Source organism: Actinoplanes ianthinogenes (assembly GCF_018324205.1).
Taxonomy (GTDB): Bacteria; Actinomycetota; Actinomycetes; order Mycobacteriales; family Micromonosporaceae; genus Actinoplanes; species Actinoplanes ianthinogenes.
In genome coordinates this window covers 7,632,501-7,746,499 of sequence record NZ_AP023356.1, presented here as the reverse complement: position 1 = coordinate 7,746,499, position 113,999 = coordinate 7,632,501, and the positions used below count along the sequence as shown (strand labels likewise).

The following is a 113,999-nucleotide window of genomic DNA, read 5'->3' as shown; positions in this document are numbered from 1 at the left end:
CTACGGCGGGAACCCGGTGGCCTGCGCCGCCGCCCTGGCCGCCATCGAGACCATGCGCGAGCTCGATCTGGCCGCCGCGGCGCGACGCATCGAGACCGTACTGAAAACCTCTTTGTCTGAAATTTCGGCCATAGCGGAATTGCGTGGCCGGGGTGCGATGATCGCCGTGGAGATCAACAAGCCCGGTGGCCTGGAGCCGGATCCGGTCCGGACCGCGGCGGTGTCCAAGGCCTGTCACGACGCCGGTCTGCTCACGCTGACCTGCGGCACCTACGGCAACGTGCTGCGTTTCCTGCCCCCGCTGGTCATCTCCGACGAGGATCTGGAACGCGGCATCACCATCCTGACCACCGCTCTACGGAACAACTAGGACTCTCTTTGCCCGGACATGTCCTCACAGGGAAGAATCGCGACGTGAGCGACGTGGCCCTGGACGAGATCAACAAGCAGATCATCGATCACCTGCAGCGGGACGGGCGGATGTCCTACGCCACGCTCGCCAAGACGATCGGGCTCTCGGAGGCCGCTGTGCGCCAGCGCGTACAGCGGCTCCTGGACAACGGCCTGATGCAGATCGTCGCCGTGACCGACCCGCTCACCCTGGGTTTCGCCCGGCAGGCGATGGTCGGCCTGCGGGTGAACGGCGACCTGCGGGAGATCGCCGACGAGTTGGCGTCCATCCCCGAGGTCGACTACGTGGTGATCTGCGCCGGCCGCTACGACCTGCTGGTCGAGCTGGTCTGCACCGACGACGAGCACCTGCTGGACCTGCTCAACGAGAAGGTCCGGACCATCCAGGGCGTCGCCGCGGTGGACACCTTCATGTACCTCAAGCTCGCCAAACAGACCTACGCCTGGGGAACCAGATAACACATGAGCTTCTGGCTTGAGTCGCTCGGCCCGATCGAGCGACGCTCCGCCCTGCCCGCCGACCGGGACGCCGACGTGGCCATCGTCGGCGGCGGTTACACCGGGCTGTGGACCGCGTACTACCTCGCCCGGGCCCGGCCCGACCTGCGGATCGTCGTGCTGGAGGCGGAGTTCTGCGGCTTCGGCGCGTCCGGCCGCAACGGCGGCTGGGCCTCCGGCCTGTTCCCGGTCTCCGAGGCCAAGCTGACCCGCAGGTTCGGCGCCGACGCGGCGCGGGCGATGCACGCGGCGCTGGCCGACGCGGTCGACGAGGTGGGCCGGGCCGGGATCGACTGCGACTACGCCAAGGGCGGGGTCATCTCGCTGCTGCGCACCCCCGGCCAGCTGCGCCGCGCGCCCGCCGACCGGCTCGACGCCGACCAGGCCCGGGCGATCTGCAACGCGACCGGCGTGCTCGGCGGCGTCTACAGCGAACACTGCGCCGCGCTGCACCCCGGCAAGCTGGTCCGCGGGCTGGCCTCGGCGGTCGAGGAGCTCGGCGTCACCATCCACGAGGGCACCCGCGCGCTGTCCGTGACGGCCGGCGAGGTGGTCACCGACCGCGGCACGGTCCGGGCCGACACCGTGGTCCGGGCCCTGGAGGGCTACACCGCGGAACTGCCCGGGCACCGCCGGGACCTGGCCCCGGTCTACTCCCTGATGATCGCCACCGAGCCGCTGCCGGCCTCGGTCTGGGACCGGATCGGCCTGAAACGCCGGGAGACGTTCACGGACGAGCGCCGGATGATTATTTACGGCCAGCGGACCGCGGACGATCGGCTGGCGTTCGGCGGCCGGGGCGCGCCGTACCACTTCGGTTCCCGGGTCCGCCCGGAGTTCGACCGGGTCCCCGCGGTCTTCGGCAAGCTCCGGCACACCGTCCAGGAGCTGTTCGGGATCGAGGTGCCGGTGGCGTACCGCTGGGGCGGCCCGCTCGGCATCCCCCGCGACTGGATGCCGAGCGTCGGCCTGCGCGACGGCGTGGCCTGGGCCGGAGGGTACGTCGGCGACGGCGTCGCGGCGACCAACCTGGCCGGTCGCACCCTGACCGACCTGATCCTGGGCCGCCGGACCGACCTGACGCGGCTGCCCTGGGTCGGTCACCGCTCGCGCCGATGGGAGCCGGAGCCGGTCCGCTGGCTCGGCATCAACGGTGGGCTGCACGGCACGGCCCTGCTCGACGCCCTCGACCGCTGACGATCAAAAGCGGACCGCCGCCTCCCTCACGGTCCGCCATTTCCGGTACGCCCTCCCGCGCTCAGCTCGAAGTCACCGAGCAGAGCCCAGGGCCAGCCGGGACGTCGGGCTGGCCCCCACAGCCCTATCCCCCACCGAGATAGGGCTCTGTGGTCCAGCCCGAGTAACCGAGCTGGACCTCACAGCCCTATCAACCGCCAGGAAAGGGCCACCAAGCCCAGCCCGAGTCACCGAGCTGCACCACAGCGCCCTATCCCCCACCGAGAAAGGGCCACCACAGCCAGCCCGAACCACCGAGCTGGACCACAGCGCCCTATCCCCCACCGGAAAAGGGCCACCACAGCCAGCCCGAACCACCGAGCTGGACCACAGCGCCCTATCCCCCACCGAGAAAGGACCACCAAAGCCAGCCCGAACCACCGAGCTGGACCACAGCGCCCTATCGACCACCGGGAAAGGGCCACCAAGGCCAGCCCGAGTCACCGCGCTGGACAGCAGAGCCCTATCGACTGCTGGGAAAGGGCCACCACGCCCAGCCGGGGTGTCGGACTTCGGCGCACGGTTCTGTCGCCGACAGGACCAGGACCATCAGGACCGGCTGGACTGGACGGGCGGGGCGGGGTGGCGTTTCGGAGTTTGAGGGGTTCGCGGCGTACCGGAAAAATCGGCTCATGTCGGAAAGTGGGCGGCTGACCGGAACCGGCTGCGCACCCGATCTGAACCGGGGGCATCGGCGGGCCGTAACCGGCGGCCGCAACCGCGACCAGCAACTCCGTGGCCTGGCGCGCAAAGACCGCGACCAGCCACCGACCGCAACCGCCGGCCGCAACCGCGACCAGCCAGCGACCGCGACCGCCGGCCGCAACCGCGACCAGCCAGCGACCGCGACCGCCGGCCGCAACTGTAAGCGCGGCGGAGCGGGCCGAAGGCGGACGGCGGAGCGGGAGTGGGCGGGTGGCGGCGGAGCGGGGGGACGGGAGAGGCAGCGGCGGGCGGGTCAGCCGTGAAGCGGGAGCCGGACGCAGACGACGGTTCCGGTCGGGGTGTTGGCGGTCAGGCGGATGGTGCCGCCGTGCAGGCGGACGATGGCTCGGGCCAGGCTCAGCCCCAGGCCGCTGCCGTGGCTGCCCTGATGCCGCACGTTGCTGCCGCGGAAGAAGCGGTCGAAGACCCGGTCGCGTTCCGACTCCGGGGTGCCGATGCCGGTGTCGGCGATGCGCAGGCAGGCCCAGCCGTCGGCGCTCTGCAGGGTCACCCGGATCGGGGCGCCGGGTGGGCTGTATTTGACCGCGTTGGCCAGGAGGTCGCCGAGGACCTGGCGGAGGCGGTCGGCGTCGCCGGGCAGGAGCAGCTCGCCGGGCAGGTCGGTGGTGATCGTCGAGTGGGCCGTGGTCACCGCCTCGGCGACCAGGGCGGCCAGGTCGACCCGGCGTTTCTCCAGGGCCAGGTGTCCGCCGTCCAGGCCGGCCAGGTCGAGCAGCGCCTCGGCGATCCGCTGGAGCACGGCGGCGTTGCGGGCGATGGTCCGGGCCATCTGGCGGCCGTCGTGGTCGAGCCCGGCCGCGTCCTCGGCGAGGATGGTGGCGTTCGCGGTGATCGAGGTGAGCGGGGTACGCATCTCGTGCCCCACCAGGTCGACGAAGTCGTTCTGCGCCCGGGCCAGTTGCCGGGCCAGTTCCTCGGCGCGGCGCAGCGCCACGAACACCCCGATCTGCGCGGCCACCCCGTCCATCAGCACGGTGAGCAGCTCCTCGTGCCGTTCCTGCGAGCCGGCATAGCAGGTCAGCACGCCGAGCATGGTGGTGCCGTCCTGCACCGGCACGGCCAGCACGGTCCGGATCCCCCGCTCGATGCAGACCTGCACCCGTTCCCGCTCGTGCGGGGTCCGCAGGTTGAGCTCGGCCCCGATGTCCGGCACCCAGATGGCCCGCCCGGTCTCCCAGACCCGCCCGGTGATCCCCTCCCCGCGCCGCGGGGTGTGCCCGAAGAAGCCGTCCGGTGTCGTGGTGCCGGTGTCCCAGTACCCGACCGACCGCAGCGCGCCGGCCGCCGACTCGTCGATCAGGAACAGTTCGGCGCACGGCCAGCCGAGCGTGACGGCGACCGCGCGGAGCACCTCGGGCGCGGCCGCGTGCACCGAGCTGGCCTGTTTGAGCACGTGTTCGACGGCGAGGTGGCAGGCCCGGAACCGTTCGGCGCGGCGCAGCGCGGTCACCTCGTGCGCCACCGAGACCGCGCCGAGCAGCTGGTGCGCCGCGTCGAAGATCGGCTGGGCGGTGCAGGCGAAGATCCTTACAGGCTGGTCCGGTCTGCGGATGCAGACGTCCTCGGCGACGATGTGCTCGCCGCGCAGCGCCCGCATCAGCGGGGTCTGCGACCAGGGCAGCGGGCGCGCGTCGGGGCTGGTCATCACCCGCTCGGAGCGTGCGGCGAAGTCGTCCGGCACCGGTCCGTCCAGCGGGAAGCCACGCACCTCGCGCATCGCCCGGTTGATGAAGACGACGCGGCCGGTGGCGTCGCACGCGACCACGCCCACGGAGAGGCTCTGCATCAGGGTGCCGAGGAACGCATCGCTGTCCGGTGTGACCGGAGCTCCGAGCACCGCCATGGTCCGCCCGTTCCGAAGCCGCCCCGCACCGTTGCGGGGCGCTGCCCTATTAATACTATATGTACGTTTTAGGTCGAGCACTCCTCATCGTGCTCGTGCGCCAGCAACTTCTTGACCGCCTCGACCAGCCGATCGTTCGGGCAGGGCTTGAGCAGCACCGCGCAGGCCAGCGCTGCGGCCCGCGGGTCACCGGGGGTGAGTTGCCCGCTCAGGATGGCCACCGGCAGATCCCGGGTCTCCGGGTGGGCGCGCACCTTCTGGATCAGCTCCCAGCCGTCCATCCGCGGCATGCCGAGGTCGGTGAGCAGCGCGTCCGGATGCTCGTCCTCGATCATTTCGAGGGCGGCCTGCCCGTCCGCCGCACGGAGCACGGTGACCCCGGCCCGCTTGCACACCCGGGTCAGAACGGCGGCGATGTCCTCGTCATCCTCGGCGATCAGCAACACGGCCATTCCGTCAGCATGCGCCCGGCAATGAGCACAGCGGGAGCTTTTCCAGCAATGTCGGTTGCCGCAACCCACTGGAAACAACCACCTGGAAACAGGGCGTGACGATACCGAGTATCGAGAGTGACCGATACCAGAGGAGGGCGACATGAACAGACGGACCCTCGCCGGCGTCACCACGTGCGCGACTGTCGTCGCGCTGCTGCCCGGCGCCGCCGCGACGGCGGCCACCACGCCACTGTATCGAGACGCCCGGCAACCGGTGGAGAAACGAGTCACCGACCTGCTGGGCCGGATGAGCCTGGCCGACAAGATCGGCCAGATGACCCAGGCGGAGCGCGGCGCGGTCGCCGCCGACCCGTCGCTCATCACCCGGTGGCGGCTCGGCTCGGTGCTCTCCGGCGGCGGCTCGGTGCCCACGCCGAACACCCCGGAGGCCTGGGTCGCCATGGTCAACGAGTTCCAGCGGGCGGCGCTGGCCACCCCGCTGGGCATCCCGATGATCTACGGGATCGACGCGGTGCACGGGCACGGCAACGTGTACGGCGCCACCGTCTTCCCGCACAACGTCGGCCTCGGCGCCACCCGCGACCCGCGCCTGGTCGGACAGGTCTACCGGGCCACCGCGGAGGAGGTCCGGGCGACCGGCATCCCGTGGGACTTCGCGCCGTGCGTCTGCGTGAGCCGCGACGAGCGGTGGGGCCGTTCCTACGAGAGCTTCGGCGAGGACCCGGACCTGGTCGTGCGGATGCGCACCGCGGTCACCGGGCTCCAGCGCGGCGGCGTGCTGCCGACGCTCAAGCACTACGCCGGGGACGGCGACACCGAGTACGGCACCGGCAGCGGCGACTACACGATCGACCAGGGCATCACGGTCACCAGCCGCCGGGACTTCGACCGGATCGACCTGGCGCCCTACCGGGGTGTGCCGGGTCTTTACGCCGTCATGCCGTCGTTCTCCAGCGTCGACTGGACCGAGGACGGCGTCGGCAACCCCACCAAGATGCACGGCAACCGGGAGCTGATCACCGGCACGCTGAAGGGCCGGCTGGGCTTCCAGGGGTTCGTGATCAGCGACTGGGAGGGCATCCACCAGCTGCCCGACACCAGCACCGACCCGCGCCCCACCGCCGCGCAGGTCCGCGACGGGGTCAACGCCGGCACCGACATGTTCATGGAGCCGAACACCGCGGCCCGCTTCGAGGAACTGCTCACCGCCGAGGTCCAGGCCGGGCGGGTGCCGATGAGCCGGATCGACGACGCGGTGCGCCGGATCCTGCGGACGAAGTTCCAGATCGGGCTCTTCGAGCATCCGTACGCCACGACGGCCGCCATCGACCAGGTCGGCAGCGCCGCGCACCGGGCCCTCGCCCGGCAGGCCGTCGCCGAGTCGCAGGTGCTGCTCAAGAACAGCCACCACCTGCTGCCGCTGAAGAAGAACGCCAAGCTGTACGTGGCCGGGCGCAACGCCGACGACATCGGCAACCAGGCCGGCGGCTGGACCATCGACTGGCAGGGCCGCTCCGGTGACGCCATCCCGGGCACCACCATCCTGGCCGGGATCAAGCAGGTCGCCCCGCACGCCCGGGTCACCTACAGCAAGGACGCCTCGGCGCCGGTCGGCAAGGACGACATCGGCGTGGTGGTGGTCGGCGAGACACCGTACGCGGAGGGCTTCGGCGACGTCGGCGGACCGGTCTGCTCGTGGTGCACCGAGCCGCAGCACGAACCCAAGTCGCTCACCCTGCAACCGGGCGACAGGGCGGTCGTCGACAAGGTCTGCGCCGCGGCCGCCGCGTGCGTCGTGCTGATCGTCTCCGGCCGCCCGCAGGTGATCACCGATCAGCTCGCCGAGATGGACGCCCTGGTCGCCTCCTGGCTGCCGGGCAGTGAGGGCGCCGGGGTCGCCGACGTGCTGTTCGGCCGCGAGCCGTTCACCGGGCGGCTGCCGGTGACCTGGCCGCGCTCGACCGACCAGGTCCCGATCAACATCGGCGACAAAACCTATAAACCCCTTTATCTGTACGGATACGGCCTGCACACCCGCCACTGATCACACGCGACTGATCCGCCCGGCGCCGAGCCGGGCGGATCACGGCATTCGTCGATACCCTCGATCGGGTGACAGCTCAACCACCCATCGTGTTCATCGCCGCCCTCGGTGAGCCGGGGCGGAACTGGCAGCCGGTGCTGGACCGCCTCGGCGACCTGCCCACGGTCACCTACGACCGGCCCGGCACCGGGGACGCCCCGCCCCGGCCGGCGCCCAATCCCCCGCTGCCCTACAGCGCGCTCGCCGACGAGCTGGCCGCGCTGCTCGACGAGCGCGGGATCACCGGCCCGGCGGTGCTGGCCGCGCACTCGCTGGGCAGCCTGATCGCCCGGGTGTACGCCGACCGGCACCCGCACCGGGTCGCCGGGCTGGTGCACGTCGACGGCTCGCTCCCCCAGCTGCGATTGTTCGACGGCGCGGAGGACCCGGTCGACGGCGACGAACCGGGCGCCACCGAGCTGGATCTGATCCGGGGGCAGGTCGAGGTGATCACCGCGACCCCGGCGCCGGTGCCGACCGTGGTGCTGACCCGCACCCCGCACCACGCGTCGACCGCCCGGCTGCCCGGCGGCGTCGAGGAGCTGTGGCTGGCCGGCCAGCGGATCCTGGCCCGGGACGCCGGGGCGCCGCTGATCGTCGCGGACGACGCCGGGCACCGCATCCCGCAGGAGGCGCCCGATCTGGTGGCCTACGCGATCCGGCTGACGCACGCCGCGGCCGCCGGGGGCGCCGGGATCACCGTCGACGCCGAGGCGCTGAGCAAGGCCGGCGGGCACCTCGACCAGGGCTGACTCCGGGACGCCGCGGGTGTTCGCGGGACCGCGTCCCGGCCCGGTCACGGCGGGAGTGCTCGGGGCGTACGCGAAGCGGGGTTTGAATTAGGGTTTTTGCATGACGGACATCGGGCTGAGCATCGGGGAGATCGCGCGACGGACCGGCTTGAGTGTGGACACGCTGCGGTTCTATGAGCGGGAGGGGCTGCTCACCCGGCCGGTGGAGCGGGATGCGGCGGGGCGGCGGGTCTATCGGGTCGAGGACGAGGGCTGGCTGGAGATCTGCACGAATCTGCGGCGGACCGGGATGCCGCTCGGTGAGATCCGGCGGTTCGCCGATCTGGTGCGGGCCGGCGCCGGGAACGAGAGGGAGCGGCTCGCCATTCTCCAGGAGCATCGGGAACGGGTGACCGAGGAGATCCGGCGGCTGGAGAAATTCCGCGACGTCATCGATTACAAGGTACGGGCCTATGCGGCGGAGGTCGAAAAGGGCACCGCGGCGACTTTCTGGACCGGGGCACCCGCATAACGCGGAAATGCCCGCCTCCGGCGATGGAAGGCGGGCATTTCCTAAAAAAGCGTCAGAGACGGTTCCAGGCCTCGGTGAGCACCGAGCGGAGGATCTGCTCGATCTCCGCGAACTGCGTCTCGGTCGCGATCAGCGGCGGCGCGAGCTGGATCACCGGGTCGCCACGGTCGTCGGCGCGGCAGTACAGACCCGCGTCGAACAGGGCGGTGGAGAGGAAGCCGCGCAGCAGCCGCTCGGACTCCTCGGCGTTGAAGGTCTCCTTCGTCGCCTTGTCCTTGACCATCTCGATGCCGAAGAAGTAGCCGTCACCGCGGACGTCGCCGACGATCGGCAGGTCGAGCAGCCGCTCCAGGTACGACCGGAAGACCGGGCTGTTCCGGGTGACGTGCTGGTTGAGCTGCTCGCGCTCCATGATGTCGATGTTGGCGAGCGCGACGGCGGCGCCGACCGGGTGGCCGCCGTAGGTGATGCCGTGGGCGAACATGTTGTCGCCCTTCTTGAACGGCTCGACCAGCCGGTCCGAGGCGATCATCGCGCCGAGCGGCACGTAACCCGAGGTCAGACCCTTGGCGGCGGTGATGATGTCGGGCTGGTAGCCGTACTTGTCGGCGCCGAAGAACTCGCCGAGCCGGCCGAACGCGCAGATCACCTCGTCGGAGACGAGCAGCACGTCGTAGCGGTCGCAGATCTCGCGGACCCGCTGGAAGTACCCGGGCGGCGGCGGGAAGCAGCCGCCGGCGTTCTGCACCGGCTCGAGGTAGACCGCGGCGACCGTGTCCGGGCCCTCGAACTCGATCATCTCGGCGATCCGGTCGGCCGCCCAGACGCCGAACTGCTCCTCGGTCATCGAGGGGTCGGGCCGGCGGTAGTAGTTCGTGTTCGGCACCCGCATGGTGCTCGGGATCAGCGGCTCGAAGTCCTGCTTGAACGGCGGGATGCCGGTGATCGACAGGGCGCCCATCGAACTGCCGTGGTACGCCACCGCGCGCGAGATGACCTTGTGCTTCATCGGCTTGCCGACGCGCTTGTAGTACGCCCGGGCCAGCTTCCACGCCGACTCGACGGCCTCGGAGCCGCCGGTGGTGAAGAAGACCCGGTTCAGGTCGCCGGGGGCCATGTCGGCCAGCCGGGCGGCCAGCTCGATCGCCTTGGGGTGGGCGTAGGACCAGATCGGGAAGTACGCCAGCTCGCCGGCCTGCTTGGCGGCGGCGTCGGCGAGCTCCTGCCGGCCGTGGCCGGTCTGCACCACGAACAGGGCGGAGAGCCCGTCCAGATAACGACGGCCGGTGGAGTCCCACACGTAGCAGCCGTCGCCTCGGGTGATCACCGGTACGGGAGCGTCCTGGTACGCGGAGAGCCGGGTGAAGTGCATCCACAGGTGGTCGCGGGCGGTCGCGGAGAGAGCGTCCACATCATCGGGCTGTCGGTCGGTCACGATTTCTCCACACCACTAGTTCCTGCTGTTACTCTCGATCCTGCCTACGGATTCCGTCGCGCACAACCCCTGATACAACTATTTCCGCGTTGTTCGGCAGAAAAACTAAAGCGCCGGCCCCGCATGGGGGGCCGGCGCCGCGACACCACGGTCAGGCTTTCTTGGTCTTGCTCCGCGAGCGCAGGTTGGTGATCACCGCGATCAGGATGCCGGCCGCGAAGATCAGCGTGCCCATCACGTTGACCTGCGGGGGCAGGCCGACCCGGGTCGCGCCCCAGATCCACAGCGGGAACGTCACGGTGGTGCCCGCGGTGAAGTTGGTGACCACGAAGTCGTCGATGGAGAGCGCGAAGGCGAGCATCACGCCGGAGAAGACGGCCGGCAGGATGATCGGGAACGTGACCTTCCAGAACGTCGTCCACGGGCCGGCGCCGAGGTCGGCGGCGGCCTCCTCGATGGACCGGTCCAGGGTGATCACCCGGGCCCGGACGACCGTGGAGACGAACGAGATGGAGAACATCACGTGGGCGATCGTGATGGTGGTCGCGCCCAGCCCGATGCCCGCCGAGACGAAGAGCGTGAGCAGCGAGATGCCCATGATCAGCTCAGGCGAGGACATGGTGGCGAACATGATCAGGTTCAGCCCGTCGGCGCCGCGGAACCGGTAGCGGCCGAGCGCGTACCCGATGCCGGTGCCCAGCGCGCCGGCCAGCAGCGAGCTGACCACCGCGATCACCAGCGAGATGACCAGCGCCGAGGTGAGGTCGCTGATCGCGAAGACGTCCTTGTACCACTTGAGCGTGAAGCCCTGCCAGGTCTGGTTGTACCGGCCCTTCGGGTCGTTGAACCCGAACGCGATCATGATCAGGATCGGCACCACGAGCCAGGCGATGATCAGCCAGGTGTAGAGGAACATCGCTCGCTCGCCGGTGAGCCTGGCCTTCCGGCGGGCTGCGGGGGCCGCGGTGGGCCGTTCCAAGGTGTGAGTCGTCATCGGGCCGCCGCATTCATGACGTCCTCGGTGCCGAGGACCCGGGCATAGATGAAGACGCCGGTCAGCAGGACCGCCATCAGGAAGAACGAGAGGGCCGAGGCCATCGGGTAGTTCGAGTTGGCCAGGGCCTGCGCCTGCACGACCTGACCGATCATGGTGGTCGACGAGCTGCCCAGCACGCCCGAGTTGACGTAGTCCGAGCTGGCCGGGACGAACGTCATCAGCACGCCGGCGAAGACGCCGGGCAGGGCGAGCGGGAAGACCACCTTGCGGAACACGGTGAGCGGTTTGGCGTACAGGTCACGGGCCGCCTCGACCACGCGCGGGTCGATCCGCTCCAGGGCCACGTAGATCGGCAGCACCATGAACGGCAGGAAGTTGTAGATCAGGCCGAAGATCACCGCGTACGAGGTGCCGAGGATGTGGAAGCCGGGCGAGAGCAGCCCGGCCTCCTTCAGCGGATGCAGCAGCATCCCGTCGTCGGTGAGGATCTGCCGCCAGGAGATCGTCCGCAGCACGAACGACACGAAGAACGGCAGCAGGATCAGGAACAGGTAGGTCGACTTGCGCTTGCCGCCGTAGAAGGCGATCCAGTACGCGACCGGGAAGCTCATCACGACCAGGGCGACCGTCGTGATGAGCCCGTACACCAGCGAGCGGATCAACTGGGTCTGGTAGTTCGTGATCGCGTCGACGTAGGTCTGCCAGTGACCCGTGAAGACGTACCCGTTGACGATGTCGCCCTGCTGCAGGGAGAGCGAGAACATGGTGACCATCGGCACCACGAAGAACAACAGCAGCCACAACCCGCCGGGAAGCACGAGCAGGTAGGGCGCGAGTGTACGTTTTACCCGGTTCATCGGCGACTCAGCTCAAGGTGATCGGTTCGAAGATGCTGGCGAAGGTCTGCTGCTCTTCCGCCGTGTTGAAGTCCACGTAGTAGTGCAGCTTGGCGTAATCGGCGTCGCCGGGGAACACCAGCGGGCTGCCGGCGACCTGCGTGAGCAGGGTCTTGTCCTCGCCCGAGGCGGCCGCCGCGTCCTTGGAGATCTGCGCCTGCGCGGCCGGCACCGGGCAGACGTAGTTGATGTACTCGGCCAGCGACGCGGCGTTCTCGACCTCGTAGAAGAAGTCCATCAGCATGATCGCGTCGACCGGGTTGGTGGCGGTGACCGGGATGGTGAAGTTGTCCGTCCAGATCGTGCCGCCCTCCTCCGGGATGATGAACTTGAAGTTCGTCCCGTCCGAGACGTTCTTCTGGAAGATGTCGCCGGACCAGGCCTGGGTCAGCCAGACCTCGCCCTTGCCGAGCGCGTCGACGTAGCTCTGGTCGTAGTAGTTGCGGACCAGGCCCGCGTCCTTCTGCTCCTTGAGCTTGGCGGCGGCCTTCTTCCACTCGTCCTCGCCCGAGTCGCCCGGCTTGAGGCCGGCCGCGAGCAGGCCGAAGTTGGCCAGCTCCTGGGAGTCGGAGAACATGCCGACCTTGCCCTTGAACGCCGGGTCCCACAGGTCGGCGAGCTTGGTGATCTCCCGGCCGGTCTTCTTGGGGTCGTAGGCGATGCCGGTGATGCCGGACGCCCACGGGATGCTGAAGACGTTGCCCGGGTCGAACGACTCCTGGGCGTACTTCGGCGCGGCGTTCTTGGTGAAGTTCGGCAGCTGGGAGTGGTCCAGCGGGGCCAGGAAGCCGCTGTTGCGGAACTGGCCGAACTGGAGCGAGTTGGTGATCACCATGAGGTCGAAGCCGATCGACTGACCGGCCGAGAGCTGGGGCTGCACCTTGGCGAACCAAGGACCCATCTCCTGGATGACCTCCTGGTAGTTGACCTGGATGCCGGTCTTCTCGGTGAACTTCTTGAGCTCCGGCTTCTTCGGGTCCATGTAGAGCGGCCAGTTGGCGAAGTCGACCTTGCCGTTCTTGGCCTTGCCGCTCCAGAACTTCTGCACCGCGTCCGGCGCGACACTGGCCTCCGGCTTGCCCTTGCCCTCGACGCCACAGGCGGCGAGGAAGGCACCAAGAGCCGACACGCCGCCGAGGCGCAACGCGTCACGACGACCGAGGCGCCGCCGCGTCATGCCTCGCAGGAGAGAGGGGTCCGGCTGATTGGTGGGGTACATCAGACTCCGATCGGGTACGAGTGCTGCGGGGCCCAGGTGAGGAAGACGCGCTCGCCACGCGAGGCGACGTCCTCGGCATCGTGAGCGTTCTGGTCGAACACCACGAAATCTGATCCGGCGGAAGTCGCCACGGTGTAGTTGGTCGATGTGCCGTGGTAGACGACCTCGGTGACCGTGCCGGCCAGCACACTCCCGGCGGACTGCGGCGGCGCGCTCCGGTGCAGATCGATCTTCTCCGGCCGGACCGACACCTCGATCGCCTGGCCGGCCCGCACGGTGGCGGGCACCGCCACCACGATCCGGCCCTCCGAGCCGAGGTCGAGCAGCGCGTGCCCGTCCTCCACCCGGCTGACCTGACCGTCCACCAGGTTCGAGGTGCCGATGAACCCGGCCACGAACCGGGTCGCCGGCTTCTCGTAGATCTCCCGCGGGGTGCCGAGCTGCTCGATCAGCCCGTCGTTCATCACCGCGATCCGGTCCGACATGGTCAGCGCCTCGCCCTGGTCGTGGGTGACGTAGACGAAGGTGATGCCGACCTCGCGCTGGATCCGCTTGAGCTCGATCTGCATCTGCTGCCGCAGCTTCAGGTCGAGCGCGCCGAGCGGCTCGTCGAGCAGGAGCGCCCGCGGGTGGTTGACCAGGGCCCGGGCCAGCGCGACCCGCTGCTGCTGGCCGCCGGACATCTCTTTGGGGTGCCGCTTCTCGAAGCCGGTCAGCGACACGATCTCGAGGATCTCGCCGACCCGGCGCTTGATCTCGGACTTCGCGACCTTCTTGCGCTCCAGGCCGAACGAGACGTTCTGCACCACGTTCAAGTGCGGGAACAGGGCGTACGACTGGAACACCATGTTGACGTCGCGCTTGTTGGCGGCGACGCCGGTGACGTCCTTGCCGTCCAGGAACACCTGGCCGGTGGTCGCCTCCTCGAAGCCGGCGATCATCCGCATGGTGGTGGTCTTGCCGCAGCCGGACGGACCGAGCAGCGAGAAGAACTCCCCCTGACCGATCGTCAGGTCCAGGCTCTTGACGGCGGGCACCGCCTCACCGTGCGACAGGTATTCCTTGCGCACGCCGACGAACTCGATCGCCGGATGCCCGGTCCGCTCGCCGGTGGCGGACGGCGCCGTCACGGCCTGGTGCGGGGGAGACGTGGTCATTTGTTCACCTCGGAGGCGGGGGCGTTGAACTGTGCGGGGCCGGATCAGCCGTGAAAACTCATCACGTGTTTGATCCGGGTGTACTCCTCGAAGCCGTACATGGAAAGGTCCTTGCCGTAACCGGAGTGGCCGTAGCCGCCGTGCGGCATCTCCGAGACGAACGGCAGGTGGGTGTTGATCCAGACCGCGCCGAAGTCCAGCCGGCGGGAGACGCGCATCGCCCGGCCGTGATTCTGGGTCCAGACGCTGGCGCTCAGGCCGTACCGGACGTCGTTGGCGAAGCGGATCGCCTCGGTCTCGTCGGCGAACGGCTGCACCGTGATGACCGGCCCGAACACCTCGTCCTGGATCATCTCGTCGCGCTGCCGGAGCCCGGCCACCACGGTCGGCTCGAAGAAGAAGCCGCGGTCGCCGATCCGGTTGCCGCCGGCCACCACCTCGGCGTGCGCCGGGGTGCGGTCCAGGAAACCGGACACCCGCTCCAGCTGGCTGACGTTGTTGACCGGCCCGAAGAACGCGTCCGGGTCGGACGGGGCGCCGACGTGCGTGTTCTTGGCGGCGGCGGCCAGGGCCGCGGTGAAGTCGGCGGCGATCCGCTCGTGCACCAGGACCCGGGTGGCCGCGGTGCAGTCCTGGCCCGCGTTGAAGAAGCCGGCGCCGGCGATCGCCTGGGCGGTGGCGGCGATGTCGACGTCGTCGAAGACCACGACCGGCGCCTTGCCACCCAGCTCCAGATGCACCTTCTTGAGGTCGGGGGCGGCCGCCGCGGCGACCTCCATCCCGGCCCGGGTGGACCCGGTGATCGAGACCAGCTGCGGGGTGGGGTGCACGACCAGCGCGCGGCCGGTGTCCCGGTCGCCGCAGACCACGTTGAGCACGCCGGCCGGCAGGAACTCGGCGGCGATCTCAGCGAGCAGCAGGGTGCTCACCGGGGTGGTGTCGGACGGCTTGAGCACCACCGAGTTGCCGGCCGCGATCGCCGGGGCGAGCTTCCAGATCGCCATCACCAGCGGATAGTTCCACGGAGTGATCTGGGCGCAGACGCCGATCGGCTCACGGCGTACATAAGAGGTGTGGTCCCGCATGTACTCGGCGGCGGCCTTGCCCTCCAGCATCCGCGCCGCGCCGGCGAAGAAGCGCAGCTCGTCCAGGACCGGGCCGATCTCCTCGGTCCGGGTGGCCTCGACCGGCTTGCCGGTGTTGCGGCACTCGGCCTCGATCAGTTCCTCGGCCCGCGCCTCCACGGCGTCCGCGATGCGCAGCAGCGCCCGCTGCCGCTCGGCCGGGGTGGTGTCCCGCCAGACCTCGAAACCGGCGGCCGCGGCGTCGACCGCGGCCTCGACGTCCCGCGCCGAGGAGACCGGCGCGTATGCGTAGGTCTCCCCGGTGCTGGGGTCGACGACCGGAGACGTCCGCCCCTCCTCGGTGTCCGCGAAGGACCCGTTGACGAAGTTGCGAAGCACGGGAAACTCGGTGCTCACGGGGGAAGCGCCTTCCGATCGTGTGGTGGTGCTCACCAGAAGTGGGGGAACCTTGTCACACCTGTCACGGGGAGGACAAGGGAATCCGAAGTAATTTCCAAGCTGGAAACAGAATTCAGAAGCTGCAACGCTCAGGATGTGTAGAAACCGTCGGCAACTGCCAAAGCCTCGTCCAAGATCGTGAGACCCTCGCGGACCTCCTCGACGCTCGTCGTGCAGGGCGGCACCACGTGCACCCGGTTGAAATGGGTGAACGGCCAGAGGCCCCGTTCCTTGCAGGCCGCGGCCACGTCGTTCATCGGCCCGGCCGCCGCGCCGGCGGCGTTGAACGGCACCAGCGGGGTCTTCCGGTCGTCGCGGACCAGCTCGATCGCCCAGAAGACGCCCAGGCCACGGACCTCGCCGACACTCGGGTGCTTTTCGGCAAGGCGGGAGAGCTCCGGGCCGATCACGTCCTCGCCCAGCATCCGGGCGTGCTCGATGATCCCCTCCTCCTTGAAGATCTGCATGGACGCGACCGCGGAGGCGCAGGCCAGCGGATGACCGGAATAGGTCAGCCCACCCGGGAACGGCCGCTCCCGGAACGTCTCGGCGATCTCGTCGGAGATCACCACGCCGCCCAGGGGCAGGTACCCGGAGTTCACGCCCTTGGCGAAGGTGATCAGGTCGGGGGTGACCCCCCACTTGTCGACCGCGAACCACTCGCCGCACCGGCCGAAGCCCGCCATCACCTCGTCGGCGATGAAGACGATGCCGAACTCGTCGCAGATCGCCCGGACGCCGGCCAGGTAGCCGGGCGGCGGGACCAGGATGCCGTTCGTGCCGACCACGGTCTCCAGGAGGATCGCGGCGATGGTCGCCGGGCCCTCGAAGACGATGGTGTCGCGCAGGTGCTGGAGCGCGCGCTCGGACTCCTGCGCCTCGTTCTCGGAGTGGAACGGGGAGCGGTAGGGGTACGGGCCCCAGAAGTGCACGACGCCGACCGCGACCGGCTCGTTCGGCCAGCGCCGCGGGTCGCCGGTCGCGGTGATCGCGGTGGCCGTCGAGCCGTGGTAGCTGCGATAGGTCGAGAGCACCTTGTGCCGGCCGGTGTGCAGGCGGGCCATCCGGATCGCGTTCTCGTTCGCCTCGGCGCCGCCGTTGGTGAAGAACACCTTGTTGAGCGGGCCGGGGGCGACCTCGGCGATCATCCGGGCCGCCTCGCCGCGCTTGTCGTTGGCGAAGGCGGGCTGGATGGTGCAGAGCTTCGCGGCCTGCTCCTGGATCGCCGCCACCAGCCGCGGATGCTGGTGGCCGATGTTGATGTTCACCAGCTGCGACGAGAAGTCGAGGTACTTCTTGCCGGTGTAATCCCAGAAGTGGCTGCCCAGCGCCCTCTCGATGGGCAGCGGGTTGATCAAGCCCTGGGCGGACCAGGAGTGGAAGACGTGGGCGCGGTCGTCCGCACGAACCTGAGCTTCTGACATAACTGGCATCCTCACCGAGTCTGCGGGAAACCGAGGTCGATCGCCGAGGTTCCGGGATCCGGCCAGCGGGACGTGACGACCTTGCCGCGGGTGAAGAAGTGGATGCCGTCCGGGCCGTACATGTGGCTGTCGCCGAACAGGGACGCCTTCCACCCGCCGAAGGAGTAGTAGGCGACCGGGACCGGGATCGGCACGTTGACGCCGACCATGCCGGCCTCGACGTCGAACTGGAACTGGCGGGCGGCGCCGCCGTCGCGGGTGAAGATCGCTACGCCGTTGCCGTACTCGTTCTCGTTGACCAGCGTGACGGCCTCGGCGTAGGTGCCGACCCGGACCACCGAGAGCACCGGGCCGAAGATCTCGTCGGTGTAGACCGTCATTTCCGGCGTAACGTTGTCGAGCAGCGTGGCGCCGAGGAAGAAGCCGGACTTTTCCGAAATATCACGACCGTCGGCGACGACCGTGGCGCCCTGTTCCGCGCCGGCCTCGATGTAACCGGCGACCTTGTCGCGATGCTGCGCGCTGATCAGCGGCCCCATGTCGACGTCCTTGTCGGCCCCGTTGCCGATCTTGATCTTCGGGAGCCGGGCGGCGATCGCCTCCACCAGCGGGTCCGCGATGTCCCCGACCGCCACGACGACCGAGATCGCCATGCAGCGCTCCCCCGCCGCGCCGTAACCGGCGCTGATCGCCGCGTCCGCGGCCGCGTCCAGCTCGGCGTCCGGCAGCACGATCATGTGGTTCTTCGCCCCGCCGAGCGCCTGCACCCGCTTGCCCTGCGCGGTGCCGGTCTCGTAGATGTACTTCGCGATCGGGGTGGAGCCGACGAAGCTGATCGCCGCGATGTCCGGGTGCACGAGCAGGGCGTCGACCGCCTCCTTGTCACCGTTGACCACGGTGAACACACCCTCCGGCAGCCCGGCCTCGGCCCACAGACGGGCCAGCCAGAGCGCGGCGGACGGGTCCTTCTCGCTGGGCTTGAGCACGAACGCGTTGCCCGCGGCGATCGCGGTGGCGCACATCCAGAGCGGCACCATCGCCGGGAAGTTGAACGGGGTGATGCCGGCGACCACGCCGAACGGCTGACGGATCGAGTACACGTCGACGCCGGTGGCGGCCTGCTCGGAGAACGAGCCCTTCATCAGGTGCGGGATGCCGGTGGCGAACTCCACGTTCTCCAGGCCGCGGGCGACCTCGCCGGCCGCGTCGGCGAGCACCTTGCCGTGCTCGGCCGTGATGATCGCGGCGAGCTCGCCGGTCCGCTCGGCGAGCAGCTCCCGGAACTTGAACAGCACCGCCGAGCGCTTGGACAGCGACGCCGACCGCCAGCCCTTCGCCGCCTCCTTGGCGACCGCGACAGCCTCGGCGACCTCGGCGACCGACGCCAGGTCTACTTCGGCGGTCTGCTCGCCGGTGGCGGGGTTGAAGACCGGGGCGACCCGGCCGGACACGCCGGCACGCTCCGCGCCGGCGATCCAGTGCGCAATGTGAATCATGCGCCGAGATTATGTGACGACCCTGGACCGAACAATGCTGAAAATGTACTGTCACAAAAATGTTCGATGCGATCGTGGCCCGGCTCAGCGACCCCAGCGCCCGCGGGCTGGCCGAGGCGGTCAGCCGGGCGGTCGGCGAGGGCGCCGTCGAGGCGGGCGCCAAACTGCCGCCGGTCCGCAAGGTCGCCACCGAGCTGCGCCTGTCGCCCAGCACCGTCAACGCAGCGTGGCAGCTGCTGCGCCGGGCCGGCACCATCCGGACGGACGGACGCCGCGGCACGGTCGTCGCCACCCCCGGCGCCGGTGGACCCGGGCGTTACCGGGCGGCGCTGCGCCGGACCAGCGGGTTCGGCCTCGACCTCTCCACCGGGGTGCCCGATCCGGCGCTGCTGCCGCCGATCCCGGCGCTGCACGGGCTCTCCCCCACGCCGACCAGTTACCTGGACGAGCCGGTGCTCCCGGAGCTGGCGGCGTTGCTGCGGGAGCGGTGGCCGTACCCGGCGGAGCGCCTCGCGGTCTTCGACGGGGCGATGGACGCGATCGACCAGGTGGCGTCGGGGCTGCTGCGGCTCGGTGACCTCGCGGTGGCGGAGAACCCGTGCTTCCCGCCGCTGCTCGACCTGCTCGAAGTGCTCGGCGTGCCGGTCGTCGGGGTGGGCACCGACGCCTCCGGCATGATCCCCTCCCAGCTGGCCGCCGCGCTGGCGCGCCGGCCCGCCGCGGTCTTCCTCCAGCCCCGCGCCCTGAACCCGACAGGCGCGTCGTGGTCACCGTCGCGGGCCGCGGCGCTGGCCGCTGTCCTCGCCGACCACCCTTCGGTGTACGTCGTGGAGGACGACTCCGCGGGTGACCTCGCGTCCGGTGAGGCCTGTTCGGTCGGCGCCCACCTGCCGCGGCAGGTGGTGCACGTGCGCAGCTTCTCCAAGTCCCACGGGCCGGACCTGCGGCTGGCCGCGGTGAGCGGGCCGGCGACCGTGCTCGACCCGATCCTGGAGCGGCGGCTGCTCGGCCAGGGGTGGACCAGCCGGTTGTTGCAACGGCTGCTGTTCTCGCTGCTCACCGACCCGGCGTCGGTGGCGGCGGTGCGGGCGGCCCGGGACGAGTACGCCCGCCGGCGGCGGCTGATCCGCGACGGCCTGCGCTCGGCCGGGATCGACCTGCCGGACGGCGAGGGCATCAACATCTGGCTCCCGGTCGCCGACGAGCAGGCCGCCCTGCTGAGCCTGGCCAGCGCGGGCATCGGCGCCGCGGCGGGGACGGCCTTCTCGGTCGGGCCCAGCACCCCGCACCTGCGGATCACGGTCGGCCTGGTCACCACCGACCACGCGGCGGTCGCCGCCGACCTGGCCCGCGCCGCCAAGACCCTGGCTCCCGCCATCCTCCGCTGATCACCCTGACGGCTGACATCTTGCTCCGCGACAACTAGTCGTGCGATGATTTCGGCATGAGCGCATGCGACACTCTCCCCATGAGCCAGGTCTCACTACAAGATCGCGATGCCCCCTGGACCGAAGAGGAATACCTCGCGCTCGGCGAAACCATCAGTCGCATCGAGCTGATCGACGGGAGCCTCTGGGTGAGTCCGGCACCGAACTTCCCGCACCAGGGAATTTCCACCATGCTCATGTTTCAACTCCACCAGCCCGCGCGCGCCGCCGGCCTCCGAGCATTGCCGGCCACCAATCTGCGCTTGCGCACGGGACGCATCGTCATTCCCGACATCGTCGTGGGCGGGGGTCCCCGCGTCGTACTTGTCGGTGAGGCCACCGATGTCGTGCTGGTCGGCGAAATCACTTCGCCGAGCAACGCGGCCACCGACCGCCTGCAGAAAATGTCGTTCTATGCCGAAGCCGGAATCCCGTGGTACCTCCTGGTCGAGCCCGACTTCACCGACTACGAGTCGGTGACGCTGCGCCTTCTCCGCTTGGCCGACAAGGCTTACCTCGAACACGCCACCGCGAAACAGGGCGAGACGCTGACCTCGGACGTGCCGTTCCCCATCTCCATCAGCACTGAGGAACTGCTCGACTTCTGATCAGTCCTTGACGGGGACGAAGCTGGCGAAGACCACATCCAGAACGTCGTGACGATACTGGTCCCAGTCGGCGGCCGGGGTTTGGAACCAGAAGCCGTAAGCCTGGTGCGCCGATGTCACCACACCGCGGTTGTTCACATGCTGGCGGCCACCGTTGTTGAAGGTGAACTCCCAGTCGGCCGCCTTCGTGAAGTAGTCGACCGGCGCGATCTTGATCTCGGCGTACCCCGGAAAATCCCCGCCGCGGACCCGCGCGTTCCGCTGCGTCTGCCAGTCCTTGACCGGATTCGATCGCGGGTGGTCGGTCTGGTCGATGCCCAGGACGTGCCCCTTGCCGTCCCGCCAGTACCGCATCGTCGCGCCCGGCTTCTTCGACGTGGTCCAGCCCTTCGGCACGTATACCGAAAAGCCGGTGCTGTCCCGATATTCCACCCAGCCGTCCGGTAGTGGCGGCCGCCCGCCCGCCGGGCTCGCGCTGACGCTCGGGGTCGCCGACGGCGCGGTGGACGGCGGCGCCGACGGAGCGGTGGACGATGGCGCGCTGGTCGCGGTGGTCGTCGCGGTGGCGGTGGCCTCGGCCGGCCGGGTCGTCGCCGGTGGTTGCTCGGCCGTCGTCCGCGTCGACGAGCGGTTCGTCAGCAGGATCGCCAGACCGGCGATCAGGACCAGGACGGTGGCCACGACCGCGATCAGCCGCCGGCTCTTTTTCGGTACGGCGGGGAGCACCGCCGGACGGTCGTCGTCGAGCGGAGTCCGCGGCTTAGGGATCGCCGCCACCGCGACCGCCGGGCTCTCCTCCGTCTCGGCGACGGCCCGGCGCAGCACCTGCTCGGCGTCCTCGGCGGTCATCCGCTTCGCCGGGTCCTTACGTAGCAGACCATCCAGCAGCGGGGCGAGCGGACCGGCGTGCTCGGCCCGCGCCGGCTCCTCGGTGGCCAGCGCCGCGAGGGTGGCCATCGTCGACGAACGCTCGAACGGCGAATGCCCCTCCAGCGCCGCGTACAGCGTCGCGCCCAGCCCCCACATGTCGGCGGGCGGGCCGCTGATGCCGAACCGGGCCCGTTCCGGAGCCATGTACAGCGGCGATCCGAGCAGCACGTCCGACTTGCTGGTCAGGCTGTCGTCGTCGAGCGCGGCGATGCCGAAGTCGGTGAGCAGCACCCGGCCGTCGTCGGCGAGCAGCACGTTCGCCGGTTTCACGTCACGGTGCTGGACGCCGGCGCGGTGCGCGGCCTGCAGGGCGGCGAGCAGGTCCTGGCCGATCCGGGCCACCCGGTACGGGTCGAGCGGGCCGTCCTCGGCGATCACCTGGCGCAGCGAGCGGGACGGAACGTACTCCATGACGATCCAGGTGTGATCGTCCAGCGAGAGGACGTCGTACACCTGAACCACGCCGGGATGGCTGAGCCGGGCGGCGGCGCGGGCCTCGCGTAGCGTCCGCCGGGCCGCGGCGTCGCCGCCGGCCAGCTCCTCGGGAAGGTCGATCTGCTTGATCGCGACCTCGCGCTCGAGGATCTCGTCGTGCGCCAGCCAGACCTGCCCCATGCCGCCGCGGCCGAGCTCGGCACCGAGCCGGTACCGGCCCGCGAGCAGGGTGGGTGCGTCGGGCATGCCCTTCGATATACCCGGATCGCCGTTCTTTACCGCGGTCCCGTCCTCGGCGTCCAGGGGATTCATCGGTGACCGAGCCTGCCGTCCTGCGCCGGAGGGGATCGGCGCCGGACCATCCTCGCACGTCCTGCACTACGGTCCGAACCATGGATCATGAGACCGCCATCGCCGCCGCGCTGGCCGCCGCGGACGTCATCCGGGACCGGTACGGGCGCGCCCTGGACCGGGTCGACAAGGGTGGCGGCGACTTCGCCACGGCCGCGGACCTCGCCGCTGAGCAGGCCATTCACGAGGTGTTGCGGGCGGCCTGCCCGGACGACGCGATCACCGGCGAGGAGACCGGCGCCTCCGGACCGGCCGACGCCCGGCGCCGCTGGCTGGTCGATCCGCTGTGCGGCACGCTGAACTACGCGGTCCGGACTCCGCTGGTCGCCGCCAACGTCGCCCTGCGGGACGGTGCGCGGGTGACGGCGGCCGCGTCGGCCGATCCGTTCACCGGTGAGACGTACTGGACGGACGGCGCGGTGGCCCGGGTCCGCCGCCCGGACGGCAGTGACGTGCCGCTGGTCCCCTCCCCCGAGTCGGCGCTGGTCGACATCAACCTGGACCCGCCGTTCCCGGTCGAGCCGGCCATGGTGATCGGCGCACCGGGTTTCCGCGAGCGTTTCCGGCCGCGGGTGATGTCGACCACGCTGGCGCTGCTGTGGGTGGCGGACGGGCGGCGGGCGGCCTATCTGACCTATGGGGACGTCAGGAACAGCGTGCACTTCGCGGCCGGGATCGCGGTGTGTGAGGCGGCGGGGTGCGTGGTCACCGGGGCGGACGGGAAGCCTTGGCAGTCGGGGTCGGGGCTGCTGGCCGCTGCTGACGCCGAGACGCACGAGGCGTTGCTGTCTTTGATCGATCTTTAGATACGCGCGGAGCAACGCCGGCGCCGAGCCCTGCTCGTTCCCGCTCTGATGGGGCGGTCCGGGCTCGGACAGCGGCCTCTCGATCGGCAACCCCTCGAACCCCGACGCCGCGGCCCAGCCCGGGTTGCGTGGGCTGGGCCTTCGCCTTTTCGGCGGTCAACGGGTGCGCGGGCTGAGCTTTCGGCTTTGTCGGCGGTCAGCGGGTGCGTGGGCTGGGCCGTCGGCTCTTTCGGCGGTCAGCGGGCGCGCGGGCTGGACCTTCGCCTTTTCGGCGGTCAGCGGGAGCGGCGGATCAGGGCGACTCCGGCTGCGGCGGTGGCCAGGGCGGCGCCGATGATGGCGTACTTCTTGGGGTGGGCCGCGACCCGGCGCCGTGCTGTGTCGATCACGGCGGTGGCGGCGTCGGCTGCGGACGTGGCCACTCTGGTGCCGGCCTGGGCCGTGGCCTCGGTGATGTGCGCCGGAGCGTGGCCGCTCGGGGTCATCGCCTCCTTGGCGTGCGCCCCCATGGCCGCCGCGCGCTCCTTAAGGTGCTCCATTTTCTCCGCGGCCTGATTGCGCACTCCTCCGGCGACGGATTCCTTGAGTACGGTCGCCTTTTCGGTCGCGGCTTGCCGGAGGTTGACGGTCTTTTCTCCGTCCGCTGCCTGCCCGCCTGCGGCGCCCTTCAACTCCGCCGCCTTCTCCGCGGTGGCGTCCATCAGTGCTCCGGCCTTGCCGGAAGCCACATCTTTCAGTTCTGCGGCCTTGTCAGCAGCGGCTTCTTTCCATCCCGAGGCCTTGTCGGTGGCGGCCTCCTTCAACTCCGCGGCCTTGCCCGTGGCCGCCTCCTTCAACCCCGCGGCCTTGTCCACGGCCGCCTCCTTCAACCCCGCGGCCTTGTCCGTGGCCGACCCCTTCAACTCCGCGGCCTTGTCCGTGGCCGACCCCTTCAACCCCGCGGCCTTGTCCGTGGCCGCGTCCTTCAGCTCCGCGGTTTTCTCGGCGGCTGCGTTTTTGAGGTCGGCGGCGGATTCCTTGAGCTGCGCGGTCTTCTCCGCTGCGGACTGCTTGACCCGGCCCGGGATGTCGGCCTTGGCCACCAGCGCCTCGACGGTCTCTCCCATCTCGGCCCGAGTCTGCTCGATCTCCTCGCGCAGCTGTGCGGCGTCACGCGGTGGCTTTCCGCCCGCTCCGGCGGCTCCCGGCTTCGACTGCACAGACATGGACGAATCCCCCTTCGACGTCTCATTCATCGGAGATCCCGCGGTCGGCGCGGGTGACGAGCCAGGTTTCGGAGCGGGCGAGGCCTTCGAGGATTCCGGCTCCGGTGCACTGCCCGCCGAGGTGGCGGACAGTGGCTTCGGGGCTGCACCCACTTCGGGAACCTCGAACAGAGCAGTCCCGGACTTCCCGGCGGCCACGGCCGTAGGCTCGGTGACCTTGACCGGGCCGGGCGCCTCACCGTGCGAAGGGCCCGGACCGGGACCTTTCGTTTCGCTCTGGCCGATGGACGCTGGACCGCGCTGCTCAGCCGCGGCCGGACCACTCTCGCTGGATGCGCCAGGCTTCGCCACAGCAGGCGATCCCTTGGCGTCTGCCCGGTCGGCGCCGGCCGCCGCCACCTCCGGAACGCTCGTTTTCGGCGCTCCCGGTTTCGCCGCAGCCGACGCTGCGGAACCCGCGGCCGCGGAAGTGGGTTTCGGCGGCGCGGGCGTGGTAGTCGGCGCGTGCGGCGACGGCACATCGGCCTTCGACGGCGTAGGGCTGGAACCCGCCGACGAGCCCGCAGCAGGAGACCCGTTCTGCGGCGGCGCGGGTTTCGGAGCCGCGCCCGGCGCTGAAGGGTGCGGTGAAGGTTTCGGAGCCGCGCTTGAGATCGGTGAATGCGGTACCGGACCAGCGCTCGGAGCAGGCGACGCCGGTTTCGCGGCGGCGCTCGGAGCAGGCGGCGTCGGTTTCGCGGCGGCGCTCGAAGCAGGCGGCACCGGTTTCGCGGCGGCGCTCGAAGCAGGCGGCACCGGTTTTGGGGCACCGGCCTGGGGTGGGCCTGGTTTTGGAGTGCCAGCCTGGGGCGGGCCGGGCTTCGGGGTAGCGGCCTCCGGCGCCGCTGCCTTCGACGCACTGGTCTGAGCCGCGCCAGGCTCGGCGGCGGGCTCTGATGACGGGACACCAGCCTGCGGCGGACCTGGCTTGGGAGCCCCGGCCTGAGGCGGGCCTGGCTTCGGAGTGCCGGCCTGGAAAGAGCCGGGCTTCGTGGTACCGGCTTGGGGCGAGCCGGGCTTCTCGGTACTGGCTTGAGGCGGCCCGGCGGCACCGGCATGAGGCGAGCCCGGCTTGGCGGTACCGGCCTGGGGTGGGCCGGGCTTGGCGGTGCCGGCCTGGGGTGGGCCGGGCTTGGCGGTGCCGGCTTGGGGTGGGCCGGGCTTGGCGGCGCCGGCTTGGGGCGGGCCGGGTTTCGGGGTGGTGGCTTGGGGTGGACCGGGTTTGGGGGTGGGGTTCTTCGGGGCGGTGCCGGCGGAGGATTTGCCGGTTCGGGTGGCGCCCGGGGACGTGGTGCCTCGGGTGCTGTTGGTAGGGGCCTTGCCGGCCGGGGCGGCGCCGCCCGGGGACTTTCCGGCCGGGCCTGGGCCGGGGGCAGGGTCCCGGCCGGAGTCCGGGCTGCTGCCAGCGGCGGGGGCGCTTCCGGAGGGTGAGGTGGTCCCGGAAGTGGATTTCCCGCCGCTGGCATTGTTGGTCACAGGTTCCTCCCGGTGCGGGCGGCGGTCATGAAGGCGTCGACGTCCTCACGGCCGCTCGCGATCGCGGCCTCCGGGGTCGGGGGTACCGCGTGGCGGACCTCCTGGCGACCGGCCAGCGCGGTGACGCCGGCGGTCAGGAAAAGGGCGGCCGTGATGATCAAGGCGGCTACCCAGACCGGCATGACCAGGGCCAGGGCGGCGCCGGCGGTGACCAGGAGGGCGCCTACGCCGTACATCGCGATGACGCCGGCGGCGCCCAGCAGACCGGCGCCCTTTCCGGCACGTTTGCCCTTTTCCATCAGCTCGATGCGGGCGAGTGTCAGTTCGTCCCGGACCAGCGTCGACATCTGCTCGCTCAGCCGGCTGACCAGTTCCGCGGTCGATGCCTGATCGACTCGCGCGTCCGTGTGCGCCATCGTCCCCTCCGTCCTGCGCAGCTTTCGAAGACTTCACGTACCCGTCCCAACCCCACCTAATCACCCCTTTCCCCTGCCCAAGCCGTCTACGGAGAAGGGAGCGCGGCTCGGGAGGGACAGCACCCGCACCTGCGCAAGGGGCGACACGGCCCGAGGAGGCAGCGCGACCCAAGGAAGCCACGCGACGCAAGGAGGCGGGCACCCGGAGGCCGCGAGGTAGGAGGCGGCGCAAGGAAGGGCAAGGGGGCGAAGGCGGCGCAAGGAAAGCGGCGAGGGGTCGGAGGGAGTAGGGCGAAGGGGCGGGAGGGAGGTGGACGGACGGGACGGTGCTGTGGTCGTACGAAAAAAGGATCTAGGGATGAGCGGACCGCTTGAAACGTGTCATCCCATCAAGGACACCGTTTGAACACGGCTCTTGACCGCCTCATAACCCCACCGTAACGTGGGCCACATTCCAGATAGAACGTTTCAAGTCGCTGGAGGCATCCATGCGTTCCCGACTGGCCCTTGCTGTCGCGCTCACGACCACCGCCGCCGTCGCCCTCGCCGGCTGCACCAAGAAGAATGACAACGACACCGCCACCGGCAGCACCGACGGCAAGAAGACCTACAAGGTCGCCTTCGTCCCGAAGCTCCAAGGTGTCCCCTACTTCGAGGCGATGAACGCCGGCGGCAAGGCCGCCGCCACCGCCCTCGGCAACGTCGAGTGGCTCTACCAGGGCCCGACCCAGGCCGACGCCGCCGCCCAGGCCGACATCGTCCGCTCCTACATCCAGCAGAAGGTCGACACCCTGATCGTCGCCCCGAACGACCCGGACAGCATGGCCCCGCTGCTCCAGCAGGCCAAGGACGCCGGCATCCACGTGGCGACCGCCGACACCGACGCGCCGAACAGCGTCCGGGAGGTCTTCGTCAACCAGGCCACCGCCGAGGGCATCGGCCAGGGATTGACGGACGCCCTGCTCAAGGCCATGGGCGGCAAGGGCAAATATGCCATCGTCTCCTGCGGCCAGACCGCCGAGAACCTCAACTCCTGGATCAAGGTGCAGCAGGAGTACACCAAGACCAAGTACCCGGACGCGACCATCGTCGACGTCGTCTACGCCGGTGAGGACCAGGCCAAGTCGACGCAGATGGCGACCGACCTGATGAACGCGCACCCGGACCTGACCGGCCTGGTCGGCGAGTGCACGAGCTCCGCGCCGGGCGTGGCGCAGGCGGTCAAGGACGCCGGCAAGATCGGCAAGGTCTTCACCGTCGGCCTCGGCACCCCGCAGTCGATGAAGCCGTACCTTCAGGACAAGTCCTCGTCCGCCGCGATCCTCTGGGACGTGCAGAACCTGGGCTACCTCACCGCCTGGGCCGGCGCGCAGATCGCCGAGGGCAAGCAGTTCCAGGCCACCAACAACGTCAGCGACAAACTGCCCGCGGTCGCCTACGACTCGGCGAGCAAGATGCTGCTGCTCGGCCCGGCGCTGGCGATCACCGCCGAGAACGTCGACCAGTTCAACTACTGATGACCGAGGAGAAACCCCGGCTGCGCCTGGCCGGGATCGCGAAGCGGTTCGGCGCGGTCCGCGCCATTCAGAGAGCCGATTTCACGGTACGCGCGGGCCGCGTCCACGCGCTCGTCGGTGAGAACGGCGCCGGCAAGTCGACGATGATCAAGATCGTGTCGGGGGCGGAGACCGCCGACTCCGGCACGATCGAGTTCGACGGCGAGCCGGTCCGGATCGCGCACACCACCGACGCGATCGCGCTCGGGATCGCCACCGTGTACCAGGAGCCGCAGCTGTTCGCCGAGCTCACGGTCGCGGAGAACATCTTCCTCGGCCGGGAGCTGAAGCGGACCGGAAAGGTGGACTGGGCGGAGCAGAACAGACGGGTGGTCGAGCTGCTGGAGCGGCTCGGCCTCCCGGCCCGGTACGCCACCGCCACCGTCAACACCCTCTCGGTCGCCGAGCAGCAGCAGGTGTCGATCGCCAAGGCCCTCGCCGCGAAGGCGAACGTGCTGATCCTCGACGAGCCGTCGGCGATCCTGACCGACGCCGAGATCGAGGTGCTCTTCGGCGTGGTCCGCCGGCTCACCGCGGACGGCGTGGCGGTCATCTACATCTCGCACCGCCTGGACGAGCTGTTCCGGATCGCCGACGAGGTCACCGTCATGCGCGACGGCCAGACGATCGGGACGTATCCGATCGGCGATCTGTCGGTCCGTCGCATCGCGGAGCTGATGGTCGGCGGCATCCTCTCCGACGAGCGTCCGCACCGCGACGTCCCGGATGGCCCGCCGGTCCTCGAGCTGCGCAAACTCGGTCGGGCCGGCAAGTTCCACGACGTCGACGTCATGGTGAGAAAAGGCGAGATCGTCGCCCTTTACGGCCTGGTCGGCTCCGGCGTCTCGGAGATCGCCGCCAGTGTCTACGGCATCGACCGCGCGACCTCCGGCGCTCTGAAGATCGACGGCGAGACCGTCGATCCGCGCTCGCCGCGCGAGGCGCAGAAGCTCGGCGTCGCCCTGTTGCCCGCGAACCGCAAGGCCGAGGGCATGTTCGCCTTCCAGTCGATCGCCTTCAACATCTCGGCCGGCCACCTCACGCTGCTCTCCCGCTTCGGCGTCCTGCTGGACCGGGCCCGGGAGAAGGCCGTCGCGGTCGACCTGATCCGCCGGCTCTCGGTGAAGACACCCAGCGAACGCCAGCCGATCAGCGCCATGTCCGGCGGCAACGCGCAGAAGGTGGTCCTCGCCCGGCAACTGGTGGAACGGCCGAAGGTGCTGATCCTGGCCGAGCCCACCCAGGGCGTCGACGTCGGCGCCAAGGAGGAGATCCACCGGATCATCACCGAGCTGGCCGAGGCCGGCACGGCGGTCCTGGTGGTGACCGCCGACCTGCCGGAGGCGCTCCGGATCGCGGACCGGATCCAGGTGGTCCGGGGCGGGACGACGACCGCGTCGTTCGGCCCGGACGCGAGCCAGGTGGACCTGCTGGCCGCGGCCGCGGGAGGCGATCAGTGAACGGCAGGCCGCGGGTCCTCCCGCCCCCGGTCACCAGCCAGGAGGTCGTGCTGCTCGGCGTGATCGCGGCGCTCTGGGCCGCGCTCGCGATCAGCACCCCGGCGTTCCTGACGGCCGGCTCGATCCAGCCGCTGCTGGTCACCACCGCCCCGGTCGCGCTGGTCGGGATCGGCATGACCATCGTGATCATCACGGGCGGGATCGACGTCTCGGTCGGCGGCGCGCTGATGGTGTGCTCGGTGCTGACCGCCAAGGCCCTGGTCGGCGGCGGGGCCGGGCTCGGCGTCGCGGTGCTGCTCTCGGTCGCTGCCGGTGGGGTGCTGGGACTGGTCAACGGCGTGCTGATCGCCTACGGGCGGGTGCACGCGATCATCATCACGTTCGGCACCGCGAACATCTTCATGTTCCTCGGCCTGCGGATCTTCGGGTCCGGGACGGTGAACGGGATCCCCGGGACCCTGGCGTTCTTCGGGCGCGGGACGGCCGGGCGCACGCTCGGTGTCCCGCACGCGTTCCTGATCACCGCGCTGCTCACCGTGGCCGCGTGGTGGTACCTGCGGCACACCGCCGGTGGCCGGCACTTCTTCGCGATCGGCGGGGATGCGCAGGCGGCCCGGCTGGCCGGGGTGCGGGTGCAGCGGCGGGTGCTGCTGGCGTACCTGATCACCGGGCTGCTCGTCGGCCTGGCCGCGTGCTTCGTCATCGCGCAGGGGACGTCCACGCTGGACCAGTCGGTCGGCTCCGGCAAGGAGCTGGCCGTGATCGCGGCCGTGGTGATCGGCGGGACGTCGATCATGGGCGGGCGCGGGTCGGTGCTCGGCACCTTCCTGGGCGCGCTGCTGGTGCAGTCGGTCGCCTCCGGCGTGACCCAGCTGGGCTGGCGCTCGCAGCTGTCCGACCTGTTCGTCGGCATCTTCATCATCGTGGCGGTCGGCGCCGACCTGATCCGGGCCCGCGCCCGCCGGAGCCGCCTGGAGTCCGCGACGGGAGGGAACCGATGACCACCGCCACCGCGCCCGCCACCACCGAGAGCACCGGCGCCCGGGTCCTGCGGGTCCTGCTCACCCAGCGGATCGCCCTGCTCGCCGTGCTGATCGTCGCCGTCGTGGTGACGTTCTTCATCCAGGACGCGGGCGGCTACCTGACCGCGCCCTACGACTTCGACTACATGTCCGCGGCGCTGATCAACGCGGTCCCGCTGGCCATGCTCGGCCTCGCGGAACTGCTGGTGATCCTCTCCGGCCGGGGCGGTATCGACCTCTCGGTCGGCGCGATCGTGTCGCTCGCCGGGATGGTCTTCGGCTTCGCGTACGGCCACTGGGGCTGGCCCCTCTGGGCGGCGATCATCCTCGCCGCCCTGTTCGGGGCGCTGTGCGGCGCGCTCAACGGCTTCCTGGTGTCCTACATCGGGTTCCCCGCGCTGATCGCCACGCTGGCCACCTACTACGCGTACAAGTCCCTGGCCATCGTGATCAACAACCAGCAGCCGATCAGCACCAGGCCGATCCAGGAGCTCTTCTCGATCAGCAAGTCGGTCGAGCTGCCGCTGTTCGGTCAGTACATCCCGGACGTCCCGCTCGGCATCTTCACCTTCCTGCTGCCGGCCGTGGTCGCGGTCTGGATCCTGCTCAACCGCACGACGTACGGACGGCGGCTCTACGCGATCGGCACCAACGACGTCGCCGGGCGCTGGGCCGGGCTGCCCGTGCGGGACACCCGATTCAAGGCGTACGTCTACGCGGGCCTGCTCTCCGGGCTGGTCGCGGTGGTCACGGTCGGCCAGTTCGCGTCGGCCCGGCCGGACGCCGGCGTCTCCGGCAACGGCATGGCGCTGCCCGCGATCACCATCGCGGTGCTCGGCGGCGTGGCGATCACCGGCGGCATCGGCCGGGTGGCCGGCGTCGTCCTGGCCACCCTGCTGATCGTCTGGCTCAACGCCGGGATCCTGCTCGCCTTCGTCGGGAACGAGGGCTCGCAGTACCAGTTGCTCGCCCTGGGCGCCGTGCTGATCTTCGCGGCCCTGCTCAACGGGCTCACGAACCGCCGATACGGAGGCACCTAGTCATGACCGACCGCACCGAGCGGCAGCCACCCGCACAGGACAGCGGCCTCGCAGGCGAGGGCCAGGAGGGCATGACGCTGCCGGTTCAGCATCTGGACGGTCTGGACGGCTTCAGCGTCGAGGTGCCCAGCTGGGCGTACGGGAACTCGGGCACCCGGTTCAAGGTGTTCACCCAGCCCGGAGTGCCGCGGAACCCGTACGAAAAAATCTCCGACGCGGCCCAGGTGCACCGGCTCACCGGCCTCGCCCCGCGGATCTCCCTGCACATCCCGTGGGACACCGTCGACGACTGGTCCGGCCTGCGCGAGCACGCCGAGAAGCTGGGCGTCCGGCTGGGCGCGATCAACTCGAACCTGTTCCAGGAGGACGACTACAAGCTCGGCTCGCTCTGCCACCCCGACCCGGCGATCCGCGACCACGCGGTCCGGCACCACCTGCGCTGCATCGAGATCATGCGGGAGACCGGCTCGACCGACCTGAAGATCTGGCTGCCGGACGGCCTGAATTATCCCGGGCAGGACTCGCTGCGCGGGCGGCAGGACCGGCTCGCCGAGTCGCTGCGGCGGATCTACGACGCGCTCGGCGACGACCACCGGATCCTGCTCGAGTACAAGTTCTTCGAACCGTACTTCTACAGCATGGACATCCCGGACTGGGGCACCTCGCTGCTGCACTGCCTGGCGCTGGGCGAGAAGGCCACGGTCGTCCTGGACACCGGGCACCACGCGCCGGGCACCAACATCGAGTTCATCGTGATGCAGCTGCTGCGGCAGGGTCGGCTCGGCGCGTTCGACTTCAACTCGCGCTTCTACGCCGACGACGACCTGATCGTCGGCGCCGCCGACCCGTTCCAGCTGTTCCGCATCATGGCGGAGATCGTGGCGGTCGGCGCACACCTGCCGTCCTCGAAGGTCAACTTCATGCTCGACCAGTGCCACAACATCGAGGAGAAGATCCCCGGCCAGATCAGGTCGGTCCTCAACGTCGAACAAGCCCTGGCCAAGGCGCTGCTCGTCGACCAGGACGCACTCGCCACCGCACAGCGCGAGGGTGATGTCCTGACCGCCAACCAGATCCTGATGGACGCCTACGAGACCGATGTGCGGGCGGCGCTCGCGGACAGGCGCGAGGCCAGGGGGCTGCCGCGCGACCCGGTCAAGGCTTTCAAAGCTTCGGGGTACGCCCTGAGCACCGCCGCCGAGCGCGTCGGCGGCACGCAGGCCGGCTGGGGAGCCTAAGAACGGTTCCCGGTTTTCGTGACCACCCCGCCGCGAAGTGCCCGGCTGGCCCTGGCGGCCCTATCCGGGCACGCGATAGGGCGCTGAGCACCAGCCGAGGAGTGTCGGGCTGGCCCTGACGGCCCTACCCGGGCGCGGCACAGGGCGCTGAGCACCAGCCGGCGAGTGTCGGGCTGGCCCTGACGGCCCTATCCGGGCACGGGACAGGGCGCTGAGGACCAGCCGGGGGTGTCGGGCTGGCCCTGACGGCCCTATCCGGGCACGGGATAGGGCGCTGAGCACCAGCCGGGGAGTGTCGGGCTGGTCCTGGCGGCCCTACCCGGGCACGCGATAGGGCGCTGAGCAGCAGCCGAGGGGTGTCGGGCTGGCCCTGACGGCCCTACCCGGGCACGCGACAGGGCGCTGAGCACCAGCCGGGGAGTGTCGGGCTGGCCCTGACGGCCCTACCCGGGCACGCGATAGGGCGCTGAGCACCAGCCGAGGGGTGTCGGGCTGGTTCTGGTGGCCCTATCCGGGCACGGGACAGGGCGCTGGGGGCCAGCTGGGGAGTGTCGGGCTGGTGCTCAGGGCCCTATCTGGGCATGGGTTAGGGCGGTGGGGGCCAGCTGGGGGTTGATCTCCGGAACCGGCCGCGGACAGTGAAGAGGGCGGCGATTGGTTTGGACGCGCCAGCGGCCAGATCGCCGCCCTCGGCCCGCGCGGGAGCATGCGATCCGCACCGAAGCGGACGCGCGTCAATGAAGAATTTGATCTTGCATTTCAAGGTCTTCTTCGGCGAAGGACCAGCCGATGGGCGCAGGATGAGCGCATGAGTGAGGAGCGGTTGGCAACCGTTCGGGCGCGGATCGCGGCGATCACCGACCCGGATCCGACACCCGCCGAGCTGGCGCTGGTGCTGCGACTTCTGCGGAACTTCGCGGCACGCACCCCTGCCGCCGTCGATCAGGTGATCGCCGCACTCCAGCAGACCGACCTGGGAGTTCTCCGGGATCGGGCGCACGCGTTGAAGGGGTCGGCCGGCAACATCGGCGCGACCGCGCTGGCCGCGCTCTGCGCGGCGCTGGAGGATCAGGCGCGCGCGGGCAAGGTCACCGACCCGGCGGGCACGGCCGGACGGATCCGGGCCGAGGCCGCCGGGGCGTTACGGGCGGTGACGGCGCTGGCCGACGAGTACGAGACGGCCGCGACGGTCAGCGATGCCCGGCGAACGCGGTCGGTTTGACGCTCGCGCGGTACGGCACCGAGGCGAGCACCTCCTCGACCAGCTCCACCGCGCGGGCGAAGTTCGTCAGCCGGTCCAGCATCAGCTCGGTGATCACGGTGTCCTTGCCGATCAGGACCAGCCCGTTGGTCGCCACCACGTCCTCGATCAGCCGCATGCCGACCTCCAGCTCGCGGACCCGGACGCTGCGCACGGTGTCCTTGACCGCGCGCACCCCCTTGAGCCGGCGCAGCGCCGCGACCACGTGCGGGTAGTGGTCCTCCCGCTCCTCGATCGCGGTGATCGCGGTGACGTCGTTGAGGCCGCGGAACTGCAACGCCTCGAACGCGATCGCCGTGCGCAGCACCGCGATCCCGTCCTCGACCAGCGCCGAGCGACCCTCCGGACCGGCCGGCGCGCCGGGCAGCCCGCGGACGATGGCGAGCACGTCCTGCATCATCGGGATGTCGCCGAGCAGCCGCAGCGCGATCCGTGGCATGGCGTCGACCGAGGCCCGCTCGTCCTCGGTCAGCGGCAGGCCCCGCTCCACCTTGGCGAGCGTCGAGGCGGGCACGGTGACCGCGCCGAGCTGCGAGGCCATCGCCGCGACCTCGATCTCCCAGAGGCCGGCCAGCTGGAGCAGGTCGCAGAGCTCGCCGACCAGCGTGCTGATCCGGCCGGCCCGCTGGTAGGCGGGCGGGTTGGACAGTTCGAGGACCCCGAACAGCGCCTTCACGCTGGTGCGCAGGGTGCGGTCGAGCAGGTCCCGCTCGGCCATCGCCTGGTTGTGCTTGGCCACCGACTCGCGGATCGCCCCGCGCAGCGCGTCGGTGTCGGCCGGTTTCGGCAGGTAGCGGTACACACCACCGGAGTTGATCGCGGCCACCGCGGTGGCCATGTCGCCGTATCCGGTGTGCAGCACCCGGGTGGTGTCCGGGTACTCCATCTGCACCCGGCGCAGCAGCTCGATGCCGTTCATGCCGGGCATCCGCATGTCACTGACCACGGCGGCGGCCGGACCGTGCTCGGCCAGCACCTTGAGCGCCTGCTCGCCGTCCGTGGCGGTCAGCACCCGGTGTTCCCGGCCGAGTTGCAGGGTCAGCGTCTCGAGCACGGTCTCTTCGTCGTCGACGACCAGTACCAGGGGTTTCTTGTCGTCGGCTCCGGCCGATTTGTACAGCTCGGTCCGCATGGGCGTCCTCCTCCGTGATGTGCCGCCGCCACATATCGACCCCGGGTTCCGGCGAATGAGCGTTCGGCCGAACTTCTCAGGTGCGCCGGGCCGGTCGCCGAATGTCACCCTCGTGAGAGAGGAAGCCAGATGAGCACAGTCGGTGATGCGGCCCGGGTGGCCGCGGTAGGCAGCTACCAGCTGCTCGACGCGCCCCGCCCGGTCGTCCTCGACGAGCTGACCCGGCTGGCCAGCTCGATCTTCGAGACCCCGATGGCCACGGTGACGCTGGTCGCCGCGGACCGGCAGTGGTTCGCCGGCGCCACCGGCATGCCGGGCAGCGGCGGTCCGCTGAGCAGCTCGTTCTGCGGGCACGTGGTGGACAGCCGGGTGCCGCTCATCGTGCGTGACGCGCTCACCCACCCGGTCTACTCGACCTGGGAGAACGTGGTCGGCGCGCCGCACATCCGGTACTACGCCGGCGTGCCGCTGACCGACGAGGACGGGCACGTGCTCGGCACCGTGTGCGTGCTCGACGACCGGCCGCGGGACACCGCGGACCGGCAGGTCGACCTGCTGCGCACGATGGCCGGGCAGGCCGCCGGGCACCTCTCCGCGATCCGCAACCGGCTGCTGCTGGCCGAGGTCGGCGACGAGCTGTCCCGGGCGATCAGCCGCGAGGAGGACTTCGTCGCGACCGTGTCGCACGAGCTGCGCACCCCGGTCACCACCATCCAGGGCTACCTGGAGCTGCTCGTGGACAACGAGGAGCTGGAGCCGTACCGGATGATGATCGACCCGATCCAGCGCAACGGCGAGCGCCTGGTCCGGATGGTCGATCACCTGCTGGCCGGCACCCGGCCCGCGGGCACCCCGCTGCCGCTGCTGCGGGCGCAGACCGACCTGGTCACGGTCGCCGAGGCGGCGCTCGCCGCGTGCCGGGCGCAGGCCGCGCAGCGGGAGATCACGGTGCGGCTGGAGGTCCCCGCGGACCCGGGCCGGGTGCCGGGTGACCTGACCCGGCTCAGCCAGGCCGCCGAGCACCTGGTCCGCAACGCGGTGCTGTTCAGCGAGCCCGGCGCCGAGGTCCGGATCCGGGTCGACCGGACCGGCCTGGACGTGATCGACGGGGGCGCCGGCATCCCCGCCGACGAGCTGCCGCACGTGGTCGAGCGGTTCTACCGCGGCCGATTCGCCCGGGAGCAGGCGGTGCCCGGAGTCGGGCTGGGACTGAGCATCGCCCAGCGGATCATGAAGGCGCACGACGGCACGCTGACCGTGATGTCGGACGGTTCCGGAAAGGGCACCATCGCGAGGTTGACCGTGGTCTGCTGATCGCATGGCATTGTTGCGTCGTCTGCGGCTGGCCGGCCGCCTTGCGGTGGCGTTCGCCGTCGTGCTGGTGCTGCTCGGGGTCGCCGTCGGCGTCGGCGCGGCCGGGCTGAACCGGCAGTCCGACACCGCCGACCGGGTGCAGGCGTTGCAGCATCTGCTGCACCAGGTCGACGAGCAGAAGTACTTCGACGCGGACATCTCGGGCTGGCAGATCGCCTACGTCTGGGACGCCTACCGGCTCGGCCCACAGCAGGCGGTCGCCCCGGACAACGAGAACCGGAAGGGCTTCCTGGCCGACAAGCAGCGCCTGCTCGACCTGCTGAAGGCCACCGACACCGGCTCGATGACGGCCGACGAGCGGGCGATCTTCGCCGGCCTGGCGACCACCTGGGACGACTACTTCACGGCCGACCTCAAGGCCGCGGCGCTGTATGCCAAGGGCGACGTCAAGGGCGGCGACGCGGTCATCCTGGGCCCCGGCTACGAGCTGTACTTCAAGATCGTCGAGGGCACCGACAAGCTGGTCGCCTCGGTCGGCAAGCGGGCCACGGCGGTCACCCACCAGGCCCGGCAGCAGGCGGCCGCCGCCCGGAACACGATGATCGTGGTGTTCCTGCTCGCGGTGGTGGCCGCGGTGCTGCTCACCGTGCTGGTCACCCGCAGCCTGACCCGCCCGATCGGCCGCCTGGTGCAGGCCCTGCAGGCGATGGCTCGCGGCGACCTCACGGTCCGTGCCGACACGTCCGGCCAGGACGAGATCGCGATGATGGGCCGGGCCGTCGACGAGGCGGTCGCCGGGATCCGCGGCACGGTGGTCGAGATCGTGGAGAACGGCGGCCGGTTGCAGGAGGCGTCCCAGACGATGCTCCGGGTCAGCGCCGAGATCGACAGCGCGGTGTCCGAGGCTGATCAGCAGGCGGGGCTGGCCGCGGCGACCGCCTCCGGGGTCTCCGGCAACGTGCACACGGTCGCCGCCGGCACCGACGAGATGGGCTCGGCGATCAGCGAGATCTCCCGGAACGCCGGCGACGCCGCGCAGGTCGCCTCGGACGCGGTCGCCGCGGCCCGCGCCACCAGCGCCACCATCAACCGGCTCGGCGACTCGTCCGCGCAGATCGGTGACGTGATCAACGTGATCACCACGATCGCCCAGCAGACGAACCTGCTCGCGCTGAACGCGACGATCGAGGCGGCCCGGGCCGGCGAGTCGGGCAAGGGCTTCGCCGTGGTCGCCAGCGAGGTGAAGGACCTGGCCCAGGAGACCGCGCGGGCCACCGAGCAGATCTCCCAGCAGATCGCCGCGATCCAGAGCGACACCGGGCAGGCGGTGACCGCGATTGATGAGATCAGCCGGATCATCGAGCAGATCAGCGATTACCAGACCACGATCGCCTCGGCGGTCGAGCAGCAGAGCGCGACGACGGCCGAGATGAACCGCGGGGTGAGCGAGGCGGCGGCGGGCGCGACCGACATCGCCGGCAACATCGCCAGCGTCGCGCACAGCACCGCGGCCAGCCGGACCGCGGCGGGCCAGGCGGCCCGCACCGCGCAGGACGTGGAGACGCTCGCCGGCCAGTTGCGGTCCGCCGTCCAGCGGTTCCAGATCTGAAGAACGATTTACGGTACGACCTGAGCACTCGGCGGGAGCAGCACGCGTACCTGCTTGCCGCCCTCATGGTTGCGCACCGTCCAGCGGTCGGCGAGCGCCTCGATCAGCGCCAGCCCGCGGCCGCCCTCGTCGTCCGGGTCGCGGCGGCGCGGCACCACCGCGGAGCCGTCCGCGACCGACACCACCACCCGGCCCTCGTGCGCCTCGACCGCCAGCGCGAGGCAGCCGCCGCCGTGCCGGACCGCGTTGGTGACCAGCTCGCTGACCACCACGGCGGCCGTCTCCAGCCAGTCCTGGTCGTGGAAGCCCCAGCCGGTCAGCACCGCGACGACCGCCCGGCGGGCGGCGCCGGGCGCGCCGTGGTGCAACGGCAGGTCCAGGTTCGCGGTCAGCGTGCTCATGGGACGTCGTGCTCGGTGCGATCGGTCATGCTTGCTCTCCCCGGCGAGCCGGCGCCGAAACGTGCGGGCGGAGAGTACCCGCACCGGGAAGATCGCGAAACCTACGCGCGCAGATTGCCGTTTTAAAACAGTTAAGTGGCTTATGTCGCTCTAGCATACGGTGATGGCAGCGGTGCTGGTCGTCGAGGACAACCCGGAACATCAGGCGGTGCTCGCCGAGATCGTCCGCCGGCTCGGCCACGAGGTCACGGTCGCCGACGACGGCCGGGCCGGGCTCGCCGCCGCGGTCGCCGACAGCTTCGACCTGATCGTCGCCGACGTGGACATGCCCCACCTGGACGGGATCCGGATGTGCCGCGCCCTGCGCGCCGAGCCCGGCACCGCCGAGGTCCCGGTCGTGCTGATCACCGGCTACCTGCCGCCCGGCGACGACCTGCTCGCCGAGGCCGGCGCCGCCGCCGTGATACCCAAGCCGTTCAGCGTCAAGGACCTGACCGAGACGCTGCGCCAGTGCCTGCCGCTGCCGCCGGAGGCGCCGTTCCTGGCCGAGCTGATGCAGAGCCTGGACACCGGGGCGGTGGGCTGCGACCGGAACGGCCGCACGGTCTTCGTCAACCGGGCGGTCCGCGAGTTCTTCGGCGACGAGTGCGCCACCGTGCCGATCCGGGACTGGCCGCAGCGGTTCGAGCTGCGCCACCACGACGGCACCCCGCTGCGCCCCGGCGAGCTGGCCCTGGACCGGGCGCTGCGCGGCGACGTGGTGCACCACGCCGACCTGCGCGCCTGCGACCGGCAGCACCGGCTGCGCTGGTTCTCGATCAACGCCCGGCCGGTCCGGGACGAGGACGGGACGGTGCTCGGCGCGGTCGCCGCGGTGCACGACGTGACCGCCGACCACCACCAGATCCAGTACGAGCGGTGCAAGGCCGAGGTGCTCCAGGCGCTGGTGCACGCCCCGGACGTCGCCCAGGCCGGTGCCGCCGTGCTGCGCAGCGTGTCCACCTGCCTGGACTGGCCGTACCTGCGGCTGTGGCTGGTCGACGAGGTGTCCGGGCGGCTGCGGCCGGTCGTCACGCACGCCGTGCCGGGCGCCGGGACCGCCCCGCTGCCGGCCGCCATCGAGCGCGGACAGGGCCTGGCCGGGCTGTGCTGGGAACGTGGCGAGCTGATCTGGGTGCCGGACATCCACGCCCCGGACTCGCCGATGCTGGCCAAGGTGGCGGGCGGCACGGCGTACCAGGCGGCCGGGGCGGTGCCGGTGCTCAGCGCGGAACAGGTGGTCGGGGTGATCACCTTCTTCACCGCGGACCGGCAGGACCCGGAACCGGCCCTCGCGGTGCTGCTCACCGGCATCGCGGGCCTGCTCGGGGCGTACCTGGAGCGGCGCCGCTCGGACGAGCTGGCCAACCAGCTGGCGGCCAGCATCGGCGAGTACATCGCCCTGGTCGGCCACGAGCTGCGGACCCCGCTCACCTCGATCGCCACCTACACCGACCTGATCGCCGAGTCCGGTGACGACACCACCATCGGGGAGGTCCGCGACCTGCTCGCGGTGATCGAGCGGAACAACGCCCGGCTGCGGTCGCTGGTCGAGCGCCTGCTCGACCTGTCCGCGCTGGAGTCCGGCCACGCCGGCCTGACCGTCGGCACCGTCGACCTGTCCGAGCTGCTGCGGACGGCGACCGCGACGGTCCTCGCCGAGTCCGGCGAGCCGCATCCGCGGGTGCGCACCGACCTGCCGGACCGGCTGGAGATCCCCGGCGACCAGGCGCGCCTGCGGCAGGTGGCGGAGAACCTGATCGGCAACGCGGTGAAGTACAGCCCGCCGGACGCCACGGTCACCGTCACGCTCACCGCCGACGAGGACACCGCGGTGTTCACCGTCACCGACACCGGCATGGGCATCCCGGACGGGGAACGCAGCCGGCTGTTCGCCCGCCTGTACCGCGCCACCAACGCCCGGCACAGCGGCATCCCGGGCGCCGGGCTGGGGCTGGCGCTGAGCCGGGTCATCGTCGAGCTGCACCGCGGCACCATCACGCTGACCGCCGGCGAGGCGGGCGGCACGATCGCGACCGTCCGCCTCCCCCGCGCCGCTCAGTTGTGACCGAGCAGCTTCGTCGCCAGGACGGCGGCCTGGGTGCGGCGCTCCAGGCCCAGCTTGGCGAGCAGGCTGGAGACGTAGTTCTTCACGGTCTTCTCCGCGAGGAACATCCGGCCGGCGATCTCCCTGTTCGTCAGGCCCTCGGCCACGAACTCCAGGATGCGGCGCTCCTGGTCGGTGAGACCGGCCAGCTCGCGGGGCTGCTCGACGCCGTTGCGGATGCGTTCCAGGACCCGCTGGGTGACGGCCGGGTCGAGCAGCGACTGGCCACCGGCCACCCGGCGGACCGCGTCGACCAGGTCGGTGCCACGGATCTGCTTCAGCACGTAGCCCGACGCACCGGCCATGATCGCGGCGAACAGCGCCTCGTCGTCCTCGTACGACGTCAGGATCAGACCCTTGATCGACGAGTCGACGGCGCGCACGTCCCGGCACACGTCGATGCCGTTCCCGTCCGGCAGCCGGGCGTCCAGCACCGCCACGTCCGGCCGCAGCGCCGGGATCCGGGCCGCCGCCTCCCGCGCGGAGCCGGACTCGCCGACCACCTCGATGTCGCCACCGGACTGGAGCAGGTCGATCAGACCACGGCGGACGACCTCGTGGTCGTCGAGGAGAAAGACTCGGATCATGTCTCCTTTGTAACCCCGCCCGGCCCGGGCACACAGGGTCGAAGGTCCCGAGCCGACCGGGACCGCACCCGATAACCTCAGGGCCGTGGCCGAACCATCCACCCCATCGCTGGGCCTGAGCCCGCTGTCCCGGGTCCGCCTCGACGAGCTGCTCCAGGAGATGCTCGATCGGGTCGGCGATGTGGTGAACAGCCGGGAGCGGCTGCGCGCCCTGCTCGACGCGGTCGTCGGCATCGGCTCCGACCTCGACCTGCGCAGCACCCTCCAGCGCATCGTCGAGGCCGCGTGCGCGCTGGCCGGCGCGCGGTACGGCGCCCTCGGTGTGCTCGCCCCGGACAACCGGAGCCTGTCCGACTTCATCACCCACGGCATCGACCCGGCCGTGCACGCGCGGATCGGCGACCTGCCGCACGGCCGCGGCGTGCTCGGCCTGCTGATCACCGAGCCCACGCCGGTGCGCCTGCCGGACATCCGCAAGCACCCGCGCTCGTTCGGCTTCCCGCCGCACCACCCGCCGATGCACAGCTTCCTGGGCGTCCCGGTGCGCACCCGGGACCACGTGTTCGGCAACCTCTACCTGGCCGAGAAACAGGGCGCCGCCGAGTTCAGCGAGGACGACGAGGAGATCGTGGTGGCGCTGGCCGCCGCGGCCGGCGTGGCGATCGACAACGCCCGGCTCTACGAGCTGGCCCAGCGGCGGGAGCGCTGGCTGGCCGCCGCCGCCGAGATCACCGGGGTGCTGCTGGGCACCGTGCACCGCACCGAGGCGCTGCGGCTGATCGCCCGCCGGGCCCGCGAGGTGGCCGGCGCCGATCTGGTGCTGGTGCTGCTGCACGAGCAGGAGCAGGCGCGGTACCGGATCGAGGTGGCCGAGCCGGAGCAGGCCGGCCTGGCCGGCAAGGTGCTGCCCGCGGACAGCCTGGTCGTCCAGGACTTCGGGGCGGAACGCCACCGGCTGCTGGACGACCTGCGGGCCGCCGCCGAGTGGCCCGGGCCGGTCCCGGCCGGTCCCGCCCTGGCCGCGCCGCTGACCGGGGTCGAGCGCGGCGTGCTGATCGTCTCCCAGTCGGCCGCCCAGGCGGCGCTCGGCACCGACGACGCGGTGCTGCTCGCCACGTTCGCCGGGCAGGCCGCGCTGGCCCTGGAACGCGCTCGGGCCCAGGAGGAACGGGAGCTGCTCGCGGTGCTGGAGGACCGCGAGCGGATCGCCCGGGACCTGCACGACGTGGTGATCCAGCGGCTGTTCGCGACCGGCATGCACCTGCAGGGCGCGGTCGGCTCGGCGGGCCGGCCCGAAGTGGCGAAACGGATCAACAACGCGGTCGACGACCTGGACGCCACCATCCGGGACATCCGCCGCTCGATCTTCGAGCTGCGCGCGCCGGTCGGGCCGTCGCTGCGCGCCGAGCTGCGCGAGGCGGTGGGCGACGCGGAGGCCGCGCTCGGGTTCCGGCCGGAGCTGGAGACGTCCGGGCCGGTGGACAGCGCGGTGCCGGACGACGTGGTGCCGGAGCTGATGGCCGTGCTGCGCGAGGCGCTCGCCAACGTGGCCCGCCACGCGCAGGCCCGCAGCGCCCGGGTGTCGGTCCGGGTCGCCGGCGGCGAGCTGTTCCTTCAGGTACGCGACGACGGCATCGGCATCGACCCGGCGCTGGCCCGCGGCGGCGTGGTGAACATGGGCGAGCGGGCCGGCGACCTCGGCGGCGCCTTCGAGATCGGCCCGGCCCCGGACGGCGCCGGCACCCTGCTGACCTGGCATGTGCCCCTGACGTCCGATCCGGGGTAACCGGGACCTTCGGCCCTGCCCGCGACCCCGGCCGCGGGGCACCTTGGAACATGTGAACGGCTACGACGAGTCAGACCTGCGGCGCGCGGCAGCGGCCGGGATCCAGGCGCCCTCGATGCACAACACCCAGCCGTGGACCTTCCGGCTCCACGACGGTGTCATCGAGGTGATGGCCGACCCGGCCCGCCAGCTCGACGTCGCCGACCAGAGCGGCTGGGCCCTGCGCCTGGCCTGTGGCGCCGCCACCATGAACGCCCGGCTGGCGCTGGCCTGGGCCGGCACCCCGGCCGAGGTCGCCCTGCTGCCCGACGTCGAGCAGCCCGACCTGATCGCCCGGCTCCGCCCGGGCCGGCACCGCCCACCCACCTATCTCGAACGTGACCTGTACACCGCGATCGAGCGGCGGCACAGCAACCGGGATCCGTTCTGGCCCGACCCGGTGCCGGCCGACACCCGGGTCCGGCTGATCGAGGCGGCCCGCGCCGAGAACACCTGGCTGGACCTGCTGGTCGGGATGACCGCGCTGAGCGGGTTCTCGGAGATCGCGCACAGCGCCGACCGGGTGCTGCGCCGCGACGAGCGATATCAGGCCGAGCTGATCACCTGGAGCGACACCGAGGGGGCGGTGGACGGCATGCCGGCCTACGCGGGCGCGGTGGTCGGCGAGCACCAGGATCTGATCCCGCAGCGGGCGTTCTCCGGCCGGCGGCGGGCGCCGGGCCGGGACTACGAGCCGGAGCCGCTGGTCGGCATCCTCGGCACGGCCGGGGACCGGCGGCTCGACCAGGTCCAGGCCGGGCAGGCGCTCCAGCGGGTGCTGCTGACCGTCACCGACGCGGGGCTGGCCAGCTCGATGATCTCCCAGCCGATCGAGGTTCCGGCCGCTCGCGACCAGTTGCGGCGGTCGCTGGGCCGCACCGGGTTCCCGCAGATCGCCCTCCGGATCGGGTACGGCCGGCCCGGCCGTCAGGCTCCTCGCCGCCCCATCGACGACGTCCTGAAATTTCCGGACACCTGACCGCCCCCCCGCTGCGGCCCGCCCGCCGCTGCCGAAGCCGCGCTCCCGCCACCGGCTCGCGGCCTCGGACTCGGGCCCTGAGCGCAAGCCAGAAGACCCTCGGACGGGCGGCGGTCCGGCTCGAGACGTCCCCGGGCTGCGGCGCAAAACCCGATCCGGGCTGGCCCCCACGGCCCTATCCCGACACCGGATAGGGCCACCAGCACCAGCCCCGCTCGCCGGGCTGGCCCCCATGGCCCTAACCCGACGCCGGACAGGGCCACCAGCACCAGCCCAGCTTCTCGGGCTGGCTCCCACAGCCCTAACCCGAGACCGGACAGGGCCACCAGCACCAGCCCCGCTTGTCGGGCTGGCCCCCACGGCCCTAACCCGACACCGGATAGGGCCACCAGCACCAGCCCGGCTCGTCGGGCTGGCTCCCACGGCCCTAACCCGAGGCCGGACAGGGCCACCAGCACCAGCCCAGACCGGGCTGGCCCTCACGGCCCTATCCCGAGGCCGGATAGGGCCACCAAGCCCAGCCCAGCTCGTCGGGCTGGCCCTCACGGCCCTAACCCGAGGCCGGATAGGGCCACCAGCACCAGCCCGGCTCGTCGGGCTGGCTCCCACGGCCCTAACCCGAGGCCGGATAGGGCCACCAGCACCAGCCCGGCTCGTCGGGCTGGCTCCCATGGCCCTAACCCGACGCCGGATAGGGCCACCAGGACCAGCCCAGACCTGTCGGGCTGGCTCCCACGGCCCTAACCCGAGGCCGGATAGGGCGACCAAGGCCAGCCCGGGTTTTGGGGTTGGCACGTCGTTACCACCCGCGGGCGTCGCCCTGGAGGGCTTCGCGTTCTGGCCGCGCCAGCGGCCTGCGAAGCCCGGAAGGGTCCCTGGCGGGAGCGACGATCGGTGATCAGCGCGGCCCGAGTCAGCAGGCTCTTGAATTTGATCTTGATGGGTGACGGGGGCGCGGCGACAATGAGAACGATCACGGTCACTCTAGTTGCCATGGATGTGCAATAGCCACAACTTCTAATATGCTGACGCCTTGCGGGGAACGCTCCGCGAGGGGGAAACATGGATGCGCAAGCGATGCACATCGCGAACGGGATCGTGAACGGTCCGGTCTCCGCGATCTTCACGGTCGTCGCCGTCGCCGCGCTGGCGGTCTGCGTGGTGAAGGCGCGCGCCGACCTGGACGACCGGCTGGCGCCGATGGCCGGGCTGGTGGCGGCGTTCATCTTCGCCGTGCAGATGTTGAACTTCCAGGTGCTGCCCGGCGTCTCGGGGCACCTGCTCGGCGGCACGCTCGCGGTGATCCTGGTGGGGCCGTGGGTGGGCGCGCTCTGCATCGCGACCGTGCTGATGGTGCAGTGCCTGCTGTTCGCGGACGGCGGGCTGACCGCCATCGGGCTGAACATCACCAACATGGCGATCCTCGGTACCGCGGCGGGATATCTGCTGGTGGTGGCCCTGATGAAGGTGCTGCCGAAAACGCCGGGCGGGCTCGGCACGACCGCGCTGATCGCCTCGATCGTCTCGGTCACCGTCGCCTCGCAGGGTTTCGTCCTGGAGTACGCGCTGGGTGGCACCACCGAGCTGTCGCTCGCCGGGATCGCGACGACCATGGCCGGGGTGCACGTGCTGATCGGCATCGGTGAGGGCATCATCGCCGCCACCACGGTCGCGACCGTGGCCCGGGTCCGGCCCGACCTGGTCTACGCGCTGCGCAGGTTCCGCAAGCCGGTCGTTACCACCGCCCCCGAGATGGAGGCCGCCGCATGAGCCGCAAGCTGGGCTGGTTTCTCGCCGGCGGCCTGTTGGTCGCCCTCTTCCTGGCCGCGGTGGTGAGCAACTTCGCCTCCGGCAGCCCGGACGGTCTGGACGCGACCGCCCGCGAGGGCTGCACCTTCGACGCCGCCGGCGAGATCACCGGCGGCACCTGCATGGCTCAGCGCGAGCAGGAGCATCAGGCGAAGGACAGCCCGCTCGCCGGCTACGGCATCAAGGGCATCGACAACCCCTATCTCTCCACCGGCCTGTCCGGGGCGGCCGGGGTGCTGGTCACCTTCGGCATCGGGGCGGGCGGTTTCTGGCTGGTGCGCCGCCGCGAGCGGAAGGCGGCCTGAGGTGGGGGCGGGGCACGCCCATCCGCTCTATCTGGACCGGGGCGGCCGGGTGCACCGGCTGGCCCCCGAGGTCAAGATCGTGGCGGTGCTGCTGTTCACGATCGTGGTGGTGCTGACCCCGCCCACGCACTTCGCCGCCTTCGCCGGTTATTCCGCGCTGCTGGTGGTGGTCACGGCGGCGGCCGGGGTGCCGGCGCTCTGGCTCCTCAAGCGGGCCACCATCGAGCTGCCGTTCGTGCTGCTGGCGCTCGCGCTGCCGATCTTCGGGCACGGCGAGCGGGTCGAGTGGCTCGGCCTGTCGCTGTCGGTCGACGGGCTGCACGGGGCGTGGAACATCTTTGCCAAGGGGACGCTCGGCGTGCTCGCCTCGCTGCTACTGGCGGCGACCACGACGATGCGGGACCTGCTGCTCGGGCTGGACCGGCTGCGGGTGCCGGCCGTGTTCACCCAGATCGCCACGTTCATGCTGCGGTACCTCGACGTGCTCGCCGACGACGCGCGGCGGATGCGGATCGCACGGCTGAGCCGCGGTTACGATCCCCGCTTCCTGTGGCAGGTGAAGGCGTTCGCGGTCGGCGTGGGGTCGCTGTTCCTGCGGTCGTACGAGCGGGGCGAGCGCGTCTACCTCGCGATGGTGTCCCGCGGTTACACCGGGCGGCTGCCGGTCCTCGACACCCGGCGGGCGCACCCGCGGGAGTGGGCGGTGGCGGCCGTGTTGCCGCTGCTCTCGGCCGGGATCGCGGTGGCTCTAGCATGATCGGCATGACGACTCCCGCGCTCCAGGTCGCCGGGCTGCACTACGCCTACCCGGACGGGCGGGCCGCGCTGCGCGGCGTCGACCTCACCCTCGCCCCGGGCGAGCGGGTCGCCCTGCTCGGGCCGAACGGCGCCGGCAAGACCACGCTGGTCCTGCACCTCAACGGCATTCTGCACGGCGGCGGCGGGACGGTGCGGGTGGCCGGGCTGCCGGTGCGGCCGGGTGACCGGGCCGCGATCGGCGAGATCCGGCGCCGGGTCGGCATCGTCTTCCAGGACCCGGACGACCAGCTGTTCATGCCGACGGTGGCCGAGGACGTCGCGTTCGGCCCGGCCAACCTGGGGCTGCGCGGCGCCGAGCTGGACGAGCGGGTCGACGAGGCGCTGCACGCGGTCGGGATGACCGAGCACCGCGATCAGGTGCCGCACCACCTGTCGTTCGGGCAGCGGCGGCGGGTGGCGGTGGCGACCGTGCTGGCGATGCGCCCGGAGATCCTGGTGCTCGACGAGCCGTCGTCCAACCTGGACCCGGCGAGCCGCCGCGAGCTGGCCGAGATCCTCCAGGCGCTGCCGGTGACGCTGCTGATGGTCACCCACGACCTGCCGTACGCGCTGGAGCTCTGCCCGCGCGCGGTGATCCTGGACGACGGGCGGATCACCGCGGACGGCGAGACCAGCGCGCTGCTGGCCGACCGGGAGTTGATGCGCGGCCACCGCCTCGAGCTGCCGTTCGGCTTCGACCCGGTGGCGGCGGCCGCGTCGCGCCGGGGCTGAGTCCGGCGCCCTCGCTGACGTCAGGCGGCCTGCTGGAGCGATCGGCTGCCGACGCCGCAGACCAGGGCCTGCCAGGTCTTGCGCCCGACGACGCCGTCGACGATGAGCCCGGCCTCGGACTGGAACGCGCGGACCGCCGACTCGGTGACCGGGCCGTAGACCCCGTCCGGGTCGGCGCCGGAGCCGCGGCGCTGGCGGAACTCGTGCTGCACGCCGCGCACCGCGTTGCCCCGCGCGCCGGGCCGGACGTCCATGATCAGGGCCTGCCACGTCTCGGCGCAGACGATGCCGTTGTCGGGGATTCCCTTCGCGCGCTGGTAAGCGCGTACCGCGTCGCCGGTCTGGGCGCCGAAGACGCCGTCCACCGTGACCGTGTGCCCGTGGGCCTGCAGCAGGTATTGCAGGGTGGGCACGGGATGTTGCGTCGAACCCTGCCGGGTCGTCGGCCAAAGGTTGTGTGTGCCGGCCATCCGGGGTCCCCTTCCTCAACGTCGAGTAGGCGTGTGCCATTCACCTTCGCGTCATCCGGCGTCGAAAGAAAGGGTGAAGTATCTCTCCGCCCACACTTTCTTAGGCGGAGAGACCCCCGAACCTGCCTAGATCAACTCTGCGCCCAGTCGCCGAGTGACCAATCCCGCACCTCGGGCATGTCCTCCAGGTGCTCGACGACGTACTTCTCGTGCTTCGCAAGCTGGGCCTCGCACCAGGCCTTGAGCTCGGTCGCGCCGCTCGGCAGCCGCCTGGCGTTGTTGATCGCGTCCATCACCAGGTGGTAGCGGGACGCCCGGTTGCGCACCGTCATGTCGAACGGCGTGGTGGTGGTCCCCTGCTCGATGAAGCCGCGCACCCGGAACCGGTCGGCGTCCGGCCGGCCGTGCACCAGCTGGTGGATGGCGCCCGGGTAGCCGTGGAAGGCGAACACCACGTCCACGTGGTCGGTGAACAGCTCGCGGAACAGGGTCTCGCTCATGCCGTGCGGGTGGTCCTTGGGCCGCGGCAGCGTCATCAGGTCGACCACGTTGACCACCCGGGTCCGCAGCGACGGCAGCCTCTCCATCAGGATCCGGGCGGCGGCCACCGTCTCCATGGTGACCACGTCGCCGGCGCAGGCGAGGACGATGTCCGGGTCGCTGGTGCCGTCGTCGGTGCCGGCCCACTCCCAGACGCCGGCGCCCGTGGCGCAGTGCTCGACGGCCTGGTCCATGTCCAGGAACTGGAGCTGCGGCTGCTTGTCGATCACGATCAGGTTGATGTACGACCGCGACCGGAAGCAGTGGTCGGCGACCGAGAGCAGCGTGTTCGCGTCCGGCGGCAGGTAGACCCGGGCCACGTCGCCGCGCTGGGTCAGCACGTTCTGGATCAGGCCGGGGCCCTGGTGCGAGAAGCCGTTGTGGTCGTTGCGCCAGGCGGTGGAGGTGAGCAGGATGTTCAGGCTCGGCACCTTGGCCCGCCACGCCAGGTTCTTGGCCTCCTGGAGCCACTTGCCGTGCTGGATCGTCTGCGACGCGCTGACCATGGCGAACGCCTCGTACGTGGCGAACATGCCGTGCCGGCCGGTCAGCGTGTACCCCTCCAGCCAGCCGTGGCAGTTGTGCTCGGAGAGCACCTCCATCACCCGGCCGCCGCGGCTGAGCTTCACGTCCTCCGGGGTGACCGTCTCCATGAAGCCGCGGTCGGAGACCTCGAAGACCGCGCCGAGCCGGTTCGAGTTCGTCTCGTCCGGGCAGAACAGCCGGAACCGGTCCGGGTTGCGGGTGTAGATGTCGCGCATCAGCTCGCCCAGCCGGCGGGTGGACTCGGCCCGGCCGGCCGCCGGCGTCTTCACCTCGACCGCGTAGTCCCGGAAGTCGGGCAGGTCCAGATCCCTGGTGAGACGGCCGCCGTTGGCGTGCGGGCTGGCGCTCATCCGCAGGTCGCCGGCCGGGGCCAGGTCACGCACCGGGGCGGCCGGTGCGCCGGTCGCGTCGAAGAGCTCGTCCGGCCGGTACGACCGCAGCCACTCCTCCAACAGCCGCAGGTGGTCCGCGTTGTCCCGGACACCGGAGAGCGGCACCTGGTGCGCCCGCCACGTCCCGCCCACGGTGATCCCGTCGACCGTCTCCGGGCCGGTCCAGCCTTTGGGCGTACGCAAAATGATCAAAGGCCAGCGCGGGCGGTGACCGTCCCAGCCGCCCTCGCGTGCCGCGGTCTGAATGGATCGGATCCGGCCCCAGGCGGTCGCGAGCGCCTCCGCGAAGCGGTGGTGCATGCCGGGCAGGTCGTCGCCGGACACCTCGATGATCTCGTAGCCGTGACCCTCGAGCAGCTTGCGGACCTCGGCCGGGTCCTTGCGGGCCAGCACGGTCGGGCCGGCGATCTTCGCCCCGTTGAGGTGCAGGATCGGCAGGACCGCGCCGTCGTGCTCGGGGTTGATGAACGAGACGCCCTTCCACGAGCCCTCCAGGGGGCCGGTCTCCGCCTCTCCGTCGCCGACCACCGCGATGGTCAGCAGGTCCGGGTTGTCCATCACCGAACCGAACGCGTGCACCAGCACGTAACCCAGCTCGCCGCCCTCGTGGATGGAGCCGGGCGTGGTCACCGAGACGTGGCTGGGGATGCCGCCCGGGCTGGAGAACTGGCGGAACAGGCGCAGCATGCCGGCCTCGTCCTGGGTGACCTTCGGGTAGATCTCGGAGTAGGTGCCCTCCAGGTAGCCCGCGGCCACCAGCGCGGGGCCGCCGTGGCCCGGCCCGGCCAGATAGATGGCCTGCTGACCGGTGATCTTGATGAGCCGGGAGACGTGCGCGTAGACGAACGACAGACCGGGACTGGTGCCCCAGTGACCGAGCAGCCGCGGCTTGATGTGCTCGGCGGTCAGCGGCTCCCGCAGCAACGGGTTGCCCTGCAGGTAGATCTGTCCGACGGTGAGGTAGTTGCTCGCGCGCCACCAAGCGTCGAGAGCGACCACCTCGGTGTCCGAGGGGTGGGCGAGCTGGTCGAGCACAGCGGTCACGATCTTTCCTTCCACGAAGGCTTCGTCGATCTTCACTTTTCTCCGCCGGGACCCCGGTGCGGCAGGGTCCTTCGTCCCTTCCGATCGGGACGTTACCCGGGCTCGCGGGAACCACGCCTCACCCTTGGCGAACGGGACCGGTGGGACGGAAGTGAGCCACGTCTCCCTTCCGTCCACGGTGGACCCGGTGGACAGTGAGAGCGGTTTCCGCACCAACACCCGAGGAGTGGCCGCCCGTGCCCGCAGTCCGCAAGGTCCTCGTCGTCGGCGCCGGCATCTCCGGAGCGGCGGCGGCCATCCGGCTCGCGGCCGGCGGCGTCGCGGTCGACGTGATCGAGATGCTGCCCGAGGCGGGCGCCGCCGGCTCCGGCATCACGTTGCAGGGCAACGCGCTGCGCGTGCTGCGCGAGCTGGGCGTCTGGGATCGGTTGCGGGCGCGGGGGCACGGTTTCGATTCGCTCGGGATCAGGGCGCCGGACGCGCACGGGACGCTGCTGGCCGAGGTGACCGATTCCCGTACGGGTGGAGCCGACCTGCCCGCGACCTTCGGCACGTATCGTCCGGTTCTCGCCCGTCTCCTGCTGGACCGCGCGGCGCAGGCCGGCGCCCGGATCCGGTTCGGCACCAGCTTCACCGCGATCCGGCCGGACGACGACGGTGTCGACGTGACCCTGACCGATCACCGCACCGCCCGCTACGACCTGGTGATCGGCGCCGACGGGCTGCGCTCGGCGGTCCGCCGGGAGATCGGCGTCGACCTGGTCACCCGCGAGGTCGGGATCGAGATCTGGCGGGTGGTCACCGCCCGGCCGCCCTCGGTCGAGCGGACCGACCTGATCTTCGGCGGCCCGGCCTACATCGCCGGGTACTGCCCGACCGGGCCCGACTCGATGTACGCCTACCTGGCCGAGGCGCCCCGGCACCGCGGCCCGCTGAGCCCGGCGGAGTCACTGGAGGTGGTGCGGTCGCTGGCCGCCGGGTACCACGGGCCGTGGGACGAGATCGCGTTCACCGACCCGGCCGGGATCAACTTCACCAAGTTCCGGGCGCACCTGCTGGACGGCCCGTGGAACCGGGGGCGGGTGGTGCTGATCGGGGACGCGGCGCACACCTCGCCACCGACCCTGGCGCAGGGTGCGGCCATGTCGCTGGAGGACGCGGCGGTGCTCGGGGAGTTGCTGCTGTCCGCGACGAAGGTCGACGACACGCTGTGGAAGGAGTTCACCGCCCGCCGCCTGGAGCGGGTGCGGACGGTGGTCGACGCTTCCCTGGAGATGTGCCGGTGGTTGCTGGAGGGCGTGCGCGGCGACGTGCCGGGGCTGCACGCCCGGGTGGCGGCGCTGGTCTCGCGGCGCGCCTGACGCCGGTCAGCCCAGGGGATTCGCCCGGTCGCGCAGCAGGGTCAGGGCCGGGGCGTACATCCGGGCCTTGATCGTGCCGAGCGTGTCGCCGGCGTTGGCGGCCAGCGTCCCGGCGATCTTGACGGCGGTGGGCAGCACCGCGTCCTGCGGCGCCGCGTGGTCGACGATCCCGGCGGCCAGGGCGTCCTCCCCGCCGTACCGGCGGCCGGTGGTCATCGCCTCGTGCGCCGCCTTCGGCGTGAGCCGGCTCTGGATCAGCGCGGACATGGCCGGGGTGAACGGGATGCTGATCGCCACCTCGGGCAGGCACCAGTAGCCCCGGTCGGCGCGCATCACCCGGAAGTCGTGCGCGAGCGAGAGCATCGCGCCGGCCGCGAAGGTGTGCCCCTGGAGAGCGGCGACGGTGGGCAGCGGCAGGGCGAGGACCCGGGCGAAGAGCGCGTGCACCGAGATCGCGTACTCCTGGAACTTGTCGCCGTTGGCGCCCAGCCACTCGAGGTCGAGACCGTTCGAGAAGAACTTGCCGGTCGCGGTGGTGACCAGCGCCCGCGCGCCGTCGGCTTTCTCCACCTCGTCGAGGGCGGTGTGCACGGCGGTGAGCCAGTCGGGGTGGAACCGGTTCTCGGTGTCCCCGAGGTCGAGGATGAAGACGTCGTCCTGACGGTCGAGCGTGGGCATGCGGCCTCCCTTGTCGCTGATGTTACCCGCAGGTAACTTCGCTATCTTGGCGCACCCGCACAGGGCGGGTCAACCGGGTGGGAGCCACCGGCCATGATGGACCGCATGGCTCGGTCCCTCAGTTACTCCGACGCGGTCCGGCTGCTCGGCGGCCAGGACAGCAAGGTCGTCGCCGCCATCGAGAAGATCGTCGGCGGGGTGCTGCTGGCCGCGACCCCGGCGGCGCCGGCGCTGCTCGGTCTCTTCGACGCCAAGTCCGAGCTGGTCCGGCTCAGCCACGACCTGGTCCGGGGACTCGCCGAGCGGCGCAGCGGCCTGTCCCGGTTCCACCGCACCGAGCGGCTGGAGGCCGCGCACACCGTGCTGGTGGTCGCCGCGTTCTTCGAGGCGATGGCGGAGAGCCCGCTGCCGTTCCGCTTCGGCGAGCTGGAGCTGACCGCGCGCGAGCAGGGCACGCTCAGCGGCGCCTTCGACGACCTCGATCCCGCCGGCCACGTGCTGACCCTCGCCCGCCGGATCGACTCCGCGTCGATCACCCGGCCGTCGCCGCAGCACAGCCCCGAGTCCTTCCGGCGGGTGCTGCACCGCTATTACCGGGCACTGGCCGAGTCGGCCGGCCGGTTCACCGCCGGACTGGCCGTCTGGGAGGGGCTGTCCGCGACCGACCGGAAGCAGTTCGACGAGGCGATGGACGCGCTGCCGGCACACGCCCTCGAGCGTTACGAGGAGCTGTTCCGCCGTCTGGTCGCCGACTTCCCCGAGGTCGCGTGCTGGGCGAGCCAGCGGGAGCACCGGGCCACCCGCGCCGCCCTGGCCGGCCTGGAGGAGACCCTCCGGGCGATCTCCACCGGCCGCGCCCCGGACCAGCGCCGGCAGAGCCTGGCCCGCGCCTACCGCGCCGAGCTGGGCAAGCACATCGTCGAGTCCGGCGACGTGCCCGACGGCCTCCGGGTGCCGGAGCTGGGCGAGGGTTACGTGCCGCCACGCTTCCGGGTGTGCACCGTCCGCTCCGCCGCCCAGGTGAGCGAGGAGTCCTGGTGGGCGGACGTCGCGATCGGCGACGACCTCCAGGAGTTCCTGATCGGGCACCTGACCTCGCCGCAGGCGGTCCGCGCTCCCCTGCTCGTCCTCGGCCAGCCCGGCTCCGGCAAGTCGGTGCTCACCCGCATCCTGGCCGCCCGCCTGCCGGCCGCCGATTTCCTGCCGGTCCGGGTCGTCCTGCGCGACTCCCCGGTTCTCGACGAGGTGCAGGACCAGATCGAGCACGCCATCCGCCAGACCACCGGCGAGCGCGTGGAGTGGCCGGCTCTGGCCCGCTCGGCCGGCGACGCGATGCCGGTCATCCTGCTCGACGGTTTCGACGAGCTGCTCCAGGCCGTCGGCGTGAGCCAGACCGACTATCTGATGAAGGTCGCCCGGTTCCAGCGCCGCGAGGCCGACCAGGGCCGGCCGGTCGCGGTGGTCGTCACCAGCCGGACCGCGGTCGCCGACCGGGCCCGCGCCCCCGAGGAGACCGTGGCACTGCGCCTCGAACCGTTCGACGACGAGCGGGTGGCCGCCTGGCTCGACATCTGGAACCGGACCAACGCCGCGAACTTCGCCGCCGCCCGGCTCCAGCCGCTCACCCCGGAGACGGTGCTCCGGCATCGCGGCCTGACCGGGCAGCCGCTGCTGCTGCTCATGCTCGCGCTCTACGACGCCGACCGGAACGCGCTCCAGCGGGCCGGGGCCGACCTGCGGGCCACCGAGCTCTACGAGCAGCTGCTGCGCAGCTTCGCCCTCCGCGAGATCGGCAAGCACCGGCCCGGCCTGCCGGAGCGCGAGCTGCACGCCGCGGTCGAGAACGAGCTGCGCCGGCTGTCGGTGGTGGCGTTCGCGATGTTCAACCGCTCCGTGCAATGGGTCACCGAGGCGGACCTGGACCGCGACCTCGCGGCCCTGCAGATCTGCGGCCCGGTCGGTCCGGGCGCCGCCGCCGGCATGCGCGCGCCGCTTCCCGAGGCCGAGCTGACGCTCGGCCGCTTCTTCTTCATCCACCGCACCCGGGCCCTGCCGGACGAGACCGCCTTCCAGACGTACGAGTTCCTGCACGCCACCTTCGGCGAGTACCTGGTCGCCCGCCTGACCTGGCAGGTGCTCACCGACCTGGGCGCCCGGGACGCCGCGTCCTCGATGTCGTTCGGCGCGGGTCCCGCCGAGGACGACCTGATGCGGGCCCTGCTGTCGCTCCAGCCGCTCAGCGCCCGCGGCCCGATCCTCGACTTCCTGTCCCAGATCGCCGGCGCCACCCGCGCCGACCGGCGGCAGTCGCTGCGCGAGCTGCTGGTGCGCCTCTACCGCGCGGTCAACCACACGCCGCCCGGGATCCGCTACGCCGACTACCGCCCGCAGGCTCCGAGCGAACCGGCCCGCTACGCGACCTACGCGGCGAACCTGCTCCTGCTGGCCCTCTGCTGCGACCGCGAACTGCTGGGCCGCGAGCTTTATCCCGAGCCGTCGGACCCGGTGGACGACTGGCACGCGCAGACGCTGCTCTGGCGGGCGTTGCTCAGCTCCGAGGGCTGGACCGGTCTGGTGGAAACCATCGGCCTGACCCGCATCCGCGTGGACGGACGCCGCGATCTCCGGCTCACCATCCACGGCTCCACCGAGGTCGTCTTCGATCCCGCCTGGACGTTCCACCTGTTCCCGGAAGCACAGGCGAAGACCTTCCAGCTGGATGTCCTGGGCCTCGACCAGATCCGCCGGAAGGCCCATTTCCAGTGCGGCATCCTCGACGACATGGTGCATCACGTCTTGACGCCGCTCGCCGGGCTGCCCGCACCCCTGGTCAACTCCTTCGTCGAGGGCGAACAACGGGCGTCGGCCGCCCACCTGCTCGTGGACCTGTGGGCGAATCCGTCGGCGGAAACCTGTGAGCGGGTGGTCGATCTGCTGACGGCCGGCCTGCCCTGGACGGAGGAGACCTACCTTTTCGTGCTGTCCGCGCTCCTCGACCGGCTCCAGGCCGGCCGGACCGTCTCGCCGGACCACCTCGGCCACATCCACCGTCGGCTGACCGTAGCCATGGCACCGGTCAGCCTGGCCGCCCGGCGGAAGATCAACGATTGGGCCGAGCGCGAGCTCGACGTCATCGACGATGCGTACCGCCGCCGGAACTGACCCTTCTCGAGAAGGACGACATGGCTCGGTCCCCCAGCTATTCGGAAGCGGTCCGGCTGCTCGGCGGCCAGGACAGCAAGGTCGTCGCCGCCCTCGACAAGCTCACCGGCGGGCTGCTGCTCGCCGCGACACCGGCGGTCCCCGCGCTGCTGGGACTCTTCGACGCCAAGGCGGAGCTCGTCCGTCTCAGCCATGAACTGGTGCGGGCCTTCTCCGAGCGGCGCGGCGGCCTGTCCCGCCACAGCCGGACCCGGCGGCTGGAGGCCGCCCACACGGTCCTGGTGGTCGCCGCGTTCTTCGAGGCCCTGGCCGGGGCCGACCTGCCGATCCCGTTCCGGGACCTGGGACTGAGCAGCGGCGAGCAGCTGCGCCTCGCCGGCGTCGGCAACGTTCCGGTCTCTCCCGCCGACGAGTTCTGGGGCCGGCTGAACGAGGCCGACCTGCTGCTCCCCTCGCCGCAGGAGGCGCCCGAGGACTACCGGGCGCGTCTGCACGACCACTACCGCTCCATGGCTCGGGCGCTGAGCCGGTTCACCACCGGCCTCGCCGTCGGCGAGCGATGGTCCGACAGCCGGCGCGAGCAGTTCGCGGACGCGCTGGCCGAGGTGCCCGGCCGCGCCTGCTCCCGCTACGAGGAGTCGTTCCGCCGCCTCGCCGCGGACTTCCCCGAGGTGGCCTGCTGGGTGAGCCAGCGGGAACACCGAGCCACCCGGGCCGCCCTGGCCGGCCTCGAGGAGACCCTGCAAGCGATCTCCACCGGCCGCGCCCCGGACCAGCGCCGACAGGGTCTGGCCCGCGCCTACCGCGCCGACCTCGGGCGGCTCATCGTCGAGTCCGGCGACGTGCCCGACGGCATCCGGGTACCGGCGCTGGCCGAGGGCTACGTGCCACCCCGCTTCCGGGCCGCCTCGGTCGCCGCGGCCACCCCGATCAGCGAGGAGTCCTGGTGGGACGACTTCCCGGTGCGGGACGATCTGCAGGAGTTCTTGATCGGGCACTTGACCTCACCGCAGGCCGTCGACGCTCCCCTGCTGATTCTCGGTCAGCCCGGCGCCGGCAAATCGGTCCTCACCCGGATCCTCGCCGCCCGGCTGCCGGCTGCCGACTTCCTGCCGGTCCGGGTCGTCCTGCGCGACGTGCCCGCCGCCGACAGCGTGCAGAACCAGATCGAACACGCCGTCCGGGACGCCATCGGGGATCGGGTGGAGTGGCCGGCCCTGGCCCGCTCGGCCGGCGACGCGATGCCGGTCATCCTGCTGGACGGCTTCGACGAGTTGCTGCAAGCGATCGGCGTGAGCCAGACCGACTACCTGAGGCGGGTGGCCCGCTTCCAGGAGCGGGAGGCTGAGCAGGGCCGTCCGGTCGCGGTGATCGTCACCAGCCGCACCGCCGTCGCCAACCGGGCCCGCACGCCGGAGAAGACCGTCGCGCTGCGCCTGGAGCCGTTCGACGAGGAGCGGATCACCGCCTGGCTCGGGGTCTGGAACTCCCTCAACGCGCCGGCCTTCGCCGCCCGCGGCCTCGCGCCGCTCGCCCCCGAGGCGGTGCTCGCCCACCGCGGCCTCGCCGCGCAGCCACTGCTGTTGCTCATGCTCGCCCTCTACGACGCGGACGGCAACGCGTTGCAGCGCCTCGGCGGCGAGCTGCGCGCCCATCAGCTCTACGAACAGTTGCTGCGCACCTTCGCGTCCCGCGAGATCGTCAAGCACCGGCCCGATCTCCCGGATCACGACCTGCCGGCGGCCGTCGAGAACGAATTGCAGCGACTCGCGGTGGTGGCGTTCGCGATGATCAATCGGGCCGCCCTCTGGGTGACCGAGAGTGACCTGGAGCAGGATCTGGCGGCCCTGCTCGGCCCGAGCCCTTCCCCGGCCGGGGCCGGCCTGCGCACCCCGTTGGGCGGCGCGGAGCTGACGCTCGGCCGGTTCTTCTTCATCCACCGGGCACGGGCCGCTCAGGACGATGCCCGCCTGGAGACCTACGAGTTCCTGCACGCCACCTTCGGCGAGTTCCTGGTCGCCCGGTTCATCTGCCTGGTGCTGCGCGACATGGCCGCGCGGGAGGGCGCCTCGACCATGCCGTTCGGCTCCGCCCGGGCCGATGACGATCTTCTGCGCGCGCTGTTGTCGTTCCAGTCGCTCAGTCTGCGGGGGCCGATCATCGAGTTCCTGGAGGCGATGGCGGGCCCGGCCGATCCGGGCGAGCGGCGGGTGCTGGAGACGGTGCTGACCCGGCTCTACCGCACCGTCGACCACACCCTGCCCGGGACTCGGTACGCCGGCTACCGGCCGGCCTCCCCGGGCGAGCCGGCACGATATGCGGCCTACTCCGCGAACCTGCTGCTGCTCCTGCTCAGTGCCGGCGGCCCGGTCCGGGCCAGCGACCTTTACCCGGGGCACCCGGACGTGGTGCACGCGTGGCGCGCCCAGGCGATGCTGTGGTGTTCTCAGCTCGGCCCGGACGGCTGGACCAGCCTGTCGGAAACGATCGACGCCGAACGGTTCTGGGACGGCGACCGGCGCGACCTGCGGCTGCGCCTGTCCGTGGGACAGGGTGCCCCGTCCATCGACGCGACCTGGACGTTCGGGGTGACGCGGGACAGCCCCTATCTCGCGTCGACCTATCACAACCTCGCTCCGGAGCTGATCCGCCGCCGCGCCAACCTGCTCTGCGACCCCGACACGGATGTGCTCAGTCACGCGTTGGAGCCGCTGGCCGGCGCGCTGGACATCGCCGTCAACACCTTCGTGCGGGTGTCCGAGGACACCATGCCGTCCGCCGTGCACGCTCTGCTGGATCTGTGGGTGCGTCCGTCGCCCGAGGGCTACCGGCGCTGCGCCGAGATCGCCGCCTCCGACTTTCCACCGTGGGAGGACGACGACTACCTCCGATACGCGTCACTGGTCCTGGCCCGGCTCCGTGGCGACGACCGGGTCACCGCGGAGACCGCCGTGGACGTGCTGGAGCGCATCCTCGGGTCCGGCCGCGTGCGGGTGCGGAATGCGGTGGCAGCCGCGGCGATACAGGTCCGCGCGGTATTCCCGGACGATGCGGCGGTCGCCGGGCTGATGGACCGCCTCCGCCGCCTGCGGGAGTGACCGGCGGAGCCTGGTGGGCTCCGCCGGTCACCGGTGCTGCTAGCCCAGGGTCAGGGTGCAGCTGTCCTGGTCCGCGGCCAGTTCGGTCACGGCGCCGCCGAGCTGGACGCGCCACGGCAGGGCCTCGCCGCTGCGGCCGACACGGACGGCGTCGCCTTCGCGGACGACCGTGAAGACCGTGTCCGCGCCGGACGGGCCGGGGACGACCACGGCCGTGCGGCCCTCCGCCGGGGAGAACAGGCGCAGCGTCACGCCGTCGCGATAGTCGTAGTCCGGGCGGTCCTGGCGGGCGCCGACCGGGATCACCGCGCCCGGGCGGACCAGCAGCGGCACGCTGAAGAAGTCGTGCGTCTCGCGGACCCAGCCGGGGCCCTCCACGACCGCCCCGGTCAGATAGTGGGTCCATCGGCCGGCCGGGACGTAGTACGACACCTCGCCGGAGGCACTGAACACCGGGGCGACCAGCAGATCCCCGCCGAGCATGTACTGCCGGTCCAGATAGGTCACCGACGGATCGTCCGGGAAGGCCAGGATGAGCGGCCGCATCACCGGCAGGCCGGTCAGGTGGGCCTCGCGGGCCGCGCCGAACAGGTACGGCATCAGCCGGTACTTCAGGTGGGTGAAGGAGCGGAGCACGTCCACCGACTCCTCGTCGAAGTTCCACGGCACCCGGTACGACTTCGACCCGTGCAACCGGCTGTGCGAGGAGAGCAGCCCGAACGCCACCCACCGCTTGAACACCGCCGGGTCGGGCAGCCCCTCGAAGCCGCCGATGTCGTGGCTCCAGAAGCCGAACCCGGACGACATCAGCGACAGCCCGCCGCGCAGGCTCTCCGCCATCGACTCGAAGGTGCCGGTGTTGTCCCCGCCCCAGTGCACCGGGAACTGCTGCCCGCCGACCGTGGCCGAGCGGGCGAAGAGAACGGCCTCACCCTCGCCGCGAGAAGAACGCAGCACGTCGAAGACGACCTGGTTGTAGATCTGCGTGTAGTAGTTGTGCATCCGCTCCGGGTCGGACCCGTCGTGCCAGACGATGCCGTCGACCGGGATCCGCTCGCCGAAGTCCGACTTGAACGCGTCGACGCCCATCTCCACCAGGGCACGAAGCTTGGACGCGTACCACTCGCGGGCGTCCGGGTTGGTGAAGTCGACCAGCGCCATCCCGGCCTGCCACCGGTCCCACTGCCACACGGCACCGTCGGCAGTGCGTACCAGAAAGCCTTTGGCCTTTCCTTCCGCGAACAGCGGCGAACGCTGCGCGATGTAGGGGTTGATCCAGAGGCAGACCTTGAGCCCCTTGCCGGCCAGGCGCTTCAGCATGCCCGGCGGGTCCGGGAAGATCCGGGTGTCCCACTCGAAGTCGCACCAGTTGAACTCGCGCATCCAGAACGTGTCGAAGTGGAACACGCTCAGCGGCAGGTCGCGGTCGGCCATCCCGTCGACGAACTTGTTCACCGTCTCCTCGTCGTAGGAGGTGGTGAACGAGGTGGTCAGCCAGAGGCCGAAGGACCAGGCCGGGGGCAGCGCCGGCCGGCCGGTCAGGGCGGTGTACCTGCGGATCACGTCGGCCGGCGTCGGACCGTGGATGACCAGGTAAGACATCGATTGCCCGGCCACGCTGAACTGGGTGCGGGTGACCATCTCGGAGGCCACCTCGAAGGAGACCTTGCCGGGGTGGTCGACCAGGACGCCGTACCCGGCGCTGGTGAGGTAGAACGGGACGTTCTTGTAGGACTGCTCCGAGCTGGTGCCGCCGTCCTCATTCCAGATGTCGATGCTCTGGCCGTTCTTGATCAGCGGCCCGAAGCGCTCGCCGAGCCCGTGGACGACCTCGCCGACCCCCAGATCCAACTGCTCGTGGACGAAGTCGCCGGCGTCACCGGAGACGATGCCCATCCCCTTCCAGCCGCTGCCGGTGATCCGCTTGCCGTCGGCGAGGAAGTCCAGCCCCCAGTTGTCACCGGTGTTGATCCGGGCGGTCAGCGCGCCGGAGGTGAAGGAGGTCTCGGACACCGCGACGTCAGCCGGGGAGCAAGCGATCGAAAAAACCGGATTTTTCGGTACGCCACCCTGAAAGTGCTCGATGGTGACCCGGATGACGTCGTCCATCGGCGCCGACAGGGTGACCGTGATCAACGGGGCGTCGAGGGTGTCCCCCCGGTCCTGGATCCGCTTGGTGGCGGCGTAGACGGTGAGCGACTCCGGCCCGGGGACACTGTCCTGGTAGTGGACGGGGTGCAGGACAGTGAGGCCGTCGCGCTTACGCCAGTAGCCGTCGGTGAACTTCATGCGTGTCCTTTTCTCAAGATCACTTGATGGCGCCGGCGGCGATGCCGCGCGTGAGAGTCCGCTGGAAGATCAGGAAGAAGACCATCGCCGGGATGATGCCGATCAGCGCGGAGGCGCTGGTGGTCGTGGCATCCATCATCCGGTCGCCCTGCAGGACGCCGAGGGCCACCGGGACGGTCTGGTTGTCGTTGGAGATCAGGAAGATCAGCGGCAGGAAGAACTCGTTCCAGGTCCAGATGAAGAAGAACGTGAACAGCACGGCGAGGGTCGGCCGGCTGACCGGGACGACCACCCGCCAGAGCGCGCGCCACCTGCCCGCGCCGTCGATCGCGGCCGCCTCCAGCAGCTCCTTGGGGAACTCGGTGTAGACCGACGTGAGCAGGTAGGTGCCGAAGGCGCTCTGCACGACGGTGAAGATGATGATGATCGAGAACAGGCTGTCGTAGAGGCCGAGCTGCTTCGACAGGTAGTACAGCGGGTAGACCAGCACCTCCTGCGGCAACAGGTTGGCGACCAGGAAGAACACCAGGAACCAGATCCGTCCCCTGACCCGGCCGATGCCCAGCGCGTACGCGTTGAACACCGACAGGATCACGCCCAGCACCGCCACCACCAGGCTGGTGATGAAGCTGTTCCAGAGCTTGAGCCCGAAGTCCACCCGGTTCCAGAAGTCGACGATGCCCCGCCAGTACAGGTGATCGGGCAGTGACAGCGGTCCGCCGGCGGCGTAGTCGGCCGGGCTCTTGACCGCGTTGACCGCGACCACCAGCAGCGGCGCGACCATCAGCAGGAGCAGGACGAGCAGGCCGGCGAGGATGAGGAAGCGGCCCGGCCGCCGCTCACGGAGGGTCGGTTTTTCTTCGGTACGACGTTCCGGCGCCCGAGTGGCGGTGACAGTCATCGGTGGTCAGCTCCGCTCGGCACGGTTCTGCAGGCGCAGGAAGACGACGGCGAGGACGACGATCAGCACGGTCAGCACCGTGGAGATCGCCGAGCCGTACCCGACCTGGGCCTTCTCGAAGAAGTTCTTGTAGGCGAAGTAGGACGGCACCAGCGTCGCGTTGCTCGGCCCGCCCCGGGTCAGCACGAAGATCTGCCCGAAGATCTTGAGGGACGCGATGGTGGTGGTCACCAGCACCACGTACAGCTCGGGCCGGATCATCGCGACGGTGATCTTCCGGAACCGCTGCCACCAGGACGCGCCGTCCAGGTCGGCCGCCTCGTAGAGCTCCGGGTCGATACGTTGCAGGCCGGACATGAACATGACGATCGGGTAGCCGAGCTGGAACCAGATCATCACGGCCATCACGCTGTACAGCGCGTACTCCGGGTCGCCGAGCCAGTTGTGCGCCAGCGAGCCGAGCCCGGCCGACTCCAGGATCCGGTTCAGCGCGCCGTATCCCGGGTGCAGGATCCAGCCCCAGATGATGCCGGTGACCGCCACGGGGAGGACCTGCGGCAGGTAGTAGCCGGAGCGCAGCGCCGAGGCCCACCGGTCGGAGAACCGCTTGGCGACGTAGTCGAAGAGGAGCGCGGCCAGGACCAGGCCGACGAAGGTGGGCACCACCGCCATCGCGATGATCAGCAGGATGATGTGCCCGAACGAGGCCCAGAAATTGGCGTCCGCGAAGAGCCGGGTGTAGTTCTCCAGACCGACCCAGCGGGGACTGCCGATCCCGGTCCACTTGGTGAAGCTGATGTAGACCGTCATCACCAGCGGGACGATGATCACCGCGGTCGAGGCGACGATCCCGGGGATCAGATAGACGGCGTAGCCACGATTCTTCACGACCTGGAACCTTTCTCCGTCGTGGGCGGCCCTTCCAGGCCGCCCACGACCTGCTCACTTGCCGAGGTCGGCCAGGTTCTCGTTGTACGGCTTGGCGATCTCGTCGAGGAACGCCTGCGGCGTCTTCGACCCGTTGATCAGGCCCTGGGTGCCGGCGACCAGCACGTCGTAGTAGCCCGGCGCCGGCCAGTCGGGGTAGAACGCGAGGCCGTCGCCGGTGGTGAGCTTGGTGAAGTTCTCGATCAGCTCCTTGTTCTTGGGGTCGGTGATCGCCGACGGGTCGGCCGCCACCGGGACGCCGCCGCTGTTGCCGAGCAGGTTCTGCACCTCGGGCGACATGGTGATGTCGATGAAGTCGTACGCCAGGCTCTTGGCCTTGCTCTTCTCCGGGACGACCCACAGGTTGCCGCTGGAGCCGGGGTGCAGGGTGTTGCCGGGGAACAGGAAGGTGCCCCAGGCGAAGTTCTTCACCTCGCTGGCGAACCGGCCGTACCACCAGCTGCCGGAGACCAGGATCGGGAACTTGCCCTGCTCCCAGGAGACGCCCATGTCCTCGGCCTTGATGCCGGCCGAGTCCTTGCTGATGTAACCCTTCTTCACCCAGTCGGCGAAGGTGGTGGCGCCGTAGCTGAGCACCGGGCCGTTGAAGTCGACTTTGTTCTTGTACAGCTGGTAGTCGTCGACGAAGGCCCGGTCGGCCTTGGAGAGCGCGAGCTCGTAGAAGATCTGCTGGGCCGGGTACTCGGCGCCGCCGACCGCGAGCGGGGTCACCTTGTTCTTGACGAAGGTGTCCATCGCGGCGGTGAACTCGGCGAGCGACGCCGGCACGGTGACCTTGTACTTGTCGAACAGCGCCTTGTTGTAATAGACCATGACGTACTCGCCGTAGTTGGGCACGCCGTAGAACTTGCCGCTGCCCATGATGCCGTCTTCGTCGTACTTCGCCGTGGTTTGCAGACTGGCGGAAAGTTTCTTGTCCCAGCCGCGCTTGGCCGCCTCGTCCGTCAGGTCGGTGAGCAGCCCCTGCTTGGAGAGCAGGCCGGCGGTGGCGTTGCCCTTGTTGTACTCCAGGATGTCCGGCGCGCTGTCCGAGTTGAGGATCATCTGGGCGTTCTGCTGGATCTGCTCGAAGCTCTTCTCCTCGAACTTCACCTCGACGCCGGGGTGCTTCGTCTTGAAGATCTCGATCGCCTTGTTCCAGGCCACGCCCATCGCGCTGGTCGGGCCCTCGTAGTGCCAGAGGGTCAGGGTCTTGGCGTCGGCGCCCTCGTCGGAGGAGTCGCCGCTGCCGCCGCACGCGCCGAGCGCGAGTGCCGTGGTCATCGCAAAAGCGCCGGCCAGCAGGCCGCGCCGTGAAGTGATCATGTGGATGTCCTCCCAGGGGGACTGGCTGAGGAGTCGGGATCCGGCTGGCGCTCAGGGCCCTTGTCCGGCCGGGGCAAGGGGCCCTGAGCGCCAGCCGGGGACAGGGTGATGCGATTGTCGAAGCGCTTCGACGATCACGCGGGAAACGTCGAAGCGCTTCGACAACGGCCTTGCCGCAGACGCTATGAAACGAGCGACACGGATGTCAACGGTGTGACGGCGGGATTTCGCGGCAGCTGTCCCGCTCGACCAGGCTCGGCTCGAGCAGCCGGGTGAACTCCACCCGGCGGTGGTCCAGCAGCCGCATCGCCGTCTCCACGGCGATGGTCCCGACGTCGTGCGCCGGGATGTCGATCGAGGTCAGGTTGACCGGCATGCTCGTCGCCACGTCCCGCGGGCAGATCGCGACGATCGAGACATCCTCGGGCACCCGCCGGCCGGCGGCGTGCAGCAGGTCGAGCAGCGGCCGCAGCGCCTCCTCGTTGTGCACCACCAGCGCGGTCAGCCCGGGCAGTTCGGTGTCGAGGTCGGCGAGCGCGGCCCGGACGCCGTCGGTGCCCGGCTCGGTCGGGTGGGTCGCGGTGCGCAGCCCCAGGTCGGCCGAGGCGCGCAGGAAGCCGGTGAGGAACCGGTCCGCATAGGTGGTCTGCCGCTGGTAGACCGCCGGGGACGGGCCGACCAGCCCGATCCGCCGGTGCCCGTGCCCGGCCAGGTGCCGCAGCGCGAGCGCGGCCGCGGCCTCGAAGTCCAGGTCGACGCAGGCGATGCCGGCGTGGTCGGCGGGCAGCCCGATCAGCACCGAGGGCTGCTTGAGGCGGCGGATGGCCGGCAGGCGCACGTCGTCGCGCTCGATGTCCATCAGGATCAGCGCGTCGACCATGGTGCTGTGCGCCACCCGCTCCAGGCCGGCGGTGCCCTCGTCCTTGGTCAGCAGCAGCACGTCGTGGTTGTGGGTGCGGGCCGCGGTGACCACCGCGGTGGCGAACTGCATGATGACCGGGACGTTGACGTCCACGCGCAGCGGTGCGACCAGGGCGAGCACATTCGTCTTGCTGCTGGCCAGGGCGCGGGCGCCGGCGTGCGGGTGGAAGCCGAGCTCGGCGATCGCGGCCTGGACCCGGGCCCGGGTCTCCGCGGAGATCGGGCGGCGGCCGCTCAACACGTACGACACCGTGCTGGGCGACACACCGGCCGCCCGGGCGACGTCGTTGATCGTCGGCACTGCGCCTCCCCACGTTCCCCGATCCGCACTCACCAGACCGCGCTCCCCTCGCCGATCCTAACCACCTGCACGATCACGCCCCGAGCCACGACGTGACCGGGTGGCGTGCGACGCCCGGGTGCGCAGGACACCCGGACGCCGCACGCCGATCGCGGCGGGAACCCGCTCCCATCCGATTCCCGCCGCGAGTCTCATCGGATCCGGAAGGACGCCACTCGCAACCCCGGGCTGAGCACCAGGTAGACGTCCTGCCGGCCGCTCACGGCCGCGACGGGGGCGGACACTTCGGCGTACGCGTAGACGCCCCCGGTGTCCGCCACCGTCGCCGTCCCGAGCAGCCGCCCGGCCGGTGACCCCAGGCGGACCTGCACCGTCCCGGCGCCGGCTGCCCGTACCGTGAAGGTCTTGCCCGCGCGCAGCGCCGCGTCCCGGAACGCGATCCAGTCACCGGCCGCCACCGCGCCGACCACCGTCCCGCTCGCCTTGCTCTCGTCGAGCAGCTTGACGCCGGAGTAGTCGTCGAACGCCTCCGCCCTGGTCAGCGCGGACAGGTCACGCGCCGGGATGGTCTCGCCGCGCACCGGCAGGGCCACCCGCTGCCGGATGTCGGCGGACGAGGAGCCGACCAGCACGTCGTAGGTCGAGGTTTCGGTCACCCACCGTTGCCGGGTGACGTCCCAGTGCGCGAGGTCCCGCGGCGTCAGCGTGAACGTGACGGTCCGGCTCTGCCCGGCCGCGAGATGCACCTTCTGGAAGCCACGCAGCGTCTTGCCCGCGGTGACGTCGCGGGAGGTGCGCTGGTGGGTGTAGAGCTGGACGACCTCGTCGCCGGCCCGCTTGCCGGTGTTGGTGACGGTCACGGTGACCCCGCCGGCACCGGCTTTGAGCCCGGAGTACCGGAACGACGTGTACGACAGGCCGTAGCCGAACGGGTAGAGCGGCTTCGTGTTGACGTATTGATAGGTCTGTCTTGACTTGACGATGTCGTATTGATTCAGATCAGGAGGCAAGTCAACAGTTGACTGTGGCCATGTTTGCGTCAACCTACCGGCCGGGTTGACGTCGCCGTACAGCACGTCGGCCAGCGCATGCCCGGTCTCCGCGCCGGCGTGCGTCGTCCACACGACGCCCGGCACACCCTGCGTCGCCAGCGCGATCGGGTAGCTGCTCTGCAGCACCACCACGGTCCGCGGGTTCGCCGCCCGCACCGCCTTGATCAGCGCCGCCTGCCGCGCGCCGAGGCTCAGCCCGGTGCGGTCGTGCGCCTCGCGCCCGGCCACGAACGGGTTGGTCCCGACCACCACGACCGCGGTCTGCTGCTTCGCCGCCGCGGCGGCGGCCGTGGTCACGCCGTCGACCAGCACCTCCTTGGTGAAGTGCGCCGCGCCGGCCGCGGTCGCCGAGCCGAGACCGAGCTTGCCGTCGGCGCCGACGGTCACGTAGACGTTCGCGCCGAACCAGCTCTCCTGCGTCTCGTAACCGGCGTAGTGCAGCACCACCGTGCCGTCGCCCTGGTCCTCCACCTTGAACTGCTGCTGCACGAACCAGCCGGTCGGCGCGGTGTCGTGGGTGACGAACGGCCCCCAGTTGTACGCGAGGTACTTACCGGTGGCGGCGTTGCGCAGGGTGGACACCCCGTCTCCCCAGTCCACCGAGTCGAACTGGGCGGCGGCGTCGGCCGAGGTGGCCGTGGCGGTGACCGCGTCCGGGTCGGCGGCGGTGACGTAGCGGCCGGTGGCGACGTCCTTCAGCGCGATCCGGTCGGCGCCGTTGGCGTTGACCGTGGACGACGCGCGCTCGGTGATGCCGTCGAGCGCGGTCACCGCGTACGGAAGCTGTCCGCCGTACCAATCGGTGTAGAGCGTGTCCGCGAGCGGGCCGACCACCGCGACCGAGCCGCCCGCCCTGATCGGCAGAATTCCGGAGGAATTCTTGAGCAGCACCATCGCGTCGGCCGCGGCCTCCCGGGCGAGCTGCCGGTGCTGCGGGCTGTCTACGACCGAGGCGGGGATCGTGGAGTACGGCCCGCCGTCCGGATCGAACTCGCCGAGCCGGAACCGGATGCTCAGCGCGTCGCCGACCGCCGTGTCCACCTGCGTCTCGGTGAGCAGCCCCCGGTCGAGCGCCTGTTGCAGCGCGGTGACGGTCGGCTCGCCGTTGGTGTCGTCGACCGTGAAGCTGTCCAGCCCGGCCTTGACCACGGCCGCGTCCGCCTCGGCCTGGGTGGCGAAATACGCCTGCGAGCCGGTCAGGTTGGTCGGCGCCCAGGCGTCGGTGACGTTGTAGAGCCGCTGGTCGCTCCAGCCGCGGACCAGGCCGGCGAGGTCCGGGTCGACGGTGGCCGGCCGGCCGTTGATCAGGTTGTAGGAGGACATGACGCCGGTCGCCGCGCCGGCCTGCAACGGGATCCGGAACGGCGCCCGGTCGTACTCGTTGAGCACGCGCTGCGGCACGTTCGACGACGTCTGGTCCCGCTTGGTCTCGTTGTTGTACGCCGCGTAGTGCTTGAGCGTCGGCGCCGTCTTCAGGTGCTGCGGGTCGTCGCCCTGCAGCCCGTGCCCGTACGCGGTCGCGATCGTCCCGGACAGCAACGGGTCCTCGGAGTACCCCTCCTCGTTGCGTCCCCACCGCGGGTCGCGCAGCAGGTTGACCACCGGCGCCCACAGGTTCAGGCCCCACACGGTCGGGTTCTGCGCGTGCATCCCGCGCGCCTCGTCGCCCACGGCCGAGCCGATCCGCTCGATCAGCGCCGGGTCCCAGGTGCTGGCCAGGCCGACGGCCTGCGGAAAGACGGTCGCCGTCGCGTCGGTCTTGGCGCCGCCCGCGTGGTAGTCGTTGGACCACGCCACGCCGTGCAGCGCCTCGGTGCCGGACTTGAAGACGGCGAGGCCGAGGCGCGGGATGGCCGGCTGGTACTGATGCAGCAGCGAGAGCTTCTCGGTCAGGGTCAGGCGGCCGACCAGGTCGTCGATGCGGGCCTGGAGCGGCAGGTGCGGGTCACGGAACGGGAGCGGGTCGGCGGCGTGCGCCGGGGTGGCTGTCAGCGGAGCCGTGAGCAGGGCGGCGGCCAGCAAGGCCAGACCGCGTCTTCCGAGCATGGAGATCTCCCTCGCTGATCGGGACCGGGACTATCGAAGCGCTTCGACGGCTGCGGCTCACCATAGATTCAGGCCGATGCATGAGGCAATAACCAAGCGGAAATCCGCCGGAAACCGTGGCACGGATCCGGGCACAATGGGCGGGTGCGACTGATCGTGATCGGCGGGGACGCAGCGGGCATGTCGGCGGCGGCGCAGGCGCGGCGCCGGCGTGGGCCGGACGAGTTGGAGATCGTGGCCTTCGAGATGGGCCGCTTCGTGTCGTATTCGGCGTGCGGGATCCCGTACTGGATCGGCGGCCTGGTCGACGGCCCGGACGCGCTGATCGCCCGTGACCCGGCGGCGTTCCGCACCGCCGGCATCCAGGTGCGGACCCGGCACGAGGTCACCGGGATCGACCTGGACGCGCGCACGGTGACCGTGCACGACCGGGACGCCGGGCGCAGCACCGACGAGCACTTCGACCACCTGGTCTACGCGACCGGCGCGACCCCGGTCCGGCCACCGTGGGCGGTGACCGACGCGGGCGGCGTGTTCGGGGTGCAGACCCTGGAGGACGGCAGCGCCCTGCGCGACTGGCTGGACCGGGAGAAACCGGCCGACGCCGTGGTGATCGGCGGCGGCTACATCGGCGTCGAGATGGCCGAGGCGATGATCAATCGCGGACTCCGGGTGACCCTGGTGGAGAAGGCCGACCAGCCGATGGGCACCGTCGACCCGGACATGGGCGCGCTGGTCGCCGCGTCGATCCGGGGCCTCGGCATCGACCTGCGCACCGGCGTCACGGTCGAGGGCCTGGAGACGGCGGACGGCCGGATCAGGGCGGTGGCCACCGACGACGGCGCGATCCCGGCCGGCGTCGTGGTGATCGGCCTGGGCGTGCGGCCCAACACCGAGCTGGCCGAGGCGGCCGGCCTGCCGCTCGGCCCGACCGGCGGGATCCGGACCGACCTGCGGCAGCGGGCGGCCGACGGGGTGTGGGCGGCCGGCGACTGCACCGAGGTGCACCACCGGATCAGCCGGCGCGCGGTGCACGTCCCGCTCGGCACGCACGCCAACAAGCAGGGCCGGGTCGCCGGCATCAACATCGGCGGCGGGTACGCGACCTTCCCCGGCGTGATCGGCACCGCGGTCACCAAGCTCTGCGACCTGGAGGTGGCCCGCACCGGCCTGAGCTCCCGGGAGGCAGCCCAGGCCGGGTTCGCCGCGGTGACCGCCACGGTCGAGTCGACCAACCGGGCGGGCTACTTCCCCGGCGCGGTCCCGATGACGGTCAAGGTGATCGCCGAGCGGGAGACCGGGGTGCTGCTCGGCGCGCAGATCGTCGGGCGCGCCGAGGCCGCGAAACGGATCGACGCGTTCGCGGTCGCGGTGTGGAACGGGATGACGGTCAGCGAGATGACCGGGCTGGACCTGGGTTATGCCCCGCCTTACGCGCCGGTCTGGGATCCGATCCTGATCGCGGCGCGCAAGGCGGAGGAGGTGGTGGCCAGACCGTTTATCCGGTGACGCTCTCGATGGTGACGGTGCCACGGCCGACGACCGCGCCCTCGTCGGTCTCGAACGTCACCTGACCGGACAGGTGCCGGCCGGCCGGCGGGACCGCGGCCACGGTGACCGTGCCGGTGATCGTGGCACTCGCCCCGGCACCCAGCGCGACCGGTGTGCTCGGCGCGCTGAGTTCGCCGAGAGCCGGGCTGTAATAGGTGTCCTGGTAGTCATATTCGGTCGTGCCCGCGGGCACCGAATACCCCTGGATCTCCACGGTGTACGTCCCCGGAGCCGGCGCGTTGAGCGTCACCGCCTCCTCCGAGTCGCCGTCCGCGGACCGGCCCTTCTCCACGTGGTTCGCGTCGTAGAGATACAGGTCCAGGTCGGCCGCCGGGTCGGCGGCGTTGCCGATGGCGACGGTCAGCCGGGTCGCCCCGGCCGGCACGACCACCGTGTAGTCCTGCACGCCGCCCTGCGCGATGCTCGGCCGCTGGGTCAGCGAGCTGCCCAGCGGGCCGCCCTTCGGGATGATGCTGATCGGGCCGAACCGGTTGGTGACCGTCCAGCTCGCCGGGGTGGCGGCGCCGACCTGCACGCTGGGCAGGGTGACCGTGGCCGGCTCGACCGTGACGCCCTGCACCTTGGCGGTCAGCGCGAACGGGTTGCTGAGCAGCGGCGAGGTGCGGCGGGACTCCACCTCCAGCTCCCAGACGCCGGGGAGCGGGTTGTCGTACGACCGCTCCTCCGGCTTGCAGGTCGCCGGGTCGGAGTAGTTGGTGTAGCAGTACGGGCTGGAGGTCGGCTCGACCGGCACGCCGTACGGGTTGATCGCGATCCACCGCGTCTGCGAGCCGGCCGCGATCCCGCCGAGGTCCACCTGCAACGAGGTGGCGCCGGCCGGCACGGTGACGAAGAACGACGTGGTGGAGTTGCGGTCGACGGCGCCGGAGAAGGTGTTGGCGTACGACGGCGCCTTCGCCTCGGTCCCGGTGACCACGGTGTTGAGCACCTCGAAGTCGACCGCCGGGGTGGCCGGGTCGTCGACCGTGAGCAGCGCGCTGGTGACGCCGCGACCGGCGGTCACCCGGACCGGGATCGTGACCGTCTTGTTCAGCGGCAGCGCGACGACCGGGGTGGACAGGAAGGCCTTGTCGTCACCCTCCCAGCGGAGCCGGTGCAGCACGAGCCGGTTCGGCCCGCTGGTGCGGGTCAGCGACAGTGACACCCACCTGCTCTGCCCGGCGGTGAACCCGCCCTCCGAGGCCGCGCACCGGTTGTAGATGCCGGTGCCGACACCCGGGGTGCTCAGGTACGGGGCGAGCGGGGTGCAGACCGGCGCCGACGCGGTGTAGGACCGCACGTCGGAGATCTTGGTGAGCAGCTTCCACGAGGCCGGGACGTCGAGCTGGCCGTAACCCTGCTCGTACGCCTGCTCGCCGGGGATGGTGTCCGCGGTCGAGTAGATCGCCCGGCGCAGCTGGGCCGGGCTGACCGTGAGCTTGTTCTGCTTGGCGGCCGAGAGCAGCAGCGCGGCGCCGCCGGTGGCCTGCGGGGCGGCCATCGACGTGCCGTTCTCCATGGCATAACCGTTCGGCAGGGTGTATCCGACGGTGTCCAGGCCGGCCACCGGCTCCCAGGTCGGCACCGCTGAGATGGCCGAGCCGGGCGCCGACAGGTTCGGTTTGAAGCCGCCGTCCTCACGCGGGCCGCGCGACGAGAACGGGAACAACTGCAGCGGCTTGCGGGTCACCGAGCCGTAGTTGGCCAGCCAGGTCTCCTTGGAGACGCTGGCGGCGACGCTGACCGCGTCGGTGGAGACCGACGGGTCACCGACGGTGTTGACGCCGGAGCCGGAGTTGCCGGCCGAGATGAACAGCTGCACGCCGTACTTGGTGATCAGCTGCTGGTACAGCTGCGACTGGGCGCTGGAGCCGTCGTTCAGCGCGGGCAGGCCGCCGATCGACAGGTTCACCACGTCGACGTGCCGGTTGACCACCAGGTCGACCATGCCGGTGGTGAGGGCGGCCGCGGTGCAGCCACCGCCCCACGAGCAGGCCCGCGCGGAGACGATCTTCGCGCCCGGCGCCTGACCGTCGAAGTTCCGGTTGCCGAACAGGTCGTTGCCGGCCGCGATGCCGGCCACGTGGCTGGCGTGCAGGCCCTCCGGGATGCCGATGTTCACGAAGTCGGCGACCTGGCCGGGCAGGCCGGCCGGGGTGAGGTCGACGTCCTCGCGGTACTCGACCACGAACGGCATCCGCTCGGCGACCGGGGTGGCCGGGTTGTCGGTGCCGAACCAGCCGATGTCGAACTTCTCCTTGTACGGCCGCATCACGGCGTCGTCGGTGAAGTCGAAGTTCTGGTTGGTGTCGACCCGGATGTCATGACTGACCGGGTCGTAGAGGATGCCCCACACGTCGGTGGTGTCGCCGTCCCGGTTCACGTCACCGGCCGGCTCGGAGGCCGCGGTGATCGACTCGCTGAAGCGGTTGATCAGCCAGTTGCCGGCCGGGGCGGTCCAGGTCGCGCCCTGGTAGGTGAAGGTCGGGCCGGTCACCGCGGTACGCATGGCCCGCCACGTCAGGTCGTTCTCGACCAGCGGGTCGGTCGCGGTGACCCAGTCGACGATCTTCCGTTCCCCGGTGGTGGTCGTCTGCAGCGCCGGGTGCGCCAGGTCGACGCCGGAGTCCATGATGCCGATGGTCACGCCGCGCCCGTCGTAGCTCGGGTGCTTGCGCTTGAAGTCCACCGACCCGGTCTCGCCGACCGGCAGGTACGGGTTGTCGGCCGGCGTGCTCGCGCCCGGGCCGCTGGGAGGGCTGCCCTGCTTGGCCGCGCTCGCGTCGCCGGTGAGGTCCGGTTTCGGCACCTGCACGGTCTCGTCCAGGTCGACGCCCGCGACGCCGGGCAGCTTCGCGGTGTTCAGTACCTTGCCGGTGGGCACCGTGGCCAGGACGTAGCCCACCTGGTCGAACTGCCGGGCGATCGTGCCGCCCAGCCCCTTCACGCGGGTCGCGACGTCGGCGGTCCTGCCCTGGTCGGTGGCGATGATGACGGTGACGCTCGGGCGGTGCTCGGCCTGTGCCTCGGCGAGCAGCCCGGCGTCGTGCGAGCCGAGAGTGTCGGCCGGTGAGTCCTTGGGTGTGACGTCCTCGGTGGCGGGCGCGTTGTCCTCGGACACGGGCGCCGGCGCGGCCGTGGCCGGCAACGAACCGCTCACCGTCGTCACGCCGGCCGCGAGGCCGATCGCCAGGACAGAGGTGAAGGTTCGTCGGCCCCAGCGGGATGGTTGTCTCACGTGTGGGTCCTCCGCAGGATCGGCGCCGGAAGGGATGTCCGGGCACTCCTCCCGGGATCCTCCGATCGATCCGTATGGAAGTCACTACGCTCGATGACGTTCGTGACCTTCCCGTGACCAAAGTGGACTCAGCTGAGCCCGAGCATGAGCACCGGCCGATCGGTCACCTCCCGCAGCACCGCCGCCACGTCGCCGGCAGCCCTGGCCGAGGCCCTCGCCGCCCTGGAGACGTTGAACCGGCACCTGACCCCGGCCCGGTTCTGACGCCGGGTCAGGGAACGTAGTCCTCCAGCCGGGCCGGGGTGAGTCCGGCCTTGTGGATGGCTTTCAGCACGGCCAGGAAATCGTCGACGAAGCGCGGCCGGAAGTGCATCAGGATGATGTCGCCGGGCTGCACCACGTGCGGATCCTGCTGGTAGAAGACCTTGCCGTGGTCGGTGGTCTCGGTCCAGGTGAAGACCGCTTTCATCCCGCAGTCGTGCGCGGCGCGCAGGGTCGTGGTGTTGTAGGAGCCGCCCGGCGGGCGGAACAGCGTCGGGCGCTCGCCGTAATATTTCGCCAGGCGGTCGGCGCCCTCGCAGATCTGGCGTTTCTGGCCGTCGTAACCCAGGTAGGTCATCGTGGGGTGGCTGACCGTGTGGTTCTGGATCGTGGCGCCGGCGGCCTGCAGCGGCTTGAAATACTCCGGGTCCGGGTCGACGGCGTTCACCTCCAGGAAGAGCGTGATCGGCACGTTCGCCGCCTGGAACAGCTTGGCGGCCATCGGATCCTTCTGCCAGCCGTCGTCGATGGTGATGAAGGCGATCTTCTCGGTGGTGGGGATCCTCTTGAAGATGCCCGCCTTGCCGTCCGTGGGCAGGGTCACCTTGGTCGGGAGCGGCGGCGGCGGGAACTGCGGGACGCGGCGCCGCAGATTCTCCGGGAGGGCGGCCAGGGCGGCGGTGACCGCCTCCGGGGTGCCGGCCTGGGCCACCGGGGCCGACGCGGACGGGTCGAGACTCGGGGCGGCGGCGCTGGTCGCGGGCGCGGACGTCGGACTCGCGGCGGCATGACCGCCACCGGCGCTGCAGCCGGCCATCACCGTCACCAGGGTGCCGGTGGCCACTGCCCGAAACAACGTGCTCGTCCCCATGCGTGCGTCCTTGCCGTCGGTGAGTCCTCAGACCGGAAGACGCTGAGGAACCCGTGCCATGTTCACTCGGCCACGCAACTGTGCCCTTCCTCATGCCGTGCAACCCGTGACCTTAGGGTGGGCGGCATGGCGTTGCTGCACAAGGCGGACATCCGCCCGACGAAACTGGAGTTGCTCAGCGGCTGGTTGCCGGCCCAGAGCTGGTATTCCGGCCCCTCCGACCCGGATGTGACTCGCGTCGCAGCCGGCCGGTTGGACGACCCGGCCGGCGCGGTCGGCCTGGAGATCATGCTGGTCCAGGTCGGGGACGGACCGGTTCTGCACACCCCGCTGACGTACCGCGGCGCCCCGCTGGACGGTGCCGACGAGTTCCTGATCGGCACCACCGAGCACTCCGTGCTGGGCACCCGCTGGGTCTATGACGCGGCCGGCGACCCGGTCTTCGCGGCGGTGCTGGCCGACGTGATCCGCACCGGCGGCACCCAGGCGGCCGAGGAGGTGCACGGCGACGGCGAGGTGGTGATCCGCCAGCCGTCCCTGTTCCTGCGTGGGAGCGGCTCGCCCGAGGCCTCCGGCGCCCCGGAGATCCTCCGCCGGCCCGGCGCCCCCGCCACCCCTGGCGAGGCGACCCTGACCGGCCGGTGGTCCGGTGTGGACACTCCGGTGGTGCTGGCGCGTCTCACCGCCTGAGCACCCGTGCGGGAGCCCTCCGCGACGAGGGCTCCCGGCCGGCGCTTACAGACCCATGTCCTTCGCGATGATCATCTTCATCACCTCGGAGGTGCCGCCGTAGATGCGGTTGACGCGGTTGTCCGCGTAGAGGCGGGCGATCGGGTACTCGTTGATGAAACCGTACCCACCGTGCAACTGCAGGCAGCGGTCGATCACCCGGTGCGCCACCTCGGTGCAGAACAGTTTCGCCGAAGCCGCCTCGGCCGCCGTCAGCTCGCCCGCGTCCAGCGCCTCCAGCGCCCGGTCGGCCACCGCCTGCGCCGCGTCCACCTCGGCCTGGCACGCGGCCAGCTCGAACTTGGTGTTCTGGAACGAGGCGACCGCCTGCCCGAACACCTTCCGCTCCTGGGTGTACCGCTTGGCGAACTCGACCGCCGCCGCGGCCTGCGCGTACGCCCCGAACGCGATGCCGAGCCGCTCCTGCGGCAGGTTCTGCCCGAGGTACGAGAACCCCTTGTTCTCCTCGCCGAGCAGATCCTCCACCGGCACCAGCACGTCCTGGAACGCCAGCTCCGCGGTGTCCGACGTCTTGAGGCCCAGCTTGTCGAGCTTGCGGCCGACCGAGTACCCGGGCAGCTTGGTGTCCACCACCAGCAGCGAGATGCCGAAGCGCCGGTCGTCCGGCTTCGGCGGCGAGGTGCGGGCGCAGACGATCACCCGGTCGGCCAGGACGCCACCGGTGATGAAGGTCTTCGCCCCGTTCAGCAGGTAATGCCGGCCGTCCTCGGTCAGCTTGGCGGTGGTGCTCATGCCGGCCAGGTCCGACCCGGTGCCCGGCTCGGTCATCGCGATCGCGAACATCATGTCGCCGCTGACGAACGGCGGCAGCCAGCGCTGCTTCTGCTCCTCGGTGGCGAGGTTCAGCAGGTACGGCAGGCAGAGGGCGACGTGCACGCCGGAGCCGCCGAACGAGACGCCGGCCCGGGCGGTCTCCTCGTACTGCACGGCGGCGAACTTGAACGAGTTGATGCCGGCGCCGCCGTACTCCTCCGGCACCTCGATGCCGAACAGGCCGAGCTCGGCGAGCTTCTTGTAGAAGTCGCGCGGCACCTCGCCCTCGTGCAGCCAGTCGTCGTAGTGCGGCACCACCTCGGATTGCAGGAAGTCCCGCAGGGTCGCCCGGAAAGCCTCGTGGTCCTCATTGAAAATCGTGCGGCGCATCAGAATCCCTCAAGCGATGACTAGAGACGGCGTCCGCCGTCGACGTACAGGGTCTGGCCGGTGACGAACGACGCGGCGTCGCTGGCCAGGAACGCGACGACCTTGGCGATGTCCTCGGGCCGGCCGACCCGCCGGAGCGGGGTGATCTCGGCTGCCTTGGCTTGCATATCGGCAGCGGAGACACCGATCCGAGCAGCCGTCGCGTCCGTCATCTCGGTGACGATGAAACCGGGCGCCACCGCGTTGACGTTGATCCCGAACGGGCCCAGCTCCATGGCGAGCGTCCGGGTCAGGCCCTGGATGCCGGCCTTGGCCGCAGCGTAGTTCGCCTGCCCCCGGTTGCCCAGCGCGGAGACGCTGGAGGTGTTGACGATCTTGCCGGAGCGCTGCGGGACCATGTGCCGCTGGGCCGCCCGGCTGCACAGGAACGCGCCACGCAGGTGCACGTTCATCACCATGTCCCAGTCACCGGCGGACATCTTGTGCAACAGGTTGTCCCGGGTGACGCCGGCGTTGTTGACCAGCACGTCGACGCTGCCCAGCTCGGCGGCGACCTTGTCGACCACCGCGTCGACCTGCGCCTCGTCGGCGACGTCGCAGCCCAGCGCGATCGCGGTGCCGCCCGCCGCCTGGATCCGGCCGACCACGTCGGCGCAGTCGGCCTCGTTCAGGTCGAGGACGGCGACGGCCGCGCCCTCGGACGCGAACTGCAGTGCGGTGGCCGCGCCGATGCCGCGCGCGGCCCCGGTGACGATGGCTACCCGGCTCATAGAGAGAACTCCCTTGTTCTTAGAAAGCGCTGATCCCGGTCAGCGCACGGCCGATGAGCAACTTCTGGATCTGGCTGGTGCCCTCGTAGAGCGTCTGCACCCGGGCGTCCCGCATGAACTTGCCGACCGGGAACTCGTCGACGTACCCGTACCCACCGAACACCTGGATCGCCTGGTTGGCGGCCTTGACCGCGGCCTCGCTGGCGAACAGCTTGGCCATCGACGCGGCGGTGCCGAACGGCTGCCCGCGATCGACCAGGTCGGCGGCGCGCCAGACGAGCAGCCGGGCGGCGTCGGTCTCCACCGCCATGTCCGCGAGCATCTCCTGCACGAGCTGGTACGTGGCGATCGGCTTGCCGAACTGGGTGCGCTCCCCGGCGTACGCAAGGGAGGCCTCGAGGCAGCCTCGCGCCAGGCCCACACAACCGGAAGCGACAGCGATCCGGCCCTTGTCCAGCGCGGACATCGCGATCTTGAAGCCGGTGCCGGCCGCGCCGAGCCGCTCCGAGTCGGCGACGCGCACCGCGTCGAGCGTCAGCTCGGCGGTGGCCTGCCCGCGCAGGCCGAGCTTGCCCTTGATCTCGCGGCGGCTGAAGCCGGCCCGGTCGGTGGGGACCAGGAACGCGGTGACGCCGCGCGGGCCGGGACCGCCGGTGCGGGCGAAGATCAGCGCCACTCCGGCCCACGTCCCGTTGGTGATGAAGATCTTTTCCCCGGTGATCAGCCAGTCGTCGCCGTCGCGGACCGCGCGGGTGGTCAGGTTGCCGGCGTCGGAGCCGGTGCCCGGCTCGGTCAGCCCGAAGCAGCCGATCGTCTCGCCCGAGCAGAACCGCGGCAGCCAGCGCCGTTTCTGCTCGTCGGTCCCGTACGCCTGGATGGTCTTGGCGACCAGGCCGAGGGTGACCGAGACGATCCCGCGCACCGCGGTGTCGCCGCGGCCCAGCTCCTCCATGACCAGCGCGTAGTCCAGGAAGGCGCCGCCCGAGCCGCCGAACTCCTCGTCGATGCCGAGGCCGAGGAACCCCAGCTCGGCGAGTTTCCCGACGATCTTCGGGTCGACCTGCTCGGCACGGTCCCACTCGGTGGCGTGCGGGACGACCTCGCGCTCCACCCAGTCCCGGGCGAGGTCCCGCAGCTGCTCCTGCTCCTCCGCGAGGGTGAGGTCCACGGCCGGCTCCTAAATTGAACGCTGTCAGGTTTCTCGGGTCATGTTAACTTAACGGCGTTAGATTGCTCAATCCCCGGAGGAGACATGCCCCGGCCCAGCACCCCCTTGCTCAGCCGAGAGAACATCCGGGCTGCCGCACTGGAGATCATCGACCAGGAGGGGCTGGACGGCTTGAGCATGCGGAAACTCGCCGCGTCCCTCACCGTCAGCGCCCCCGCGCTCTACTTCCACTACCCCACCAAGGAGCAGCTGCTCGACGACGTGGCCAGCGAGATCATGGAGCGGGTCGACGTCTCCGCGTTCACGCGGGGCTGGCGCGAGGGCCTGCTCGGCTGGGCCCGGTCGTACCGCGCCGCCCTGGCCGAGCACCCGAACATCGTCCCGTTCCTGGCGCACGGCCCCGGCCAGCGGGACGCCTCGCTGCGCCGCGCCGACGCGGTGCACGGCGGCCTGGTCGCCGCCGGCTGGCCGGCCCGGGACGCCACGATGATCGGCGCCTCGACGAAATATCTGGTCGTCGGCGCCGCGATGGGCTCGTTCTCGCGCGGCTTCGTCGACGACGTGCAGGTCTACCTGGATCGCTACCCGGCGCTCGGCGACGCGCACCGGCTGCGCGAGCACGCCGACGCGGTGGACCGGGACAGTTTCGAGTTCGCCCTGCTCACCTTTGTGGACGGACTCGCTGCCCGGCTCGCCCGATCGGCGACAACACCGATGCATTGATCATCGTTTTCCTGCATCGTGGACCACCATGGGGATCCGGCGCATTCTGAACAGCCAGCGGCTCTGGCTCGACCTGGCCGGGCTCGCGCTCTCCGCCGGCCTGTTCGTCGCCGCGTTCCACGCGCGGGATCCGATCCAGGACATGCTGGTCGGGGTGGCCACCTCGTTCATCTTCGCCACCATCCTGGACATGTTCATCACCCTGCAGAACAGGCTGGCCGACCGCGCCCGGGTGCACTTCTTCGGCGCCGAGCTGGTGCGCAAGGAGACCCTGCTCTGCTATCCCGACTTCGTCATGCACGACGACGTGCGGGTCACCCTCGGCCACCACAACCAGCAGATGCTCTTCCAGCGGCCGCACTCCCGGTTCCAGGAGGTGACGGTGCACCGGATCGACATCCCGCGGGTGGTCGCGGCCAACGACATCCAGTCGCTGCTCTACGTCTCCACCGCGTTCGAGGCGCGCCGGACCTGCCCGCTGATCATCACGGTGGACACGATGATCATCGAGGACTGCGCGCGCAGTTTCGTCAGTTTCGGCCTGTCCAGCAACGACTGCACACACCTGTACGCCAACGAGCACGCCGACCCGCTGTTCACCATCGTCGAGGACGAGGTCGGCTCGGAGTTCATCCGGCTGCGCAACGGCTCGGAGTACCGCTCCACCAAGCGCAAGCAGTACGGCATCATCCTCCGCTACGCTCCCAACCCGGAGGAGTTCCCGGAGCGCCGCTGGCTGCTCGTCGCCGGCCTCGGACCGGTCGGCACCACGGCGACCGGGTGGTACCTCTCGCAGCACTGGCGGCAGCTGGCCGGCAGCGTGCCGCGGAACAAGAATTTCATCGCGGTGCTCTCCACCGGCGTCTACACCGATCATGCCCCGCATCTCGAGGAGATCTGCCTGGATGACTGAGGTCCTGCTGGCCGGCCTGTGCACGCTGGACATCCTCCAGCTCGTGGAGAAATATCCGGCGGACAACGAGAAGGTCACCGCACTCACCCAGACCGTCGCCGCGGGCGGCCCGGCGACCAACGCGGCCGCCACCGTCGCCCACCTCGGCGGCACGGCCACCCTGCTCACCGCGGTCGGCCGCCATCCGCTCGCCGCCGGCATCCACGCCGACCTGACATCCTTGGGCGTCCGCCTGACCGACCTGACCGCGGACGATCCGGGCCCGCCGTCCGTGTCGAGCATCGTGGTCAGCGCCGGCACCGGCAACCGGGCGGTCGTCTCGACGAACGGCGCCGCCCGCTCGATCAGCCCGCTGCCCGATCTGCCGGCCGTTCTCCGCGATATCAGTGCGGTCCAGGTGGACGGTCACTACCCGGAACTGGCCGTCGCGGTCCTGACCGAAGCCCGCCGCCAGGGCATACCCACCCTGATCGACGCCGGCAGCTGGAAAGCGGTCACCCCCGCCCTGCTGCCGCTGCTCGACGTGGTGGTCTGCTCGGCCGACTTCCACCCGCCCGGCATCACCGCACCCCACGACATCGCCCACTTCCTGACCGATTCCGGCGTCCGGTGGATCGCCATCAGCCGCGGCCCCGACCCCTTGCTCCGCTGGACCGGCAGCGATTTCCGCGAGCAGCCGGTCCCCCGGACCCCGGTTGTCGACACGCTGGGCGCCGGCGACGTCCTGCACGGGGCGCTCACTCTCGCGGTCGCGCGCCGCTGGCCGCTCACGGACGCGTCGTTCGCGGAAGCCCTCGACGAGGCGGCGGCGGTGGCCAGCAGGAGTTGCGCCTCCTTCGGGACGCGGTCCTGGATGTCCGCTTCACGCTCCTCAAGAACAGACTCATGCTGACTCGGATCCGCGCTGATCACCGATCGTCGCTCCCGCCAGGGACCCTTCCGGGCCGGGCTGGCCGCTGACGCGTCCAGAACGCCCGACCCGAAAGGGCGACGCCCGCGGGTGGCCACGACCCGCCAAAACCCGAACCCGTCGTTGTCGACTTCGGCGCTGGGGTGCGTTTCTTTCTGAGGGAGATCGCTGTCAGTGGCGGCGCGGGTGCGTATCGCCCGTCCGCCCACGGCCGGGGTGGTAGGAAATCACCACTGCCGGCCGCCGCTGCTCACGATCATGCGTCCCAGTCCACGAAACGCTCGTCTCACCGAACCGGCCGCCGCCCCACGGCCCGCCCAGCACCGGACCGATTCAGGCCCACATCCGGTCAGGGTCCGCTTCCCACTCCCGCCCGCAGTCCGACATTTCCGGTACGCCCCGAGCGCCGCGTTCCCCGTCCGGCCCGTCACGTCCAAGCCGGCCCCCAGGAGCTGCCTCCACCACCTCTACCGACCAGCCCCCGACGCCCGTCTGGTTCCCAGCGTTGATCACCGGCACAGCCGCCGCTTCGACGGCGTGGTCCAGCTTTGCCGCCGGCGGTAGCCCAGAGGCGCTACCGGCTCCCGCCGCGCCCATCGCGTGCCCGCACCACCCCACCCCCAAGCGCTTGCGTTCGGAGCCCATATCCCGCCCGCTCAAGGCCCCTCGGCGCAAGCCGAAACCCGGGCTGGCGCTCATAGCCCTATCCCGGACCCAGATAGGGCCACCAGCACCAGCCCGACCCCATCGAGCTGGCGCTCATGGCCCTGTCCTCGGTCGGGATAGGGCCGCCAGGTCCAGCCGGTACCGGTCGAGCTGGCGCTCATGGCCGTATCCCGGATCCGGTCGGGCCATCAGGACCAGCCGGAACCCGTCGAGCTGGCACCCACAGCCCTATCCCGACCGCGGAAAGGGCCACCAGCACCAGCCCGAACCCGTCGAGCTGGCACCCACAGCCCTATCCCAGCCACGCATAGGGCCACCAGCACCAGCCCGAACCCGTCGAGCTGGCACCCACAGCCCTATCCCAGCCACGCATAGGGCCACCAGCACCAGCCCGAACCCGTCGAGCTGGCACCCACAGCCCTATCCCAGCCACGCATAGGGCCACCAGCACCAGCCCGAACCCGTCGAGCTGGCACCCACAGCCCTATCCCGACCGCGCATAGGGCCACCAGCACCAGCCCGAACCCGTCGAGCTGGCGCTCATAGCCGTATCCCGGCCGCGCATAGGGCCACCAGGACCAGCCGGAACCTGTCGAGCTGGCGCTCATAGCCCTATCCCGGATCCGGATAGGGCCACCAGGACCAGCCGCTTGAGTGCACCGAGTAGGGCAGACGGCGTTACCTGAGGTTCGCGGGCTACACCGCGTACCGAAAAGTTGAACCACGGGCAGAAACGGGGGCCGCGGACCGGGACCGGGGCATCAGCGGGCCGTGACCGGCGGCCGGGGGCGTGACCGGCAGAGACGTGGCCTGGGGGGGCAGAGACGTGACCGGGCACGGATTGCAACCGGCGGCTGGGCCGGGTAATTCTCTGGCCGGCGCGACGGCGTCGGAGAACAAGAGGGACATCGCTGAGTGGGTTGTTGCCGGGTAGAGCGTTCTCTCTCAGGGAGGAAGGCACGCTTGGCGCTTTGTTCACAGCCCAGCCCGCAGGTCGGCGCCCCATCCGCGACGCTGAGGGATCGCCTGAGGGCGGTCAGGTCAGGGTCAGAAGGGTCAGTTCGGAGATTGCGGGCTGAGCCGGGGTGGTCGTGGCCGCGGCCCGCAGGTTGGCCAGGCCGGCCGCGAACTCGTCGTCCGGGATGGCGAGCAGCGTCGTGTTGGCCCGGTGGCGGACCTTGTCGTGGAACTCGGCGAGGGTGGCCGCGTTGACCTGGCGGATCCGGCGTCGTTCCCGGAGCGTGAAGCCGGCCGCGGTGAAGGCCGCTTCCACCTCGGCGACCGTGGGGAAGGTGTCCAGCACCGCGCCGGCCGTCGGGAAGAAGCGGTAGAGGGCGATCCGGGACTGGTCGCCCGGGAAGGCGCTGCGGATCAGCACCGGCGCGCCCGGCGTCAGGACCCGGCGCAGCTCACGGGCGGCGGCCGGCAGGTCGGCTATGTGGTGGATCATCGTGGACAGCCAGGCCGCGCCGCAGCAGCCGGCCACGAGGGGGATCCGTTCGGCCCGGCCCACCGCCCGCCACGCCTCGGGCGGGGCCTGGCGCAGCATGGCCAGCGCCGGCTCGACCGCGACGATCCGCACCCCGAACCAGGTCCGCAGCAGTTCCGCGTAGAGCCCGGTCCCCGCACCGAGATCCAGCACCGGCCCGGCCACCGGCAGATAGCGACCGAGCGCCGCCCGCCAGCCGTCCAGCCCGCCCTCGGGGGCGCCCCGGCCGGACTGATACACCGCCGCCACCGGGCCGTCGAAATCGATCCGCGCCATCGGAGCCTCCCGCAGCACCGGTGTGACCAGATCCGTCGCGAAGCACACACGCCGCGGGCCCGTGCGATCCCCGGGGCAGACCTATCCTCTCCCCTGTGGGCGGGCTCGTCATCTTCGATCTCGACGACACCCTGCTGCGCACCGCCGCGGCCACCCGGGCGGCCCGGCGGACCGTGCTGGCCTCGCTCTTTCCCGGCTGCGACGCCGCGCGGGCGCTGGCCGTCTGGCGGCGGACCACGCTGCTCTACTCCGATCAGCAGTTGACCGAGTTGCTCCGGGTGCTGGCGGCCCTGCTCGGCACTCCCCTGCCGACCGGCGCCGACCTGGACGGACTCGCCGCCGGGTACCACGCCGAGGTGATCGACCGGGTGACCGTGGAACCCCGGGTGGTGGCCGCTGCCCGGCGGCTGCGCGACGACGGGCATGCGCTGGCGATCGTCTCCAACGGCGACGACGCGGTGCAGCGAGCCAAGATCGAGCGATCCGGGTTGGGTGATCTGGCGCCGGCCGAGCGGGTGGTCATTTGCGACGGCATACGCATTCCCCGCAAGCCGGACCCCGAAGGCCTCCGACCCCTGCTCCACGACGCCGAAGGCAGACCGGGAACGGAACGACGCGCCGCACGCGCCGTGCTCGTCGGGGACCGCACCACCGACGTGCTGACCGCCCGGCTCGCCGGCATCCCGGTGGTCCGGCTGCGCACCCGCACCGCCGACCTGGAACGCGGCAGCGGCCTGAGCCGCACCGCCCGCCCGGACGCCGAGTGCTCCCCGGCCGGCGTCTACCAGGCGATTCGGGCGTTGCTGTGACGACGCGCGGACTACGGGAGGAGACCGAGTACCGCTGGCAGCAGTTCGCCGCCGCCCCGGTCACCCGGCCGCACTGGGAGTGGCGGGGCGGATGGCGCTCCGGGCGTACGTCGTACTGGTGGTATCTCGATCTGACCGCCGAAACCGCCCTGGCGGCCCTGGCCACCGACTACCTCGCGGCCCTCCGGGCACCCTGGCTGGACCCGGCGGTCAACCTTCACGTCAGCCTCCAGCAGGTCGGCTTCACCGACGAGGTCACCGAGGAGCAGGCCGCCCGGGCCCTGGCCGCCGCCCGCGACCTCCCGCTCGCCCCGCTCCCGCTCACCTTCGGCCCGGTCGACCCGAACCCGGAGGCGGTGGTCCTCCGGGTCTCGCCGTGGACCGCCATCCAGCGGCACCGGCTGCGGCTGCGCCGGGTCACCGAGCCGATCGTCGGCAAGCTCGCCGGCGCCGACGACCACTTCTGGCCGCACGTCTCGATCGGTTACATCAACGCCGCGGTGCCGACCGCCCCGATCGTCCGCGCCCTGCGCGCGCTGCCGGACCGCACGGTCTCACTGATCGCCCGTGAGCTGCACCTGGTCCGCCTCGACCGGGACGATCGCGTCTGGAAGTGGGACCGGGTCGGCACGCTGCCGCTCACAGCTCCACGATGACCGTGGCCCGTGCGGCCGACGCGGCGACCAGGTCGGTGTTGCGCTTGTCGTTGCCGTCGACCCAGGCCGCGGCCGCCTCCGGGGTGCGGCCGCCGGCGATCTGCCGGTCGATCAGGCGCTGCCGGGTCACCGCCCAGCTCACGTTCAGATACCAGATCTCGTCCAGGCTCTCGCCGACCCGGGCCCACCCGTCGTCCGGGAGCAGCAGGTAGTTCCCCTCGCTGATGATCAGGCGCACCGAGGCCGGGATCCGGTGCGCGTCGGCGACCGGTTCGTGCAGCTCGCGGCTGTAGGCCGGGGCGGTGATCTCGCCGGTCGCGGTCCGCGCCCGGCGCAGCAGCCCGGCGAACCCGTCCCGGTCGAAGGTCTCCGGCGCGCCCTTGCGGTCCCGCAGGCCCCGCTCGGCGAGCACCGCGTTCCGCAGGTGGAAGCCGTCCATCGGCACCTGCGCGACCAGCTGCGGATCGGCGCCGAACCGCTCCGTCACCCGGGCCTCCAGCCAGCCGGCCAGCGTGCTTTTCCCGGCGCCGGGCGGCCCGGCGATCCCGATCAGTCGCCGGTCGGCGCCGAGCGGGACGATCCGCTCGAACAGCTGCTCCCGGTCACGAACCACCTCGGCCATGCCAACCCGCCTTCTAGCGGCGAAAACGGTCAGCGCGAGCTTACCGGTTTCCAGCCGAGGGCCGGGCCGAGCCGCTCCGCCATGTCGGTGAGGATCTGCACGTAGTCCTCGTGCTCGAAGGTGAACGGCAGCGCGAACGCGACCTCGTCGATCTCCCGGAAGGCCGCTTGCTCCGCAAGCTTGTCCGCGATCTCCGCGGCGGTGCCGACGACGTCCGGCGCGAACATCATCCGCGCCGGTCCCTGAGGAGTTTGCGTACGCGGGAAGCGCTGCTCCGCGTACGCGAAGTATTTCTCCCGCTGAGCCGGGGTCGCCGAGTCGGTGGGGATCACCACGAGGCCCTGGGAGACCCGGGCGCGGTCGCCGTCCGGGTGCGCGGCGCGGAACGCCCGGATGTGCGAGAGCTGGATCGCGTCGAAGTCCTCCGACTCCTCGGCTTTCACCACGCTGCTGGTCAGGAAGTTCATCTCGTGCTCACCGGCCCAGGCCGCCGAGCGCAGGCTGCCGCCGCCGTACCAGAGCCGGGACGACAGCCCCGGGGAGTGCGGCTGGACGCGGTCAGAGAACTGTTCGAACCCGACCGTTCCGCGGAAATCGGTGACGGGCTCACCGCGTACACAAGCAAGCAATCGCTCGACCCGGGCGTAGCTGAAGTCTTCCGCATCGGCCGTGTCCGGATAGAGCGCGTCCTTGACGCGGTCGAAATGCATCGGCGGGCCGACGCTGATGCCGGGGTTGAGCCGGCCGCCGGAGAGCAGGTCGACGGTGGCCAGGTCCTCGGCGAGGCGCAGCGGGTTCTCCCAGCCGAGCGGGATGACCGCGGTGCCCAGCTCGATGCGGCTGGTGCGCTGGCTCGCCGCGGCGAGCACGGCGATCGGCGAGGAGATGCCGAATTGCAGGTGCCGGTGCCGCAGCCACGCGCTGTCGAAGCCGAGCCGCTCGCCCAGCTCGATGATCTCCAGGGTGCTCTCGTGCCCCCGGCGCGGATCGGCCTCGTCGAACAGGCCGATGGTGAGAAAACCCAGCTTACGCAGCATGAACGCACCCTATCGCCGAGATGTGAACCACTCGTTGCTGACAAGATCCTTCACCTTTGCCGGACGATCGTTACGCTGTCCCGATGTCCAGCCCCCGGACCCGTGTGTACCTGATCGCGACGGCCGCCGCCGTGGTGGTGGCCGCCGGCGCCGCCGTCGGACTCGCCCACGACCGCGACCCGGAGCCGGCCGCCGGCCAGTGGGTGGCCCCCTCGTCGGCCCCCGCCGCCGCCCCGAGCGTCGCGGAGACACCGCCGGCCGCCGCGAAACCACCGGCCGGCCTGCACGTGATCGCGTACTCGGACGGCCCGGACGGGCTGCCCGCCGACCCGGAGCAGAACTCCACGGCCGCACCGACCCAGGGCCTGCACCCGACCAAGAAGGTGGCGCTCTATGACAAGCCGGGCGGCAAGCCGCGCGCGTTCCTGCCACCGGAGATCAGCGGGCTGCGCACCGTCGTCCCGATCGTCGCCCGCGACCGTGGCTGGGTGGCCGTCCTGGTCCCCTCGGTGAACCGGCGGATCGGCTGGGTCCCGCCCGGCGACTACGAGACCGAGACGCTGCGCGATCAGCTGATCATCCAGGTGTCCCAGCACACGCTGAGCTGGCTGCGCGACGGCCAGGAGCAGAAACGCTGGACGGTGGCGACCGGGGCGAAGCAGACCCCCGACCCCGGTCGGCCGGACGTACGTGATGGGCACGACCCCGATGAAGGGCGACATCTACCTCGGGCTGCGGGCGCTGGTGCTGGGCTCGATCCCGGAGGAGCCGGAGAAGATGGCGTCGGCCTTCCAGCTGGCGCACACCGGGATCCACGCCTGGTACAAGGACAGCGTGTTCGGCCACAGCGTGTCCAACGGGTGCATCCGGATGCCGGGGCCGGCGCAGAAGAAGCTGGTGGCGGAGATTCCGGCGGGCACCGGGATCACGATCCTGCCCTGACGCGTCCGGGCAGGCCCGCCGGCCCGGGCCCGCTCAGCAGGTCACGAAGATGCGGGCGGCGACCCGGGGCAGGGCGGTCCGCGGGCGGCCACCGGCGTGCACCCGGGCCGGGCGGCGGCCGGTGACCGAGCAGGTCGGATCGTTCCGCCGGGGGCCGTGCGCGGTGGCGTGCTGCCGGCCGTCCGCGGTGGCGCTCTGCCGGCTGTCCGCGGTGGCGCTCTGCCGGCCGTCCGTGGTGGCGCTCTGCCGGCTGTCCGCGGTGGCCAGGGTGTAACGGCCCGCCGGGCGGAGCGGCTGGCGCATCATCTCCTGGCGGACCAGGTCGAGCAGGTCGGTCATCGGCAGGCCCAGCGCGCGGCAGATCGCGGCGAGGATCTCCGAGGACACCTCTTTGGTGCCGCGCTCGACCTCGGACAGGTAGGGCAGCGAGACGCCGGCCGCGGTCGCGACCTCCTTCAGCGTGCGGCCCTGATGCCGGCGCACCCGGCGCAGAACCGATCCGATGATCTGGCGCAGCAGTGGCATGCCGTCCCCTCCCCCGAAACCTGTGACACCCATCCTGCCCTATTGGGCCGAGTCCGCCGACAGTGCTACGGTGGGCCCATCCCGGAAGCCGGTGGCATTCCCCGCCCGGGCGTTTCTCTCACCCAGCGACGCGCTTCACTCGCCGTCGTTTCTCATCCGCGGGCCCCGTGCGTGGCTCGGCTTGGAGTGTTCCCATGACGATTACCCATATCCACAATCCACCACAAGCCGAGGAGACGGTCGCGGTCGACGCCATCCTCGACATCGTCGACGACCGCGCCTGGCTGCGCGCCGACGGCTACCTGCCCGGCCGCGCCGACCTGCCCCTCACCCTCGCCGACACCCGCCGGCTCGGCCTGCGCCGCGGCGACCGGGTGACCGGTTTCGCCCGGATCAGCCGGCCCGGCAAGCCGGTGAAGCTCCAGGTCAGCGCGCTCAACGGGCGCCCGCCCGGGCGGCGGCCGGACTTCTACCAGATGACCGCGCTGTACCCGCAGGAGCGGCTGCGCCTGGAGACCGAGCGCGACGTGCTCACCACCCGGGTGATCGACCTGCTGATGCCGATCGGCAAGGGTCAGCGCGCGCTGATCGTGGCCCCGCCGAAAGCCGGCAAGACCACGATCCTCCAGCAGACCGCGAACGCGATCGCCCGCAACAACCCGGAGTGCCACCTGATGATGGTGCTGATCGACGAGCGGCCCGAAGAGGTCACCGACATGCGCCGCACGGTCAAGGCGGAGATCGTGGCGGCCACCTTCGACCGGCCGCCGCACGAGCACACCGCGGTCGCCGAGCTCGCCGTCGAGCGGGCGAAACGCCTGGCCGAGTCGGGTGAGGACGTGGTCGTGCTGCTGGACTCGATCACCCGGCTGGGGCGGGCGTACAACCTGATCGCACCGGCCGGCCGCGGCCGTACCCTCTCCGGCGGCCTGGACAGCACCGCCCTGCAACCACCGAAGCGGCTGCTCGGCGCGGCCCGCAACCTGGAGAACGGCGGCTCGCTGACGATCATCGCGACCGCCCTGGTGGAGAGCGGTTCGGCCCTCGACAACCTGATCTTCGAGGAGTACAAGAGCACCGGCAACGCCGAGCTCAAACTGGACCGCTCGCTCGCCGAGGCCCGGATCTTCCCGGCCATTGACCTCGCCACCACCGGCACCCGGCACGACGAGATGCTGCTGTCCCCGGCCGAGCTGGCCGTGGTCGCCCAGGTCCGCAAGGCGCTGAGCACCCAGGACCGCCGCGACGGCATGCAGCAGCTGCTCACCCAGCTCCGCACCACCGCCACGAACACCGAGTTCCTCCGCCGCGTTGCCCACTCCCTCGCCTGATCGATCCGAACCGCTCGACGGAGCCCGACGTACACCAATGTGTACCTGCGCTGGCCGGAGGCCCGATCGCCGCGGCGGCGATCGACGCGGCGCTGGTGGCGGCAATCGGCGTGGCGGCCGGCACCGCGAGCGCGGAGACCGTCATCGGTGGCGTGATCGGCTACGGGACCGCGGCCTTCGAGTCGTACGAGGTGATCCACCAGTGCGATCACCTGTTGCGGCTCATCGGGCTCACCGACTCGGCCGTCCAGGTCGCGTACGGCCAGGTGGGACAGATCATCGGCACGTCCCCGGACGGCGTGGCCGGGTTCATGGCCATCTCGACCGGTGGCGGCCTCTCGATGGACCTTCCGGGCGGTGTCGAATGACCACCTTCGACGATGACACCTCCCCCGAGGCCCGGGAGCGATTCGAGCGTGAGCTGGCCAGTATCGGGCATGGTCACCCGGGCCGGACACAGATGGTGCGGGATTCCCTGCGGCGGCTCGCCGACGGCGCCGGCGGCGCCGAGCTCCAGGAGGCAGCGCGGGAGATTCTTGCCGGGCGGATCGGGATTCGGCGAGCATTGACCGGCGAGATCTACGGCCGGACGTTGTCTGACGGCTTGCGGCGATTCCAGGAACACTACGAGCGACTCTCCCCGGAGGAACGCCGGAAGCTGTATGCCGCCGGGCGCGAGCACTACCAGCGGCTGGGCGAGGAGGAGCGCTGACCATGGGTGCGCCGGAGAAGTCGCGGCGACGGCGGGTCACCGAGTACGTCTGCCGTACGTCAGGTGTCTTGATCTTTCTTCTCTGGCTGGTGCCGGTCGTGGCCGGGCAGGCTCATGTCACCTACATCAGCCGGAGCGGTGAGCCCGTGCCGCCCGGCGCCTCGTTCTACCTGAGCACCTACGCGACGACTCCGCTCACCTGCGACATCACTCCGGAGCACGGTCCCACCCGGGCGGTCGCGCTGGAGCCGATCCGCTCGATCTGGCGGCTGCACGGCCTGCTCGGCACCAGGGTGGACCGGTGGTTCGACGGCCCCGCGGTGATCACCTGTGATCCGCCGTCACCGGAGGCCAGGATGGTCGCCGGCCCACTCCAGTCACTGTTCCCGCTGGCGGACGGCATCCTGGTGCCGATCGCGGCGTTCGTCCTGGTGGTCATCGGCTGGGGTGACTTCTTCCTGCCCTGGCGAACGCCACGGCGAGGGCCACGGCGAGGGTCGCGGGGAGGCCGGGACCGGGGCTCCCTCTCCTGACTGATCCGGCTATCCCCACGTGACTAGTGCGTGGGTATGCTGACGCAAACCTGATCGCCGCGGATCCATAAAGGACAGCGGATCCGCCCTGCCACGAGGATGTGCCCGTGAGCGAGGATCCGTCCGACATCCCGGCGTTCGACACGAGCGTCCCGCAGACCGCCCGGATCTGGAACTATCTGCTCGGCGGCAAGGACAACTTCGAGGCCGACCGGGCCGTCGGCGATCAGATCATCGCCTCGCTGCCACATTTCCGCACGCATGCCCGGCTGTCCCGGCAATACCTGGTGCGCGCGGTGCGTTACCTGGCCAGCGAGGCCGGGGTCAGGCAGTTCCTGGACATCGGCACCGGGCTGCCGACCGCGGACAACACCCACGAGGTCGCGCAGGCGGCCGACCCGGCTGCCCGGATCGTCTATGTCGACAGTGATCCCCTGGTGCTGGCGCACGCGCGGGCGCTGCTGACCAGCACGCCCGAGGGGGCGACGGCCTATCTCGACGCCGATCTGCGCGAGCCGGGCGAGATCCTGAAGCGGGCGCAGGAGACGCTGACCTTCGACGAGCCGGTGGCGCTGATGCTGATGGGCATTCTCGGGCACATCGAGGACGACGCCGAGGCCAAGCGGATCATCGACGCGCTGCTGGCCCCGCTGCCGTCCGGCAGCTACCTCGCGATGTACGACGGCAGTGACACCGACCCGGACGTCCGCGAGGCCGCCCGGATCTGGAACCTGTCGGCCGAGCCGAAATATCACCTGCGCAGCCCGGAGCGGATCGCCGCGCTCTTCGACGGCCTGGAGCTGGTCGAGCCCGGGGTGGTCTCGGTGACCCGGTGGCGGCCGGACCCCGGGGCCGCGGACGCCGCGGAGATCAGTCAGTACTGCGCGGTCGGCCGGAAACCGTAGCGAGGAGGTGTGTCCTTGGCGGAGGAACACGACATAGGTGGCTCGATGGTGCGCCGGCTCCAGGTCGGCGCACACCTGCGTGCCTTGCGACGGGCGCGCGGGCTGAGCCGCGAGCAGGCCGGGTACGTCATCCGCGCCTCCGAGTCCAAGATCAGCCGGATGGAGCTGGGCCGGGTCGGCTTCAAGGAGCGCGACATCGTCGACCTGCTCAAGCTGTACGGCGTGGTGGACCAGGCCGAGCACGACCGGCTCGTGGTGCTGGCCCGGGAGGCGAACGCGCCCAGCTGGTGGCAGGCGTACGGCGACGTGCTGGACACCTGGTTCCAGAACTATCTGGACCTGGAGCAGGCCGCCGAGCTGATCCGGACGTACGAGGTGCAGTTCGTGCCGGGCCTGTTGCAGACCGACGCGTACGCCCGGGCCGTGATCCGCCTCGGCCACGGCAACGCCCGCCCCGAGGAGATCGACCTCCGCGCGCGCCTGCGGATGGAGCGCAAGAAACTGCTGGACCGGCCGGACGCGCCCCGGCTCTGGGCGGTGCTGGACGAGGCGGTCCTGCGCCGGCCGATCGGCGGCCGGGCGGTGCTGCGCGAGCAGATCGCCACCCTGATCGACGTCTGCGAGTCGCCGAACGTGCGGCTTCAGATCATGCCGTTCGAGTCGGGTGGGCACGCCGCGGCCGGCGGCGCGTTCAGCATCCTGCGGTTCCCGCACGAGGAGCTGCCCGACGTGGTCTACATCGAGCACCTGACCAGCGCGCTCTACCTCGACAAGCGGGACGAGGTGGACAATTACGCGGCGGCGATCGGGCGGCTGTTCATCGAGGCGAAGCCGCCCGCCGACACGCCGAAGTTCCTCACGCACATCCTGGCCGAGATCGACGCCGGACGGATTTAACCGGTCAGCGCGACGGTCGCGGCGCGCGCCGCGGCCAGCACGTCCTCCTCGCTCGCGTCCTGGGTCTGCGCGGCGAACAGCGCCGCGCTGACCGTGTCGAAGGCCATCCGCGCCAGCAGCCGGGACGGCATCGGCGCGTCCGGCCCGAGGATCTTGGTGATCACCTCGTCGAACCAGCTGCGGATGTTGCCGCCCTGCGCGGCCAGCCTGGTCATCGTCGGCCCGTTGGCGTGCGCGAACCGCATGCCGAGGATCCGCTCACGCCCGGTCGACTCGACCCAGCGCAGCGCCGCGCGGCGCAGCAGGTCCGGCCCCGGCTCCTGCTCGTCGAGCCACGCCAGCAGCTCGTCGAACTCGGCCCGCCGGCTCGCCAGCAGCGCCTGGATGATCGCCTCCTTGCCCTCGAAGTGGTAGTAGAGCGACGACTTCGTCATGCCCAGCGCCTCGGAGAGGTCCCGGATCGAGGTGCCCTCGAATCCGCGCTCGGTGAACAGCTCCAGGGCCACCCGCAGGATCTCCGCACGGGTCTCGCTGCCCGGCCGTCGTGTCGTGCTCATGCCCACACCCTACTTGACGAACGGTCGTTCGGCAGTCACTGTGGAATCTAACGAACGGTCGTTCGGTAAACACGGCACGAAGGGACATCACGATGGAAATCGCCATCATCGGCGCCGGCCCCGGCGGACTCGCCTGCGCCCGCGTCCTCCAGCTGCACGGCATCGACGCCACCGTCTACGACGCCGACGCCTCGGTCGTCGCCCGCGACCAGGGCGGCACCCTGGACATCCACGCCGACACCGGCCAGATCGCGCTCGCCGACGCCGGCCTGACCGCCGAGTTCGCCGCGCTGGCCCGGCCCGAGTCCCAGTCGAAGCGCATGCTCGACCCGTCCGGCGCCCTGGTCATGGAGCACGTCGTCGACGACACCGAGACCGCCGCGCCGGAGATCGACCGCCGCCAGCTGCGCGAGCTGCTGGCCGCCTCGCTGCGGCCGGGCGCCGTCCGCTGGGGTCACCGGGTCACCGAGGTCCGCGACGGGGGCGAGATCCGGTTCGCCGGCGGCGCGCCGGTCACCGCCGACCTGGTGATCGGCGCGGACGGCGCCTGGTCCCGGGTCCGGCCGAGGCTGACCACGGCCACCCCGGAGTACACCGGGATCAGCTTCGTCGAGGTGCGGTTCACCGACGTGGACCGGCGGCACCCGGCGATCGCCGCGCTGGTCGGGGCCGGGCACATGTGGGCCAACGGCGACGGGCAGAACATCATCCTCCAGCGCAACAGCGGCGGCCACGTCCGCGGCTACCTCGGCCTCACCGTCGAGGCGGACTGGCGGGGCACGCGCGACGACCTGCTGGAGCGCTACGCGCACTTCGCCCCCGAGCTACGCCGGGTCATCACCGACAGCGAGGGCGACCTGGTGCACCGGCCGATCTTCGCGCTGCCGGCCCCGCTGACCTGGCCGCACCGCCCGGGCTTCACGCTGCTCGGCGACGCCGCGCACCTGATGTCGCCGTTCGGCGGCGAGGGGGTCAACCTGGCGCTGCTCGACGGCGCCGAGCTGGCCCGGGAGATCGCCGCCGGCCCGTCGCCGGACGAGGCCGTGCTCCGCTACGAACGGCGGATGCTGGAGCGGTCCGGGCCGATCGCGGCCGGCGCGAACGCCGCGATCAAGGAGTTCTTCGCGGGCGGTTTCGACCCGGCCGACGTCCCGGACTTCGCCGAGGAGGCCGAGCAGTGGAAGCGCAACGCCGCTGAGTACCTGGCCGCCCGGGAGAGCTGAGCCGCCCGGGAGAGCTGAGCCGCGCGGAAGAGCTGAGCGGGGAGCTCAGAACCGGATGGCGGCCCGGGTCCGGCTGACCAGCGCGACGCTGCACCGGGCCCGGTGCAGCAGGTGCCGCCCGACCGACGGCCGCAGCACGGTCCGCAGCGCCCGGCGGGTCCGGGCCCCGGCCACCACCAGCTGCGCGCCGGCCGCGGCCTGGGCGAGCACCTCCCCCGGCGAGCCGACCACCACCTCGGCGCTGACCGGCGTTCCCGGGTACCGCCGCCGCCAGCAGCCGACCATCGCCTCCAGCCGGCCGCGCTCCTCGCCGATCGCCCGCAGATTCGTCTCGCAGAGCAGATCCCGCCCGTCCGGCGGCGACCACCCGTGCACCGCGCGGACCGCGACGCCGCGCATCACGGCCTGCTCGAACGCGAAGCCCAGCACCTGCCCGGCCGCCTCCGACTCGTCCACCCCGGCCACCACCGGGTCGGTCGCCCGCGGCTCGCCGCGGACCACCACCACCGGGCAGCGGGCGTGCGCGCTCACCGAGCCGCTGGTCGAGCCGAGCCAGGCCCGCATCCCGGTGAGCCGGCGGCCGCCGAGCACCACCAGCGACGCGTCGGCGGCCCGCTGGATCAGCGCGACCGCCGCGGTGGAGTGCTCGACACGGGCCCAGACCCGCACGCCGGGGTGGCTGCTCATCGCGGCGTCGACCGCCCGGCCGAGCATGTCGGCGACCGCGAGGTCGGTGTCGACGTCGGGATAGACCGCGGCGGCCGGCATCATCGCGGCGGCCGGCACGTAGGTGGGCCATTCGTAGGCATAGACCAGCTCGACCGGCAAGTCGCTCCGCTCGGCCTCGTCCAGCGCCCAGCGGGCCGCCTTCCGCGCCTCCGCCGAGCCGTCGTAGCCGACGACGATCCTCTGGGTGTGCACCGCGCCCGCCTCCTCCTGCGCCTGCTTCCCCCGATCGTCGTTGCTCGGCCCCCGCCGGGCAAGGCTGTGGGGCCCGTCACATTATTAACGTACTGCTTCTTTGTGGACAGGGCCTTCGGCCCCCACTCCACCGACGGGTCACGGTCCGCTGCTCCCTCCCGCCTCAGATCCGATTTCGGTACGCGATGAGCACCCTCGCCCCCGCGTCGCGGGACGGTGCCCGTTGCGTACCGAAAAATCGCTCTTAATCGCCTCCCTCGGCGAACCGTGAGCGAAAGCTGGTGACCGGAAGGTAACCGGGATCACCCGTCCGCTGGTCGGGATCGGAAACATGGATTTGATCTTCGGCCGTTACGGTCCTCGCGCCGCGCCAGGGTTGTCCGGCACTGCCAGCATGGCGCCGTTTTGACTTGAGGAGATTTCACATGGCTGTCAAGGCCGAGTACCTGTGGACCGACGGAACCCAGCCCACCGCGAAGCTCCGGTCGAAGACCAAGATCCTGGCCGACGGCGAGCAGCCGCCCCTGTGGGGTTTCGACGGTTCCAGCACCAACCAGGCGCCCGGTGACAAGTCGGACTGTGTGCTGCGGCCGGTCTTCACCTGTCCGGACCCGATCCGCGGCGGCAACAACATCATCGTGCTGTGCGAGGTCGAGCTGATCGACGGCACCCCGCACCCGACCAACACCCGCGCCGCCCTGCGCGAGGTCGCCGAGAAGTACGCCGACCAGGAGTCGATCTTCGGCATCGAGCAGGAGTACACCTTCTTCCAGGACGGCCGCCCGCTCGGCTTCCCGGCCGGTGGCGGTTACCCGGCCCCGCAGGGTGGCTACTACTGCGGCGTCGGCGCGGACGAGGTCTTCGGCCGCGAGATCGTCGAGAAGCACATGGACGCCTGCCTCGAGGCCGGCCTGCACCTGTCCGGCATCAACGCCGAGGTCATGCCGGGTCAGTGGGAGTTCCAGATCGGCCCGGTGGCCGCGCCGCAGGTGGCCGACGAGCTGTGGGTCGCCCGCTGGCTGCTGTACCGCATCGCCGAGGACTACGGCATCTCCGCCACCCTGGACCCGAAGCCGGTCAAGGGCGACTGGAACGGCGCGGGCGCGCACACCAACTTCTCCACCAAGGCGATGCGCGAGAGCTACGACGCGATCATCACCGCGGCCGAGGCGCTGGGCAAGAAGCGCCAGGAGCACGTGGACGGCTACGGCGCCGGCATCGAGCAGCGCCTGACCGGCCTGCACGAGACCGCCCCGTGGACCGAGTACAGCTACGGCGTCTCCGACCGTGGCGCGTCGGTGCGCATCCCGTGGCAGGTGGAGAAGGACGGCAAGGGTTACATCGAGGACCGCCGCCCGAACGCGAACGTCGACCCGTACGTGGTCACCCGCCTGCTGATCGACACCTGCTGCGAGGCTCTGGCCCAGGGCTGACGCACAGCACCTCCCCGCGCGGGCGCCGGCCGAACGGCGCCCGCGCGTCCTGCTTTCCGGGTCCCGGCAGGCGCGTTCCGGGCCCGCGGGTGTCATGATGAGCCGGGCAGGCGTTCCCCGGCAGGGAAAGGTACGGCGGTCGATGGCGAGCTTCGAGGCGAGGACGGCCGCACAGCCGGACCGGATCACGGTGATCCTCTCCGGCGATTGCGACCTCGCCGCCCGTGATCGGCTCACCGCGATCCTGCTGGACGCGGTCACTCGCTGCGGCGTGGTGATCGTCGACGTCACGGACGTCGGTTTCCTCGACTCGACAGGCGTGCACGCCCTGGTCACGGCCTATCATGCGGCCAGCAGCCGGGGCGGCCGGATCCATGTGACGGGCGCCGCCGGCCCGGTCGCCGCGGTCCTCGAGCTGACCGGGCTCGACGCGCTGCTCCCGGAGCCCTCGCAGCAGCAGGCCGAAAAGGGTCACCATGGCTGAGCAGCCCAGCGACGCCGACGGCATGTCGTACACCGAGCCCGACGACCTGCGGCTGGTCCGCACCTTCGTCACCGAGCGGGCCCTCAAGCTGGGCCTGTCCCCGGCCCGCATCGACCTGCTCACCCTGGCGGTCAGCGAACTGACCACCAACACCCTGCAGCACACCGGCGGCGGCGGGCACATCCGGGTCTGGGCCGAGGACGGCGAACTGATCTGCGACGTGGTCGACGGCGGCGGGCCGCGCCCGTTCGGCCGGGCGATGCCGTCGGCCGAGGCGATCCGCGGGCGGGGCCTGGCCATCGTCGAGCGGGTCTGCGACTCGGTCTCCACCACCGACGTGCCCGGCGGGACGCTGGTCCGGATCCGCCTGCATCTCTGACCGGCGCTGTCACCGGACGCGCACCGCCAGCGTGCAGGTGTCGTCGTCCGGGCTCGGCGCGTGCAGCAGCCGATGGATCGTGCCCAGCGGATCGTCGCCCGGCGCCGCGGAGACCGCACTCAGGTGCTCGCGCACCTCGGCCGCGCGGCCGGTCGGATCACCCCGGCGCTCCACCAGCCCGTCGGTGTAGAACAGGACCAGGTCACCGGGTTCCAGCCGGGCGCCGGCGACCGGGAAGTCGGCCTCGGTCTCCGCGCCGAGCAGCAGCCCGGGCGGTCGCTCCAGGTCGATGGCGCGGCCCTGGCGGCCGAGCAGCGGCGCCATGTGCCCGGCCCGCGCCCAGGGCAGCAGCCGGGTCTCCGGGTCGTAGACGCCGACCACCGCGGTGCCGGTGATGCCCAGCTGGGCGCAGAGCTGGTTCAGGTGGCGCAGCAGCTGTCCGGGGTCGCGGATGCCCACCGACAGCCACGCGACCAGGGCGAACCGCAGGTGGGCCATGCCGCTGGCGGCCTCCATGCCGTGCCCGGCCACGTCGCCGACGGCCAGCGCCACCCGGCCGTCCGGCAGGGTCTGCGCGTGGTACCAGTCGCCGCCGACCCGTACCGCGCTCTCCGCCGGCAGGTAGCTGACCATCGCCTCGAGACCGTCCAGGTCGAACGAGCCGTCCGGCACCGGCTGGATCATCTGCTGCAACTGCCGGGCCACCCGGTGCTCGGCCAGGGCGCTCAGCTCCCGGTCCCGGACCTGGTCGCTGAGCCGCTCGATCTCGGTGCGGGTGGCCACCCGGGCGGTCACGTCCTGCACCACCGCGTAGATCTTCACCGGCCGGCCGCCGGCGTCCCGGGCCAGGTCGGAGAGGATCCGCAGGTGGCGGGCCTCGTCGCCGATCCGGAACCGGACGGTCACGTCGGAGGTGGCCCCGACGTCCAGGGTCTGCCAGGCGGCCTCGGCGATCCCGCGGTCCTCGGGCAGCACCGCGGCGGACTGCTCGGACTGCGGCAGCGGCCCGTCGGCCGGGTCCCGGCGGAAGATCCGGTACATCCCCGGGGACCACTCGGAGCGGCCGGTGGTCAGGTCGTACTCCGCCCAGCCGAGGCTGCCCAGCGCCTCGGTGCTCTCCAGCCGGCGGCGGTGCTCGTCGACCCGGTTCCACCAGACCAGCAGGCCACCCAGGACCCGGTGCACGCTGATCTCGAAGCGGGACTCGGCGACCACGCCGGGACGGGACGCCTCGTAGCGGAACTCGTCCATGGTGGCCGGTGTGCCGGTGTCCAGCACCTCGAGGTAGAGCCGCCAGAGCGGGCCGTCCACCATCGACGGGTAGAGCTCGCTGAGCCGATGGTCGACGCGCTGCGCGCCACGGCGGTGGACGTCCGGGATCTGGTCGCTGGTGGCGGCCACCCGGAAGTCGACGACCGCGCCGTCGTCGTCACTGATCGGCAGCAGCCAGGTACAGCCGGCCGGAACCGCGGCGAGCAACTCCCGGACCACGTCCTCGTCGGCCATCTTCGCAGCCTACCGGCGGGCGTGCCGCTCGCGCGCCACCGCTCACCGCCCTTTCTGAGCGACCACTCTGCTATGCCTCAGCCGATTCACAGCGGGAACTAACCGCGAACTCAACCCGATGCCCGATGATCCGGCCATGACGACCACCGCTTCGGTCCCGCGCCGGGCCGCCGAGGCCGGTGGCTTCCTGGTCGGGCTGAGCCTGCTGGTGGTGACCGCGTTCTGGGTGCGCGACGGCGGGGTGCAGCACGGCGCCGCGCTCGGGTGGACCGCGGTCCGCGCGGCCGGGCGGCTCGCCGGGCTCTGGTCGGCCGACCTGCTGCTGGTGCAGACGCTGCTGCTGGCCCGGATCCCGGCGGTGATCCGCGCGTTCGGCGCCGACCAGGTGCTGCACTGGCGGCGCTGGGCGGCGACCCGGTCGCTCGGCCTGCTCGCCGCGCACCTGGCCCTGATGCTGGCCGAGCGGGGCTGGCCCGGCGGGCCCGGGATGCTGTTCGCGACGGGCGGCGCCGCGGTGCTGGCCGTCGTCACGGTGGCCGCGCTGCGCACGGTCCGCCGGCACGCCCTCGACCTGTACGCCTGCTTCGGCGTCACGCTGGCCCTGCCACATCAGCTCTGGGCCGGGAGCGACTTCACCGGCTCGGCGGTGGCCGGGGCGTACTGGTGGGGGCTTTACGTCCTGTGCGTCGGCGGCGTCCTGGCGTACCGGGTGGTCCGTCCCGCCTGGCGCAGCCAGCGGGCACTCGCCGGACGTCTTGGGCAATACCGCTAAAAAGACATGAAAAGAATTCTAGAGTGGGTCCGACCACCAGGGGAGGACCGATGCAGCCGGATACCACCGCCACGGTGCGCCGCAACCTGCTGGACCGGGTCCTCGGCGACCGCAGCCTGCTGATCAAGAGCACCGTCACGGCGGCCTGCGTCGCCGTGGTCGCCCTGCTGGTCACCGTGGTCTCGCTCACCCGGATGGCCGATCTCCGCGACGACCTCCAGAGGATGAAGGACCACCACGTCGACAGCATGGAGCAGCTGGCCAACCTGCGCGGCGGCATCACCAACCTGTTCCGCGGCATGCTGCTGGTCGCCTCCGGGCAGGGCCCGCAGCGCAACGACCAGCTGATCCAGGCCGGCCTGACCGGGATCACCGCCGCCGACACGCAGATCGACACGGCCGCCGCCGCCTATCGCAAGATCGCCACCGACTCCGGGGCCACCGACCGGCTGTCCCGGCTGGACACCTTCGCCGACGCGTTGCAGCGCTACCGGGGCCTGCGTGACGTGGTCATCCTCCGCAAGCCCCCGCCGGCCGGCTTCGAGATGCCCGCCCCCGACCAGATCTTGAAGGCCTTCGCCGACGCCGAGGCCGGCATGAACGGCGCGATGGACGAGCTCCAGAAGGCCGAGGAGTCGGACGCCGACGCGATGACCGCCACCGGTGACCAGGAGTACCGGCGATCCCGGCTGGTCACCCTGATCGGGCTGGTGATCGGTTTCGTGGTGGCGGCGTTCGTCGGCTTCGGCGTGATGCGGCTGATCCAGCGGCAACTGGCCACCGTCTCGTCGGCGCTCGGCGCGGTCGCCGACGGCGATCTCACCGTGGCGGCCGAGGTGCGCTCCCGCGACGAGCTGGGCCTGATGGCCCAGGCGGTGAACCGGGCCCGCGAGGGTTTGCAGACCACGGTCCGTCAGCTCACCTACGGCGCCGGCACGCTCGGCGAGGTCACCGACCGGCTGGGCAGCATCACCAGGCGGCTGGACGCCGAGGCGCGGGAGGCCGCCGAGCAGGCCGGGATGGTGGCCGGCACGGCCAACGAGGTCTCCGCCAGCGTGCAGTCGGTGGCCGCCGGCAGCGACGAGATGGGCGCGTCGATCCGGGAGATCTCCCAGAACGCCAGCAGTGCCGCCCAGGTCGCCGCGAGCGCGGTCAACGTCGCCCAGGTCACCAACAACACCGTGGCCAAGCTCGGCGAGTCGTCCGCGGAGATCGGCGACGTGGTCAAGACGATCACCAGCATCGCCGAGCAGACCAACCTGCTCGCCCTGAACGCGACCATCGAGGCGGCCCGCGCGGGCGAGGCCGGCAAGGGGTTCGCGGTGGTCGCCACCGAGGTCAAGGACCTCGCGCAGGAGACCGCGAAGGCCACCGAGGACATCGCCCAGCGGGTGCAGGCGATCCAGGCCGACACCGAGAACGCGGTGACCGCGATCCAGGAGATCTCCCGGATCATCTCGGAGATCAACGACTACCAGGTGACCATCGCGTCCGCCGTGGAGGAGCAGACCGCCACCACCAACGAGATGAGCCGCAGCATCGGCGAGGCGGCCGGCGGCAGCACCAGCATCGCCGGCAGCATCAACGCGGTGGCCAGCGCCGCGCACGCCACCACGTCCGCCCTCGGCGAGGCGGACGCGTCGATGAGTGAACTCACCCGCGTCGCCGGCGAGCTGCGCGAGGTGGTCTCCCGGTTCCGGGTGTAGTAGCGGCCGGGGCATTGCGGTCACGGTCGGCGCCGCCTCAACTCCGAGATCGCATCAGAGCCGCTCCGCCCGCAGGGGCACGGATCGCGGCAGAGTCACTGATAACGTCCGGGGCGGGCCGACGATGCGGCTACGAGCGACACGGTTGTGGGAACCCAGGAGAAGGCGATGGCTCGCGCAATGACGCCCGGCGGCCTCGTCACGGCTGCTCTGCGGGACAACCTGTTTCCTGCCGGGGCGCGGTCATGGGGGCGCGGCTGGCTTGCCTGGACGATGGCCGACCTCGAATATCGGGCTGTGGTCGACCGCGATGGCGAGAGCCCGCGCTGGCGCGTGTTCGTCGGAGACGCTCGCCTCGGCCCCGCATTCGAGGACTACGGACGCCTGTCCATCCCTCTCGATCACGTCGGCGTGCGCCTCGATTGGCCAGAGGGCAGCCGACTGGGCGCCGACCAGGCCGTCGCCGTGCAGGCGCTGTGTCGCGACGTAATGTCGTTCGCCGGTAGCCGGCGCCAGCTCGCTCTGCTGATGATGTCACCGGAGGATGTCCGTCGCGGCGACGTTGTCGCATGGCTTCCGGCCGGCGGCTGGCCCGGACGCCTGGCACAGGCACTGGTCATCGCCACGGACCTCAACGACCAGCCTTTGGCCAGCACCATACGAGGTCTGATCACCTCGAAGGGGACACGAGTCGTCAGCCGACGGCCCCGCCACCGCCCTGACGTGACCCAAGCCGAACGCGACCGTCTGGACTCCCTGTACCTGGACCACGGCGATCTTGAACAAGACGTTCACCGAGAAGCCCGGCATTGGCTGGCGCAATACTGCGAGATCTTAGGTCGCACCATCGACCCTTCCCTCCCACAGCCGCGCGATCCCGGCGAATCGATTCGTGGCTGAAGCCGAGTCCGGCAGAAAGCCGGTGTGCTCCGGCCTTGCGACTTGACCGATGGTCCGTCGCCACGGGCCGGATCCGCTCCGGGAGCACCGCGATGGCCGGCGCCGTGGTCGACGTCCGGGTGGGCAACCGGTCTAGTCCCCGAGCAGCCGGGCGACGCGGCGCAGCAGCTCGGCCGGGTCGATCGGCTTGGCCAGGTAGTCCTCGGCCCCGACCATCCGCCCGAGCTCCATGTCGGACTGGTCGGCCCGGCCGCTGATGAAGATCACCGGAATGTCCGCGGTCTGCGGCGACGAGTGCAGCTCGTAGCAGAAGCCCAGCCCGTCCAGCCCCGGCATCTGCACGTCGAGCAGCACCAGCTGGGGCCGCTCCCCCACGGCGAGGGCCATCGCGGTCCGCCCGTCCGCCGCCATCAGCGTCCGGTACCCGGCCGCCCGCAGCTTCGTGCCGAGCAGGTCACGCACGTCCTCGTCGTCGTCGGCGATCAGCACCGTCGGCGGCTCCAGGGCGGCCGCCCAGTCGTCCAGCGCCCCGGCGTCACTGAACGTCAAGGACGTGGTCGAGGTCTGCGGCATCTGCGGCTCCTTCTGCGATGGGACCCCTGAGATCGGCCGCCCCGGACCCCGTCGCAGGGAACCGTTCGTTGCGGTCGGGTTGCGGCGCCCCGGGTAGCTTAGGTTAGGGTTACCTAAACCAGTGCGGGGAGGAATCCGTGACCCAGACCGTTGTGCCGTCGACCGAGGCGCTGCCGTTCCGCTTCTTCCCGGTCGAGGTGGTCCGGGTCACCCGGCTCAGCCCCAGCTTCCTGCGCGTCACGTTCACCGGCGACGACCTGGACCGGTTCGCCGACAACGGGTTCGACCAGCGCTGCAAGCTGATCCCGCCGCTGGACGGCTGCGGCATCGACCACCTGCCGATGGGCGGCGACTGGTTCGCCCGGTGGCGCGGTCTGCCCGCCGAGCGGCAGAACCCGATCCGGACGTACACGGTCCGCGCGGTCCGCCCGCACCTGCGCGAGGTCGACATCGACATGGTCCTGCACGGCGTCAGCGGCCCCGCCTCCCGCTGGGCCGTCGCGGCCGCCCCCGGCGCGATCGCCTGCCTGCTCGGGCCGAACGCGGACTTCCCCGGCCCGCACGGCGGCATCGACTTCCACCCGCCCGCCGACACCAACCGCATCCTGCTGGTCGGCGACGAGACCGCGGTCCCGGCGATCGCCTCCATCCTCACCGGGCTGCCCGCCGGCATGCGCGGCGAGGTCCTGCTGGAGGTCCCGGAGTCCGGCGACCAGCTGCTGGTCTCCGCACCCCCCGGCGTCCGCGTCACCTGGCTCCCCCGCGACGGTGCCCCGCACGGCGCCAAACTAGTCCCGGCCGTCCGATCCGCCGCCGCACACCTGCTCGGCGACGCCGCCGGCGCCACCTGCGCCGACCTCGAGGACGTCGACGTCGACGAGGGCCTGCTCTGGGAGGTCCCGGACGGCACCGCCGCCACCGACGGCTTCTACGCCTGGCTCGCCGGCGAGGCAGCCGTCATCAAGACCCTGCGCCGCCACCTGGTCAGCACCTGCGGCGTCGACCGCCGCGCCGTCGCCTTCATGGGCTACTGGCGCCTCGGCAAAGCCGAATGCTGACCACATCCACCGCCGTCCGCACGCCTCCGGTCGCCCACCATAAAGATCAAATTCAGGCTGACTCGGATCGCGCTGATCACTGATCGTCGCTCCCGCCAGGGACCCTTCCGGGCCGGGCTGGCCGCTGGCGCGTCCAGAACGCCCGACCCGCAAGGGCGACGTCCGCGGGTGGTTGCGGAAAACCCCGGCTGGGCGGCAGGGAACCTCAGTTGGGCCTGATGGTCAGGACTCCGGTCACGGTGCCCTGGTAATAGGTTCGGCCGATCGGGGTGCCGGCGGTCTGGAGCGGGTTGACCAAGCCGTATCCCAGCAGGGCCTTGTCGCTGACCGCGCCGGTGGTGGCGTCGATCGCGGCGGCGTAGAACCCGTTGAGCAGGCCGTCCTGCACGACGGTGTAAAGCTTGCCGTCGGTCACCGACAACCGGGGCAGGGCCGCGCTGCGGGTGGTGGTCGACCAGGTGATCGCGCAACCGGTGCCGGCGGCGTTCACGTCGATCCGGGCCACGCCGCCGTCGAAGCCGGCGTCGGACGGCACGCTCTCCCCGGCGTCGTCCGGCAGAGCCGGGTAGTCGTACCCATAGGTGTTGGTGATGAAGATCGACCGGCCGGCCGCGACCGGCGCGTTCTCCGTGCCGCTCGCGGCCTCGCCGGTGAACAGCGGCTGCACGCAGAGCGGCGTGCCCGTGCCGTCGGTCCGCAGCACCACCAGGTTCATGTGCGGGTCGGCGTTGTCGGTGATCGCGACGTACTCGTAACCGGTGGCCGGGCCGAAGAAGACCGGCGTCGCGCCGCTGCCCCAGGAAAGCTGGCCGGGTTTGCGGGCCGGGCCGCGGTCGTAGGCGTAGCGCCAGAGCAGCTTCGGGGCGGCCGCCGTGGTGTCGAAGACGTAGAGCGCGTGGTCGCTGGTCACCGCGAATCGTCCGGGAACCGTGGAGACGCTGTTCGCCACCTTCTCGCCGACCGGCAGCTGATAGGTGGTCGCCGCGCCGGTCCCCGGGTTCACCGCCCCGACGGTCCCGGCCGCCGTGACGAACCAGACCCGCCCGTCGTACGCCGGGATCACCCCGACCACCGCGTCCCCGTCCGCGATCACCGCGGCGAGCGGGGTCTTCTCGGTGACGGTCAGCGAGGTCGCGGTGTGCGCGATCCGGAGCAGGTCCCGGTTCCCGTCGACGATCACCACCCGGTCCTGGTCGTCCAGGTAGGCGTAGACCCCGCCGAGCAGGGCGCCCTTGGTGATCGGGAGGGAGGCGACCGCGGCGCCGGAGCTCTTGTCGAGCAGCTTGAGGCTGGGCGCCTGGCCGAGGTACTCGGTGCAGAGCCCGAGCAGCGCGCCGTCCGCGCCGTGCAGCAGGGTCGGGCAGGCGGCGAGCAGCGTCGACCTGCTGACCTTGACCGAGCTGCCGGCGAACCCGGGGCCGGTGAACGTCTTCGCCGAGGCGCTGTCGCCGTGCGTGGTGGCGCCGCCGGCGGGCGCGGTGTACGGATTCTGCGGGGCGGACGGACCGAAAGCGCTGGTGGCGGCCTCGGCGGGGGCGCCGAGGAGCGCGCCGGCGGTGAGCGCTGCCGCGGCAGCGGCGGCCGCCCGGCCTCGAATCGATGACACGGTTTCTCCCGGTTCCCCGTCGTTCATGAAGATCGACTCGGAGCCTAGCCACGTCCACTCCGGATAGTCAACATCCTCTATCGGAGAGGTAGGTTAAGTCTCGAGACGCACCGACGGCATCATTTTCCGATTCCGCGGTGGTCGCCGACGCGGTGCCGCGAACGTGTGATTCCCGGGACCGGCGGCCGACAGTAACCTCTGCTCAAGAACTGACGCCGCTCTGCTCGAGAGCCGACAGAATTCATGTCGCGACGGTGCCAATGTCGGCGCGCGGGACCGCGTCAACCGGTCCGCAGCGAGGGGAGAAATCATGCCCGGGCCGATCTGCTTCTACATTCCATCGCACATCATCGATCACATAGCGCGGAATGCCCGTCAATTGGGCCTGGACGCCGAAGCCGCGCAGCGCACCGCGGTGGCGTCCGCGGCCATCCGGCAGCAGCGCCAGACCAGCGGCCTGACCAGCATGGAGGCACTCACCGCGCCGCGCCCGGGCCGGGGTGACCGGCAGATCTTCGACGACCAGCAGCAGTTCGAGACCGGCGGCACGGTGGTCCGCGGCGAGGGCGACAGCCCGGTCGCGGCGGCGAACGCGAACGCCGCATACGACGGACTCGGCGCCACCCGCGAGTTCTTTCGCGAGGTGCTAGGACGGGATTCGATCGACAATGCCGGGATGACGCTGCTGGGCGACGTCAACTACGGCGACAAGTATGACAATGCGTTCTGGGACGGATCCCGAATGGTCTTCGGGAACGGCGACGATCAGATCTTCCAGGATTTCACCCGAGACGTGGACGTGTGCGCGCACGAGCTGACCCACGGCGTCACGCAACACACCGCAGGATTGCTGTATACAGATCAGTCCGGGGCGATGAACGAGGCCTTCTCCGACATCTTCGCCGCGTGCGTCGACCAATTCGTGCAGAAGGCCGACGCCGGCGAGCACAACTGGCTGATCGGCGAGGAGGTGATGGCGGCCCCCATGTACGGCGAGGCGATCCGCTCGATGGCCCACCCCGGCACCGCGTACGACAACCCGGTGCTCGGCAAGGACCCGCAGGCCGCGCACATGGCGCAGTACGTACCGAACGGCGATCCGCACGTGAACAGCGGCATCATCAACCGCGCCTTCTACCTGTCCGCGATTGATCTCGGCTCGTACCCGGCGGCCCGGATCTTCTACGCCGCGTTGCAGAACCTCTGGCCGACCGCGGTGTTCACCGACTGCGCCTATCTCTGCGCCGAGCAGGCCCGCATCCTGGCCCGCGACGGCAAGGTCAGCCGCAACGCCCCGCAGACCGTCCGCGCCGCCTTCCGCGAGGTAGGCATCGAATAGCGCCGCCTTCCGCGAGGTCGGCATCGAATAGCGCCGCCTTCCGCGAGGTCGGCATCGACTAGCGCCGCCTTCCGCGAGGTCGGCATCGAATAGCGCCGCGTTCCACGAGGTCGGCATCGAATAGAAGGTTCAACCACGGGCGGCCGCCGCCGATGGTCGGCACATGACGGTCGCCCGCCACGCCGCCCGGACCGCCGCGTTCGCGGCCGCCTACCTGCTCGCCTTCTGGGCCGGCGGATTCCTCTTCCTCTCACCGCTGCCGGTCGCCGCACTCTGGCTGCTCGCGCAGAGCCGGACGGGCCGCCGTCGCTTCGACGTCATCGTCCTCGCCACGGTCACCGCGGTCGCCGCCACCCTGAACGGCGCGGGCCCGCTCCTCGCGTTCAGCCTGGCCGCCGCCGGCACGCTGCCCGCGCTGCTGTTCGCGGTGCTGACGGACCGCTGGGCACCGGGCTGGTGGCAGGGCCACGGAGACCGATTCCGCTCACTGCGCAGCCGACTCTCCCGCCTCGCCGCCGCGGCGGCGCTGAGCGCCGGCACCGCCGGATTGCTCCAGGCGATCCTGACACCCGACATTTCCCGGTACGCCACAGCCCTCGCCACCCTGCGCGACGCCGCCGCCGTCCTGCTCCTCGTCCTAGCGGCCCGCACCCTCCGCCGCCGCCCCCGCACGCCCCGCCCCACGGGCGCCCTCACCGTGATCCGCTAACCCACGCTCAGCCCGCCGGAGCAGGCCGGCGCGACCGCGGTCTCGATCCGCTGCCCCTGGCCCGCCGGCAACCCGCACGCCACACCCCACCAGCGCCCTCACCGTGATCCGCTAACCCACGGCCAATCCGCAGAAGCAGGCCGGTGCGACCGCGGTCTCGATCCGCTGCCCTTGACGCGCCAGAAACCGCACGCCCCGCCCCGCCCCACGGGCGCCCTCACCGTGATCCACTGACCCACGGCCAACCCGCAGGAGCAGGCCGACGCGCGACCACAGTCCCGATCCGCTACCCCTGACCCGCCGGAAACCCGCACGCCACACCCCACGGGCGCCCTCACCGTGATCCGCTAACCCACGGCCAGCCCGCGGGAGCAGGCCGGTGCGACCGCGGTCTCGATCCGCTGCCCTTGACGCGCCAAAAACCGCACGCCCCGCCCCGCCCGCCCCACGGGCGCCCTCACCGTGATCCACTGACCCACGGCCAGCCCGCGGGAGCAGGCCGGCGCGACCACAGTCTCGATCCGCCGCCCCTGACCCGCTGAGAACCCGCACGCGCCTGGTGAGCTTCAGGCCGGTGACGGTGTGTCCCGCCCGCGGAAATGCCGAACGGCGGCCCGCTGAACCAGTCGGGCCGCCGTTCGCAGAGTGGATCAGAGCGGGCGGATGTTCTCCGCCTGCGGGCCCTTCTGACCCTGGGTGACGTCGAACTCCACCTTCTGGTTCTCGTCGAGGCTGCGGAAGCCGCTCGACGCGATCGCGGAGAAGTGGGCGAAGACGTCGGGGCCGCCGCCGTCCTGCGCGATGAAGCCGAAGCCCTTGTCGGCGTTGAACCACTTCACGGTACCTGTAGCCATGTCTGCTCCTTCGCAGGCTGTGTGGAGTCCGCGGTGTGCGGACTCTTACGCCGCCGCGTTGATCGCCCGCGCCGAACCGACACGACAAAACGAAAAAGCGCCTGGGGGTTTCAGATAACCCATCAGGCGCTATGAACGTCTTCGGAAATCAAAACTGCAACACGGAGACCTTAGCACAGAACGGACAGCGGCCCGCGCTGTGCCCGCGTGTCCCCGTCCCGGTGGTGCCGGCAGGCCGTGCGGGTGGCGGCGAACGGTCCTTCCCGGGGTGGAGAAGGACCGCGCGGCGTGGGGTCAGACGGCGCCCGCCTGCTGGCGGCACTCGTGGTCGCGGTGGTACTGAAGGGCTTCTTCGAGTTGGTCCTCGAGGACGATGATCCGGCAGGCGGCTTCCAGAGCGGTGCCCTGGTCGACCATCTCCCGGGCCCGGGCAGCCAGACGCAGCTGGTAGCGGGAGTACCGGCGGTGTCCGCCGGCGGAGCGGAACGGGATGATCAGTTTCGCCTCGTCGAGGCGGCGCAGGAAGTCCTGCGAGGCGCCCACGATCTCGGCGGCACGGCCCATGGTGTAGGCCGGATAGTCGTCGTCGTTGAGCATGTCTTCGGATGGGGCCATACATGTCCTCGTCATGAACGAGGGCCCCGGCGCAGAACGCGCCGGGGCCCAGGGCTACGGGTTGAAAACACCATCTACCGACAGGTTCGTCGGGTTCTCGTTTCCGCACCCTGCCACCATCGGCAGGCGGTGCGAGGATCGCGTAAGCGTGACCGGAGACCACCTCACTTCGATGGGACTACGGTGTCCACCCGCAGAACTGGAACTACGTCCTGACGGCGGGCGATCCAACGGCGTCCAGCCCTCCCTTTCCTCTTCTTTCACCAACTACGTGCCATCCGCCGATGTGAGAGCCCCACGCGACTTCGCGGCCCCGCACATGTGCGGCGGACTCTTCCTGCATCAGGCGGAGCCATGAAGCTTGCACCGGCTCTGCCTGCGGTGCCCTGACCTGGAATTACGTCAAGGTCTTGTGGTGCATGTGCCATGTTGCGCGCGGCGATGCGATTCCACCGCGGTTACCGAGCGAGCCACGAGAACTTCCGGGCCCTGCTTCGACGCTCGGCCTGTTACGTCGGCGTCTTTTACCGATTCCGTCGTCAACGGAGACGACTCTATCCACCCACGCCGAGAATGTCTAGTCTCAACAGACCAGATTTTCTCGGCCGCCGATCATGTCTTTGCCTGCCGCACCGTGCCACCGGTCCGCGGCGAGGCGCGCCCGGCGGTCAGGGCTCATCCGGCGGCCGGGGTTCGGCGGCGACCGCAGCGGTCACCCCGTCACCGCGCTGGTCGATGAGCAAGCCGGCGGGCCGGGTAGAGGCCGTGACCGCCGCCCACTGGCACCTTTTGTCGGTTCCCGGACAACGCCAGGGTGACTCTCCGATTAACTTCAGTCACAGTGCGGGTTGAAACCGAGGCGAGAAGGGGCATAAAGCCTGGCATAGCACCCATCCCCCCGTCGAGAAGAGGTGGAACGATGAGCACGAATGCACCGGAGCAGCTTCTCAACACCCCCAAGACCGAGGCCGCGACGTCCAAGCTCAACAAGGCGGTCACCACCGTCCGCGACTCCCGCCCCGCCAAGGCCGTCGCTTCCCATCGCAAGCCGGTCGCGGCCGGCCTGATCGCCCTGGCCGGCGCCGCCGCCACCGCCACCCTGCTGGCCCTCCGCAAACGCAGGGCCAAGCCCTCCCGCCGCTTCGCCTGGCGACCCACCTTCCACCGCAACTGACGACCTTCCCCACCCGGCGCCGCCGCCCACCCGGGCGGCGGCGTCGCCGTACCCGGGACTCGCTCGACCCCCTGATCCAGGCGCAGATGGTTTGACGTATGTCGAAGGCTCTTGACTTTGGGTGGTGGGTTCGGCATGAAGTCAGGAAGGGATGGAAGGGGCACGGGGGCTAACCGGCACAGGAGGATCAATGCGGATCAGCGACATCCTTCGCGTCAAAGGCAACAGCGTGGTGACCGTCGCACCGGACATGTCCGTGCGAGGCCTGGTCGACGCGCTGGCCAAGCACCGGATCGGCGCGGTAGTGGTTTCCCGGGACGGCCGGGCGGTCGAGGGCATCGTCAGTGAACGAGACGTGGTCCGGGCGCTGGCCGCCCAGGGCGCAGCAGTCCTCACCGAACCGGTAAGCACGATCCAGACAACCCAGGTAAGAACCGTCTCACCGGAGGCCCGGCTCGAAGACGTCGAACGCCTGATGACCGAACACCGCTTCCGCCACGTCCCGGTAGTCGTCAACGGCCACCTGGCCGGCGTAGTAAGCATCGGTGACGTGGTCAAAAACCGAATCGACGAACTAGAAACCGAACGCAGCACCCTGGCCGACTACATCACCGGCGACCGCACCTAGCCCGCCCTCCCACCCGGGCGGCCCCACCAGCCGCCCGGCCACCACCCTGCTCGGGCGGCCTCGCCAGGACGGCATTCGCGCAAGCAGACGGAATTCAATATCCAGAATGGCCGGCCCACGTTAGCGTCCGCCTGTGGATCAACAGACAGGGCACCAGCATGCCGACTCGGCCCGCATGGCCGAGTCCACCGGTCCCGGAGCCCGAGCTGAGCGTCAGCTGGCTGCGATCGGAGAGCTCGTGGCCGTCGCACGCCAAGCCGGGGTCACCGCCTGGCTGCGGGGCGGCTGGGCAATGGATTTCTATCTGGGCGAGGTGACCCGCCCACACGTAGATGTGGACTGGTTCATCTGGAAAGAGGACGCCAACCGCCTCGCCGGCGCGCTGGCCGCCCGAGGATGGACACTTCTCCCCGAGCCACCTCACGACCAACAGATCGACCTGGCAAAAGACGACGTAGAGCAAAGCCTGACGCTCCTGGGCCGCGACGAGGCCGGCCACCCAGTAGTAGCGGCAGGCCCCTGGGCCGGCGAACCCTGGCCCCCAACCATGCTCGACGGCCCACCCGGAGTCCTCAACGGCATCTCCTGCCCGATCATCACCCCGGAAGCCCAGATCGAACTCAAACGCATGTACCCCGTCTGGAACCCAGCCCTCAAACGCCGGCCAAAAGATGCCACAGACATCGCCCGCCTAGAAGCAGCCCTAAACCTCTAGCGACCTGCCCCAGCAATCCGAAGCGACCCCGCACCCCACACCACACCTGGCTGGTCCCGAAGCCGCGGCAGTCCCGGTGAGCAGGCAAGGTTCGGGCGGGGAGGGCCATGCGGAGGTATCAAGCCTGACGGCCTTCGCATGGCCCTCCCCGCCCGAACCGTCCACCTCGCGAACCGCTAGCACCCCCGAATTCCGGGCATAAAAAAAGGAACGCCCACCCCCGAAAGGGTGGGCGTTCCATTCACGTTGAGTCCGGCGGCGTCCTACTCTCCCACACCCTCCCGAGTGCAGTACCATCGGCGCTGGAGGGCTTAGCTACCGGGTTCGGAATGTAACCGGGCGTTTCCCCTCCGCTATGACCACCGAAACAGCCATCAGCAGAACCAACCAGCAACCCTCATGCCGTCACCGGCACATCGGGGTGGTTGTTCGTTTGCTGTGAATCACACAGTGGACGCTAAGCATAAAATTTAGGGTGGTTAAGCCCTCGGCCTATTAGTACCGGTCAACTCAACACGTTACCGTGCTTACATCTCCGGCCTATCAACCCAATAGTCTCTTGGGGGCCTTACCCACTCAAAGGTGGTGGGATACCTCATCTCGAAGCGAGCTTCCCGCTTAGATGCTTTCAGCGGTTATCCCTTCCGAACGTAGCCAACCAGCCGTGCCCTTGGCAGAACAACTGGCACACCAGAGGTTCGTCCGTCCCGGTCCTCTCGTACTAGGGACAGCCCTTCTCAAGTATCCAACGCGCACGGCGGATAGGGACCGAACTGTCTCACGACGTTCTAAACCCAGCTCGCGTACCGCTTTAATGGGCGAACAGCCCAACCCTTGGGACCTGCTACAGCCCCAGGATGCGACGAGCCGACATCGAGGTGCCAAACCATCCCGTCGATATGGACTCTTGGGGAAGATCAGCCTGTTATCCCCGGGGTACCTTTTATCCGTTGAGCGACACCGCTTCCACACGCAAGTGCCGGATCACTAGTCCCGACTTTCGTCCCTGCTCGACCCGTCAGTCTCACAGTCAAGCTCCCTTGTGCACTTACACTCAACACCTGATTGCCAACCAGGCTGAGGGAACCTTTGGGCGCCTCCGTTACCCTTTAGGAGGCAACCGCCCCAGTTAAACTACCCACCAGACACTGTCCCTCGACCCGATCAGGGCCGCAAGTTAGATACCCAAACCCAACAGAGTGGTATTTCAACAACGACTCCACCCGAACTGGCGTCCGAGCTTCACAGTCTCCCACCTATCCTACACAATCGAATTCAGATACCAATGTCAAGCTATAGTAAAGGTCCCGGGGTCTTTCCGTCCTGCCGCGCGTAACGAGCATCTTTACTCGTACTGCAATTTCGCCGGGCCTGTGGTTGAGACAGTGGGGAAGTCGTTACGCCATTCGTGCAGGTCGGAACTTACCCGACAAGGAATTTCGCTACCTTAGGATGGTTATAGTTACCACCGCCGTTTACTGGCGCTTAAGTTCTCCGCTTCGCCCCGAAGAGCTAACAGGTCCCCTTAACGTTCCAGCACCGGGCAGGCGTCAGTCCATATACATCGTCTTACGACTTGGCATGGACCTGTGTTTTTAGTAAACAGTCGCTTCCCCCTGCTCTCTGCGGCCATACCACGCTCCACCCGCAAAGGGGCTTCACGCGTCCGGCCCCCCTTCTCCCTAAGTTACGGGGGCAATTTGCCGAGTTCCTTAACCACAGTTCACCCGTCGCCTCGGTATTCTCTACCTGACCACCTGTGTCGGTTTAGGGTACGGGCCGCTCGAAACATCGCTAGAGGCTTTTCTCGGCAGCATAGGATCAATGACTTCACCAGAACGGCTCGGCATCACGTCTCAACCTATATGTGTCACGGATTTGCCTATGACACGGCCTACACGCTTACCCCGGCACAACCACCGGCCGGGATCATCTACCTTCCTGCGTCACCCCATCACTAAACTACTACCCGTGAAGGTCCTGGCCGCCGCCGGCTCAGACCGAAGTCCTCACCAGTTTTGGGCAGTTAGTACCACGAGGTTCGTCTTGGGCGTTTCTTTGCGGGTACGGGAATATCAACCCGTTATCCATCGACTACGCCTCTCGGCCTCGCCTTAGGCCCCGACTCACCCAGGGCGGATTAGCCTGGCCCTGGAACCCTTGGTCATCCGGCGGAAGGGGTTCTCACCCTTCATTCGCTACTCATGCCTGCATTCTCACTCGTACAGCGTCCACGACTGGATCACTCCGCCGCTTCACCCGCTGCACGACGCTCCCCTACCCATCCACACACAAAGTGTGAACGCCACAGCTTCGGCGGTGTGCTTGAGCCCCGCTACATTGTCGGCGCGGAACCACTTGACCAGTGAGCTATTACGCACTCTTTAAAGGGTGGCTGCTTCTAAGCCAACCTCCTGGTTGTCCATGCGATCCCACATCCTTTTCCACTTAGCACACGCTTAGGGGCCTTAGCTGGCGATCTGGGCTGTTTCCCTCTCGACTACGAAGCTTATCCCCCGCAGTCTC

At 70.6% G+C, this 113,999-nt stretch carries 96 protein-coding genes, 2 rRNA genes and 1 pseudogene (2 of these 99 cut by a window edge); 55 read left to right on the top strand and 44 right to left on the bottom strand.

Going from position 1 to position 113,999, the window contains the following annotated elements; all coding sequences use genetic code 11:
- The 3 genes in view from gabT to Aiant_RS34950 are tightly spaced (at most 44 nt apart) and all read left to right on the top strand, a layout consistent with a single transcriptional unit that may run on beyond the window.
- Positions 1 to 370: the end of a 4-aminobutyrate--2-oxoglutarate transaminase gene (gene gabT / locus Aiant_RS34960; RefSeq protein ID WP_189333901.1), read on the top strand. The gene continues 896 nt to the left of window position 1, outside the view; the window shows 370 of its 1,266 coding nt (coding positions 897-1,266); its start codon lies off the left edge, out of view; it ends in the stop codon at positions 368 to 370.
- A gap of 44 nt (positions 371 to 414) precedes the next feature.
- Positions 415 to 870 carry an Lrp/AsnC family transcriptional regulator gene (locus Aiant_RS34955; RefSeq protein ID WP_229830833.1) on the top strand — a complete coding sequence of 152 codons (456 nt, stop codon included), beginning with the start codon at positions 415 to 417 and terminating at the stop codon, positions 868 to 870.
- A 3-nt stretch (positions 871 to 873) separates the two neighbouring features.
- A complete protein-coding gene (locus Aiant_RS34950) occupies positions 874 to 2,106 on the top strand; it encodes an NAD(P)/FAD-dependent oxidoreductase (protein WP_189333899.1) in 1,233 nt (410 codons plus the stop codon).
- A gap of 997 nt (positions 2,107 to 3,103) precedes the next feature.
- Here Aiant_RS34950 and Aiant_RS34945 read toward each other — a convergent pair.
- Together Aiant_RS34945 and Aiant_RS34940 are read right to left on the bottom strand one after the other, a co-directional pair.
- Complete coding sequence (locus Aiant_RS34945) at positions 3,104 to 4,714, bottom strand: sensor histidine kinase (RefSeq protein ID WP_189333898.1); 1,611 nt, start codon at positions 4,712 to 4,714, stop codon at positions 3,104 to 3,106.
- Between the two features lie 68 nt (positions 4,715 to 4,782).
- Positions 4,783 to 5,166 (bottom strand): response regulator, encoded by a 384-nt coding sequence (locus Aiant_RS34940; protein WP_189333897.1) that lies wholly within the window; start codon positions 5,164 to 5,166, stop codon positions 4,783 to 4,785.
- A gap of 142 nt (positions 5,167 to 5,308) precedes the next feature.
- Between Aiant_RS34940 and Aiant_RS34935 the strand changes: the two genes are divergently transcribed.
- The 3 genes from Aiant_RS34935 (at position 5,309) to Aiant_RS34925 (ending at position 8,515) form a co-directional block, all read left to right on the top strand.
- A complete protein-coding gene (locus Aiant_RS34935; protein ID WP_189333896.1) occupies positions 5,309 to 7,213 on the top strand; it encodes a glycoside hydrolase family 3 protein in 1,905 nt (634 codons plus the stop codon).
- 68 nt (positions 7,214 to 7,281) lie between these two features.
- On the top strand, positions 7,282 to 8,004 hold the full coding sequence (locus Aiant_RS34930) for an alpha/beta fold hydrolase (protein WP_229830831.1): 723 nt from the start codon (positions 7,282 to 7,284) through the stop codon (positions 8,002 to 8,004).
- A 100-nt stretch (positions 8,005 to 8,104) separates the two neighbouring features.
- The gene (locus Aiant_RS34925; RefSeq protein ID WP_189333895.1) at positions 8,105 to 8,515 is read left to right on the top strand and encodes a MerR family transcriptional regulator; all 411 of its coding nucleotides are present in this window, start codon (positions 8,105 to 8,107) and stop codon (positions 8,513 to 8,515) included.
- Positions 8,516 to 8,567: 52 nt separating this feature from the next.
- Here Aiant_RS34925 and Aiant_RS34920 read toward each other — a convergent pair whose 3' ends face one another.
- The 8 genes from Aiant_RS34920 to Aiant_RS34885 form a co-directional block, all read right to left on the bottom strand.
- Positions 8,568 to 9,887 carry an aspartate aminotransferase family protein gene (locus tag Aiant_RS34920; protein ID WP_229830873.1) on the bottom strand — a complete coding sequence of 440 codons (1,320 nt, stop codon included), beginning with the start codon at positions 9,885 to 9,887 and terminating at the stop codon, positions 8,568 to 8,570.
- Positions 9,888 to 10,101: 214 nt separating this feature from the next.
- Positions 10,102 to 10,944, bottom strand: coding sequence for an ABC transporter permease (locus Aiant_RS34915; RefSeq protein WP_189333893.1), 843 nt, complete (start codon positions 10,942 to 10,944; stop codon positions 10,102 to 10,104).
- Positions 10,941 to 11,804 (bottom strand): ABC transporter permease, encoded by an 864-nt coding sequence (locus Aiant_RS34910; RefSeq protein WP_189333892.1) that lies wholly within the window; start codon positions 11,802 to 11,804, stop codon positions 10,941 to 10,943. Before Aiant_RS34910 ends, Aiant_RS34915 begins: the two co-directional genes overlap by 4 nt.
- 7 nt (positions 11,805 to 11,811) lie before the next feature.
- Positions 11,812 to 13,020 (bottom strand): polyamine ABC transporter substrate-binding protein, encoded by a 1,209-nt coding sequence (locus Aiant_RS34905; RefSeq protein WP_229830829.1) that lies wholly within the window; start codon positions 13,018 to 13,020, stop codon positions 11,812 to 11,814.
- A gap of 41 nt (positions 13,021 to 13,061) precedes the next feature.
- Entirely contained in the window at positions 13,062 to 14,219 is a 1,158-nt protein-coding gene (locus Aiant_RS34900) for an ABC transporter ATP-binding protein (protein ID WP_189333890.1), read from the bottom strand.
- Positions 14,220 to 14,263: 44 nt separating this feature from the next.
- The gene (locus tag Aiant_RS34895; protein ID WP_245006633.1) at positions 14,264 to 15,700 is read right to left on the bottom strand and encodes an aminobutyraldehyde dehydrogenase; all 1,437 of its coding nucleotides are present in this window, start codon (positions 15,698 to 15,700) and stop codon (positions 14,264 to 14,266) included.
- 131 nt (positions 15,701 to 15,831) lie between these two features.
- A complete protein-coding gene (locus Aiant_RS34890; RefSeq protein WP_189333888.1) occupies positions 15,832 to 17,166 on the bottom strand; it encodes an aspartate aminotransferase family protein in 1,335 nt (444 codons plus the stop codon).
- A gap of 11 nt (positions 17,167 to 17,177) precedes the next feature.
- Positions 17,178 to 18,662 carry a CoA-acylating methylmalonate-semialdehyde dehydrogenase gene (locus Aiant_RS34885; protein WP_189333887.1) on the bottom strand — a complete coding sequence of 495 codons (1,485 nt, stop codon included), beginning with the start codon at positions 18,660 to 18,662 and terminating at the stop codon, positions 17,178 to 17,180.
- 59 nt (positions 18,663 to 18,721) lie between these two features.
- Here Aiant_RS34885 and Aiant_RS34880 point away from each other — a divergent pair, with 59 nt between their 5' ends.
- Both Aiant_RS34880 and Aiant_RS34875 read left to right on the top strand, forming a co-directional pair.
- The gene (locus tag Aiant_RS34880; protein WP_189333886.1) at positions 18,722 to 20,050 is read left to right on the top strand and encodes an aminotransferase class I/II-fold pyridoxal phosphate-dependent enzyme; all 1,329 of its coding nucleotides are present in this window, start codon (positions 18,722 to 18,724) and stop codon (positions 20,048 to 20,050) included.
- A gap of 80 nt (positions 20,051 to 20,130) precedes the next feature.
- On the top strand, positions 20,131 to 20,697 hold the full coding sequence (locus tag Aiant_RS34875; RefSeq protein WP_229830825.1) for a Uma2 family endonuclease: 567 nt from the start codon (positions 20,131 to 20,133) through the stop codon (positions 20,695 to 20,697).
- Here Aiant_RS34875 and Aiant_RS34870 read toward each other — a convergent pair whose 3' ends face one another.
- A complete protein-coding gene (locus Aiant_RS34870; RefSeq protein WP_229830824.1) occupies positions 20,698 to 22,374 on the bottom strand; it encodes a serine/threonine-protein kinase in 1,677 nt (558 codons plus the stop codon).
- Positions 22,375 to 22,454: 80 nt separating this feature from the next.
- Here Aiant_RS34870 and Aiant_RS34865 point away from each other — a divergent pair, with 80 nt between their 5' ends.
- Positions 22,455 to 23,219, top strand: coding sequence for an inositol monophosphatase family protein (locus Aiant_RS34865; protein ID WP_189333884.1), 765 nt, complete (start codon positions 22,455 to 22,457; stop codon positions 23,217 to 23,219).
- A gap of 275 nt (positions 23,220 to 23,494) precedes the next feature.
- On the opposite strand, the gene Aiant_RS34860 is transcribed toward Aiant_RS34865, so the two are convergent.
- Positions 23,495 to 24,424, bottom strand: a complete 930-nt coding sequence (locus tag Aiant_RS34860) for a DUF3618 domain-containing protein (RefSeq protein WP_189333883.1) — start codon at positions 24,422 to 24,424, stop codon at positions 23,495 to 23,497.
- Here Aiant_RS34860 and Aiant_RS34855 point away from each other — a divergent pair.
- Complete coding sequence (locus tag Aiant_RS34855) at positions 24,423 to 25,331, top strand: hypothetical protein (RefSeq protein ID WP_189333882.1); 909 nt, start codon at positions 24,423 to 24,425, stop codon at positions 25,329 to 25,331. The two genes, Aiant_RS34860 and Aiant_RS34855, sit on opposite strands and share 2 nt — an antisense overlap.
- A gap of 604 nt (positions 25,332 to 25,935) precedes the next feature.
- Here Aiant_RS34855 and Aiant_RS34850 read toward each other — a convergent pair.
- Positions 25,936 to 26,355, bottom strand: coding sequence for a phage holin family protein (locus Aiant_RS34850; RefSeq protein WP_189333881.1), 420 nt, complete (start codon positions 26,353 to 26,355; stop codon positions 25,936 to 25,938).
- A 488-nt stretch (positions 26,356 to 26,843) separates the two neighbouring features.
- Between Aiant_RS34850 and Aiant_RS34845 the strand changes: the two genes are divergently transcribed.
- The 6 genes from Aiant_RS34845 to Aiant_RS34820 all read left to right on the top strand — a co-directional run bounded on the left by Aiant_RS34845 (position 26,844) and on the right by Aiant_RS34820 (position 33,893).
- A complete protein-coding gene (locus tag Aiant_RS34845; RefSeq protein WP_189333880.1) occupies positions 26,844 to 27,872 on the top strand; it encodes an autoinducer 2 ABC transporter substrate-binding protein in 1,029 nt (342 codons plus the stop codon).
- Complete coding sequence (locus Aiant_RS34840; RefSeq protein ID WP_189333879.1) at positions 27,872 to 29,371, top strand: sugar ABC transporter ATP-binding protein; 1,500 nt, start codon at positions 27,872 to 27,874, stop codon at positions 29,369 to 29,371. The genes Aiant_RS34845 and Aiant_RS34840 overlap by 1 nt, the downstream gene beginning before the upstream one ends.
- Positions 29,368 to 30,372: an ABC transporter permease gene (locus Aiant_RS34835; RefSeq protein WP_189333878.1), complete on the top strand. Its 1,005-nt coding sequence runs from the start codon at positions 29,368 to 29,370 to the stop codon at positions 30,370 to 30,372. The genes Aiant_RS34840 and Aiant_RS34835 overlap by 4 nt, the downstream gene beginning before the upstream one ends.
- Positions 30,369 to 31,433, top strand: a complete 1,065-nt coding sequence (locus tag Aiant_RS34830; RefSeq protein WP_189333877.1) for an ABC transporter permease — start codon at positions 30,369 to 30,371, stop codon at positions 31,431 to 31,433. Before Aiant_RS34835 ends, Aiant_RS34830 begins: the two co-directional genes overlap by 4 nt.
- Before the next feature lie 2 nt (positions 31,434 to 31,435).
- Complete coding sequence (rhaI, locus tag Aiant_RS34825; RefSeq protein ID WP_229830821.1) at positions 31,436 to 32,671, top strand: L-rhamnose isomerase; 1,236 nt, start codon at positions 31,436 to 31,438, stop codon at positions 32,669 to 32,671.
- An 808-nt stretch (positions 32,672 to 33,479) separates the two neighbouring features.
- Complete coding sequence (locus Aiant_RS34820) at positions 33,480 to 33,893, top strand: Hpt domain-containing protein (RefSeq protein WP_189333876.1); 414 nt, start codon at positions 33,480 to 33,482, stop codon at positions 33,891 to 33,893.
- Here the strand turns inward: Aiant_RS34820 and Aiant_RS34815 are convergent.
- Positions 33,862 to 35,064 carry a response regulator gene (locus Aiant_RS34815; protein ID WP_189333875.1) on the bottom strand — a complete coding sequence of 401 codons (1,203 nt, stop codon included), beginning with the start codon at positions 35,062 to 35,064 and terminating at the stop codon, positions 33,862 to 33,864. The genes Aiant_RS34820 and Aiant_RS34815 overlap by 32 nt on opposite strands.
- A 129-nt stretch (positions 35,065 to 35,193) precedes the next feature.
- On the opposite strand from Aiant_RS34815, the gene Aiant_RS34810 reads away from it, so the two are divergent.
- Entirely contained in the window at positions 35,194 to 36,378 is a 1,185-nt protein-coding gene (locus Aiant_RS34810; RefSeq protein ID WP_189333874.1) for a GAF domain-containing sensor histidine kinase, read from the top strand.
- Between the two features lie 4 nt (positions 36,379 to 36,382).
- Positions 36,383 to 37,987 carry a methyl-accepting chemotaxis protein gene (locus Aiant_RS34805; RefSeq protein ID WP_189333873.1) on the top strand — a complete coding sequence of 535 codons (1,605 nt, stop codon included), beginning with the start codon at positions 36,383 to 36,385 and terminating at the stop codon, positions 37,985 to 37,987.
- Positions 37,988 to 37,995: 8 nt separating this feature from the next.
- Here the strand turns inward: Aiant_RS34805 and Aiant_RS34800 are convergent, their stop codons facing one another.
- Positions 37,996 to 38,388, bottom strand: coding sequence for an ATP-binding protein (locus tag Aiant_RS34800; protein ID WP_189333872.1), 393 nt, complete (start codon positions 38,386 to 38,388; stop codon positions 37,996 to 37,998).
- A 163-nt stretch (positions 38,389 to 38,551) separates the two neighbouring features.
- Here Aiant_RS34800 and Aiant_RS34795 point away from each other — a divergent pair, with 163 nt between their 5' ends.
- Positions 38,552 to 40,495, top strand: coding sequence for a hybrid sensor histidine kinase/response regulator (locus Aiant_RS34795; protein ID WP_189333871.1), 1,944 nt, complete (start codon positions 38,552 to 38,554; stop codon positions 40,493 to 40,495).
- Here Aiant_RS34795 and Aiant_RS34790 read toward each other — a convergent pair.
- On the bottom strand, positions 40,486 to 41,121 hold the full coding sequence (locus tag Aiant_RS34790; RefSeq protein ID WP_189333870.1) for a response regulator: 636 nt from the start codon (positions 41,119 to 41,121) through the stop codon (positions 40,486 to 40,488). The genes Aiant_RS34795 and Aiant_RS34790 overlap by 10 nt on opposite strands.
- An 85-nt stretch (positions 41,122 to 41,206) precedes the next feature.
- Here Aiant_RS34790 and Aiant_RS34785 point away from each other — a divergent pair, with 85 nt between their 5' ends.
- The 6 genes from Aiant_RS34785 to Aiant_RS34760 all read left to right on the top strand — a co-directional run bounded on the left by Aiant_RS34785 (position 41,207) and on the right by Aiant_RS34760 (position 47,569).
- Positions 41,207 to 42,907, top strand: coding sequence for a GAF domain-containing sensor histidine kinase (locus Aiant_RS34785; protein WP_425322636.1), 1,701 nt, complete (start codon positions 41,207 to 41,209; stop codon positions 42,905 to 42,907).
- A gap of 52 nt (positions 42,908 to 42,959) precedes the next feature.
- Positions 42,960 to 43,925: an Acg family FMN-binding oxidoreductase gene (locus tag Aiant_RS34780; protein ID WP_189333869.1), complete on the top strand. Its 966-nt coding sequence runs from the start codon at positions 42,960 to 42,962 to the stop codon at positions 43,923 to 43,925.
- Between the two features lie 1,062 nt (positions 43,926 to 44,987).
- Positions 44,988 to 45,695: an energy-coupling factor ABC transporter permease gene (locus Aiant_RS34775; RefSeq protein WP_189333868.1), complete on the top strand. Its 708-nt coding sequence runs from the start codon at positions 44,988 to 44,990 to the stop codon at positions 45,693 to 45,695.
- Positions 45,692 to 46,039, top strand: coding sequence for a PDGLE domain-containing protein (locus Aiant_RS34770; protein WP_189333867.1), 348 nt, complete (start codon positions 45,692 to 45,694; stop codon positions 46,037 to 46,039). The genes Aiant_RS34775 and Aiant_RS34770 overlap by 4 nt, the downstream gene beginning before the upstream one ends.
- 1 nt (position 46,040) lies before the next feature.
- On the top strand, positions 46,041 to 46,796 hold the full coding sequence (gene cbiQ / locus Aiant_RS34765; RefSeq protein ID WP_189333866.1) for a cobalt ECF transporter T component CbiQ: 756 nt from the start codon (positions 46,041 to 46,043) through the stop codon (positions 46,794 to 46,796).
- A 5-nt stretch (positions 46,797 to 46,801) separates the two neighbouring features.
- Positions 46,802 to 47,569 (top strand): energy-coupling factor ABC transporter ATP-binding protein, encoded by a 768-nt coding sequence (locus Aiant_RS34760; protein WP_425322635.1) that lies wholly within the window; start codon positions 46,802 to 46,804, stop codon positions 47,567 to 47,569.
- A 20-nt stretch (positions 47,570 to 47,589) separates the two neighbouring features.
- Here the strand turns inward: Aiant_RS34760 and Aiant_RS46695 are convergent, their stop codons facing one another.
- Together Aiant_RS46695 and Aiant_RS34750 are read right to left on the bottom strand one after the other, a co-directional pair.
- Positions 47,590 to 47,982 (bottom strand): peptidoglycan-binding domain-containing protein, encoded by a 393-nt coding sequence (locus tag Aiant_RS46695; protein WP_280528220.1) that lies wholly within the window; start codon positions 47,980 to 47,982, stop codon positions 47,590 to 47,592.
- Between the two features lie 188 nt (positions 47,983 to 48,170).
- A complete protein-coding gene (locus Aiant_RS34750; RefSeq protein WP_189334045.1) occupies positions 48,171 to 50,561 on the bottom strand; it encodes a phosphoketolase family protein in 2,391 nt (796 codons plus the stop codon).
- Positions 50,562 to 50,797: 236 nt separating this feature from the next.
- Between Aiant_RS34750 and Aiant_RS34745 the strand changes: the two genes are divergently transcribed.
- Positions 50,798 to 51,922 (top strand): FAD-dependent monooxygenase, encoded by a 1,125-nt coding sequence (locus Aiant_RS34745; protein WP_189333863.1) that lies wholly within the window; start codon positions 50,798 to 50,800, stop codon positions 51,920 to 51,922.
- A gap of 6 nt (positions 51,923 to 51,928) precedes the next feature.
- On the opposite strand, the gene Aiant_RS34740 is transcribed toward Aiant_RS34745, so the two are convergent.
- Positions 51,929 to 52,600, bottom strand: a complete 672-nt coding sequence (locus Aiant_RS34740) for an enoyl-CoA hydratase-related protein (RefSeq protein WP_189333862.1) — start codon at positions 52,598 to 52,600, stop codon at positions 51,929 to 51,931.
- 105 nt (positions 52,601 to 52,705) lie between these two features.
- Between Aiant_RS34740 and Aiant_RS34735 the strand changes: the two genes are divergently transcribed.
- Together Aiant_RS34735 and Aiant_RS34730 are read left to right on the top strand one after the other, a co-directional pair.
- Positions 52,706 to 55,762 carry an NACHT domain-containing protein gene (locus Aiant_RS34735; protein ID WP_189333861.1) on the top strand — a complete coding sequence of 1,019 codons (3,057 nt, stop codon included), beginning with the start codon at positions 52,706 to 52,708 and terminating at the stop codon, positions 55,760 to 55,762.
- A gap of 20 nt (positions 55,763 to 55,782) precedes the next feature.
- Positions 55,783 to 58,860, top strand: coding sequence for an NACHT domain-containing protein (locus Aiant_RS34730; RefSeq protein WP_189333860.1), 3,078 nt, complete (start codon positions 55,783 to 55,785; stop codon positions 58,858 to 58,860).
- 39 nt (positions 58,861 to 58,899) lie between these two features.
- On the opposite strand, the gene yicI is transcribed toward Aiant_RS34730, so the two are convergent.
- The 6 genes from yicI to Aiant_RS34700 form a co-directional block, all read right to left on the bottom strand.
- Positions 58,900 to 61,149, bottom strand: a complete 2,250-nt coding sequence (gene yicI / locus Aiant_RS34725) for an alpha-xylosidase (protein ID WP_189333859.1) — start codon at positions 61,147 to 61,149, stop codon at positions 58,900 to 58,902.
- A 19-nt stretch (positions 61,150 to 61,168) separates the two neighbouring features.
- Positions 61,169 to 62,050, bottom strand: coding sequence for a carbohydrate ABC transporter permease (locus Aiant_RS34720; RefSeq protein WP_189333858.1), 882 nt, complete (start codon positions 62,048 to 62,050; stop codon positions 61,169 to 61,171).
- Positions 62,051 to 62,056: 6 nt separating this feature from the next.
- Positions 62,057 to 62,938 carry a carbohydrate ABC transporter permease gene (locus Aiant_RS34715; RefSeq protein ID WP_189333857.1) on the bottom strand — a complete coding sequence of 294 codons (882 nt, stop codon included), beginning with the start codon at positions 62,936 to 62,938 and terminating at the stop codon, positions 62,057 to 62,059.
- A 54-nt stretch (positions 62,939 to 62,992) separates the two neighbouring features.
- Positions 62,993 to 64,303 (bottom strand): ABC transporter substrate-binding protein, encoded by a 1,311-nt coding sequence (locus tag Aiant_RS34710; protein WP_189333856.1) that lies wholly within the window; start codon positions 64,301 to 64,303, stop codon positions 62,993 to 62,995.
- A 205-nt stretch (positions 64,304 to 64,508) separates the two neighbouring features.
- Entirely contained in the window at positions 64,509 to 65,525 is a 1,017-nt protein-coding gene (locus tag Aiant_RS34705; protein WP_189333855.1) for a LacI family DNA-binding transcriptional regulator, read from the bottom strand.
- Between the two features lie 191 nt (positions 65,526 to 65,716).
- Entirely contained in the window at positions 65,717 to 68,623 is a 2,907-nt protein-coding gene (locus Aiant_RS34700) for a glycoside hydrolase family 3 protein (RefSeq protein WP_189333854.1), read from the bottom strand.
- 180 nt (positions 68,624 to 68,803) lie between these two features.
- On the opposite strand from Aiant_RS34700, the gene Aiant_RS34695 reads away from it, so the two are divergent.
- Positions 68,804 to 70,132 carry an FAD-dependent oxidoreductase gene (locus Aiant_RS34695; protein WP_229830870.1) on the top strand — a complete coding sequence of 443 codons (1,329 nt, stop codon included), beginning with the start codon at positions 68,804 to 68,806 and terminating at the stop codon, positions 70,130 to 70,132.
- On the opposite strand, the gene Aiant_RS34690 is transcribed toward Aiant_RS34695, so the two are convergent.
- Together Aiant_RS34690 and Aiant_RS34685 are read right to left on the bottom strand one after the other, a co-directional pair.
- The gene (locus Aiant_RS34690; RefSeq protein WP_189333852.1) at positions 70,122 to 73,412 is read right to left on the bottom strand and encodes a S8 family serine peptidase; all 3,291 of its coding nucleotides are present in this window, start codon (positions 73,410 to 73,412) and stop codon (positions 70,122 to 70,124) included. The genes Aiant_RS34695 and Aiant_RS34690 overlap by 11 nt on opposite strands.
- Before the next feature lie 271 nt (positions 73,413 to 73,683).
- Complete coding sequence (locus Aiant_RS34685; RefSeq protein WP_189333851.1) at positions 73,684 to 74,544, bottom strand: polysaccharide deacetylase family protein; 861 nt, start codon at positions 74,542 to 74,544, stop codon at positions 73,684 to 73,686.
- Between the two features lie 126 nt (positions 74,545 to 74,670).
- Between Aiant_RS34685 and Aiant_RS34680 the strand changes: the two genes are divergently transcribed.
- Entirely contained in the window at positions 74,671 to 75,234 is a 564-nt protein-coding gene (locus Aiant_RS34680) for a CG0192-related protein (RefSeq protein WP_189333850.1), read from the top strand.
- Positions 75,235 to 75,279: 45 nt separating this feature from the next.
- Here Aiant_RS34680 and Aiant_RS34675 read toward each other — a convergent pair whose 3' ends face one another.
- Genes Aiant_RS34675 through Aiant_RS34665 form a run of 3 tightly spaced genes read right to left on the bottom strand, consistent with a single transcriptional unit; the run spans position 75,280 to position 78,375 of the window.
- A complete protein-coding gene (locus Aiant_RS34675; RefSeq protein WP_189333849.1) occupies positions 75,280 to 76,437 on the bottom strand; it encodes an acyl-CoA dehydrogenase family protein in 1,158 nt (385 codons plus the stop codon).
- 20 nt (positions 76,438 to 76,457) lie between these two features.
- A complete protein-coding gene (gene fabG / locus Aiant_RS34670) occupies positions 76,458 to 77,207 on the bottom strand; it encodes a 3-oxoacyl-ACP reductase FabG (protein WP_189333848.1) in 750 nt (249 codons plus the stop codon).
- A 19-nt stretch (positions 77,208 to 77,226) separates the two neighbouring features.
- Entirely contained in the window at positions 77,227 to 78,375 is a 1,149-nt protein-coding gene (locus Aiant_RS34665; RefSeq protein ID WP_189333847.1) for an acyl-CoA dehydrogenase family protein, read from the bottom strand.
- An 84-nt stretch (positions 78,376 to 78,459) separates the two neighbouring features.
- Between Aiant_RS34665 and Aiant_RS34660 the strand changes: the two genes are divergently transcribed.
- The 3 genes from Aiant_RS34660 to Aiant_RS34650 are packed head-to-tail and all read left to right on the top strand — an operon-like array spanning position 78,460 to position 80,903.
- Complete coding sequence (locus Aiant_RS34660) at positions 78,460 to 79,098, top strand: TetR/AcrR family transcriptional regulator (RefSeq protein WP_189333846.1); 639 nt, start codon at positions 78,460 to 78,462, stop codon at positions 79,096 to 79,098.
- Positions 79,099 to 79,126: 28 nt separating this feature from the next.
- On the top strand, positions 79,127 to 80,011 hold the full coding sequence (locus Aiant_RS34655) for a hypothetical protein (protein WP_189333845.1): 885 nt from the start codon (positions 79,127 to 79,129) through the stop codon (positions 80,009 to 80,011).
- Positions 80,004 to 80,903, top strand: coding sequence for a PfkB family carbohydrate kinase (locus Aiant_RS34650; RefSeq protein ID WP_189333844.1), 900 nt, complete (start codon positions 80,004 to 80,006; stop codon positions 80,901 to 80,903). The genes Aiant_RS34655 and Aiant_RS34650 overlap by 8 nt, the downstream gene beginning before the upstream one ends.
- 1,720 nt (positions 80,904 to 82,623) lie before the next feature.
- Here Aiant_RS34650 and Aiant_RS34645 read toward each other — a convergent pair.
- Positions 82,624 to 83,352, bottom strand: coding sequence for a class I SAM-dependent methyltransferase (locus Aiant_RS34645; protein WP_189333843.1), 729 nt, complete (start codon positions 83,350 to 83,352; stop codon positions 82,624 to 82,626).
- 95 nt (positions 83,353 to 83,447) lie between these two features.
- Here Aiant_RS34645 and Aiant_RS34640 point away from each other — a divergent pair, with 95 nt between their 5' ends.
- Both Aiant_RS34640 and Aiant_RS34635 read left to right on the top strand, forming a co-directional pair.
- The gene (locus Aiant_RS34640) at positions 83,448 to 84,161 is read left to right on the top strand and encodes an HAD family hydrolase (RefSeq protein ID WP_189333842.1); all 714 of its coding nucleotides are present in this window, start codon (positions 83,448 to 83,450) and stop codon (positions 84,159 to 84,161) included.
- Complete coding sequence (locus tag Aiant_RS34635) at positions 84,158 to 84,817, top strand: 2'-5' RNA ligase family protein (RefSeq protein WP_189333841.1); 660 nt, start codon at positions 84,158 to 84,160, stop codon at positions 84,815 to 84,817. Before Aiant_RS34640 ends, Aiant_RS34635 begins: the two co-directional genes overlap by 4 nt.
- Here the strand turns inward: Aiant_RS34635 and Aiant_RS34630 are convergent.
- From Aiant_RS34630 to Aiant_RS46095, 3 genes are all read right to left on the bottom strand, one after another.
- Positions 84,801 to 85,439 carry a nucleoside/nucleotide kinase family protein gene (locus tag Aiant_RS34630; protein ID WP_189333840.1) on the bottom strand — a complete coding sequence of 213 codons (639 nt, stop codon included), beginning with the start codon at positions 85,437 to 85,439 and terminating at the stop codon, positions 84,801 to 84,803. The two genes, Aiant_RS34635 and Aiant_RS34630, sit on opposite strands and share 17 nt — an antisense overlap.
- 29 nt (positions 85,440 to 85,468) lie before the next feature.
- On the bottom strand, positions 85,469 to 86,476 hold the full coding sequence (locus Aiant_RS34625; protein ID WP_189333839.1) for an LLM class flavin-dependent oxidoreductase: 1,008 nt from the start codon (positions 86,474 to 86,476) through the stop codon (positions 85,469 to 85,471).
- A gap of 70 nt (positions 86,477 to 86,546) precedes the next feature.
- A complete protein-coding gene (locus Aiant_RS46095) occupies positions 86,547 to 86,822 on the bottom strand; it encodes a hypothetical protein (protein WP_229830818.1) in 276 nt (91 codons plus the stop codon).
- A 347-nt stretch (positions 86,823 to 87,169) separates the two neighbouring features.
- Here Aiant_RS46095 and Aiant_RS46090 point away from each other — a divergent pair, with 347 nt between their 5' ends.
- Positions 87,170 to 87,418, top strand: coding sequence for a L,D-transpeptidase (locus Aiant_RS46090; protein WP_229830816.1), 249 nt, complete (start codon positions 87,170 to 87,172; stop codon positions 87,416 to 87,418).
- A gap of 33 nt (positions 87,419 to 87,451) precedes the next feature.
- On the opposite strand, the gene Aiant_RS34615 is transcribed toward Aiant_RS46090, so the two are convergent.
- On the bottom strand, positions 87,452 to 87,943 hold the full coding sequence (locus tag Aiant_RS34615; protein WP_189333838.1) for a helix-turn-helix domain-containing protein: 492 nt from the start codon (positions 87,941 to 87,943) through the stop codon (positions 87,452 to 87,454).
- Between the two features lie 221 nt (positions 87,944 to 88,164).
- Here Aiant_RS34615 and rho point away from each other — a divergent pair.
- The 6 genes and pseudogenes from rho to Aiant_RS34585 form a co-directional block, all read left to right on the top strand.
- Positions 88,165 to 89,274: pseudogene (gene rho, locus Aiant_RS34610) on the top strand (transcription termination factor Rho); the annotation flags it as partial.
- A gap of 95 nt (positions 89,275 to 89,369) precedes the next feature.
- On the top strand, positions 89,370 to 89,642 hold the full coding sequence (locus Aiant_RS34605; RefSeq protein WP_189333836.1) for a hypothetical protein: 273 nt from the start codon (positions 89,370 to 89,372) through the stop codon (positions 89,640 to 89,642).
- Positions 89,639 to 89,986 (top strand): GIY-YIG nuclease family protein, encoded by a 348-nt coding sequence (locus Aiant_RS34600; protein ID WP_189333835.1) that lies wholly within the window; start codon positions 89,639 to 89,641, stop codon positions 89,984 to 89,986. The genes Aiant_RS34605 and Aiant_RS34600 overlap by 4 nt, the downstream gene beginning before the upstream one ends.
- A 2-nt stretch (positions 89,987 to 89,988) precedes the next feature.
- Positions 89,989 to 90,519: a hypothetical protein gene (locus Aiant_RS34595; protein WP_189333834.1), complete on the top strand. Its 531-nt coding sequence runs from the start codon at positions 89,989 to 89,991 to the stop codon at positions 90,517 to 90,519.
- A gap of 107 nt (positions 90,520 to 90,626) precedes the next feature.
- Positions 90,627 to 91,424 carry an SAM-dependent methyltransferase gene (locus tag Aiant_RS34590; RefSeq protein WP_189333833.1) on the top strand — a complete coding sequence of 266 codons (798 nt, stop codon included), beginning with the start codon at positions 90,627 to 90,629 and terminating at the stop codon, positions 91,422 to 91,424.
- Between the two features lie 45 nt (positions 91,425 to 91,469).
- The gene (locus tag Aiant_RS34585; RefSeq protein ID WP_189333832.1) at positions 91,470 to 92,321 is read left to right on the top strand and encodes a helix-turn-helix domain-containing protein; all 852 of its coding nucleotides are present in this window, start codon (positions 91,470 to 91,472) and stop codon (positions 92,319 to 92,321) included.
- Here Aiant_RS34585 and Aiant_RS34580 read toward each other — a convergent pair.
- Entirely contained in the window at positions 92,318 to 92,878 is a 561-nt protein-coding gene (locus Aiant_RS34580) for a TetR/AcrR family transcriptional regulator (RefSeq protein WP_189333831.1), read from the bottom strand. The genes Aiant_RS34585 and Aiant_RS34580 overlap by 4 nt on opposite strands.
- Positions 92,879 to 92,970: 92 nt before the next feature.
- Between Aiant_RS34580 and Aiant_RS34575 the strand changes: the two genes are divergently transcribed.
- Positions 92,971 to 94,101, top strand: a complete 1,131-nt coding sequence (locus tag Aiant_RS34575; RefSeq protein WP_189333830.1) for an FAD-dependent oxidoreductase — start codon at positions 92,971 to 92,973, stop codon at positions 94,099 to 94,101.
- Between the two features lie 45 nt (positions 94,102 to 94,146).
- Here Aiant_RS34575 and Aiant_RS34570 read toward each other — a convergent pair whose 3' ends face one another.
- On the bottom strand, positions 94,147 to 95,022 hold the full coding sequence (locus Aiant_RS34570; RefSeq protein WP_189333829.1) for a universal stress protein: 876 nt from the start codon (positions 95,020 to 95,022) through the stop codon (positions 94,147 to 94,149).
- Between the two features lie 425 nt (positions 95,023 to 95,447).
- Between Aiant_RS34570 and glnII the strand changes: the two genes are divergently transcribed.
- From glnII to Aiant_RS34555, 3 genes are all read left to right on the top strand, one after another.
- A complete protein-coding gene (gene glnII, locus Aiant_RS34565) occupies positions 95,448 to 96,455 on the top strand; it encodes a glutamine synthetase (protein WP_189333828.1) in 1,008 nt (335 codons plus the stop codon).
- 142 nt (positions 96,456 to 96,597) lie between these two features.
- Positions 96,598 to 96,939, top strand: a complete 342-nt coding sequence (locus Aiant_RS34560) for an STAS domain-containing protein (RefSeq protein WP_189333827.1) — start codon at positions 96,598 to 96,600, stop codon at positions 96,937 to 96,939.
- Positions 96,932 to 97,318, top strand: a complete 387-nt coding sequence (locus Aiant_RS34555) for an ATP-binding protein (protein ID WP_189333826.1) — start codon at positions 96,932 to 96,934, stop codon at positions 97,316 to 97,318. Before Aiant_RS34560 ends, Aiant_RS34555 begins: the two co-directional genes overlap by 8 nt.
- A gap of 9 nt (positions 97,319 to 97,327) precedes the next feature.
- On the opposite strand, the gene Aiant_RS34550 is transcribed toward Aiant_RS34555, so the two are convergent.
- Positions 97,328 to 98,824 carry a PP2C family protein-serine/threonine phosphatase gene (locus tag Aiant_RS34550; RefSeq protein ID WP_189333825.1) on the bottom strand — a complete coding sequence of 499 codons (1,497 nt, stop codon included), beginning with the start codon at positions 98,822 to 98,824 and terminating at the stop codon, positions 97,328 to 97,330.
- A 136-nt stretch (positions 98,825 to 98,960) separates the two neighbouring features.
- On the opposite strand from Aiant_RS34550, the gene Aiant_RS34545 reads away from it, so the two are divergent.
- The 3 genes from Aiant_RS34545 (at position 98,961) to Aiant_RS34535 (ending at position 102,202) form a co-directional block, all read left to right on the top strand.
- Entirely contained in the window at positions 98,961 to 99,596 is a 636-nt protein-coding gene (locus Aiant_RS34545; protein ID WP_189333824.1) for a ferric reductase-like transmembrane domain-containing protein, read from the top strand.
- A gap of 50 nt (positions 99,597 to 99,646) precedes the next feature.
- The gene (locus Aiant_RS34540) at positions 99,647 to 101,302 is read left to right on the top strand and encodes a methyl-accepting chemotaxis protein (protein ID WP_189333823.1); all 1,656 of its coding nucleotides are present in this window, start codon (positions 99,647 to 99,649) and stop codon (positions 101,300 to 101,302) included.
- A gap of 147 nt (positions 101,303 to 101,449) precedes the next feature.
- Positions 101,450 to 102,202 carry a hypothetical protein gene (locus Aiant_RS34535; protein ID WP_189333822.1) on the top strand — a complete coding sequence of 251 codons (753 nt, stop codon included), beginning with the start codon at positions 101,450 to 101,452 and terminating at the stop codon, positions 102,200 to 102,202.
- 132 nt (positions 102,203 to 102,334) lie between these two features.
- On the opposite strand, the gene Aiant_RS34530 is transcribed toward Aiant_RS34535, so the two are convergent.
- Positions 102,335 to 102,775, bottom strand: coding sequence for a response regulator (locus Aiant_RS34530; RefSeq protein WP_189333821.1), 441 nt, complete (start codon positions 102,773 to 102,775; stop codon positions 102,335 to 102,337).
- 137 nt (positions 102,776 to 102,912) lie between these two features.
- Here Aiant_RS34530 and Aiant_RS34525 point away from each other — a divergent pair, with 137 nt between their 5' ends.
- Positions 102,913 to 103,833: a siderophore-interacting protein gene (locus Aiant_RS34525; RefSeq protein ID WP_189333820.1), complete on the top strand. Its 921-nt coding sequence runs from the start codon at positions 102,913 to 102,915 to the stop codon at positions 103,831 to 103,833.
- 205 nt (positions 103,834 to 104,038) lie between these two features.
- Here Aiant_RS34525 and Aiant_RS34520 read toward each other — a convergent pair whose 3' ends face one another.
- A complete protein-coding gene (locus Aiant_RS34520; protein WP_212846600.1) occupies positions 104,039 to 105,439 on the bottom strand; it encodes an NHL repeat-containing protein in 1,401 nt (466 codons plus the stop codon).
- Between the two features lie 310 nt (positions 105,440 to 105,749).
- Between Aiant_RS34520 and Aiant_RS34515 the strand changes: the two genes are divergently transcribed.
- Together Aiant_RS34515 and Aiant_RS34510 are read left to right on the top strand one after the other, a co-directional pair.
- Complete coding sequence (locus tag Aiant_RS34515; RefSeq protein WP_189333819.1) at positions 105,750 to 106,778, top strand: M4 family metallopeptidase; 1,029 nt, start codon at positions 105,750 to 105,752, stop codon at positions 106,776 to 106,778.
- Between the two features lie 163 nt (positions 106,779 to 106,941).
- Complete coding sequence (locus tag Aiant_RS34510) at positions 106,942 to 107,487, top strand: hypothetical protein (RefSeq protein WP_189333818.1); 546 nt, start codon at positions 106,942 to 106,944, stop codon at positions 107,485 to 107,487.
- Positions 107,488 to 108,137: 650 nt separating this feature from the next.
- Here the strand turns inward: Aiant_RS34510 and Aiant_RS34505 are convergent.
- Both Aiant_RS34505 and Aiant_RS34500 read right to left on the bottom strand, forming a co-directional pair.
- Positions 108,138 to 108,341: a cold-shock protein gene (locus Aiant_RS34505; protein ID WP_189333817.1), complete on the bottom strand. Its 204-nt coding sequence runs from the start codon at positions 108,339 to 108,341 to the stop codon at positions 108,138 to 108,140.
- 294 nt (positions 108,342 to 108,635) lie between these two features.
- Complete coding sequence (locus Aiant_RS34500) at positions 108,636 to 108,956, bottom strand: helix-turn-helix domain-containing protein (protein WP_189333816.1); 321 nt, start codon at positions 108,954 to 108,956, stop codon at positions 108,636 to 108,638.
- A gap of 919 nt (positions 108,957 to 109,875) precedes the next feature.
- Between Aiant_RS34500 and Aiant_RS34495 the strand changes: the two genes are divergently transcribed.
- The 3 genes from Aiant_RS34495 to Aiant_RS34485 all read left to right on the top strand — a co-directional run bounded on the left by Aiant_RS34495 (position 109,876) and on the right by Aiant_RS34485 (position 111,473).
- Positions 109,876 to 110,130: a hypothetical protein gene (locus Aiant_RS34495; protein WP_189333815.1), complete on the top strand. Its 255-nt coding sequence runs from the start codon at positions 109,876 to 109,878 to the stop codon at positions 110,128 to 110,130.
- 190 nt (positions 110,131 to 110,320) lie between these two features.
- Positions 110,321 to 110,758 (top strand): CBS domain-containing protein, encoded by a 438-nt coding sequence (locus Aiant_RS34490; RefSeq protein WP_189333814.1) that lies wholly within the window; start codon positions 110,321 to 110,323, stop codon positions 110,756 to 110,758.
- A 133-nt stretch (positions 110,759 to 110,891) separates the two neighbouring features.
- Positions 110,892 to 111,473, top strand: a complete 582-nt coding sequence (locus Aiant_RS34485) for a nucleotidyltransferase domain-containing protein (RefSeq protein WP_229830813.1) — start codon at positions 110,892 to 110,894, stop codon at positions 111,471 to 111,473.
- Between the two features lie 250 nt (positions 111,474 to 111,723).
- On the opposite strand, the gene rrf is transcribed toward Aiant_RS34485, so the two are convergent.
- Together rrf and Aiant_RS34475 are read right to left on the bottom strand one after the other, a co-directional pair.
- Positions 111,724 to 111,840, bottom strand: a 5S ribosomal RNA gene (gene rrf, locus Aiant_RS34480).
- A 108-nt stretch (positions 111,841 to 111,948) separates the two neighbouring features.
- Positions 111,949 to 113,999 (bottom strand): 23S ribosomal RNA (locus Aiant_RS34475); it runs 1,027 nt beyond the window's last position.

What these genes read in the sequence shown, in the direction of transcription:
- Aiant_RS34950 (WP_189333899.1), top strand. Translation starts at nt 874, where the DNA reads ATGAGCTTCTGGCTTGAGTCGCTCGGCCCGATCGAGCGACGCTCCGCC.
- Aiant_RS34945 (WP_189333898.1), bottom strand. Translation starts at nt 4,714, where the DNA reads ATGGCGGTGCTCGGAGCTCCGGTCACACCGGACAGCGATGCGTTCCTC.
- Aiant_RS34940 (WP_189333897.1), bottom strand. Translation starts at nt 5,166, where the DNA reads ATGGCCGTGTTGCTGATCGCCGAGGATGACGAGGACATCGCCGCCGTT.
- Aiant_RS34935 (WP_189333896.1), top strand. Translation starts at nt 5,309, where the DNA reads ATGAACAGACGGACCCTCGCCGGCGTCACCACGTGCGCGACTGTCGTC.
- Aiant_RS34925 (WP_189333895.1), top strand. Translation starts at nt 8,105, where the DNA reads ATGACGGACATCGGGCTGAGCATCGGGGAGATCGCGCGACGGACCGGC.
- Aiant_RS34920 (WP_229830873.1), bottom strand. Translation starts at nt 9,887, where the DNA reads ATGCACTTCACCCGGCTCTCCGCGTACCAGGACGCTCCCGTACCGGTG.
- Aiant_RS34915 (WP_189333893.1), bottom strand. Translation starts at nt 10,944, where the DNA reads ATGACGACTCACACCTTGGAACGGCCCACCGCGGCCCCCGCAGCCCGC.
- Aiant_RS34910 (WP_189333892.1), bottom strand. Translation starts at nt 11,804, where the DNA reads ATGAACCGGGTAAAACGTACACTCGCGCCCTACCTGCTCGTGCTTCCC.
- Aiant_RS34905 (WP_229830829.1), bottom strand. Translation starts at nt 13,020, where the DNA reads ATGACGCGGCGGCGCCTCGGTCGTCGTGACGCGTTGCGCCTCGGCGGC.
- Aiant_RS34900 (WP_189333890.1), bottom strand. Translation starts at nt 14,219, where the DNA reads ATGACCACGTCTCCCCCGCACCAGGCCGTGACGGCGCCGTCCGCCACC.
- Aiant_RS34890 (WP_189333888.1), bottom strand. Translation starts at nt 17,166, where the DNA reads ATGTCAGAAGCTCAGGTTCGTGCGGACGACCGCGCCCACGTCTTCCAC.
- Aiant_RS34885 (WP_189333887.1), bottom strand. Translation starts at nt 18,662, where the DNA reads ATGATTCACATTGCGCACTGGATCGCCGGCGCGGAGCGTGCCGGCGTG.
- Aiant_RS34880 (WP_189333886.1), top strand. Translation starts at nt 18,722, where the DNA reads ATGTTCGATGCGATCGTGGCCCGGCTCAGCGACCCCAGCGCCCGCGGG.
- Aiant_RS34875 (WP_229830825.1), top strand. Translation starts at nt 20,131, where the DNA reads ATGAGCCAGGTCTCACTACAAGATCGCGATGCCCCCTGGACCGAAGAG.
- Aiant_RS34870 (WP_229830824.1), bottom strand. Translation starts at nt 22,374, where the DNA reads ATGAATCCCCTGGACGCCGAGGACGGGACCGCGGTAAAGAACGGCGAT.
- Aiant_RS34865 (WP_189333884.1), top strand. Translation starts at nt 22,455, where the DNA reads ATGGATCATGAGACCGCCATCGCCGCCGCGCTGGCCGCCGCGGACGTC.
- Aiant_RS34855 (WP_189333882.1), top strand. Translation starts at nt 24,423, where the DNA reads ATGGACGAATCCCCCTTCGACGTCTCATTCATCGGAGATCCCGCGGTC.
- Aiant_RS34860 (WP_189333883.1), bottom strand. Translation starts at nt 24,424, where the DNA reads ATGTCTGTGCAGTCGAAGCCGGGAGCCGCCGGAGCGGGCGGAAAGCCA.
- Aiant_RS34850 (WP_189333881.1), bottom strand. Translation starts at nt 26,355, where the DNA reads ATGGCGCACACGGACGCGCGAGTCGATCAGGCATCGACCGCGGAACTG.
- Aiant_RS34845 (WP_189333880.1), top strand. Translation starts at nt 26,844, where the DNA reads ATGCGTTCCCGACTGGCCCTTGCTGTCGCGCTCACGACCACCGCCGCC.
- Aiant_RS34840 (WP_189333879.1), top strand. Translation starts at nt 27,872, where the DNA reads ATGACCGAGGAGAAACCCCGGCTGCGCCTGGCCGGGATCGCGAAGCGG.
- Aiant_RS34830 (WP_189333877.1), top strand. Translation starts at nt 30,369, where the DNA reads ATGACCACCGCCACCGCGCCCGCCACCACCGAGAGCACCGGCGCCCGG.
- rhaI (WP_229830821.1), top strand. Translation starts at nt 31,436, where the DNA reads ATGACCGACCGCACCGAGCGGCAGCCACCCGCACAGGACAGCGGCCTC.
- Aiant_RS34820 (WP_189333876.1), top strand. Translation starts at nt 33,480, where the DNA reads ATGAGTGAGGAGCGGTTGGCAACCGTTCGGGCGCGGATCGCGGCGATC.
- Aiant_RS34815 (WP_189333875.1), bottom strand. Translation starts at nt 35,064, where the DNA reads ATGCGGACCGAGCTGTACAAATCGGCCGGAGCCGACGACAAGAAACCC.
- Aiant_RS34810 (WP_189333874.1), top strand. Translation starts at nt 35,194, where the DNA reads ATGAGCACAGTCGGTGATGCGGCCCGGGTGGCCGCGGTAGGCAGCTAC.
- Aiant_RS34805 (WP_189333873.1), top strand. Translation starts at nt 36,383, where the DNA reads ATGGCATTGTTGCGTCGTCTGCGGCTGGCCGGCCGCCTTGCGGTGGCG.
- Aiant_RS34800 (WP_189333872.1), bottom strand. Translation starts at nt 38,388, where the DNA reads ATGAGCACGCTGACCGCGAACCTGGACCTGCCGTTGCACCACGGCGCG.
- Aiant_RS34795 (WP_189333871.1), top strand. Translation starts at nt 38,552, where the DNA reads ATGGCAGCGGTGCTGGTCGTCGAGGACAACCCGGAACATCAGGCGGTG.
- Aiant_RS34790 (WP_189333870.1), bottom strand. Translation starts at nt 41,121, where the DNA reads ATGATCCGAGTCTTTCTCCTCGACGACCACGAGGTCGTCCGCCGTGGT.
- Aiant_RS34775 (WP_189333868.1), top strand. Translation starts at nt 44,988, where the DNA reads ATGGATGCGCAAGCGATGCACATCGCGAACGGGATCGTGAACGGTCCG.
- Aiant_RS34770 (WP_189333867.1), top strand. Translation starts at nt 45,692, where the DNA reads ATGAGCCGCAAGCTGGGCTGGTTTCTCGCCGGCGGCCTGTTGGTCGCC.
- Aiant_RS34760 (WP_425322635.1), top strand. Translation starts at nt 46,802, where the DNA reads ATGACGACTCCCGCGCTCCAGGTCGCCGGGCTGCACTACGCCTACCCG.
- Aiant_RS34740 (WP_189333862.1), bottom strand. Translation starts at nt 52,600, where the DNA reads ATGCCCACGCTCGACCGTCAGGACGACGTCTTCATCCTCGACCTCGGG.
- Aiant_RS34735 (WP_189333861.1), top strand. Translation starts at nt 52,706, where the DNA reads ATGGCTCGGTCCCTCAGTTACTCCGACGCGGTCCGGCTGCTCGGCGGC.
- Aiant_RS34730 (WP_189333860.1), top strand. Translation starts at nt 55,783, where the DNA reads ATGGCTCGGTCCCCCAGCTATTCGGAAGCGGTCCGGCTGCTCGGCGGC.
- yicI (WP_189333859.1), bottom strand. Translation starts at nt 61,149, where the DNA reads ATGAAGTTCACCGACGGCTACTGGCGTAAGCGCGACGGCCTCACTGTC.
- Aiant_RS34720 (WP_189333858.1), bottom strand. Translation starts at nt 62,050, where the DNA reads ATGACTGTCACCGCCACTCGGGCGCCGGAACGTCGTACCGAAGAAAAA.
- Aiant_RS34710 (WP_189333856.1), bottom strand. Translation starts at nt 64,303, where the DNA reads ATGATCACTTCACGGCGCGGCCTGCTGGCCGGCGCTTTTGCGATGACC.
- Aiant_RS34700 (WP_189333854.1), bottom strand. Translation starts at nt 68,623, where the DNA reads ATGCTCGGAAGACGCGGTCTGGCCTTGCTGGCCGCCGCCCTGCTCACG.
- Aiant_RS34695 (WP_229830870.1), top strand. Translation starts at nt 68,804, where the DNA reads ATGTCGGCGGCGGCGCAGGCGCGGCGCCGGCGTGGGCCGGACGAGTTG.
- Aiant_RS34685 (WP_189333851.1), bottom strand. Translation starts at nt 74,544, where the DNA reads ATGGGGACGAGCACGTTGTTTCGGGCAGTGGCCACCGGCACCCTGGTG.
- Aiant_RS34680 (WP_189333850.1), top strand. Translation starts at nt 74,671, where the DNA reads ATGGCGTTGCTGCACAAGGCGGACATCCGCCCGACGAAACTGGAGTTG.
- Aiant_RS34675 (WP_189333849.1), bottom strand. Translation starts at nt 76,437, where the DNA reads ATGCGCCGCACGATTTTCAATGAGGACCACGAGGCTTTCCGGGCGACC.
- fabG (WP_189333848.1), bottom strand. Translation starts at nt 77,207, where the DNA reads ATGAGCCGGGTAGCCATCGTCACCGGGGCCGCGCGCGGCATCGGCGCG.
- Aiant_RS34660 (WP_189333846.1), top strand. Translation starts at nt 78,460, where the DNA reads ATGCCCCGGCCCAGCACCCCCTTGCTCAGCCGAGAGAACATCCGGGCT.
- Aiant_RS34655 (WP_189333845.1), top strand. Translation starts at nt 79,127, where the DNA reads ATGGGGATCCGGCGCATTCTGAACAGCCAGCGGCTCTGGCTCGACCTG.
- Aiant_RS34650 (WP_189333844.1), top strand. Translation starts at nt 80,004, where the DNA reads ATGACTGAGGTCCTGCTGGCCGGCCTGTGCACGCTGGACATCCTCCAG.
- Aiant_RS34645 (WP_189333843.1), bottom strand. Translation starts at nt 83,352, where the DNA reads ATGGCGCGGATCGATTTCGACGGCCCGGTGGCGGCGGTGTATCAGTCC.
- Aiant_RS34630 (WP_189333840.1), bottom strand. Translation starts at nt 85,439, where the DNA reads ATGGCCGAGGTGGTTCGTGACCGGGAGCAGCTGTTCGAGCGGATCGTC.
- Aiant_RS34625 (WP_189333839.1), bottom strand. Translation starts at nt 86,476, where the DNA reads ATGCTGCGTAAGCTGGGTTTTCTCACCATCGGCCTGTTCGACGAGGCC.
- Aiant_RS46090 (WP_229830816.1), top strand. Translation starts at nt 87,170, where the DNA reads ATGGGCACGACCCCGATGAAGGGCGACATCTACCTCGGGCTGCGGGCG.
- Aiant_RS34615 (WP_189333838.1), bottom strand. Translation starts at nt 87,943, where the DNA reads ATGCCACTGCTGCGCCAGATCATCGGATCGGTTCTGCGCCGGGTGCGC.
- Aiant_RS34600 (WP_189333835.1), top strand. Translation starts at nt 89,639, where the DNA reads ATGACCACCTTCGACGATGACACCTCCCCCGAGGCCCGGGAGCGATTC.
- Aiant_RS34595 (WP_189333834.1), top strand. Translation starts at nt 89,989, where the DNA reads ATGGGTGCGCCGGAGAAGTCGCGGCGACGGCGGGTCACCGAGTACGTC.
- Aiant_RS34585 (WP_189333832.1), top strand. Translation starts at nt 91,470, where the DNA reads ATGGTGCGCCGGCTCCAGGTCGGCGCACACCTGCGTGCCTTGCGACGG.
- Aiant_RS34580 (WP_189333831.1), bottom strand. Translation starts at nt 92,878, where the DNA reads ATGAGCACGACACGACGGCCGGGCAGCGAGACCCGTGCGGAGATCCTG.
- Aiant_RS34575 (WP_189333830.1), top strand. Translation starts at nt 92,971, where the DNA reads ATGGAAATCGCCATCATCGGCGCCGGCCCCGGCGGACTCGCCTGCGCC.
- glnII (WP_189333828.1), top strand. Translation starts at nt 95,448, where the DNA reads ATGGCTGTCAAGGCCGAGTACCTGTGGACCGACGGAACCCAGCCCACC.
- Aiant_RS34560 (WP_189333827.1), top strand. Translation starts at nt 96,598, where the DNA reads ATGGCGAGCTTCGAGGCGAGGACGGCCGCACAGCCGGACCGGATCACG.
- Aiant_RS34555 (WP_189333826.1), top strand. Translation starts at nt 96,932, where the DNA reads ATGGCTGAGCAGCCCAGCGACGCCGACGGCATGTCGTACACCGAGCCC.
- Aiant_RS34550 (WP_189333825.1), bottom strand. Translation starts at nt 98,824, where the DNA reads ATGGCCGACGAGGACGTGGTCCGGGAGTTGCTCGCCGCGGTTCCGGCC.
- Aiant_RS34545 (WP_189333824.1), top strand. Translation starts at nt 98,961, where the DNA reads ATGACGACCACCGCTTCGGTCCCGCGCCGGGCCGCCGAGGCCGGTGGC.
- Aiant_RS34540 (WP_189333823.1), top strand. Translation starts at nt 99,647, where the DNA reads ATGCAGCCGGATACCACCGCCACGGTGCGCCGCAACCTGCTGGACCGG.
- Aiant_RS34530 (WP_189333821.1), bottom strand. Translation starts at nt 102,775, where the DNA reads ATGCCGCAGACCTCGACCACGTCCTTGACGTTCAGTGACGCCGGGGCG.
- Aiant_RS34515 (WP_189333819.1), top strand. Translation starts at nt 105,750, where the DNA reads ATGCCCGGGCCGATCTGCTTCTACATTCCATCGCACATCATCGATCAC.
- Aiant_RS34510 (WP_189333818.1), top strand. Translation starts at nt 106,942, where the DNA reads ATGACGGTCGCCCGCCACGCCGCCCGGACCGCCGCGTTCGCGGCCGCC.
- Aiant_RS34505 (WP_189333817.1), bottom strand. Translation starts at nt 108,341, where the DNA reads ATGGCTACAGGTACCGTGAAGTGGTTCAACGCCGACAAGGGCTTCGGC.
- Aiant_RS34500 (WP_189333816.1), bottom strand. Translation starts at nt 108,956, where the DNA reads ATGGCCCCATCCGAAGACATGCTCAACGACGACGACTATCCGGCCTAC.
- Aiant_RS34495 (WP_189333815.1), top strand. Translation starts at nt 109,876, where the DNA reads ATGAGCACGAATGCACCGGAGCAGCTTCTCAACACCCCCAAGACCGAG.
- Aiant_RS34490 (WP_189333814.1), top strand. Translation starts at nt 110,321, where the DNA reads ATGCGGATCAGCGACATCCTTCGCGTCAAAGGCAACAGCGTGGTGACC.